Below are 115343 nucleotides of genomic sequence, written 5' to 3' on the forward strand. Positions count from 1 at the left end.
ATCCATTTGAGAGAGCTAAAAAACTAAAACGTCCATTGATTTTAGATGGAGCAATGGGAAGTATTCTTCAGGAAAAAAAGCTTACACCAAACAAGCGTGTTTGGAGCGCTACCGCTAATGATGATTCCAAAAATGAGGTATTAACTTTACACAAAGATTATATTAGAGCCGGAGCTGATATTATTACAACTAATTCATTTAGAACAAATCCGTATACGCTTATTTCTACTGGAGTTACAGATATAGTTGGAAGTGTTTTTAAGGCTGTTGATATTGCAAAACGTGCTCGAGGAAAAGCGGCTGTAATGATTGCGGGTTCAAATCCACCTGCTGAAGATTGTTATCAAGCAGAACGAACAATCTCGCAAAAAGATTTAGAGTGGAATCACAAAGTTCACATTGATGCTTTGATGGAAAGCGGATGTGATTTTATTATGAATGAAACTCAAAGTCATTTTGATGAGATTAAATTTATATCAAAATATTGCGGGGAAAATCATATCCCATTTGTGATGAATTTTTTCTTTATTGATAAACCAAAGCTACTTTCAGGTGAAAACCTCACTGATGCAATCGAGTATGTTTTAAAATATCATCCGCTTGCGATTGGATTTAATTGTGTAACATTTGAAGCATTTGAAAATGCCGTTAAAAGATTAAAACCTGAATTAGCATGGGGATTTTATCTAAACTGCGGCAGCGGAAATTTTACAGACAATAAAATTGATTGTGCAGTTTCTCCAGTTGATTATGCAAAGCTTGTAAAACCTTATCTTAGTCAAAATCCTTCATTTATTGGTTCTTGCTGCGGTTCTTCACCAGAGCATACAAAGAAATTAAAAAGCTTAATTGATGGATGAAATTGTTGTAAAATCTCCTGCTAAGATTAATATTGGTTTAAATATTATTAACAAAAGAGATGATGGATTTCACAATCTCGAAACTATTTTTTATCCACTTAATCTTTTTGATGAAATAAGATTTACAAAATCTGATAATTTCTCATTTGACAGCAATGATGAAAGACTTAACAAAGAGCCAATAAATCTAATCATTAAAGCAAAAGAGGCATTAGAAAATATTTCTGGTGTGACTCTTCCTTTAAAGATTTATCTTAATAAAAATATTCCGATTGGTGCGGGTCTTGGTGGCGGAAGTTCTAATGCGGCTTCTACTTTATTAACAATTACTGACCTTTTTAATTTAGATATCTCTAAAAAAGTGTTCTTGGATTTAGCTCTAAAACTTGGTTCTGATGTACCATATTTTCTAAATGCTGTTCCGTCATTCGCTAAATCACGCGGTGAAATCCTTAATCCGATTAATTTAAAATTGAAACAATATTTATTAATTGTAAATCCAGGAATTCTTATCGCGACAAAATGGGCTTTTAGCATAATTACACCAAGGCCGCCAGTAGCAAGCTTAGAAACATTAATAAATAAAAGTGAAATAGAAATTAAAGATTTAATTAGTGTGGCAAGAAATGATTTTGAAGATATCGTTTTTAATCAATATCCTGAAATAAAGAGAATAAAAGAAAAGATGTTACAATTCGGAGCAAGTTTTTCGATGATGACAGGAACGGGCTCAACTGTTTGGGCAATGTTTGATGATGAAGAGGCAGCATATCAAACAGAATTATATTTTAAGTGTAAAAATTATTTTACTTTTATACAAGAACCTATTTTACAGCACCTTCCATAAATTCCACAGTACCTTTAGTAGCGTTTAAATTTACTTTCAATCCAAAGGGAATCGTTACAAAATCTTTAATGTGGCCATGTGGAAAAGTATAGATTGAAGGTATTTTCAAAGTAGCAACATAATCCGAAATAACTTCGCCAAGAGTTAAAGTTTTTTTGTTTGGATCGTGTTCGTGACAATCAACAAATCTTCCTAATATAATCCCTTTAACTTTTTTAAACGTTCCGGAAAGTCTTAATTGATTTAATAATCTATCAACTCTATAAGGCAATTCACCTATGTCTTCAATCATTAAAATCTTCCCAGTTAGATTTGGAAAATAACCTGTTCCAAGCAACGCTGCAAAAACAGCCAAATTGCCCCCAATTAATTTACCGGATGCAATTCCCTTTTGTAAAAAAGGAAGTTTTTGATCATCAGGAAATTTAAGTTTACCAAGTTTTTTGTTAGAGGTTATTGTTGCCCAAAAATTTTCTTCTGTATAAGAACTTATTTCATCATAAAAATCAACAGCAACCATTGGTCCGGCAAAAGTCATCAACCCGGCTTTTTCAAAAAAAGCCATTTGCAAAGATGTTATCTCACTGTATCCAACAAATATTTTAGGATTATTTTTGACTACACGATAATCAATTTTATCCAACAATCTAAAAGCTCCGTATCCACCACGAAGAGTAAAAATTGCTTTAACATTTTTATCCTTAAACATCGTGTGAATATCATCAACTCTTTCCACATCTGTTCCAGCTAAATAACCGTGATTTTTACCAACATTTGCACCAATTTTAACACGATAACCTAGACCCTCAAGATATTTCACTCCTCTTTCAACTCTGTTAAACTCATCTGGCGATGAAGCTGGAGAAATAATACCAATAACATCTTTTTTGTTGAGTTTTTTTGGTTTTTGAAGCGCCATAAGTTATCCTTTTCTTAGTCTTTTGTAACTGTAATTTAGTAAAACATTAAAATTTGCACAAACGGTGTTTTTGCTGTTTTTCTGTAGTTATCCATAATTAATTGACCTCCGATATTATGATACTAATCACGATTTACTTAGGTGTTTTATAATAAATTTTTGCAAATTTACATGGTTCTAAAAATAAATTGACACAAGCAAGCTTTTAACTATTTAAGAAGTCATTAAATAAAGATTGATAACTTCATAAAGTAATAAAGATGAATAAACCCAGAATATTATTTATCGGTGGTTCGTTAAATCAAACCACAATTATGCATCAAATCTCTAAAGAGCTTCCAGAAATTGATGCTTATTTCACTCCTTATTACGCCAGTGGACCATTATGGTTGATGACAAAACTCAGAATGCTTGAGTTTACAATTATGGGTGGACAATTCAAACGAAAAACCCTTGAGTACATAAAAACAAATAATCTTAAGTTAGATTTTGAAGGTAGAAATGATAATTATGATTTGGTTTTTACTTCTCAGGATTTAATTGTTCCAAGGCAAATCAAAAAGTTTAAAACAATTCTTGTGCAGGAAGGGATGACTGATCCACCTGATTGGCGTTATCACGTAACAAGATTTTTGGGACTCGGGCGTTGGTGCGCAAGTACATCAATGACCGGATTATCACATATGTATGATTACTTCTGCGTAGCCTCCGAAGGATTTCGTGAGCAATTTATTGATAGAGGTGTGAATCCAAATAAAATTCGTGTTACCGGTATTCCTAATTTTGATGCCTTTGATAAATTAAAAATACTTGAATTTGAACATAAGAATTTTGTGCTTGTTGCAACTTCTGATGTAAGAGAAACTACAAAATACGAAAACAGAAAAAATTTTTTGTTGGATGCAAAAAAGATTGCCGGTGATAAACAAATAATTGTAAAACTCCACCCAAATGAATTAGTAAAAAAGCGAACTGCTGAAGTAAAAAAATATTTACCAGACGCTTTAGTTTATCACGGAGTTAGTATAGATCCAATGCTTGCCAATTGCGATGTTTTAGTTACAAGATTTTCAAGTACGATTTTTCCGGCACTCGCAATGGGAAAAGAAGTTTATTGTAATATTGATTTGGAGGAAATTAAAAGATTATTTCCAATTCAAAATGGTGGAACATCTGCCAAAGCAATTGCAGACGTTGCAAGAGAACTACTTACATCAACTAATCCTGTTGTTAGATATAAAGAAAAAAATAAATATATGGAAGATCTGAAATTAGAGATCAAATATTTATTTAAGCAAAAACTTGCACGAGCAAAATAATTTTATAGATTTTATTCTTATTATTGTGAAAAAAACTATTAACATAGTTACTGTTATTCAAGCAAGGACTGGTTCAAATCGCCTTCCAAATAAAATATTATTGCCACTTGCAAATAAGCCTTTACTTTTTAGAATGTACGAACGAGTTGCTGCATCAAAATTAAAAGGTACAATTGTTATTGCAACAACTACGGATCAAAGAGATGATAAAGTCGAAGAACTCTGTAAAGAATATCAGATAAATTGTTTTCGCGGTCATCCAACTGATTTGCTTGATAGATATTATAAAGCTGTAAAATTAATAAACGCTGATGCTGTTGTTAAAATACCTTCTGATTGTCCACTAATCGATGCAAATGTTATTGATAAAATTCTAAAATATTATTTGGATAATAATGATAGTTACGATTATGTAAGTAATCTTCATCCTCAATCTTACCCCGATGGAAACGATGTTGAAGTAATGAGTTTTAAAACACTAGAAAAAGCGTGGTTAAATGCCAAAAAGGATTTTGAACGCGAACATACAACTCCATATTTTTGGGAAAATCCCGATAAGTTTAAAATTGGAAATGTACTCTGGGAAACCGGACTGAATTACTCTATGTCTCATCGATTTACGATTGATTACGAAAAAGATTACAATTTCATAAAACAAGTTTACGATGAACTTTATCAATTAAACCCTAATTTTACACTTGAGGACATAATAAATTTATTAGTCAGAAAGCCTGAAATTAAAAAAATAAATGAAGAGTATTGCGGCGTAAACTGGTACAGAAATCATTTAAATGAGTTAAAAACAATTACTGCCGACCAAACAAAAATTATTTAGAAAAGAAATTAAAATGCCAAATAACGTTGGATCAAATAAAGATTATCCGATTATAAAGAAATCCGATGAATATTATAAAGTTGCGCTTGATTTAATTCCATGTACAACTCAGACACTTGCAAAAGGACCGCAGCAAAATGTAAAAGGAGTTGCGCCAAAATACTTACAACACGGAAAAGGCAGCCATGTTTGGGATGTTGATGGAAATGAATTTATAGATTATCAAATGGCTATCGGTCCCCTATCTTTAGGATATGCCTACGATAAAGTTGATAATGCAATTAAGGAACAATTAAAAGATGGTATTACTTTTTCACTTATGCACCCACTTGAAGTTGAAGTTGCAGAACTGATTCATAAAGTTGTTCCTAATGCTGAATCAATCCGTTATAGCAAGGTTGGAGCTGATGTTACTACTGCTGCTGTTAGATTGGCTCGTGCGTTTACAAAAAGAGATAAAGTATTATGCTGTGGTTATCATGGCTGGCACGATTGGTACATTGCAGTTACAGATCGCAATAAAGGAATTCCTCAAGCGATTCAGGATATGACCTACACAATTAACTATAATGATATTCAATCAGTTATTGATTCCATAGATGAAGACACAGCCTGCGTTATTCTCGAACCTTATGTTTTTGAAGAACCAAAAGATAGTTTTTTGCAAAAGTTAAGAGAAGTTTGTACACAGAATGGAACTTTATTAATCTTTGATGAAATGTGGAGTGGATTTAGAATAGCAATTGGCGGAGCGCAGGAATATTTTGGTGTTAAGGCCGATTTAGCCTGTTTCTCTAAGGCAATCGCTAATGGAATGCCAATCTCAGTTCTTACAGGAAGAAAAGATGTAATGTCTTTACTTGAGCAGGAAGTTTTTTTCTTTACTACTTTTGGTGGCGAAGCACTCTCACTCGCTGCAGTAAAAGCTACTATTACAGAAATGATTGAAAAAAATGTTCCAACTCAATTGGCTAAACAAGGTAACAAATTGAAAGTTGGATACAATAGAATCGCCGAAGAATTTGGAATGAACTATACTAAATGTGCAGGTTTTGATTGCCGCACAATTATTACGTTTGATGCTTCTGCAGGCAATCCTCTAGAAATGAAATCACTCGTTCAACAAGAAATGATAAAACGGGGAATTCTTTGGGGCGGATTTCATAATATGTCTTTCTCACATTTAGATTCAGATATTGATTATACTCTTCAAGTATATAGAGAAGTACTACCAATTCTAAAAAAAGCCATTGAAGAAAAGAACGTAAAAAGTTATTTACGCGGAGAACCTGTGGGTCCTGTTTTTAGAAAAGTTAGTAATTTTAATATGAAACCAAAGAAGAAATGACCGTTGTGTCATTCCGAACTTGTTTCGGAATCTTCAAAATAATTTAAAAGAAGCTGAAACAAGTTCAGCTTGACGACTAAAAAATAATCTATAAATAAATGAACTCACTAGAACTATTTTCACTAAAAGACAAAGTTGCAATTGTAACAGGCTCACTTGGTTTGATTGGAATAAATCATTGTGCTGCATTAGCTGAAGCAGGAGCAAATGTTGTCGTTTGCGATTTGGATGAAAACAAATGTAAAGAATTTGCAGCTACCCTTCTAACAAAATCAATTGGAGTTGGAGTTAATATAGTAGATAAATCTTCTGTTGAAAATCTTAGAGATATTATTTTAAAAGAATTCGGAAAAATAGATATTCTTATAAATAATGCCGCAATAAATGATATGTTTGAAAATCCACAGGCAGCTTCTGAAAAATCTAAGTTTGAAAATTATCCACTAGAAATGTGGCAGAAATCTTTGGATGTTAATGTTACAGGAACTTTCCTCTGTTCTCAAATTGTTGGAAATGAAATGGCTAAGGCTGGAAAAGGAAGTATAATTAATGTTGCATCAACTTATGGGATTGTTGGACCAGACCAATCAATTTATAAAAAACCGGATGGTTCGCAATCGTTTTATAAATCGCCTGCCTATCCTGCCACAAAAGGAGCTATCGTAAACTTTACAAGATTTCTTGCAGCTTATTGGGGCAATAAAGGAGTTAGAGTTAACACACTTTCTCCTGGCGGTGTTGAAAATAATCAAGATCAATATTTTATTAATAATTATTCCCAAAAAACTCCTTTAGGTAGAATGGCCTATCCAACTGATTACAAAGGCGCAATAATATTTTTATCAAGTGATGCTTCCGCATATATGACGGGTGCAAATTTAATTGTTGATGGAGGCTGGACAGCATGGTAATTGACACAAAACTGAGAGACAAAAACCTTCATTTAAGAGAAAAGGCTGAAAAAATAAAAGTTATTTTGACTGATGTTGACGGCGTTTTAACTGATACAGGAATTTATTACGGTCAAGAAGGTGAAGCACTGAAAAGATTTTCTATCCGCGATGGAATGGGTGTTGAACGATTGAGAAAGTATGCTGGGTTGGAAACAATTATCATCACCGGTGAAAATTCCAACACAGTTAAAACTCGAGCTGAAAAATTAAAGATTAAAGAATTTTATCTGGGTGCAAACAAAAAAGAAGAAGTTCTTGAAATCATAAAAAAGAAAAATGGATTTGTGAAAGAAAACATTGCATACATTGGTGATGATTCAAATGATTTTGAAGTGATGCAGTTATGCGGACTTACTGCCACTCCAGCTGATGGAATGAATTTTATTAAAGATATTTCAGATTATATTTGCGAAACTAAAGCTGGCTATGGTGCTTTTCGTGAATTTGCAGAATTGATATTGGCATTTAAGCAGAATTTTTAAAATAATTTGTAAAGAAAAATATGAGCAAAAGAGAAATTAAAGTTGGTGCTCGTTTTATTGGGGATGGACATCCGGTTTTTATAATTGGAGAAATTGGAATAAACCATAATGGTGATATTGAGATAGCAAAAAAAATAATTGCTGGCGCAAAACACGCTGGTTGCGATGCTGTTAAGTTTCAGAAACGTACTCCTGAAATATGCACACCGAAGGATCAGTGGAATCTTGAACGCGATACACCTTGGGGCAGAATGACCTATATCGATTACCGTCATAAGGTTGAATTCAGTGAGTACGAATATTCAGAGATAGATAAATATTGTAAAAATATTGGGATGATCTGGTTTGCTTCTTGCTGGGATGAACCATCCATTGATTTCATTGAACAATTTAATCCGCCACTTTATAAAACAGCTTCAGCATCCTTAACGGATTTTTTGCTTCTTGAAAAACATAAATATTTAAACAAGCCTATATTGATGTCAACAGGAATGTCCACGTTGGAACAGATTGATAAAGCAATTTCTTTTATGGATAAAAAATATTTAATGATTGCCCACGCTACCTCCGCCTATCCTTGCAAAAACGAAGAATTAAACTTAAAAATGATAGAGACATTAAAAAATAAATATCCAGATACTCCGATCGGTTATAGTGGACACGAAGTTGGTTTAGCTCCAACGTGGGCCGCGGTTGCACTTGGCGCTTGTTTAGTTGAAAGACACATAACATTAGATCGTGCTATGTGGGGCACTGATCAAGCGGCTTCTGTTGAAGTTGGAGGCATGGAAAGATTAGTCTCAAACATTCGTGATATTGAAAAATCTCTCGGAGATGGAATTAAGAAAGTTTATGAAAGCGAATTGGGACAAATAAAAAAATTAAGACGAGTTAAGTAAATAATAATATTAAGTCTCCCTGAACTTGTTTCAGGGTCTTATTAAAGAAAATAGAAAGATGCTGAAACAAGTTCAGTATGATATTTGATGGAAGCAAACATATTTGAAATTTTATTTCAAGGAATAATAAACTATATAAACGGGTTATCCTCTGCAGAAATTTTATCAACTTCATTAATAATTTTTGCAGCAATATTTTTTGTGATATTGGAAAGATTATTTCCATATAGTAAAGACCAAAAGATTTTGCGTGAAGGTTTTTTTGATGATTTTGCTATGTATACAATCGCTCAAAACTATGTTCTTAGCATTATAATTTTTAGCGGAATAATTTATTTTATTGACAATACAACTGGCATTTCGCGCTTAAAATTATTTTCTACCATTCCAATTTGGGCACAATTGATTTTTTTTGTTATAACTCACGATTTATACATTTACTGGATGCATCGATGGATGCACAAAAATAAATGGCTTTGGAGGATTCACGAAGCGCATCACTCACCAAAAAAAGTTGATTGGCTTTCCGGATCACGTTCACATCCATTAGAAATTTTGTTAAATCAGACAATAGAATTTGCACCTATAATTTTACTTGGTGCACCTGTTGAAGTTATTGCATACAAAGGTTTAATTAGTGCTATTTGGGGAATGTATATTCATTGTAATATTGATATAAATTCTGGCTGGCTACAAAAAATAATTAATGGACCCGAAATGCATCGCTGGCATCATTCAACTGGCAAGGGAAGAAATAGAAACTTTGCAACTAAATTTGCTTTTTGGGATTGGATTTTTGGAACTGCCTTTTTGCCGGAAACAAAAGCAGATGAATACGGATTGAAGACTTACTTCCCTGCCCACTATATTTCTCAAACACTTTTTGCTTTTAGAAGTTTTAAGAAATCTAAAAGTAATGTTGACTAATATTTAAACTTAATATTAAATCATTTTTTATTAGCAGTGTATTTTATTATTTGTGCTTTTTCTATCGTAACCAACCCACCAATATTAGCAGTTTCAAAAATGTTGTTTATGGTTGGGATGAAGTTTTCAATCTTTTCAAGAGTATCAACTATTTCTATAATAAACGGCAAATCTTCGGAGAGTGTTAGAAGTTTTGAAGTATGAATTTTACTATTAGCACCAAATCCCATAATTCCTTTTATTACTGTAGCACCTGCTAATCCAGTTTCTCTTGCCTTTAAAACAATTTCTTCATACACTGGCTTACCTTTTATTCTGTCACTTTCACCAATAAATACTCTAAGAAGTTTTGCTTCATTATTTGTTTGCATAAATCAACCTATAAATTTTGAAATGAGATAAGCCAGATAAATTCCTACCAAGCATAAAACCAAATTCAGTAATACATTATAGAATGCGAGAACAATTTCTGAATCACGAAATAAAGTTAATGTTTCATAAGAAAATGTTGAGAAAGTAGTAAAGCCGCCGCAAAACCCAACAGTAAGAAATAATCTTAATTCGCTTCCTATTAATTCTTTTTCATTTAGATAGAACATAATAACACCGAGAATAAATGATCCAACTATATTTACAACTAAAGTGCCGTAAGGAAATATTACAGAAATGTTTTTTTGAATATAGTTTGAAATTCCGTAACGAAGGGCGCCGCCAATTGCGGCTCCAGTAGAGACAAGGATGTAATTTAGCATCATTAAAATTATTTTTTGCCGAAAGATAAAACTAATCAGACAGTGAGCAAAATTATTTAAGAAGATTCATCTTACCGCTTTTTATTTTTTCTCCAACTTTAATATTATAAATATAAACTCCGCTTGCTACATTTTGATTATTTTGATTCTTTCCCTCCCATCTCACAACATATTTGCCAGTTGCAAGTTTTTGATTTACAAGTGTTGCAATTAAACTTCCCTGTATATCAAATATTTTTAATTCTGTGTATTGATTTGTAAGTTCGTTCGGAATCGAAAAGACAATTAATGTACTCGGGTTAAAAGGATTGGGATAGTTAGCAATTAAAATTTCAGATTGCGGAATGATGTTGCCATTAGGATTATCTTTAACATCAGTGATTAACGATGGACCATTGCCTCTAGAATTACCTGTCGAATCAGCTAAATAAATATTAACCCAATCAGGTCTTAATGCTGCTTGCAAATATTCATTATTCCATTCTTGATCCGTTAATCTTAAGAAGTTAGTGGTTGTGTATTCATAATAACTCATTACAGGCCCAATAAAAGCCGTTTCAACACCATCATTCCAGGGGGCAACAAACACACCAAGATTTATAGGACCGGTACCAACATGCTTTACCCATCCCATAATTGTTCCGCCACAATCAGTTGGAGTAGTGTGCATATCGGCGACAAGATGATCACTTTCTAAAAGGCCTGGATTTGAATAAGATTCATTACCCGCTAAATATTCATCTTTATAAAACAATTTTGGATACCATCCTTTATACGGGGTTTCACCGGAACCGCCATTATAATCTTCATATATCATACTCTGTAAGAAATGTATTTCTTGTGCAGTTAATAATTCCTGGTTTAATTCTTTTTCAGAAATCATTCTCAGTGTATCCATAACATTACCTAGCAAAGTAAAATATGCAGTAATTTCAATTTGATAACCCGGATCAGAAAAATTTATTGATTGTACTTTATTTGCAGCACTTGCAGAAAATTCCTTTAAAGTCTGATAAAATTCCGGGAATGGCTCAACATAACTATATGGATATGAACAAATGGTTCCGCCGGTATAAGATTGTTTTGCATAAAGTAAGTTATCATGCCTTAACTCTGCCCAGGAAGCAAGTTGAGTATTCATTTTCTTTTGCCAGAATGCCGCTGTCTTCATAAATTGAGGCAGATAATTTCTATCCTGCGGCGGATTTAATTTCCTAATTATACTTAACCAATTAGAATAAAAATTTGCCTCCCAAAATTCATCATCGTAGGAATCAATTAGATATCGCAATGCGGCAAGGTTGGTGGCATAGTGATACTGATTTAATTCATCAACAAGTAATTGTGCTGATGCTGAGTTACCAATTGAAAATAGTACATCTAGTAAAGATGGAAATAAACGGCAATATCCTCCTGCAATCCTATCATAAACAACACTGGCGGTGATGTAAGAATCAATAACAAATCTTTGTCCGAACAACATAAATGCTGAAGCAGGAACAATGCTGTCAGGACTCATTGGATCCCCGAATAAAATCTGTGACAAAATAAGTTGATATGCAAAACTTTGATTTTTTAGAGTGTCCTGGAATTCGACAACTTTCATACTATCTAATAATTCATCTGCATCTGTTAATGAAACGGCATTTTTTAAATATCCAAGATTATCTAAAGTTACGTTATCCTGTTCGCCGGCAAATATTTTAATAGCATTTTCAATTTCTGTATAATCGTCATAAGAATTTGAAGCATCAATTAATTCTTTAATTAGATACGAATCAATTATTTGACGTTTAACATCATCAAAAGAAGGAAGCGGGCAAATAGTTGAATCGAGTGCAATAGGTTTTGTTAAATACAATTCTGTTCTTCCCAGCCACATCATTACCCTAAAGTAATTTGGCAATTGTGTGGGATTCATTATACCTGGTTCTTCATAATAGTGGCCGCGTGGTTTAAACTGGCTCCAATCAATAACTCTGCAAACATCTGCAAATAAATTATACGAACACATTTGTTCATCATTAATTAATTGTAATATGGTATCTACTTTTCCGGTATTGTCGCTGTAGTAAGGATTTACGTTTAACTCGAACAATTTTAGCGGAACGGTTAGATAAACATCTACATCTTTAAGCATCGTTAACATTTCTGGATTGTTCCCGTACTTTGTATTCAGATAACTTTGTTGCGAATGTAACGTTTGCAAAAGTGATTTTACTTTCTTTATCAGAAATCCGAGTTCAGCATCTTTTAAAATTCTATCGTATGAGATGTGAAAAGCATGCAAAATTGCATCTGTTGAAACAAATACCGGTAAATCTTTATGGAATATTTCAAGAAATGATTCACCAAAAGATAACTTTTCCATTCTTTCTGAAACGATAAATCCATTACGCGAAATTAAATCTAACTCATTAGAAGTTAAGCTATACTTATTAGTAATCGAATCTAAATATCTAGTATTGGTTAAAGGCAAATTCAGATCCCCATAAAATAAACCAGCGGAATACATCTGCATCAAATCCTCTGAACTCATATTTTGATGATTCTGAAGAAATTGTCTGTAGGCATCTATATTAAAGTTAGATTGGCTGAACGAAACGACAGATAGCAAAAGAATAGCGGTGATTAATAAAATTGATAGCTTTTTCATTTTATTCACCTATTTTTTTTGTAAACGTAATGAATTTAAAGAATAATATCAATTGCCAGATAACAAATAAAAAAATCCCGACAAGAAAAATACTTGTCGGGATTTATATAGTGACCCCAAGGGGATTTGAACCCCTGTTACAGCCGTGAAAGGGCTATGTCCTAACCACTAGACGATGGGGCCAATACGTAAAAGAACTTCTGAAAAAATGCAGTTTTAAATGTTTGGGTGAGCGATGGGGATTGAACCCACGACCCCCAGGGCCACAACCTGGTGCTCTAACCAACTGAGCTACGCTCACCATTTAAAGAACAAATTTGTTTAGTACGCCCGAGTGGACTCGAACCACTAACCCTCAGCTTAGAAGGCTGATGCTCTATCCGATTGAGCTACGGGCGCTCAAAATCCACAAAATCTTAATGAACTACTAAAGAATTGTTGTCGGGGCGGCAGGATTCGAACCTGCGACCTCCTGCTCCCAAAGCAGGCGCGATAACCGGACTACGCTACGCCCCGAAATATCATAAATCTTAAAAAACGAGGTGAAAATATATACGTTTGCCTTCTAAAAAACAATTTTTTGGTACTAATAGAATCTTTAAATTGCCAATAACAAAAATCAATCGTTTTGAAATGAATTTCGCCTTTTTTGTATCTCGAAGATATATCCTTTCTAATAAAGACTCCAGATTGCTAAATCTGATTTCTGTCATCAGTATTGCAGGTATCTCTCTTGGCGTAGCAACTCTTATTATTGCTTTAAGTGTTTTAAATGGTTTTGAAAAAACGCTTACTCAAAAAATCACTGATTTTGATACACATATAAAAATATTTTCTTATAAAGAATCTCTGCCTAATGCTGAAACTTATTTAGCTGAATTAAAACTGAAGCATAATGCTGAAATAGACTACATATCCCCGTCAATTTCTAAGCTTGCAATAATTAGTGCGAAAAAACGTAAAGAAGGCATAAATATTAAAGGTGTTTCTGAATCAAACGAAATTAAAAAGATTAAATCAAACCTAGTTGAAGGTGATTTAAATCTGGAAAAAGAAAATTCTATTGTTATCGGAAAAACATTAGCAACAAAACTATTATTAAAAATTGGGGATAAAGTTACTTTGTTTGCTCTAAAGAATGATAAAGTTCCATCACTAACAGAACTGCCAAATATTCAAAACTTTTTTGTTCAAGGAATTTTTGAAAGCGGTATGGCTGAATATGATAATATGATTGGCTATACTGGAATTGCAGCCGCTCAAAATTTATTTTCAATGCCAGGTGAGATTAATGGAATTGATATTAAACTAAAATCTGTAAGTAAAATTGATAGTCTTGCCCATGTTATCCGAAAAGAGTTGCGATATCCATACTATGCCAGAACTATTTTTGAAATTTATAGAAATATTTTTTCGTGGATTGAACTTCAGAAAAAACCAATACCAATTATTTTAGGATTAATAATTATTGTTGCGGTTTTTAATATCATTAGCGCATTGTTAATGCTCGTGCTGGAAAAAACAAATTCAATAGGTGTATTAAAATCATTAGGTGCTAAAGGCAGAGCAATTATTAAAATATTTATTTATCAAGGAATTTATTTAGCTTTCATTGGAATTGCATCCGGCAATATACTAGCATGGCTGTTGATGACAATTCAACTGAAGTTTAATGTTATTAAAGTGCCATCTAGTGTTTATTTTGTAACTAAAGTTCCTATCGAAATGAGCCCGGATGTATTTCTATTAATCTCAGTGGTCACGTTTTTTCTTTCTATATTGTCTGCAATCATTCCAAGTTATTTTGCATCAAGAATAAATCCTGTAAAAGCTTTGAGGTTTGATTAATGAGCTACGAAAAATTTATTGCAAAACGTTATCTCCTATCAAAGCATAAGATTAATTTTATAACAATTATATCTTTTATTTCGATAACAGGAATTACCATCGGTGTTGCTGCGCTTATTGTTGTTCTATCCGTATTTAACGGATTTGGAAGTTTAGTTACATCATTTCTAATGAACTTTGATCCGCATCTTAGGGTGGAATATAAAATTGATAGCAAGAATGAGGATTACAATAAAGTTGCTGCAATTTTAAAAGATACTCCCGATCTAAAATCATTTGCCCCTTTTGTTAGCGGAAAAGTTTTGGCATTCAATAGCGGAATTACACAGGTTATTTCACTCAAAGGTATTGAACTTAAATATGCTGACAATCTCTATAATATTAAGGACAATATTTTATTTGGCAGCAGTGAATTAAATGAAGAAGATAAAACACCAGGAATGTTAATCGGATTAAGATTAGCGGATCGTTTACAAGTTCTCGTTGGTGATACGGTTACTGTTATTTCCCCTGCCGGTATTGAAAAAATTATTACTCAGTTTGGAATGCCAAACACACAGCAATTTGTCGTAAATGGAATTTTTAGTTCTCAAAATAATGAGTACGATGAAAGTTTAGCTTTTACTTATTTAAGTGAAGCACAATATTTATTGGGCTACAAAAACAGTTATCAAGGATACGAAATAAAACTCAATAACTCCGATAACTCATTTAAAGCTAAAGATTATCTTGAATTAAAATTGGATAACAATAAGTTTGAGATAAACACATGGTACGATTTTCATAAAGAACTTTATTCTGTTATGCAAATTGAAAGATGGGTTGCATATATTCTACTTTCACTAATTATCGCTGTGGCAACTTTTAATATTCTTGGCTCCCTCTCAATGTCTGTAATCGAAAAGAAAAGAGATATTGGGATTCTAAGATCGATGGGTGCTAAAGAAAATTCTATATTAAAAATATTTATGTACGAAGGTTTGATGATTGGTTTGATTGGAACAGGGTTAGGAGTTCTGCTAGGATATTTTGTCTGCTTCCTCCAGTTGCAGTATAACATTTATCCGCTCGATCCAACACAATACAAAATTGATTCGCTTCCACTGCAATTAAGGTTAGCAGATTTTTTTGTAATAGCCGGAGTTTCATTGTTCCTTTCGTTCATAGCATCGCTTATACCTGCCAAAAGAGCCGCTAAAGTTGATGCATTACAAGCAATCAAATGGGAATGAAAATATGAATATCATTTTATCATCAGAAAATATTTCTAAATCATATCAATCCACTAAAAAAAATAAGCTGGAAGTTTTAAAATCTATTTCGTTTGAAATTGAAGCAAATAAAATTTCAGTTATTGTTGGAGCCTCCGGTGCCGGTAAATCTACTTTACTGCATTTGCTTGGTGGACTTGATAGACCCGACACTGGCAAAGTATTTTATGAACAGAAAAATATTTTTGATTACAACAACGATAAACTTGCCAAGTTTAGGAATGAAAATATGGGATTTGTCTTTCAGTTCCATCATCTACTGCCAGAGTTTACTGCTGTAGAAAATGTTTCAATTCCACAAATGATAAAAGGTGTAAACTTAAAAGCTTCTTCTAATAATTCTTTACGGTTATTAGAAATTGTTGGATTAAAAGATCGTGCGGATCATAAACCTGCTGAACTTTCAGGTGGTGAACAACAAAGAGTAGCAGTTGCACGTGCACTTGCTAATGACCCTAAAATAATTTTTGCGGATGAGCCAACAGGTAACCTCGATTCTGCAAACAGTGAATCTTTACACAAATTACTTTTTGATTTACGAGACAATTTTAACAAAACATTTGTTATCGTTACTCACAATCCTGATCTGATGAAGCTTGCAGATGTAATCTTTGAAATTAAAGACGGTATCATAAGTAAGAATAAGTGATTAATTCAGTTTATCTAATCAGGCTTCTTCCAACTGATCAAAGTCATAAACCAAACATTTATTCAATTATTGAAATAAAAACACGAGCACAGAGTTTTATATCAAATAATTGTTGCTTGTTGACAATTAATATTTTAGAAACTATGTTAATAATGAATAACTAATAAAATATATTATCTCTTTTTTGGTTACAAACTAACTTAAATCAATTAATTTCATTCGGAGGCAGTATGAAATTCCTTAGTAAGCTCTCTTTAGTTCTAGTACTTTTCTTAACGTTTTATTCTTATGCACAAGATGTCGATCAAGATGCTATGATGAAAGAATGGCAAACCTATATGACTCCGGGTCCAGAGCACGAAATGCTTGCTGGAATGGTTGGCGAATGGGAAGGCGATATTACAATGTGGATGGATCCATCTCAACCACCTCAAACTATGAAAGGAACAACGACCTACGAATTAGTTATGGATGGTAGATACTTAGTTGGTCATTTCTCTGGTATGATGATGGGAATGCCATTTAATGGAATGGACTTAACTGGTTTTGATAATGCTTTAAAAGTATATCAGAATGTTTGGATTGATAATATGGGCACAGGTATGATGATAACAGAAGGAACTGTTGATAAAAGTACAAATTCAATTACTTACAACGGACATATGGTTACACCAAACGGCAGTAAAGCAAAAGTTAGAAATGTTGTTAAAATAATTGATAAAGACCATTCAACTTTTGAAATGTTTGTTGATATGGGTACAGGAGAAACCAAGTCAATGGAGATTAAGTACTCAAGAAAATAATATCCCAGTTTAATCTTCACTATTCCCTCTCCTTCCTTTAATTCATTTATTCTGAAGGAGAGTGATTTTTTATCCAAGCATTGTTAAGAGTACCTGATTTAACTATTTTTTGTATAGTGCGATTATAAAATAAATAAAGTGGAATTCAATTTGATTAGTGATCAGCAAACTAACAGCTTATACAAAGCAGAAGATATCTTAAACAAATTACAAAGTGTTTCCAATCTGCCTCCAATTCCTAAAGTACTTCAGGAAATCTCTCAATTATTTAATTCGCCCGATATATCTGCCCGAAAAGTAGAGATGATGGTTGAGAAGGATCCCTCTTTAACGTTAAAAGTGTTATCAGTTGCCAATTCCCCGTTGTATGGTTTACGAAGAAATGTAACAAGCATAAAAACGGCAGTTGTATTACTTGGCATGACAGAAATAAAATCAATCGTTACTTCTATCAGAATGGCTTCTACTATGAGAATGAAATCGGATAAATATTTTAATCCCGATAAATTCTTAAATCATTCGATGGTTGTTGGAATGCTTGCGCAAAGAATGTCTAAAGATCTGGGATTTAACTTTGAAGGAGATGGTTTTGTAGCAGGTATGCTGCACGATATGGGAATTCTTATTATCCACGAATATCTTGCTAATGAATTTCTTCAAATTGTGGGGTACTCTGTTCAAAATCAAACTACGTTCTTGGAGGCTGAGTACAAAGTCTTGGGATTATCGCACCAGGAAATCGGTGAGTTTCTCACGGATAAATGGTCACTTCCTTCAGTGCTTTCCGATGCACTACAATTTCATCATATACCTTCTAAATCAAAAGAAAATAATTTTCTTACCGCAGTTTTACATGTAGCTGACTATGCCACCTGTAAATTTAATATGCCCGGTATTACGTGGGATGAAAATTACATCTTCGATGATTCCATAATTGAATTATTGAATTTTTTATCTCCCGAAGGCGTAGATGAATTTGTTGAAGCGTATAAGGTAGATTACCTTGAAGCTGCTAAAGCACAAATGATATAAAAACAGTGATAACTGATTATCTTAGTTCTTCCTATTCACATTCTGACTAATTCTGGAATGTTTTCATTTATTCATAAAATAGTGTTGTTTCTTCATTCGCAAAATAATCAACAACTTCAATAATTTTTTATAAATTCGTGATGAAAATTTGATCCAAGTCCTACAATCCAAATATTTCCATTTTGGTCGATATCCATACTTAAAAATCTATTAATATTATACTTATTCAAGTTCTTTTGAATCTGTTGAGTGGAATAATGAGCCACTAAACCTGTTTGTAAATTAAGAATTACTATGCCATTTTCGCTTGAAAGAGCCCATAGATATCCGGATTTATCTGCAACCATACCAACTATATTAAAATAGTTAACCATATGATTTACTCGAATTAATTTTTCCCCTTCCCGAAATGAATTCTGGTTAGGCTAGGTGTTTCCTCTCCCATTTCCCTTTATCTTTGCTAAGGATGACGAAGAGGAATGAGCAAGGATTTAATGCAAAATTGCGGAATGACTAAATGGCAATTTTGGTCCTTTAGTAATCTTAAATCCCGCTTGTTCTGCCTTCTTTAAAGTCGATTCAAATTCTTTTTTAGAAACGTGAAATAGTTTTGGTTCGATCAGAAGAAATCGACCATTTTCAAGAAGAGTATTTTTTAACAGTTTAAATAAATTATCTTTATCCGGCACTTCGTGAACCATATAAAATGCTAAAATAAAATTAACTTTTTCCGGAATACTAAAACCATTTACCTCACTTTTAATAAGTTGAATTCTTGATTCTAATTCGGTTCCAGCAATTTTCTTTCTAATTAAATTCAACATTCCTTGTTGAAGATCAACAGAAAATACTTTTCCATTTTCTCCAATCATTTTAGCAATGTCAATAGAAAAGAAGCCAGGTCCGCAACCAACATCAAGAACTTTCATTCCATCTGTTAAATAAGGTGATAATAACTTTTGCGGATTTTGCAGCCACCTTCTAATTTTACTATCCAACGAGCCTGAAAGTTCTACAGGACATACCCTAATTTTGGGATCAGTCATAATAACCTCTAAGTTAAATTATTCTTATCATAGGTTCTTAACTCTAACGCTAATGAGAGATAATTATTAAATGAACCTAAGAAACTTAAATTTTTATTATTATAATCTCAATTAACAATTGGCAAGTGATTAATCCGATTGCCAGAAAAAAGTTTTAATCAGAGGTAAACAAAGCGGAATTCTCACTCATATAAATTATTTATATCTTCATTAGCAATCTCAATAATTAGGTGTGCAATTTTATCAACTACATCATTAAAATATTTTTCACCTTTTTCTTTTGTTGCTTTGGCAGGATTACCTATACCAGTATCTGCTGTAACCTTTGACCATTTTCTTTCAGTCCACGCCCAACCTTCCTGAATTCCTTTAATCTTTATTATTTTCGCTTTCCCATTTCCTGCTTCAGTTAGAGGTAGAACTAAATCAGGTGACAAGTGCATAAGCAAACTTGTTTCCATTTCATCTGCGTGATCACCGTTATTCTCAAAATAACTTTCTTTTGGAAGAGCCGTAAACCAATTACAATAGCTTAAAAACATTTTTGGAAATTTTAGTCCAAGTTCCCTAAGTATAGGTTTAAAATCGTTACCTCCATGTCCATTAACTATTAAAAGTTTAAGAATATTTTGCCGATTTAGAACTTCAATTAAATCATTTAATATTGCAGCCTGCGTGCTTGGGTTAATATTCATATCAAGTTTAATATCAGTCTGCCCTGTATTAACGCCAAATGGAATTGTTGGAAGAACTACAATTTTTGCGCCTTTGTTAAAAGCTTTTTCGGCAGCAGATATTGCAATATTTTCAGATTCAATAACATCAGCGGAATATGGTAAATGATAGTTGTGAGCTTCTGTTGCTCCCCAGGGTAATATTGCAAGATCAATTGAACGTTCTTCAATATCTTTCCAGTTGTTTTCAGCAAGTATATATGGGCGCATTATCTTATTCAATTCCTATGTTATTAAAATATTCTTTGAAAACTTAGCGCAATAAAAAGTTTAAGTCAATTAGTAAAAGGCGTATAACAATCCCCTTTCAATTATCAAATCATCAAATAAACATTTTTATCTTTTGCCATATTTCATCAATTTTCATTTTCGGTTTACGGCATATAAATATATCAACATTTTCAAACGGCATACCGTATTTATCTGTGTGAGAAGCTGCGAATTCAACAGACTCAAAAAATTCTCTATTATCCTTTTTGTTTGATCCAATCACAATCCAGACAGTATTTGTGTCTACAAAATCAGGGTAACCCCAGAACCAGTAACTGTTATGCGCGGAAACAACAGGTGGAAGATTATAGGTCTTCCTATAATAATCTATCGCCCCTGCTTCACCATAATTCTGTCCGAATATAACAACATTATTTTGTTCGGATTTAGGTAGAGACTTAAAAACTTGACTGGTTTGTAACGCAAGATTCTCCCATCCAAATCTATCACTGAAAAACTGAGGCAGAAGACCCAATTCACTTTTTTCAGAATTTTTTGGAGTCACTCCATGCCTAGCACTATAATTAATAAAAGCATCAACATTTAGCACCGGAATTGCAAAAGGTGTAGTAAAGATATAAAAAGGCAAAAGTATTATTAAAAGAACATATCCTAACCACTCACGCAGATAATTTTGAAACAGAATAGCAGCACCTGCAGCACCGATGGCTAATATCACGGGATACAAAATTCCCATATAGTAAGGTTTGCCATTATTGAATACGAAGATCAGAAAAATTGTAATATATATAATTCCAATTGCAATAAAGCGTCTACCCTCTTTATTAAAAAATAAAAAATAAAATGCGGTTAGGAGAAAAAGAGAATTAAAAGGATTTAGTTCGTTTATAGAAATAAAGAAAAATTCCACTAGGCCCATTGCTTTATTTTTATACAACGCAGCATTGTGAATGAAAGTGAGCGTTGGAAAACCATTAGCAAATTGCCAGATTATATTAGGAAGGAATATAATAACTGCTAATCCCGCCCCAATCCATAATTCTTTAGTAAGATAATTTTTTCTTAAACCTGTAAAAAGAAGAGCAAAAGTAAACCCTACACCAAGAAACAGGAATGTTAATTTATTTTGTAATCCAATTCCGAAAAGAATACCAATATAAATCCACAATTTTTTATCATCGGTTTTTATTAGCCTGATGAAATAATAAAACGTAATTGTTGAAAGAAGAACATCAAATACATTCATAGAAAAATAACTTCCACCACCAAGAACAACACCGCAAAATAAAACGGAAACAGATGCTGTAATTTGTGCTAATCTTCCTCCTCCTAATTCACGTGTTATAATTCCAGCCATAAACACAGTAACACAAGAAGCAATATAAGCGAAAATTCTAATACCTAATATTGAATCTCCAAATAAACTGGTTGATATATTTAGAATTAGTAATGATAAAGGTGATTGATCTACATAACCGAATGCAAGATGACTAGAGCATTGCAGGTAGTAAAACTCATCCCTGAATAACCCGTAATTACCGGCAAATACAAGAAGCAAAATTAACTTAAAGAGTGAAATCGAAATAAGGATTACATTGTCTTTTGCTGAAGAATTTAATTTATTCATATTAACATATCTCTAAAGTTTTCACCCTAAGTTATAAAATAAAAATCGATATATAGTAAAAATATTAATAAGAGATAATACTCATAGGCTTATTTTCATCACTAAGTATTTTATAAAGAATTGGATCTTGAAGAACAGATTTAATTTTAATAGTTTCACCATCAATCAACATTTCTGCATTTAGCAATCGAACACCATGACTGTAATCCACATAAGTATTTTTATGAATGTTAGTTAGGGGCTGTATCGGAGTGCCATCAAGTTTATGCCAACCGTAAATTACCACGTTGGCAGTTCTTAATGTATCAGCTATTTTATTACTAATAACAACATCTTTTTTTATTCCTCCAGTTAGTTGTCCAAGCATTCCTTCTGCATCAATATATTGATTTTGAATTTCTTGATTATGATCCAGGAACTTTGCAACTAAAGTATTTTCATCACCAACAGGTTTATATGTAACCGGATCAAGTTTTACGATGCAATGAGCATAAATATCATTAACAAGTTTGCGTGTAGGCATTACAGCACCAAAAAGATCAGCAATTTTTTGGGCTGTTTGTGGTCCCATCGGGATTCTGCAAAAATCTTCATCTGATCCTACTGCAAGATAATCCGGCATAACTTCGTAAGTACAAAAGTGATCTTTACCAGCTGAATCCTTAAACGTGTTTGTAATCTTTGTAAGTGTTCTTAGAAATTCAGGAACGTTTCCAGCTGAAATCTCGTTATAAATTTCCTGTTCCCTTTCTTCAAAGCTCAAACTCATTATCTTATTCATAAACTGGGAACCTGTTATAGAGCTGGTAGGTCTTGGTGGAATCATTAAAATATTAGTTAATATTTTCCCATCCTGAACTAAATGTGAATATGCACGCTCACCAAAATATTTATAACCAACGCATTCCTGCTTTGTGCCTGAAAGTATTGATTGGATAAAACCGTTTAACTCAACTTGTACAGTATGTAGAATTAATCTTTCAGGATTTTTTTTAAGAATAATTTTAATGCGTGAATTTAAAGCGGTGTAAGTTATAAACTCATCATTTTCATCAGTGGTAAATGTAAAAAAATTATCCAGATAATCTTTAAGCATTTTGCTTCTAAACCACGTTCCACCTTTAGCACTTACAATCGGATTATCATTGTAAAGTGCAATGCTGTCGTTGTATGCTATAACACTTAAATAATGTTCATCCGATTCGTTAAGCCAATTAACTATAAGCGGTCCATATTTATCATCATATCCGTAGTTACTATCTAAAAAAGAAATTCGCTCAATATTCATTGGTATTTCTCGAACACCATCTAAATAACCAAAAGTAAAACTACCGCCGCCGCTATGTCCTGTTAGAACAATGGAAGGATTATAATCCATAAATAAAACTGTTAAATAATTAACTATGGAATCAATAATTGTAGCGTAATCAGAATGTTTGGATTTCCAGGAAGGCCAGCTTTTTTGAGAAGTTTCTAAATATGCAATTACCACATTATAATTTGTTAACTGGTTGCGAAGAAACCTGGTTTGTGCCCCGAGATGCTGAATATCGAAATGCCAATCATCTCCATCTTTTACTTTCTTCCCGATTGTTTGTTCGATTGAATTTCCATTCGGCAAGGCAAACAGAATTAATTTAGTAGGTTTGTTTATAATAAATTCTTTAACTGGTGGCGCATTAATTAGAATTTTGATATCGGGATTGAAATTAAAATTACAAACCTGTTCATTAAAATATGAGCTTGTTATAAAACCGGAAAGATTTATTACGTTAGATAATATTTTAGTCTCTGATTGTAAGATTTTATTTTGTTGAGGAATACTAAAAGGATTTATTAAGAGAATAGTTAAAAGGTTTATAATTAGGAATCGTTTAGTTTTAATTAAGATCATAATAATTAAGAGCAACTAGATAATAATTAATTTATTACGCAAAGTATCATATTTGTATAGCAAGTAAACTTTGTAAAACATAAAATATTTACATTTTAAATAACTGTTTATAGCTTTCTCTGTTGTAGTATGCTACAAATGAGATCGCTAACACTAAAAATATCGCAATTGGTAAACCTTCAGGCGCAACAAAAACGTGAACAAAAAAGATATTAATAATTATTGGTGTAATTAAAACAGCGGCAAATACAACGAATCTGCCTGAAACAAACGCAATACCACAAAGCAGTTCAATTAATTTTACTGTCGGCATAAGGTAAATAGATGCTGCAAGCCCCTCGCCAAATATTTTCATGGCGCCTGTAGGTTCCGGCGGAGTAATTAAGTTAAATAAAAAAGTAATCGAGGCAAATAGAAACAAAAGCCCCATTAAACTGCGTACAATAATATAAGTAATTTTCAATATTTATCTCCTTAATAATATTTCAATGCATAATTAATACTTGCATTATAATGGAATTGGAAATTTATATCAAATTAAAGAAGTAGTTGATTTATTTTATCAAATATTAAAATAGAAGATCCCGAAATAAATTCGGGATTACAGAAGTATTAAATTCTGTGTGATAAATAATCAAACAAAAGACGCACACCAAAACCCGTCATATATTTTTTAGTATAACTTCTTGATGAATTATTCATTGCCGGACCTGCAATATCTAAATGCGTCCAAGGAATATTTTTGTCTACAAAATGTTCTAAGAATTTAGCCGCGGTAATTGCTCCAGCCCAGCGTGTACTGCCAAGATTTGCAACGTCTGCAACATCACTGTTAATTAACTCATTGAAATCATCCCACATTGGTAAACGCCACACGCGATCATAAGTTGTAATTCCGCTTTTATAAAGATTACCTGCCATAGCATCATTCTTAGTAAACATACCGGCAACAAATTCACCAAGTGCAATTACACATGCGCCTGTAAGTGTTGCAAGATCAATAATTTGATCCGGTTTTAATTCAGAAGCATAATGCAAAGCATCGGCTAAAACAACTCTTCCTTCAGCATCAGTGTCTTCAATCTCAACAGTTTTACCGTTTGATATTTTAATTACATCACCTGGCCTGACTGATTCTCCGGAAACCATATTTTCAGCGGAAGGAATTATTCCGTACAAATGAATGGGTAATTTATTTTTTGCAGCAGCAATCAAAGTTCCAACAACAACAGCGGCACCGGACATGTCAGCTTTCATTTCGCCCATTCCTTTTGAGGGTTTTATTGATATACCTCCTGTATCAAAAGTAATTCCCTTACCAACTAATGCAATTGTTTTGGTTTTATTTTTTTTATTCTTTTTAGATTTGATAGTCGGTTTGTATTCTAGAACTATAAATCTTGGTTTGTTACTGCTCCCCTGCCCGATTGCAATTAAGCCGCCCATTTTTCTTTTTTTAATTTCAGCATCACCAAAAACTTTTGCTTTTATACCAGTCTGTGTTACTTCATTAACAATCCGTTTGGCAAAAATATCGGGAGTTAAATTATTGGCAGGTTCGCTTTGTAAATCTCTTGTTAGATAAACTGATGTAATTAATTTTTCAGCAACGGAAATTGAAGTTTTTATTTTTTTTTCGTTATCAGCATAAAAATAAACGTCAAGAACTTTGTTTTTATTTTTTTTTGATTTGTATTTATCAAATGAATAATTACCGAGTAAAACGCCTTCTGCAAATGTCTGATAATAATAGTCCTCAGAATCAAAATACTTTTTAATAGATGAAAATGAAGGAATAATAATGTGCAGATTTTCTGTCATCTCATTTTTTAGATTAGCAATAAATTCCGCTAAATGATTTCTGAAATAATCAGCATTAAATTTATCATCTAATTTTACTTTTGATAAAATCAGAGCATCAGGTTTACCCGATGGTTTAGTTACACGAATTTTACCGCCATCGTTTGATAAGAAATTTTTTCTCTGTAGTTCTGAAAATTTTATGTTAAATATTTTTTCCAAGTTTGGTAAGCTTTTGGCTAACTTATTATCATCAATTAAGTATTTAAGACTTATTGATAGTGGATTGTAAATAATTTTAGATCCACCAGTTTTAAGATTTATTTTGTACATAAAATTTACTTTCTGTTATTAAGATAAAGTTCTGCTTTAGAAAGGATTACAGGGATCATTTCCAACATATTATTTGTAAAGAATCGAGCACCTGCAGCATTTGTATGTCCTCCGCCTCCAAATTCATTTGCAAGTTTATTCACGGGAATATCCCCTTTAGATCGAAAACTAACTTTAAATCCATTTTTAAGTTCTATGAATAAAATTCCAACAATAACATTTTCTATAGACAAAGTATAATTAACAAAATTTTCTGTATCACTCTCTATCGCGCCAAGTTCTTTAAAATCTTTTTGGGTTATAACCATGTAACCTAATTGTGCATTATACTTAAGATTGATTGAATTTAAAGCTCTACCCAGCAATTTAACTTTACTAAATTTGCTCTGATCATATAGTTTATCATATACTTGTTCAGGATTTACGCCAAGCTTTAACAACTCAGCGATAATTATGTGAACCTCAGAAGTAGTTCTATCAAACCTGAAAGAACCTGTATCCGTCATAATAGCAGCATAAAGAGGTTCTGCAATATTAAAATCTAATTCCACAATTTTAGTTTGCTTAATAAAATCATAAATGATTTGACCTGTTGCACAACTTTCAGTATCAATAAAGAGATAATCAACAAACTCTTCAGGATCCTGATGATGATCAAGACAAATTTTTAACTTACTGGATTTTCTAAAATGGTCTTCCATTCTAACTGTTCTATCAGCACGGTTAAAGTCCAAGGCAACTAATACATCAACTTCATTCAAAATACTTTTATGTTCTAATTCATCAAATCTCTGAATTATTTTTTCAGTATTTAAGAATTCCAGATTGTATGGAGTATAACTGTGATTTATTATATAAATCTTTTTACCTAGTTTTTTTAATAAATGATAAAATGCAACTTCGGAACCAATTGCATCAGCATCTGGATTAACGTGTGTAGTTAATAGAAACGATGAATTGTCCTGTATGATATGTTTTAGTTTTTCAAAATCAATCATAAGTTTTCTAAAAAATAAAAATGGGCTTGAAGCTGTTTCAAGCCCATAAAAACGAAATAAAAAAGTTTTAGTTTAATCTACTTTTTATCAATTAACTTCCCAAGTATTACCGCCAAAAAGGACTTTGGCTAACTCACCCTGACCTTTTTTCTTTTTTACATCTTCTATCTGGTCAACCATACCTTGATCGTAAGTTGGTTTTGATACCTGTCTAAAAACACCAATTGGAGTTGGGAAACCCGGAGTTTCTGTAAATGATGAAAGAATTGCCGCACGGACATAACTTTCTTCAAATTCATCGTGTATCCACAAATCATTTACAGAATATTGCCCGCTAGTTAAATCAACAATCTTTGGTGTAAATCCATCCAGTTTAATTCCCTTATTTCCATCTTTACCAAACACCATAGGTTTACCTTGTTCAAGAATTAAAATATTATCTTCTTTTGTGTCTTTTTCGGTAAGAATCGAAAACGCACCATCATTAAAAATATTACAGTTCTGATATATTTCTAAAAATGCTGTTCCTTTATGCTTTCCAACTCTCTTAATCATTTCCTGCAAATGCTTTGTATTTCTATCAATTGATCTTGCAACAAATGTTGCTTCAGCACCGGTTGCAAGCATGGTTGGATTAAAGGGATAATCAACACTACCAAAAGGTGTTGTCTTTGTAACTTTCCCTCTCTCAGATGTTGGTGAGTACTGACCTTTTGTTAATCCGTAAATACGATTATTAAAAAGTAAAATTTTAATATCAATATTTTTTCTGCAAGCATGGATAAAATGATTTCCACCGATACTTAATAAATCCCCATCACCGGTTGCAACCCAAACAGAAAGTTTGGGATTTGCTAATTTAACTCCAGTAGCTAAAATTGGTGCTCTCCCATGTATTCCGTGAAAACCGTAGGTATCCATATAATAAGGAAAACGGCTTGAACATCCGATACCGGAAATCCAGACAACATCTTCCTTTGGCACATCAATAATTTCAGGAAACGTTCTTTGAACCTGTGCGAGGATTGAATAATCACCACAGCCCGGGCACCATCTAACATCCTGATCAGTAGTAAAATCTTTAGCAGTTAATTTTACTGTTTGTATTTCATCTTTATTTTCCATTTTTTCCTCCGAGTGTTTCCTTAATCTTTTCTAAAATATCTGATACTCTGAATGGTAATCCACGAACTACATTAAACTGAATAACATCAATCAGATACTCGCTTCTTATTAATTTAGCTAATTGTCCAAGATTGATCTCCGGTATAAGCACTTTTTCAAATCTTTTAAGAACATCTCCCGTATTTTTAGGAAATGGATTTAAGTATTGAAAGTGAGCTTGAGATATTTTCATTCCCATCGCTCTTGATTTTAGAACAGCTTCTTTTATTGCGCCGTAAGTTCCACCCCAGCCTAAAATAAGAAGTTCACCTTGTTGATCCCCATCAACTTCTAAATCAGGGATATCATTTTCAATGTTTTTAATTTTTTCAGCCCGAAGATTTATCATCTTATGATGATTATCCGGATCATAATTTACACTTCCATAAATGTGTGCTTTTTCAAGTCCACCGATTCGATGCTCTAATTCAGGCGTTCCGGGAACAGCCCATGGTCTTGCAAGAAATTCATCTCTCAAGTAAGGATAAAATCCTTCTTTTTCAGTTCTGAATATAACATCAATTTTAGGTAGTGAATCAACACTTGGAATTCTCCAAGGTTCACTTCCATTCGCAATATAACCATCTGTCAATAAAATTACAGGTGTCATATATTTTACCGCAATCCTGGAAGCTTCAATAGCCATATAAAAACAATCGCGTGGTGTTTTTGCAGCAAGTACAGCAACAGGTGCTTCACCATTTCTTCCAACCACAGCTTGCAACAAATCAGCTTGTTCTGTTTTTGTTGGTAAACCAGTACTTGGTCCGCCACGCTGAACATTGATGATTACAAGTGGCAGTTCGGTCATTACAGCAAGTCCGATTGCTTCAGTTTTTAAGGCTAACCCTGGCCCACTTGTAGTTGTTATAGCAAGATTGCCTGCAAAAGCAGCACCAATCGCAGATGTTACACCTGCAATTTCATCCTCAGCTTGAAATGTTTTAACACCAAAATTCTTAAAATTACTAATGTATTGAAGAATTTCAGTTGCTGGTGTAATAGGATATGACCCTAAAAATAATGGCAATCCACTTTGAACTGAGGCAGCAAGGAATCCAAATGCAGTAGCTTCGTTACCAGAAATATTCCTGTAGGTACCTTTTGGTAATTTTGCAGATTCAACATCATATCTTGTTGTAAATGCTTCGGTCATTTCACCAAAATTATATCCTGCATTTAAAGCTTTAGTATTTGCATCTACAAACTGAGGACTCTTTTAAATTTATCCTGAATCCAATCCACAGTATTCTGAATTGGTCTGTTATATAACCAGTACATTAAACCGAGAGCAAAAAAGTTTTTACATCTTGCTACTTCTTTAGGTGAAAGTGAAGTACCTTCTAAAGCATTTTCTGTTAGATGACTAATTCGGACTTGAAAAACAGTGTAACCTTCAAGAGCTCCATCTTCTAATGGATTTGTTTCGTAGTGAGCTAACTTTAAATTCTTTAAATCAAAGGCATCGGAGTTAACTATAATAATACCATTCTTTTTTATTTCAGCCAGATTTTTCTTTAAAGCTGCAGGATTCATTGCAACTAAGACATCAGGTTGATCTCCTGGAGTGTGGATATCTTCACTACTAAAATGTAATTGAAATCCGCTAACTCCATAAATTGTTCCGGCAGGGGCTCTTATTTCTGCAGGGTAATCAGGAAGAGTATTTAAATCATTACCGACAAAAGCGGTAGTATCACTGAACTGAGAACCAGTAAGCTGCATTCCATCACCCGAATCGCCTGCAAAGCGAACAGTAACTTCACTTAGCTGCTGCATTTCTTTTTCTTTAGCCATGTTTCTCTCTTTAAAATTAAAATATTTGCTATTTCAAAACTAATAAGACTGTTATGAATTTACAATTGATTTTCACATCACTTTCATAAAAGAATCAGGAAAAATTCAATCAGATTATTTTCTCCATCCTTGGACAATTGGATATCTTCTTCCATAACCAAATGCTTTGGATGAAACGCGCAGTGCTGGAGCGGCCTGATTTCTTTTGAACTCGTTAATATCAACCATTTTAAGGATTTTCTTCACCAATATTTCATCGCCAATAATCTCTTTTATCTCATTATACTCTTTGTTTTCTTCAAGATACATTCTTAATATTTTATCTAAGGTTTCATATGGTGGTAAGGTATCCTGATCAGTTTGATTTGGTTTTAACTCTGCAGATGGAGCTTTATCAATAATTGTTTGAGGAATAATTTCTTTTTTTGTGTTAATGTAATTAGCAATTTTATAAATATCAGTTTTATAAACATCTGCGATTACAGCAAGTCCACCGCACATATCGCCATATAAAGTACAATAACCAACTGCCATTTCAGATTTGTTACCGGTTGTTAATAAAAGATGGCCGTAGTTATTTGAGTATGTCATCAAGTATAATCCACGCACTCTTGCTTGCAAGTTTTCTTCTGTTAAAGATTTTATATCATCTTTTACAATCGATTTTATTTGCTTCAGTGTTTCATCAACAACAGGCTGAATGCTAACATTATTTGATTGAATTCCCAGATTGCGAATTAGCTCTTCCGAATCGCTCACACTTCCTTCACTTGAATATTTTGAAGGTAACAAAATTACGTGAACATTTTCTGCTCCAAGTGCATCGACAGCAATGCATGTTACAAGCGTGGAATCCATTCCACCGCTTAATCCTACTAAAACTTTTTTAAATCCTAATTTGCTGCAATATTCCTTTAACCCGAAAACTAGTGAGTTGTAAACTTCTTCTTCAAAAGTTCCTTCGCAATTTACTATTGGTTGATAGTCTACTTTTGTATCAAACATAATAAAATCTTCTTCAAACGCATTGCCGAGTTTTACAAGATTTCCTTTTCCATCTAAACACATACTTGCACCATCAAAAATCAAATCTGTTTGTGCACCAACACAGCAAACATATGCCAGCGGAATTTTATCTTCCTTTGTAAGTACGGACAACATTTTTTTCTATCAGCACGTTTGCCATAAGAATATGGACTAGCTGAGATGTTTATAAGAATTGATGATCCCTGATTAATCAAATCTTTTACTGGATCTTTATGATATCTTCTTCTGTACCAATAATCGGAGTCATTCCAGATATCCTCACAAATAGAAATTCCAAGTTTCTCACCTTTAAATTCAAAAACGGAAACACTTTCAGCTGAATCAAAATACCGCATCTCATCAAAAACATCGTAATTAGGAATTAATGTTTTATGCTGCACAAATTGAATCTTTCCATCAAAACATAAAATTGCGGAGTTGTGAATATCTGTTCCTATCTTATCATTGTCTTCAGTGATTGCCCCGAATATTAATCCAACTTTTCCCGTTTGGGATGCAATTTCTTTTGTAAATAAATTAACGGTTTTTCTAAATTCCTTTTTTTCAACCAGATCTAAAGGCGGATATCCAACAAGTGATAGTTCGGGAAATATTGCAATATCAGCATTTGCTTTTATTGCGTTTTTATATCCATCTAAAATATTTTGTTTATTATATTCAATATTTCCGATTATGGGATCTATTTGGCAGAGGGCAATTTTCATTTAATGATTTATCTAAATAATTATTAAAGTTTTGCAACTAAAATAAACTAAGTTTTAATTATTACAACAAAAAATTAAATTTTCCTGCTATTCACCGATTCCACTGGCCCGACAATAAACTGATTTTCCCCTATTTAACATTCATCTGCCGTTGATACCATAAAAAAAGCCTTCTATGTATTTCTTAACTATAATTGCAGCAGAAATTACAGACAGAAAGGAGTTCTGAAATGTACAAGAAACTATATCGTTCGGTAACAGACAAAATGTTAGGTGGGGTTTGCGGAGGATTAGCAGAATATTTTTCAATCGACCCGGTTATTGTTAGATTGATTTTTGTTCTAGCAGTTATCTTTGGTGGCAGTGGAATTATAGCATATATTATTTTGTGGATTATTATTCCCCAAAAGCCATATATAATAACCCCATTTAACAATGAATATGCAAAACAGGATTCAAACCCTGGTTCAGAAGAAAAAAAAAGTGAAAACACAGAATTCAATATGAATATAATGAATGAAAAACCACAAAATAATAGAAGTATTTACGCAGGTGCATTCTTAATATTTTTGGGCGGTATCTTTCTTTTAGATAATTTTGTTCCACATTTTCACTTTGGTGATTTTTGGCCATTAGTTCTTATTGGATTAGGCATAGCAATTATTTTGAATTCTAGAAATAAAAATGTTAGCGAGGTATCACAATGAAAACTTCAAATATTTTCTGGGGAGTATTTTTTATTTCGATTGGTGGATTAGTTCTCCTAGGCAACTTAACACCTTTAAGTTTTACTTGGCATTCTGCATGGAAGTTCTGGCCAATGGTTTTAGTCTTAATTGGTGTTTCAATTTTGGTAAAAAATCAGGTTGGAAAAGGTATTGTTGCGGGATTAGCTGCATTGGTACTAGCGCTGACTCTTTATGCTTCAGTAAGCGCTACAACTAATCTTATAGATGATGATTTTGAAATTCACTTTGGAGATGAAGTTGCTGTTTTTGATACAACTTACTTTTCACAAGAGTATTCTGATTCAATAAAAACTTCGAAATTACAATTCAGTGGTGGAGCAGGCGGATTTAAAATGCTAACTCCAACTGATAAATTAATTGATTTTAAAACTGAAGGCTTAAAAGAAAATTACAAGTTGATCAGAAATGATTTTGGTTCACATTCGGATCTTGAATTTAAGATGAAGAGTAACCATGTAAAATTTGGAAAAAACAATTATAAAAATTCAGTTGAAATGTCGCTTAATGCAAATCCTGAGTGGGAACTTTTCTTTGATGTTGGAGCAGCGTCGCTTGATTTGGATTTGACACCCTATAAAATTAGTAAATTAGATATCGATATGGGAGCTGCAGCATTAAATGTAAAGTTTGGTGATCAATCAGATATTACAAGATTAAAAATAGATGCTGGAGCTTCGGATATGGATATACTAGTTCCAGAATCTGTTGGATGTGAAATAAATTCTGATGATGCCCTATCAAGTAAGAATTATAAAGGATTCAATAAAATAAGTCACAATATATATCGCACAGATAATTTTGATACAGCAACAAAGAAAATATTTATAGAAATAGATTGTGGTGTTTCATCCATAGATGTTAAAAGATATTAAAAGCGATTTAATGTTATCTCAAAAAAGCGATTTGAAAGAATCGCTTTTTTTATTTTCTTTTTGGTATCCACAAATGTTTTGCCAGATTAACACATCCTTTTTCATCAAACTCAATTCCCTCGCTTCGTAAAAGTTCTTCCATCAAATTCGGGTCGCCGAAATGTATTTTACCGGTTAACGCTCCAAAACGGTTAACGACTCTGTGTGCCGGAATATCGGGTCCGCATCCATTTAGAGCCCATCCAACTGTTCTAGCAGAGGAACGAATTCCGCAGGCTTCTGCAATATCACCGTACGTAGAAACTTTTCCGTATGGGATTTTTTTTGTAACAGAATAAACTTTCTTAAAAAAATCTTGTTTCTTTTTTTCAGAATGATTTTTTTTTTCTTTTTGGAAGTTGTTTTTTTAAATGACTTCATTTGTGTTTGGATAATTATTAAAATAATTTCAAAAGTAAAATCAGGATAAACTTTTATTATGGCAAGTTTTAATAGAAAATTAGTCTTACTTGGAGTTTGGTTCAGAGAGCTTTTTAGGTTTTGTCCGATAAGCAAATTAAAAGTAGATAAAGAAAATTTATTTCTAGTATGTGGTCATCGCGGTTCACCTGTTAACGAACCCGAAAATACTATTCCATCTTTTGAAAGAGCTTTGCGCGAAGGTGTTAATTCTTTAGAAACTGATTTGTGTGTTACAAAAGATAAAGAAGTAATTCTCTGGCACGATTGGAATCCTGATGAATTAGTTGCATTAATTCGTGAAAGTGGCATTGAACCTGAGGTCGCTTACAAGCCTGATTTTCCTGCTCCATTTAGTGGTTTTAGAAATAAAATTAGTGAACTTACTTTAGCGGAATTTAGAAAACATTTTAATTTTATTAAGAAAGGTGAATCAGAACCGATAAATGCACACATACCAACATTTAGAGAATTTTTAGATTGGATAAAAGATAAACCTCAAATCAAATATGTTTTTTTAGACATAAAAGTTCCCAAGGATGAGAAAGAGTTAATTATTGTAATTCTCGATAAGTTAGATACATTAATTAAAGAATTTAATCTATCAACAAAGTTTATTATCGAAACCTTCTATCCGGAAGTGCTTGAGGTTGCAAAAAATAAATATCCAGATCTTATATACAGTTTAGATGTTGAAATTCCCCCGGGTTTTGTTTTTCTACCAAGGATTCATAGTACCGTTAAAGTAGCGGCGAAAAATAAAAATAATGTTGCAATAATTATGCGCCCAAGACAAATTACAATTGCAAATTGGATAACATTCAGAAGAGTTATCTGGTATGATGTGCGAAGAAGGTTGCACCTTAATAAAAAACAGGATAAAGCTAATATAGATTTTCTAATTGGATGCACAATTAATGATAAACGTGAAATGGAATGCTTAATTAAAAGCGGCATCAACGGTATGCAAACAGATTACCCACGAAGGTTAACAAACCTTACGAATCAATATAACTTAAATAGAAATTGAAATATTAATTCTGACTAAACTTTAATAAAAATGCTTTTATAAATCTATTTATATCGCCATCCATCACACCTTGTGTATCAGAGGTTTCTTCATCGGTGCGATGATCTTTTACCATATTATAGGGATGAAAAACGTAACTACGAATCTGACTTCCCCACTCTATCTTCATCTTACTTTTTTCAACTTCATCTAATGCGGCGTTTTGTTTTTCTAATTCAAGTTGATAAAGTTTTGATTTTAATAACTTCATTGCGTTTACACGGTTTTGAGCTTGCGATCTTTCACTTTGGCAAGCTGCAACAATACCAGTTGGAATGTGAGTAAATCTAACAGCGGTTTCAACTTTGTTAACATTTTGTCCACCTTTTCCACCCGACCTATAGGTATCCACTCTAAGATCTGCTGGATTTACTTCGATTTCAATTGTATCATCAACTTCAGGAATAACGAATACGGATGCAAAAGAGGTATGTCTTCTTTTATTGGAATCGAATGGAGAAATTCTAACTAAACGATGAACGCCATTTTCTGCTTTCATATAACCATAAGCAAATTCACCCACAACTTCTACGGTAGCAGATTTAATTCCCGCACCATCGCCATCTAAAATATCTACTATTGTCATTTTGAAATCGTTTTGTTCGCCGTACCGTAAATACATTCTAAGCAGCATATCCGCCCAATCTTGCGATTCTGTTCCGCCGGCACCAGAATGTATTGTTAAAATGCTGTTCTTATTATCATCTTTACCGCTCAGCATGTTTTTAAATTCTGCTTTGTCAATTGCAGTATCAAGTGCATCAAGTTCTTTGGCTATGTCTGCAGAAAGGGATTCATCATTCTCCATCTGTGCGATTTGAATAAACTCATCCACGCTTTCGGATTTTTTATTAACATCTTTCCAAAGTTCCACCCAAGTTTGTAGAGTTTTTATTTCTTGTAAGATTTTCTGAGCACCCATTTGATCATTCCAAAAATCAGGGGCCTCCGTTTTCTTATGTAATTCTTCTATTTTAAATTCTTTACGATCGACGTCAAAGATAACTCCGTAAATTATTGACTCGGATCTTGTGTTTATTAAGAGACTTTATTTCTTCTTCAAACATGCTTACTCCCTAATTTTATTCTATTTCAATTTCCATTCTTAAAAGTGCTGCAGCAAGAGTTTTACCTTGTGCATCGTGTTTTAGTGAAACAGTACCTCCACCACCTAATGTATTGTGCAATAAAAAGTTTAATGCACGAAGATTTGGAAGTTCAAATCGCTCTACCTTCCCTAAACAAATTCCCTCAAAGTGTTTTTTAACATTATCAACTGTAAGATGCTTTTTTATAAACTGATACCCCTTATCATCGTAAGCAATAATTCCTACATTCGCGGCATCTCCTTTATCCCCGCTCCTGCCATGCGCGATATCCATAAGTTTAATTTTCATTTTTTAACTCCATAATTTCAACAATAGGCTTTACTAATTTTTTTGAAATTAAAGCTGGCCAATAAGCAACAACTTCACTGGGTTTTGGTCTGCCACCAGCAAATCCTGTAACGGCTGGAGGACCGGTTAATATTAGCGGAGCAATCTCTTTTCCAAATCTTTCAACAGATTTATAATCGTGAGAACGGACGGCTATTCTTAGCATAATTTCATTTATTTCATCTTCATTTAATTCTTTTGCCAATGGACCGTGAGTTGAATTATATCCAACAAATTCTGTTCTAATTTCATCAAACTGTAGAAAAAGATTAGCCAATCTTTTTCTTAAAATCTCATCTGCAACTTTTGCTTTTGTAAGGGCTTGCGGCCATGAATATGTTAATGATGATACAGCACTAAAGCCATCAGAGTATGAGCAGGAAACTTTATAGAATTCTGTTTCTGGAAATCCTTTTACATCGTACATTTTTACTCTATCATTTCCTAAATCTTCAAGTTTTATTGAAGTAAAATCAGCGACACAATCAGGTGTTATATAAGATTTAGGATCACCAATCTCATAAAGTAGTTGCTCCGCAACAGTTTCAAAAGATACTTTACCACCAGTTTTTTGATGTTTAGTAATAATAACTTCACCATTGGGAAAAGCTTCAGCAATTGGAAAACCGATTTCTGCCATGTTTGGTATTGATTGCCAATCACCCAAAAAATTCCCTCCACTTGATTGAGCACCACACTCTAAAATATGTCCGGCAATGGTTCCAGCAGAAAGCAAATCGTAGTCATTAACTCTCCATCCAAATTCATAAATCATGGGGGCAAGAGTTAAGCCGGTGTCAGTTGTTCTTCCAGTGATAATAATATCAGCTCCTTTTTCCAATGCCTCAACAATCGGAAATGCTCCAAAATAAACATTCGCGCTAAGAATTTTATCTTGAACAGTACTTATTGGTTCGTCTGTTTCCATATTTTTTAATGTTGCCCCATTTTTCATCAGCTCATCAATTTGATCTTTTATATCATCTCCAAGGACAACACCAATTTTCAAATCTGTTATAGATAGTTCTTTGGCAACTTTCATTACAGCTTTTGCGCACGCAATGGGATTAACTCCCCCTCCATTTGTGATCACTTTAATATTCTTAGAAGTTATGATCGGAAGAATTCTTCTCATTAAATCAGGAATGTCTTTTGCATAACCAAGATCTGGATTTTTATTCCTCTGTTTTTGTAGAATAGACATTGTAACTTCTGCAAGATAATCCATTACAAGGTAGTCAATATCTCCTTTACTTACTTGATGATACGGTGCATCAATTAAATCCCCCCAAAACCCTTGTCCGGAAGCAATTCTAATTTTTTCTTTCATTTATTTCCTTTGCAATGTTTTTTGCAAGTAGTTGCAAATCCTTAATTGAATTAATCTTTGTCCACTTAATTCTTTTATCTGCGTTAAACCAAGTCATCTGTCTTTTGGCGAATCTTCTTGTATTTCTCTTAATTAACTCAACTGCACGGTCTAAAGAAATTTCATTCTCTAAATATTGAATAATTTCTTTATATCCAACCGTATTTAAAGAATTAAGATGTTTATTATAACCCGATTTTAGAATCAATGATACCTCATCTACCAGACCTAACCTGATCATTTCATCAACTCGTAACTCAATATTTTTATAAAGTAAATTCCGATCCCACAATAAACCTATCTGTTCGTATTCAATATATAATGGCCGTTTCTGGACCTGATAGTGCTGCCAAATTGGTTTACCCGTTAATCTAAAAACTTCTATTGCTCTAATAACTCTTTTCCAATTTTGTGGAAGCATTTTAGCCGCACTGATTTCATCTATCTTTTTTAATTCTTCATAAAGATAATCATTACCATAATTTTCACGCAAACTTAAAAGTTCTTCTCTCAATTCACCATCAGAATCAGCAGATTCACTTATTCCATCTGTCAAAGCTTTTATATAAAGACCAGAGCCGCCAACTATAATTGGAGACATATTTTGCTGCTGTAACTGTTTTACGATGAGCTCTGCTTTTTCAGCAAATATGCTTGCATTAAAATCTTCATCCGGATTTATCGCATCAATAAAATGATGCTTTATTTTATTTAATTGATCCGTTGTAGGTTTTGCTGTCCCAATATCTAGCAATTTATACACCTGCCTGCTATCGGCAGAAATAATTTCAGTATCTAATATCGAAGCCAAATGCAAGCTTAGATATGTTTTGCCCGAGCAAGTAGGACCAACAATTACTATTACTTTTTCCAACCTTCTCTTCCAATTAAAGGCACAAAAGCAAACTCAGGAATTACTTCTGATTCAAATTCATCCTCAGAATTTTTTTTTAAAAGATATAGTTTTTGCGAACTTCTATCTCCTACTGGAACTATCATTTTTCCACCAATAACCAATTGCTCTCTTAATTTATTTGGTATGGATGGTGAACCAGCTGTTACAATTATTCTATCAAAAGGTGCAAATTCTGTCCAACCGATAGTACCGTCACCATATTTTGCGTGCACCCTTATAGATAGCTTGTCAAACAACTTTGTTGCACGATGATGAAGGTCGATATTTCTTTCTATGCTGTAGACATCGCATCCCATTTCAAATAATATTGCTGCTTGATACCCGGAACCAGTTCCTATTTCTAGAACCTTTATTCCTTTTTTTTTGATCCCTAGCATTTGTGTCATATAAGCAACTGTATAAGGCTGAGATATAGTTTGCTCATATCCAATTGGCAATGCAACATCTTTATAAGCATGCTGATGCATCGTAGTTGGAATAAATTTCTCTCTTGGGACATTGCCTATAGCATTAATAACTGCAAGATCACTAATACCCTTTTGAGTTAATTGATCAACTAATTCTTCTCTTTGAACTTTAAACATTTGGTAAAATATTTTATAATTTGGTAATCAAAGATAAAATAATTTGAATTAGTATTTAATAATTTTTAAAGGTTCGAGATGTTGGATATAATCGGCGGCGCTCTGTTGATAATGGGAATGAGAATTTGCGACGTTTCTATTGGTACAATTAGAACAATTTTGGTAGTTCAGGGAAAAAAATATTTAGCTGGATTTGCTGGTATGATCGAAGTATTAATTTGGGTATTTGCGATGAGATTTATTTTCCAAAATCTTGATGAGACGTTAAACTTATTTGGGTATGCGATAGGATTTGGACTCGGAAACATTTTAGGGATAACTATTGAACAAAAAATCGGATTGGGATTTGCACAGTTAAATATAATTTCTAAAATATCTACAGATAAGATTATTGAAGCATTAAGAAAAGCAAAATTTGGAGTGACTGTCTTACCTGCTTATGGCGTATCTGGTAATGTATCAATTGTAGTTGTAATTGTGCCAAGAAAACAGCAAAAGAAAATCATTAAACTTGTTGAATCGATTGATGCGAATGCATTTATAACCGTTCAGCATTCACTTCCCTACCGAGGGTTTATTCATGGAAGTAGAAAATAATTCTAATTTACTATTATTGATAACTTGCGTTAAATTATTTTTTTCGGTAAAATCGTTGTGTCAAAAGATCAATGTTCTAATTATTTCATTTCAAATTATTCGGAGGTGTTATGTTTAAAAGAATCTTTACTGTTTCTCTCCTAAGTGCTTTGCTTTTGGGAATTAATATTTTCCCCCAAACTTCAAGTATGGAAGTTAGTCCAAATTTAGAGCAGGTTAAGCAAACCCAAACGCCAATTGAAGCAACCTGGGATGTTGAATTTAATTATGATGCTGCTACAGTTACTTTACTTGGTGGTAGTACAGGGGCTGTTTATATCCCCTCTTTAAACAAGTTCTGGACAAGCAGATGGGCTACTGCCCTTGCACATCAGTGGAATATGGATGGTACATTAGATATGGAATTCACTTTGCCATTTACTGGCACTAGAAATATGGTATTTGATGGTACATTTATTTATTGTTGTAATTCCACAACTACAGTTCAAATAGTTGATCCAGTAACCAGAACTGTTGTTGGTACAGTTTCTGTTGTTGGCGCTCCAAATGGTTTCAGATCGATGACTTATAATCCGGACGGTGATGGAGGCAATGGCTCATTAATCGGTGGAAACTGGACTGCCCCAAATTTGAATTTCTATGAATTCAGTATGACAGGTGTTTTATTAAGAACTATACCAAGTACTGTTACAGGTGTTTATGGAATTGCATACGATAAGTGGTCTGCTGGAGGTCCATTTTTATGGGTTTGGGGTCAGGGACTTGGAGCCGGAACACCTCAGATTATCCAACAAATGGATTTTAATACCGGAACATATACCGGTGTTCAACATGATGTTATGACAGATGTTGGCGTTGGTCAACCAACAACAACAGGAATTGCAGGCGGTATGTTTATTACAGACCAATTAATTCCTGGTGAAGCAACAATGGGCGGCGTGTTGCAAGGAACACCTAACTCATTCTTTGGTTATGAATTGACAACTACAAATGCTCCTCCTGTATTCTTTGATAATTTTGATGCATATACAGCTGGCAATTTAGTTGCGTGTTCAAATCCTACAGCTTGGACTACATGGAGTAATGCACCTTGTGGTGCTGAAGATGCAGAAGTTTCAAGTGCTTTTGCTTATAGTGGTACAAATTCAGCAAAAGTTATTTTTAATGATGATTTAGTTAAAGATTTTGGAACAGCTTTTACAACTGGAAAATATAAGATGAGCTTCCAAGCATATATTCCTGCAGGAAAAGCTGGTTACTTCAATACATTAGCTACATTTGCTGGATCGAACAGCTCTTGGGGTTTAGATGTATATTTTAATACAACAGGTGTTTGCAGCGTTTTTGCTGGTTCTGCAACAGCTATAGTAAGTGCTACTTATCCACCAGCTACTTGGTTCTTAGTTGAGCATATAGTTGATTTAGATGCAAATCTATCTGAATTAATAATTAATGGCACTTCTGTTCATACATGGCAGTGGACACTTGGCTCAATTGGTTCTGGATGCCCATTGACTTTGGATGCAAATGATTTCTTTGGTGCAACTGCAAATGATGAAATGTATTTTGATGATTATTCATTGGAATTATTATCTGTAGTACCAGTAGAGTTAACATCATTTTCTGCAAATGTTAATAATGGAAATGTTATTCTTAATTGGACAACTGCAACTGAACTGAACAATCAGGGTTTTGAAGTTGAAAGAAAAATCGCTGATGGTCAGTTTATTACAATCGGTCACGTTCAAGGTAATGGAACAACTACCGAGAGAAAAGAATATTCATTCACAGATGCTAATGCTCAAATAGGTAACTACACATATAGATTAAAACAAGTTGATTTTAATGGTGCATTTGAATACAGCAACGAAATATTTGTTGACGTAACTGCTCCATTGGAATTTGCATTAGACCAGAATTATCCTAATCCATTTAACCCAACAACGACAATTAATTTTTCACTTGCTGAACCATCATTTGTTAAATTAGCTGTTTACAATTTATTGGGTGAAGAAGTAAAAGTTCTTGTTAGTGAAAATAGAGGTGCAGGTTCCTTCAATGTTACTTTAGATGCATCATCACTACCAAGTGGAATGTATTTATACAAAATTGAAACTGCTCAGTACTCAAGTGTTAAAAAAATGATGTTGATGAAATAACTTTCATTCAATTTTATTTTCAAAAAAGGGCCGCTTCTTGCGGCTCTTTTTATTTATCATCTAACCTTCCTTTTAAATTATATTTAATAAACATCTATTATCAAAAATATTATTGCTACATATTGATTATTTCCTTTTACTGTGCTAATATTTACTCAGATAAAAACTAGTTATTCAATTGCTTAACTTATAGTCAGATTCATTTTATTATTTTACAGGAGGTTCTTATGATTAAATATATTTACACTTCTTTTTTCGTAATAGTCATTTTTAGTACAATTAGTTTTGCTCAAATTGGCTGGCAAGAAGTTACAACTCTTCCAAATGTTGCAAATATTAATTCAATTTCTGTTGTTGATGCAAGTGTTTTATGGGTTTGCTGCGATGGTGGTTCAGTATTTCGTTCAACTGATGCTGGGACAACTTGGAGTTTGAGAAATACAGGTGTTCCTGCTGTTAATCTTTATGGTATAGCAGCTACAGATACAAGCAATTGCTGGGTTGGTACAACGGCAGGTGCTATTTACAGAACTTCCAATGGCGGTGTAAATTGGATTCTTCAAGTTAGTGTTGCAGGCAGCTTTATCAATGGTATTCATATGTTTGATGCTAATAATGGTGTTTATACTGGTGACCCAACAGGTAACAGTGCACCATACCAAAATAGATTTACTACCGATGGTGGTACAACATGGACATTGGCAACAAATTCACCAATTGCAACAAATGAATTTGGTGTTATCAATGCTTGGGATTGGACTGATCAGAATCATTTCTGGGTTGGATCCGCAAACACAACTGCAAGTTCAACTACTTGTAAAATTTATTACACTACTACTGGTTTCAATGGAACCTGGAATTCAGCAACGGTTACTGGTGTCGGAACAACTCAAGGATTATACTATCAAGCTATTGGAATGACTGACAATAATAATGGAATGGCAGGTTCAAACAATGGGACTGTTGTAAAAACAACGAATGGTGGTGTTAGCTGGACTGCTGTTTCACCTCCATCAGCTCTTACGACTTTTGCTGTTATAAATATGAATGCACTAAAAGATGGATCAAATTTAATCCGTGTCGTCTTTAACAGCGGAACATCATATATGATTTATGCAACCACTAATTTTGGAACTACATGGAATCAGGAAACAATACCTGCTTCTGCAACATCTTTAGGTGTACAACATTTACAATTTATTGATGCAAATCTAGGGTTTGCTGGCGGTGGTAGCGGCGTTGTTTTGAAATATGTAGGAGTAGTACCAGTAGAGTTAACATCATTTTCTGCAAATGTTAATAATGGAAATGTTATTCTTAATTGGACAACTGCAACTGAACTGAACAATCAGGGTTTTGAAGTTGAAAGAAAAATCGCTGATGGTCAGTTTATTACAATCGGTCACGTTCAAGGTAATGGAACAACTACCGAGAGAAAAGAATATTCATTCACAGATGCTAATGCTCAAATAGGTAACTACACATATAGATTAAAACAAGTTGATTTTAATGGTGCATTTGAATACAGCAACGAAATATTTGTTGACGTAACTGCTCCATTGGAATTTGCATTAGACCAGAATTATCCTAATCCATTTAACCCAACAACGACAATTAATTTTTCACTTGCTGAACCATCATTTGTTAAATTAGCTGTTTACAATTTATTGGGTGAAGAAGTAAAAGTTCTTGTTAGTGAAAATAGAGGTGCAGGTTCCTTCAATGTTACTTTAGATGCATCATCACTACCAAGTGGAATGTATTTATACAAAATTGAAACTGCTCAGTACTCAAGTGTTAAAAAAATGATGTTGATGAAATAACTTTCATTCAATTTTATTTTCAAAAAAGGGCCGCTTCTTGCGGCTCTTTTTATGCCAAGAATATTGCATAAATGAGAGCACAATATTATATTTCGCTCGTCTTTTTTAGACTATGTTTTAAGTTTATTGTACGCGGGAATAGCTCAGTTGGTAGAGCGCAACCTTGCCAAGGTTGATGTCGCGGGTTCGAGTCCCGTTTCCCGCTCTAAATCCACTTAAAGTGGATTTTATTTTTTATATTTGGCGCTGTACCCAAGTGGCTTAAGGGGAAGGTCTGCAAAACCTTTATTCGTCGGTTCGAATCCGACCGGCGCCTCAAATTTACTTCAATTCTATTTTCCTTTATAATTTAACTCCTAACCGACCAAAATAATTTTGTATTCATTTGTAACATTTTTTTTAATCTCTTCATTTGAGATTTAAATTTAGAAATTAATCGTTTCTAGCGACATTTTTTAATAATTTATTGGCATTACATTGGTAATATGGATTAAATCAAACTATTTTAATTTCATCAAATGTTTAAAATATCTTTCTTTTTATTACTTATTGTAATTACATCAACTAATCTTTTTTCTCAGCAACAGTCTGATACCTCTAAGGTTCTAGTTAAATTCAACGAACCAATGTCTCGTGAAGGCATTTTTAATATAAATAACTACGTTATTTATCGTGATGAAGCCACACCAATTGCAATTTACAAAGTAGGAATTGTTCCTGGTGATACTGCCGTTGTCTTATACACGGAAAGATACATTCCACAGTCATCTTATATGATTATTATTAATAATCTTCGTGATAAAGCTGGAAATATTATCAATGAGAGTCATAAAATGGCTTTTTATTGATTCACAACAATTATCACATCAATTCCCTAACCTAAATAACTTTTTTTTCTTATTTTTAATACGTTAAACAATGTATTTATATGCAATATTTATTTAGTGCTGTTATAGGATATTTGTTTGGATCAATTCCGACTGCTTATATTTTGCTTAAAAAAACAAGCGGAATTGATATTACTCAAGCAGGGACAGGCAATGTTGGAGCAATGAATTCTTATGAGGTTACTAATTCAAAATTAATCGGAATCTTAGTTTTAATAATTGATTTTCTAAAAGGAATGATCCCAGTTTTTGTAGTTTTGTTTTTATTCGAATCATCATTTTTCATCGCCTCCCTTTCGGTTCTTTTCGCTGTATTTAGCCATTGCTTTAATCCCTGGTTAGGGTTTAAAGGCGGCAGAGGATTGGCAACTGCTGCAGGCGGAAGTGTGGTTATCTTTCCGGTATTGCTAGTCGCCTGGATAATATTTTGGATATTAGTTCATTTCATAAAAAAAGATATTCACATTGCAAATATTTTTGCTACAGTTTTGTCATTACTTTCCATTTTATCATTTTATAAATACTTAATTCAATTCGCTTATCCCCAACCGGTTTTAGTGAACGAATTATTACTTTTTACTTCCGCAGGATTATTGATAATTTTTATTAAACATATTGAACCATTACACAAAATTCTATCAAACAAAAACAATTAAAGATATGATTACCAGAAAAGCATTTGTCTCAACTATCGTTGTTCTAACAATTTTATTTTCAACTTCATTTTTTTATCTAAACTCAAAACTACCAGATAATTTTTTTGCCACCACAAATTCTAAAAATGTTTCACTCGCATCTTTTGAACAGTCGAAAAAATTTAATGATGAGATTACCAATTCAAGAGAAAATATTATTACTAGCACTGTTAAAAAGGTAAGTCCTGCAATAGTAGGAATAAATGTAATAGAAATCAGAAAATACAGAGATCCTTTTAGCTCTTTTTTTGATGATCCTTTCTTTAAACAGTTTTTTGGCAACAGAGGTAATTCCAGTCAGAAAGTTCAAGGATTAGGTTCAGGATATATTATCTCGCCAGATGGATATATCGTAACAAACGATCACGTTGCGGGTAACGCAACTGAAATTACAATTACAATGACGGATGGCAGCCACCATGAAGCTAAAATTGTCGGTTCAGATCCTGTATCAGATATATGTTTACTTAAAATTGATGGTAATAATCTTCCCTTCGTTGAGTTAGGAAATTCCAAAGATATTATTATTGGTGAATGGGTAATCGCATTAGGAAATCCATTTGGATTATTTGAACTCAATGATAAACCAACCGTTACCGTGGGTGTAATCAGTGCAACAGGAATGAATCTTGAACCAATTAACGAGCGGTATTATTTAAATATGATTCAGACAGATGCTGCAATTAATGGTGGAAATAGCGGTGGAGCATTAGTGAATTCAATTGGAGAAGTTATTGGAATGAATACATTAATTTATACTGCCAATGGTGTTCAAGGAAATATAGGACTTGGTTTTGCTATTCCAATTGATAAAGTAAAAAAGATTGTTACAGAACTTAAAGAAAATGGAAAGATTGATAGAGATTTTCAAATCGGTATGAGCATCCAGTCTATTGATGCTGGCATAGTTAGTTATTACGATTTGAAAAGTAATAAGGGTGTAATAATTACTAAAGTTTTACCTAATACACCGGCAGCCGGTGCAGGATTAAAAAGCGGCGATATTATTCTGGAAATTGATGGATTCAAAATCAGTAATGAACAAACCATCTTTGGAGTTTTCCAGGAATTTAGAGCAGGACAAGTAATAGAAGTAAAAATTATTCGGGAAAACGCTGAGTTAACAAAAAAAATGAAATTGGAGAGAAATAAATGATAGAGAGATATACGCTTCCCGAAATGGGAAATATTTGGGAAGATAAATTTAAGTTTGATACTTGGTTACAAATTGAAATTCTTGCTTGTGAAGCTCGTGCTGAGATGAACGAAATTCCCAAAAGTGATGTGGATATAATCCGTAAGAAAGCTGATTTTGATGTTAAGAGAATACTAGAAATTGAAGAAACAACTAAACACGATGTAATTGCTTTTTTAACAAACGTTGCTGAATATGTTGGGCCAGAATCACGACACATTCATTATGGAATGACTTCTTCAGATATTTTAGATACAACTCTCTCCTATCAAATGAAGACTGCTGGTGAGTTACTCTTAAAAAGATTATATGAACTTAAAGATGCCTTAAAAGTAAGAGCTATTGAGCATAAAAATACTGTTTGTGTTGGTAGATCACACGGAATACACGCTGAACCAACATCCATGGGATTAAAGTTTGCTTTGTGGTATGAAGAAACAAAAAGAAACATAAAAAGATTACAAAGTGCTATCGAGATAATTAGCGTTGGTCAAATCTCTGGAGCTGTGGGAACCTTTGAACACTTATCGCCAAAAGTTGAAGAGTACGTTTGTGACAAAATGGGATTAAAACCTGCTTCGGTTTCAACTCAGGTAATTCAAAGAGATAGACACGCTGAGTTTTTAACAACTCTTGCTATTGTTGGTGCAACTTTAGAAAAAATATCTGTTGAAATTCGGCATTTACAAAGAACAGAAGTACTTGAAGCGGAAGAATATTTTTCAAAGGGGCAAAAGGGTTCTTCAGCAATGCCTCATAAACGTAATCCAATTGTTAGTGAACGAATAACTGGCTTGGCAAGAGTTCTTCGCAGCAACTCTATTGCCGCTTTAGAAAATGTTGCTTTGTGGCATGAGCGCGATATTTCACATTCATCAGTTGAAAGAATTATTGTTCCGGATAGCTGCATAGCTTTAGATTATATGCTTGATCTTATGGTGAAACTAATATCAAGACTTTTAATTTATCCAGAAAATATGATTAAAAATCTTAATCTAACAAGAGGATTGGTCTTTTCTCAAACGATACTATTAAAACTTGTTACTAAAGGTATCTCAAGGGAAGATGCATATAGAATCGTACAAGATTCAGCTATGAAAGTTTGGCAGGATGATAAATTAAATTTGAAAGATGAACTGGCTAACTCAGATGAACTTCGTAAATATATTTCCGTTGAAGAATTAAATGAGATATTTGAAAACAAAAATATGTTGAAAAATGTTGAGTTTATTTTTAAGAGAACAGTTCTAATTAAGGATTAATATGAAACTTTTTAATTTCTTGACAATCGCAACTATCGTCGCAGCATTCATAATATTGCAAAGCTGTGGTGGTAATGCAGATAATTTAGATATAGGAAATGCAGCTCCAGATTTTACTTTGCAGGATTCTGATGGAAATTATTTTCAATTGTCAGACTATAGAGAAAAAAAACCTGTTGTAATTTACTTCTATCCAAAAGCAAACACACCAGGTTGCACTAAACAAGCCTGCGACATTCGTGATTCGTTCAAAATATTTGAAGAAAATAACGTTGCTGTTTTGGGAATCAGTGTTGATTCTAAGGAATCAATTAAAGAGTTTATCGACGATCACAACCTCAACTTCCCTCTTCTTTCTGATGAAATGAAAGAAGTTAGCAAAGCCTATGGTGTGTTAAATACAATTGGAATAGATTCTCGAATAACATTTATAATTGATAAACAAGGCAATATTGCAAATATTTTACTCGATGTTGATTTAGAAACACACGCAGAAGATGTTTTTAATCTAGCAATTAAGTTAAACTAGAATTATTTATCATCTTCTTTTTTAGTAAACATTTTATACAATCCGTATCCCGCCATTGTCAATCCAAGTAATCCACCTGTAGTTTTTAAAACTTTGGAGTTAGCAAATTTCTCAAGGCTCATTCCGCTTCCAACCTGCTTCATTTCTTCACTCGAGTAGATTGAGTTCATAAACTCTACACGATCTTTAATAGATTTGAATGCAATAATAACTTCTGCGGAATCACTTAAAGGTTTAAATTGAATTGCACTTTTGTCTGAATCATTTTCATCGATATCCTCGAGTGGTTCAAATTCCCATTTACCTCTAAATATTGAATAATTAACAGTACTTCTTGGCTCGCGAGAATATAATGGATCATTAAATACAATTATCTTTTTTCCATTTCGGTCAAGTACTTCAATTTCATCTTTATGATCAATTTCATTTTCGATTTCTGCAAAAATGTCTTCTACTGATGCGCTTAAAGTATCTGAGATTTGAGATTTTCTTCTTAATATTTCTCTAGATTTTACCATATCCTTTTACCAATCTGAATTTTTTCACAGTTAAAATTTATAGAATATTTTGTCCATTTCTATAAAACCAAATCAATAATTGTTAGGGAACACATTTAATCTAAGTATAGTCTTATTAGCTTGAAAATATTTGAGTATTTATATATTTATAACAGGCAAAATCAATATTTTAAATAAAGTTTTCAAGTTAGCATCAAGAAAGAGTTAAATGATCAAAGAACAAAGTAAAAAGATACGCAGCATCGAGTTTTTGGCGATTGTATTTATTTCAATCAGTGTTTTTTCAGGAAATACTTTCAAAAATGTATCAATCCCATCTTCAACAGACAGTCTAACGATTTTAAAACCGGCAAGTCAATATCAATTAGAAAATCAGTTGATCACTTCAATTTTAACTAGATATCATTTTAAGGAATTTCAAATAAATGATTCGCTTTCTAGCAATATCTTTAGTAGATATTTGGATGTTCTTGATCATGGAAAAAACTATTTTCTTTTGTCTGATATTGAATCATTTAATTCTGAAAAATATCAATTGGATGATAATTTGTTTAAAGGTGACATTCAATTTTATTATGATGTATTTAATGTTTATATAAAAAGATTGAATGAAAGAATGGTATACATTGATGACCTTCTAAATTCAGAATTTGATTATACGATAGACGAAAATTATTTGTATGATCGCGATAAATCAGATTGGGCAATAAATAAATCCGAATTAAATGAACTGTGGCGCAAACGATTGAAAAATGATGCATTGACTTATAGATTGAATGGAAAGGATTGGGAGTTCATTCAAAAGACTCTTAAAAAGAGATATAAAAACTTTGCGCAGTTCTTAAATCAGTATAACTCTGAAGATGTTTTTCAACTTGCTATGAATTCATTTACAGAAGCTATTGATCCACACACAAATTATTTTTCGCCCGTTACCTCAGATAACTTTAAAATAGATATGAGTCTTTCTTTAGAAGGAATTGGCGCAAGACTACAAACTGAAGATGACTATACAAAGGTTGCAGAAATTATTCCCGGTGGGCCAGCAGATAAAAGCGGATTACTAAAAGCCGATGACAAAATTATTGGTGTTGCACAGGGTGAAGAAGGAGAATTTGAAGATATTGTTGGATGGAGAATTACTGACGCAGTTAAATTAATACGCGGCGCAAAAGGAACTTTGGTTAGATTACAATTACTAAAAGCAGGAAGCGATTTAAATGCAAAACCTATCGAAATAGCAATAATACGTGACAAAGTTAAGCTAGAAGATCAGGCTGCAAAAGGAACTGTTTTGGAATTACTTAATGAAGAAAAACCTTATAGAATTGGTGTGATTGATATTCCGAAATTTTATAATGATTTCGAAGGCCAAAGAAATGGTGATGGTAATTTTAAAAGTACAACCAAAGATGTTAGAAAGATTTTGGATTCATTAAAAACAGAAAATGTTGATGGGGTAATTATTGATTTACGTGAAGATGGTGGAGGTTCACTCCAAGAAGCAATTGAATTAACAGGTTTATTTATAAAGAATGGACCTGTTGTTCAAGTTAAAAATTCAGATGGAAATATTGATATTGCCAAAGATCCTGATCCCTCGATTGTTTATGATGGCCCATTGGCAGTTTTGGTAAATAGATTTAGCGCCTCCGCATCAGAAATATTTTCAGGTGCAATTCAAGATTATGGAAGAGGATTTATTATTGGTGAACAAACTTATGGCAAAGGCACCGTTCAGAACTTAATTGATCTAAACAGATTATCATCGCAAAAAAATTTGAATTTAGGTCAAGTAAAATTAACCATAGCAAAGTACTATAGAATAAATGGAGGTAGTACACAAAATCTTGGTGTTGTTCCGGATATCTCTTTCCCATCAATGATTGATCCTAAAGATTTTGGGGAAAGTTCTGAGCCCAGCGCTTTACCTTGGGATGAGATTAAGTCCGCAGATTTTAATAAGTTTTCTGATTTATCAAAATATATACCCGATTTAAATACTAAGCATTTAAATAGAGTCTCAACCGACAAAGATTTTAAGAATCTGCTAGAGGATATAAATATCTATAAAGAGAATAAGAAAAAATCATTTTTATCATTGAATGAAGAAATCAGGAAACAGGAAAAACAAAAAGAAGAAAAAAGAAAAAATGAGAGGGATGGCATAAATCAAGAACAAAATGAAGCCGAGTTGTTAGACGATGAAGTTCCAACTGTAAAGAAAGATAAAGAGGATTTTATTCTCGATGAAACAGCTAAAATTCTTTCTGACTATATTCTTATGAGCGTTAGTTAGATGTAAGGTATTAAACCGTTTATAGAATCTAAAAGCTTAGTCTTTACAATTGGTAAAAGTGTTTCGTTGAATGGAAAGTCTAATTCAGTTTCACATATATAAACCATTGGGTCATATAGGTTTTGAGAATGTTTTATAAAATCACTCATCAATTGAATCGGATTATCATTTACCAGCTTAAATGGAATTGAACGCAACAATTCAAGATCTAAATATTCGACTGGTTCATCAATAGACCAGTTTATTGAAAGTTCGTATAAATAGATTTTATATGCACTGATTTTATTATCTGGTACAAGCGTGTATCCTTTGCCTCTATACTTATCTGTATTACAACAAGCTACAACTTTTATGTTCTCGTAAACAAATTGTTTAATAATTTCAGCCTCATCTAACAGATCAATATTCTCATTCAATCCCCACTTCACAAAGTCAATTAATCTATCAAGCTGATAACTTATTTGGTGTGCCTTTTCTAAGATCACTAGTCTGTCGTCAATAAATGCACCTTTAACTTCTTTTTCCAACCAGTATTTTGACTCAATATTTTCTGAAAGAATATCATTGAATCTATTCTGCAGCTGCCAAGCATAATCTAAAGCAGGAAAAAGTTTGTTTTTCCTAATATCATTTTGCCATCGCCTCATAGTCTGCAAAAATGTGTATCTATTGGTCTCCCAATCGGAGCCGCAAGAAGTTATTTTTGATATGTCTAAGTTCATTTTCATAATGTTGATATCAATAAAGCAAATGTCAGGCCAGTAGAACAGGATTGTAATTGAGAAGACTGATCTCTCAGCAACCAAATCTGTCAGACATTATTTCTTACTATTATTTGAATAAACGTAAATAATGAGGCAGGAAATTAATGCATGTAATTATTTCTGATTTTATTCCAGGCAAAAAAAGTAAAGGGAAGTAAATTTTTACAATCTTACTTCCCTTTTTTTACATCAAAAAAATAATGAGATATTATATCTCAAACTTAATACCCTGAGCCAATGGAAGTGCGGTTCCATAGTTAATGGTATTTGTTTGTCTTCTCATATATGTTTTCCATGAATCAGAACCGGATTCCCTGCCGCCTCCGGTTTCTTTCTCTCCGCCAAATGCGCCGCCAATTTCTGCTCCCGATGTTCCGATATTTACATTAGCTATACCACAATCAGATCCTTCGGCTGACAAAAACATTTCTGCTTCTCTCATATTGTTGGTAAAGATTGATGAAGATAATCCTTGGACAACACTATTTTGTAACTCGATAGCATTTTTAACATCACCACTGTATTTAATAAGATATAAAATAGGCGCAAAAGTTTCCTCTTGAACTATTTTAAAATGATTTTCAGCTTCCACTATGGCGGGCACAACATAAGAACCTGATTTGTATTGATCACCTTCAAGAACATTTCCACCATAAATAATTTTTCCGCCTTCTTCAATAACAAGTTTTAACGCATTTGTAAAATCTTTAACAGCATTTTTGTCTATAAGCGGACCAACATGATTTTTTTCATCAAGTGGATTACCAATTTTTAATCCGCTATACGCTTTAACTAATGAATCTTTTACCTTAGTATAGATTGAATCATGTACAATTAATCTTCTTGTAGTTGTGCAGCGTTGTCCAGCAGTTCCAACAGCTCCAAAAACAACCGCAGGCATTGCCATTTTAAGATCAACGTCTGGAGTCATAATAATTGCATTGTTACCACCGAGTTCAAGAATTGCTCTTCCAAATCTTTTAGCAATAACTTCTCCTGCATGTCTTCCAACGTTTGTTGAACCAGTAACAGAAATTAATGGAATTCTTTTATCATTTAAAATCTTCTCGCCAATTGTAGATCCTTTACCAACTATAAGTGTAAATATTCCTTCAGGTAAATTATTTTCAACTAAAACATCTTTTATAATATTCTGGCAAGCGATTGCAGATAGCGGAACTTTTGAAGATGGTTTCCAAACGTTTACATCTCCACAAACTGCAGCTAACATTGCGTTCCAAGCCCAAACTGCCACAGGAAAATTAAATGCTGAAATTGTACAAACAACTCCTAATGGATGGTATTGATCATACATTCTGTGATTTGGTCTTTCGGATTGCATTGTAAAACCATAAAGTTGTCTTGATTGACCTACTGCAAAATCACAAATATCAATCATCTCTTGTACTTCGCCCATTCCCTCCTGCAATGATTTACCCATTTCAAAAGAAACCAAAGAGCCAAGATCTTTTTTATGCTGGCGAAGTTTATTACCTATCTGTCTGACTATTTCACCACGTTTTGGTGCGGGAACTGTTCTCCAATATTTAAATGCTTCTTCTGCAGTCGCCATCACTTTGTTAAGATCAGTTTCTGATGCCTGATAAACTGACGCTATAAATTCACCTGTGGCTGGTGAATATATCTTAAGTTCACCCTGATCTGTTGTTTCATTCCATTTAGTTCCTGTTGATGATCCAAAATTCTTTTCTTTGATACCAAGATTTTTTAAGAATTCCATTTTGTAACTCCTTCTAACTGTTATTTAATTTTATCTAATATTGATTTTAAGGTTATATCTGTCATTTTATTTTCAATCTCCACCTGAATTTCTGAAAACAAATCGAGAAAGAAGTAATTTATTTTTTCAGATGAACTATTCTTTTCAAGTTTATCATCGTTAACATTTAAATAAAAAGCTTTACGATCTTCTATAGCACAATATATTTCTTGTAAGTGTATTTCATTTGGATTCTTTGCGAGAGAAAAGCCACCAAGCATTCCGCTATCGCTTTTAACAATTCCTGATTTACCAAGCAAAGAGAGAAGTTTTCTAAGTTTTGAAGCGTTTATTCCCACTGATGCAGCGATCTCAGCACTATTTTTAGGTTTAGCTTCTTGAGCAAGATAGCATAAAGCCTTTACGGAAGTTGATAATTTTGTTGAAGCGGACATAATTTTTATAATTGTTATAGTAAGTGTAACATATTAAATTAAAAAAAACAAATAAAAAAAAGCCGCCCAGCTGGACGGCTTTTAATGAACTTTTCTACATTTTACTTAATCAGCGTCATCTTCTTAACAGAATTGAAGTTCTTCAATCCATCTAGTGATTTTGCCTCTATTGTGTATATGTATACTCCGGATGCAAGACTGCCTGCATTCCAGCTCACATTATGATATCCAACTTCCTTTACCTGATCAAATAGAATTGCTACTTGCTCTCCTAATAGATTGTATATCGTTATTCTTACATTACTATCAAATGGTAATGCAAATTTAATCGTTGTACTAGGGTTAAATGGATTCGGATAATTCTGATACAATGTATATTCTTTTGGTGTAAAATCAACTTCTACTGATATTGCCTTTGAATATGTTATTGTTCCATCAAAGTCTATCTGTTTTAGTCTGTACTGTAATGTCCCCTGGAATCCATCGTACTTGAATTTATCGGAATATGTATAATCACTCTTTTCTGTTGTTGTTCCCTTACCTTCTATAAAGGTTACTTTCTGCCATTCTCCGTCTAACTTTCGTTCTAGTTCAAAGCCTCTGTTGTTTAGCTCTGTGGCTGTTGTCCACATTACTGAGATTTCTTTATCCCCAACATTAGCTGAAAATGAACTTAGCTCTACCGGAACTATTGTTGTGGCGGTTACTACGTTACTATATGGTGATACTCCAAGTAAGTTGTATGCCTGTACTCTATATGTATAGGTTGTATTTGGGGTTCTTCCTAAATCATTATAAGTAACTACATCAGCTCCAACTGTATCTATAACTGCAAATGCATTTACACTTAGCGAATCTCCATCTTTTCTTTCGACGTAGAATCCTAATTCATTTGTTGAGTTATCCATCCAGTTTAGAACTACTGCAAATGTATCTGCTACTGCTGTTAGATTTGATGGCCCATTGATCTGAAGCAATCCTGCGAATTCATCTGCACCAATATCTGGAGTACTTGTATTTCTTACATCTCCATCAATATCGGTTGTTACTAATACTGTTGGAGTCCCACCTGATTCTAGTGGGGTAAGTGTTCCATCAGGAATGTGGAAATCTAAAGCTGCTGTGAAAGGAGCAGCAATGTTTACTGAATTTGCATCCTGACCTGTTGAATCCTGCCACGTTTGGAAAGATTGTCTTGCAACACCAGAGAAACCAATATTAGCAGTTGCCCCGGATACATATAAATCATTATAGTTTGAAGTGAATGTTCCACCAGCACTATAAAGTGCGAAAGCTGTTGGAGCATCATTCTCATTTATTACTATGTTGTTTTCTATGTTAACATTTGCTGTTCCGCCCCAACGGATACCTGTTAATCTTGGTGCTGTTGGTTTGTTTATATTATTAAGTACTATTGTATTATGATATACATTAGCCTGTGGAATATTATCCTGGAATGATATCACATCAACACTTGCAGGAATACCTGTTCCAGTATGTTGGAAATCACCACCAAGGAAGTTGTTGTAGATGTTTACTACTGTTCCTGGCTGGCTAGTTAGGGTTCCTATTCCATATACTCCATTTGTTGCCGTTGAAGCACTGATTAAATGATGCATCTTATTGCTATGTATGTTTACTGTGCCACCATAAGTGTTAAACAACATTCCCCATACCACATTACCTGTTACAGGGGCATAAGTTGGATTGATAATATTTCCACTAATTTCAGATTCAGTCCCTGCAGCTCCTCCATAGAAGAAATATACTGATCTAAGCACGCCGCGTAGCTCATTATTTTTAATATAGATTTTTGAAGCGTATAATAGTGAACCGCTAGATCCTGTTATGCTTACTGAATAAGCTGGTGCATAAGTATCATCACCAATTTTACAGTTTTCAACAATTAAACTGTCTGCAACACCACTTGCCTGTCCATTTGCATAAACTCCTCTTGTTGAAGAATTAAGAATTGTGATTTTTTGGAAAATGATATTAGTATTTTTTACAACATTAAAATCTGTATTTCCAAATAATGTGATTCCAATTCTGCCATTTACGCTATCATTCATTGCAATTGTTAAATCACGAGTTGTTCCGCCATTAGTATTTGATCCATCAATTGTGATATAATTTGCACCGCTGTATGCTATTCCCGAATATTGTGTAGCGCCTGATGCAGTTGCACAGCCGGTAATAGTGATAGTTGGAGTTTTTGTCGGAGCAGGTTTGATGATTAAATTATTGGTTTCAGTCAAATCACTTCTTGTGATAAGAAGGTTTGCACCAACTTCATTTAGATTATCATCAATTAAGAATCTAACCGCACTTGATACACCAAAGGAATTTAATGCTGCCATAGCATCAGCAAGTGTAGCAAATCCCTGTGGATTTATACCCTGTGGTATAAAATAATCACCTGCTAGTACATCTGCCGGATTTACTCCTGCAAATTCATCCGCACCGATATCTGGTGTTGATGCATTTCTTGTCTGACCATCTATGTCTGTTGTTATTCCAACAACAGGGGTTCCAGCAGATTCTAATGCTGTTACTGTTCCATTTGGTATGTGTAGATTTAATGAATCTGTGAACGTCGCATCAACACTGATAGAATTTGCGTCCTGCACAGAAGCTGTTTGCCAATCCAAAAGTGTTGAATATCCTATAGTAGCAATCTGGCCAATAAGTTTACCAATTGTTCCACTTGGATTTATATAAATATCATTATAATCAGAAGATTCTAATTGAGTAGAACTTGTTTGTAAAAAGACACCTATACTGCTTAATCCAAGCGTTGTTAATGCGCCAAGATTATTAACTATGATATTATTTTTTATATCAGCTGTACTTCCAGTTCCTAGTGCGATTCCAGCGGATATAGCATTGGCTCGATTGAGAGTGTTGCCAAATAAATAAATAGAATTATAATATACTTTTACGCCTGTCTGAGTACTAAAGATATACATTCCAAAAGGATTGTCACCTAAAATACTTGTTCCCCAAGCATCACCAGAAATATCAGAAATCATATTGTTCTGGATCGTAATATTAGCATCTGTTGTTCCAGTAGATACAGCAAGACCGTATGCACCATAACCACCTGTACCAGTATATTTAATTGAATTAATAGTGTTACGTTCCACAACTGTATTTCTGGTACCAGTAGCCAACCATATTCCACGATCGTCTTCTGCCGAGACACCATCAAAATTAGCTATTTGATTTTGAGAAATTATTGCACTATCAACACCTTGTAAATAAATGCCTGTAAATCGTACTGCATTTGTTCCAGAAGTGTTGAGACTATTATGAGTAAAAGATATTCCACTTCCATTACCAGGTACAACAACAGCATTACAAAAAGCACCTATATATGCTTTTTGAATGCTATTATTTTGGATCATTATATTTTTGAAATAGCCTGCTGTACCAGCTATATTTGTTAATACTAAAGCTGAGCTTGTGTTTATACCATTAATCAAATTACAGTTTTTAACGGTTACATTCGTTCTTGTTGCTGTGCCCACAGATGAAATAGATATTACTTGTGGAGTTGTTGCACTTAGATTTTCAATAGTCAAATCCCTTGTTGCAGTTCCAGAATTAGAGCCATCAATTGTAACATAGTCATTGAGTATTCTAAATATCTGAGTGCTTGCTGCTAAACCTGAAACGCTTGCTACGATTCCAGTATTAGGTTTTATAGTGACAGTGTTTGAACTAGTTGGAATTGCTGTATTAGTAACATCAACAATTAGTGGAAAAGTTTCAGTTGAATAAAGGGTATCAACTAATAAGAAAGTTGTAGCTCCACTTACACCACGTAAATTAAGATCATTTACAGCAGCTGTTAAGTTAGCATAGACTCCTTCAATTCCTTCGGGCAGGTTAGCTAAGGCATTATCTGCCTTCTTTAAATAAAGATCACCAATAAAATGTGTTCCGTTTTCCATTGGAATCCAGCTAATTTCTTCAACTTCTACTAACTTGGTATTTGTACCAGCATTAATATTAGAGGTTGTTGGTTCTACTTGATTCGTTTTATTTGTTGAATTATCTTCTAGAGGTACTTCAACCATTACTCTTTTTGTAGACTTTTCAAAAGAAATATTTCTTCCGGATATTCTATTAAATAATGCTAATCCAACAGTGTATGATCCGGATAAACCATCTTGAGTTACTAAATAATAACTTGGTGAAGTTGGTGGTACGCTAGCTGCCGGAGGATTTGATGTATATCCACCTGCACCGCCTGAAGGAAATGACCCAACATTAGGAATAGTAGCATTATCCTGAGCAACTACGTAATAATATACTGTGTCATTTGAGACCACACCAGAACCAAAATCAAATGTATAATCGCTTCCAACTACTGTGGTTGGTGTAACTGCAGAATAGGTTCCGGCAAAATTAATTTTCCAATATAAGTTTGGATATCCCGGTGCAGTAGTTGGAACACCACTAGCATCCGTTACATTTGCAACTAAAGTTCTATTTGTTAAAGAACTAGAATTTGTTATTGGAGTATAAGAAATAATTGGAGCTGAAAGATCTAATCCAACACCTGCAAACTCATCGGCACCAACATCAGGTGTTGTAGCATTTCTTGGATTCCCGTCATAGTCATCAGTAATTGTTATTGGTGTTGTTACAGGCGCTCCACCTGATTCAGTCTGTGTCGAAGTGATTGCGCTAACATGTAAATCATAAGGTGCTGTAGTTGAATTTGCAAAAGGCACGTTTTCTGAGAAAGATGCTGCATCACGTGGGGCAACTCTTCCTTTGTAATCACCAATTATTTGATCTGAATTTGTACCATCGTAAAAGATTAAATTATTACTTCCAGGAGTACCTGCATAAAATGAATTATTATTTGATGCTGATGCATAACTTGTTAAAGTTGTAGTACTTCGTCTGTAAGCAGTTGTAAATCCTGTTGCTCCAACTGGAGTGGATAGATTAACAACAATATTATTACGCAAATCAAGAGTTGGTGTTGTGGAGGCATTTATTCCTGAACTTCCAAATAAAGCACCAATACTGGTTGCATTTAGAAATATTGTATTGTGATATAATCCGACAGTTGTGCCACCAGAAACATTTATACCAAAAAGTGAATTAGCGGCATTTAGATTTGGGGCTCTAAGATCGCTAATAAAATTATTAAATAAATATATACTTGTGCCGCTTGAAACTAACATTCCGGCTACAACTCCACCTGCATTAGTATTTTCTAAATTATAAATGTTATTGCGTGAAATATTACGATTTCCACCAGCAGCTGAGATACCATAAACAGCTCCGGTTCCGCTAGTTGACAATCCGAAAACAGTGTTTTGTAAAGCAGAAGTTAAACCTGCTCCTGAACTGCCGAAAGCAATTCCTGTAACCGCACCACCGCTTGTTATATTACTCACGGTATTTAGATTAGCTGTTGTAGTTCCACCGTCATAATTAATATTCAAACCAGTAACTGGGTTTGTTCCACCTGTCCAGTTTGAAAAAGTATTGCCTATAACATTTTTAATTGGTGAACCACCATTTGTATTTCCCCATCCTGCAATAGTTGTTGCACCAGTAACAGTGATGTTTGAAAAATTATTATTATTTGTGTTATTTGTTGCTGTAATTGGATCGCTACCATTATCGGTAAATAATGTTACAGTTCCACCTGCGCCTGTTTTGTTAAAACCAGTTACAATTGAGTTGCTGTTAACATTTTTAACACCACTAGCAGGTAATGTATTACTGTTTGATATAAAAGTAACTGATCCTGTAGTGTTTACAGAAATATTTGTAAATGTATTATTTATAATATTTTGATATAAGTGAACTCCAGCATTAAGTATAAAATATATCGTACCTGTAGCTGTAACAGTATGCCCGAAATCGTAAAAATTATTATCATTAATGTTAATCGTTGACGTAGTACTGGCAGATCCACTCGGATTGTTGATTCCATATGTTGAACCACTACTATTACCACTTTGAAGAGAAATATTATTATTATTGATTGAATTTGTAAATGTACCAGTTGGCACACTTGAAAATGCAGGAATTTGAATACCATTTAAAGTCCCGGCCGTTACACCACCAATAGAACTTGATATAGTGTTATAAGAAATGGTAAAGTCTTTTGTATTACGTACCAAAATACCATTTACCGTTCCTGAGACATTTGCATAACTTGAAAATGTTCCCGTTCTACCATAATTTGTTATTGTATTGGCAAGTGGAAGTGAGCCGCCAATAGTTAGACCTTCATTCATATCAGCTGCTGCAGTTGGACCAACAACAACAATTCCAATATTGACATCAGTTATGGTATTTATGAAAAGCTTTAAATTACTATTGCCGCCGGCAGCACCAGTTGCAGGCACTGAGGTAGAAACAGCAGTAGCAGAATGTGTGGAGTTACTGTAAATACCAAATGTATTCTGATAAGTTCTATCCAAATCAATATTACAATTTGTTATCGTATTATTCTGTGCACCATCTGTAGTTGTAACATAAAGTAACGCGATGCCCCATTCTGTCATGTTATTTGTAGCAGCATCTGTTATCGTGTTTGATGCATTTTCTGTAATATTAAAAGCATTAAGTGTAATATAATCTGCACCTATTATTTTAAATATTCCGTCATTTAAAGCCCCCACCGTTAGCGCACTATTTGCAGTTATTACATTGCCATTTCCATCTATAACTACAGGATTGGCAGCACTTGTGGTAGTAAGTAAAAGCGAACCACTACCTCCTATTATATAACCTTCAATCGGTGCCGTTTCCGGATTACCTACAAGAAGATTTATTGTTACACCACCTGCACCAACACCTTGAGTATTTAAATCAGTTATAGCAGCTGCAAGGGTTGCATAATCACCAGGAATATTTTTTGTACCTGTTAATTGCGCAAAAGTATCTTGCGAAAATATAAACAAGCCAAGCAATAAGGTGATAGAGAGAAGCTTCAGTAAGTTGTTAATCATTATGTTCTCCTAAAATTGATTGTTTAATTATGAGTTCAGTAAAATCATTAAATAGCTTTACAGTTTTGTGAACTAGATTTATTTCTGTAAAGCATAGAACAGGTAAGACTATTTGATGAGTAATTTTCATAACTCTCCTAAATATTATTCGTTTATTTGAAAGTTTAGATACAAATTTTGATCTTATCATTCTCAGAAAAACAGGTACAAAATTGAAAGATTTATCATTTTTAATAATCAAAAATCCAGAAGAAAAATTCATCTTAAAATATAAATATCTGATTTGATCACTCCCTTATTCAAAAATTCAAATCTAAAATCCAGTTTTAAATCTGGCTAAAATGAATGATATAAGCATCTGCATAAATCTTAAAAGAATAAAATTTACTTAATAAAGTATAGTAATTGATGTTATTAACAATTACCGAAAATTATCTACAAATATTTAGTCATTTTTAGTTGAATAATCAAAATATTTGAAGAAATTTTATAAAATAAATTTTTACATTCTTTTAGAATTTTTATGAAATTACAGTTCATCTTTTCTATATTGCATTAAAGAAATTTTAATTTATGAACGATTTGTTTAAATATTTTTCAACATTACAAAGAAGCTATTTTGTTTCAAGCTTCGAAAACGTATTCTAATTTCTACTCTTTTCTCATCTATTTATTAATCACTTAATTATTCACTCATTATCTATCAGGAGTAGAAAATGAATATATATACAACAGACGAAAACAAAATTAAAAAAAATTACGCCCCCTCAATTTCAGCGGATCAGGTTATTCCAACATTATCCAAATATATGCTTGCAGATGGTTTTGAAATTATTCTTGATTTGGAAAAAAGTAAAGGCGTTACTATCGTTGATGAGGTAACAGGTGACGAATATCATGACTTTTTTACATTCTTTGCATCTTCACCAATCGGTTTAAACCATCCCTATTTATATTCTAAAGAAGTTAAAGAGACTCTAGGAAAAGTTGCGATTAATAAACCTTCCAATTCAGATATCTATACAACTTATATGGCTGAGTTTGTTGAAACTTTTGCAAAAGTTGCAAAACCAAATTATATGAAACATTTATTTTTCATTTCCGGCGGTGCACTTGCTGTTGAAAATGGACTAAAAGTTGCTTTCGATTGGAAAGTTAGAAAGAATTTTCTTAAAGGATATAAAGAAGAAAAAGGTCATAAAGTAATTCACTTCAAAGAAGCTTTTCATGGAAGAAGTGGATATACAATGTCACTTACAAATACTGATCCTACTAAAGTTAAGTACTTTCCTAAATTTGATTGGCCACGCATTACAAATCCTAAAATAATATTTCCTCTAGAAGATCATTTAGAGGAAGTAATCCAACTTGAAGAAAAAGCAATAGCAGAAATTAATTTAGCAATCAAAAAGAATCTGGATGATATTGCGGTTATAATTATAGAACCAATTCAAGCAGAAGGTGGAGATAATTTTTTCCGTAAAGAATTTTTAATGAAGCTCCGTGAAATTGCTAATGAAAATGAAATCTTGCTCATGTTTGATGAAGTTCAAACTGGATTTGGATTAACAGGAAAGTTCTGGGCTGCTGATCATTATGTTAAACCAGATATAATTGCTTTCGGAAAAAAAGCACAAGTTTGCGGCATTATGGTTTCTGACAGAGTTGATGATATTGAAGATAACGTATTTAAAGTATCAAGCAGAATAAATTCCACATGGGGTGCTGATCTTACCGATATGGTTAGGTCAAAATTTATTCTTGATGTTATTAAAAATGAAAATCTAGTTGATAATTCTAAAAAAGTAGGTGAGCATTTAAAATATAAACTTATAAAAATAAAGGAAGAGTTCCCAAATTTAATTTCTAATGTTCGTGGATTGGGACTTATGTGCTCCTTTAATTTACCCACCACCGAAATTAGAAATACATTTAGAGAAAATTGTTATAAAGAAAAACTTATGATTTTAGGCTGCGGTGAAAAATCAATCCGATTTAGACCTCCATTAAATATTACAGAAAATGAAATCGATAAGGGCTTGACAATTATCCGAAAAGTTTTAAGTTTAATGTCGTCCAATAACTAAAATATATATTAACTACTTGCACGGTGCGGCTCCATTGTTGGAGCCGTAACTGTTTTAAACTATTTTTAAGTATGAAACTTTACATCGTTAGCACACCAATTGGCAATCTTAAAGATATTACACTTCGAGCAATAGAAACTCTAAAAGAAGTTGATTTTATTTTGTGCGAAGATACACGAACATCAGGGAACCTTCTTAATCACTTTGAAATAAAAAAAGAACTAATTTCATTAAATGCTTTTAACGAAAATAATAAAATTGATTTTATTGTTAACAGAATTTTATCGAATCAAACAGCAGCTTTAATTTCTGATGCAGGCACACCATTAATTTCTGATCCTGGAGTAAGGCTTGTTTCAGCTTGTATAAGTAATGGAATCGAAATTATCCCAATTCCTGGGGCATCTGCTTTAATTGCAGCATTAAGTATGAGCGGTTTACCTACTGATGCTTTCGTATTTGAAGGATTTCTTCCTCAAAAAAAAGGAAGACAAACAAAACTAAAAGAGCTAGCAGAAGAAAAACGCACGATAGTTCTTTATGAATCAACTTATAGAATTGAAAAATTATTAAATGAATTAAATGAGTATTTACCAAGTAGATTCCTTGTTGTTTGCAGAGAAATTACAAAAAAGTTTGAAGAAACATGGCGTGGATTTCCAAGTGAGATATTAGATAACTTTGATCAAAAAACTACTAAGGGTGAGTTTGTTGTTGTTATTGCACCGAAGGAATGGAAAGTTTTAGAAACTTCAAATTGAATTTAAATAAGTATAATCCTTAACCACTTTATCTAAAAATAATAAGGCATTCATTTCACTTTGTACGCCCATTTTATTTGAAATTCCTTCCTTCGCTTTATCTAAAATATTCTGATATGAATATATATTAGTATTTTTTCTATGATTAAGAACTTCCTTTATTATTTGAATATCCTTATCTGTAAGCAAACTTACTTGTGGAAATTTCACTTCGTAATTCTGGGATAATTTTGGAATAAGAATCTCTTCAAGTTTGACTTCATTTTTTAACTTGATGACTGTAGTATTTCCAGCAAGATCGCCTAGCCTCTGCCCTTTTCCATTAATAAGCATAGTAATTATTCCCACAGAACCGTAAGTAAAAAAAACATCTATTGGTTTTATCAACCATCTCAAAAAATAACTGCTTAGTCCGGGTTGTGAACCATCTAATTTAACAACTTTTGTTTTTAATATTTTTTTCCCAATTGATTGACCATTTAAAAACATCTCACAAAGAAAATCATAAAAGAAGAATGGCAGGTATAAAATTCCAAAGGCTGCTGTGGAATAATAAAATGCTGAGTTATAAAAAGCATTGTTTAATAATATTAGCACAAACATCATTGCATAAGCATAACCAAATAAAATTAACATATCAACAATCTGCGCTAAAACACGGTCACCAATACTTGCAATGTTGTATTGAATATCTACATTTTGTGTGGTTTCAATCCCAATATTTTCCATTAAATCATTCCCCGTGCTTTCAGCTCTAAATATTTATTAATTGTCTTTACAGAAAGCTGCTGTGGTGTAGTCAATATTGATTGAATGCCAAGCATTGCTAATTCTTTTTGAATAATTTTTTTCTCAAATGAAAATTTTTCAGCTATTGTTTTGTTATAAATTTCTTCCAATGAATCAGATCTTTTATTTAAAACATCATCAAGTCCGGTATTTTTAAAGAATATAACAATCAGTAAATGAGACGAAGCTAAACTCTTAAAATATTTTAATTGTCTTTTTAATGAATTTGCAGATTCAAAATTAGTGTAAAATAAAAGCAAACTACGTTGTTTAATTCGGGATTTAATTACTGATGCAAGTTTTTCATAATCAGATTCAAGATATTCTGTTTGCTGACTGTAAAGAAGCTCAACAATTTTCTTCATCTGCAAAGAATTTCTTTCTGCAGGCAAAACAGAAGTTACTTTATTATTAAATGTAATTACACCAGCTTTATCCTGTTTGAGCAATGCGATATTTGAAATCACCAAAGAAGAATTAATTGCATAATCCGCAAGTGACATTTTATCAAAAGGCATTTTCATAGTTCTGCCAAGATCAATGATTGAATAAACCTGCTGCGATTTTTCATCAACATAATGATTAACCATTAATTGTCTTTTGCGAGCAGTTGCTTTCCAGTTTATCGTTCTGTAATCATCACCATTCACATATTCTTTGATCTGTTCAAACTCTAATGAATGACCAATACGCCTTATTTTTTTTACTCCTATTTCAACAAGCCGATCAGAAACCGCCATCAACTGATATTTTTTCATTTGAATATAAGATGGATAAACTGCAACAGATCTATTCTGTTCAAATCTAAAGCGACGCGAAACAATATTTAATAATACTGATACATAAATATTTATAGCCCCAAATTGATATTCGCCTCTTTTTACTGGTCTAACATTATATGAAAATATTTTCGTAGTGGCTTTATCTATTTCAGAATTAATTTCAAAATCTCTAATCTGAAAAACAAACGGAAGTTCATCAATAATTTTAATAACGGTTTTTATTGCATAATTATTTGTTAAGATAATTTTGACTTCATTATCATCTCCATTTGAAAGTCTTTCAGCCATTACCCTTTCAGCAAACAAACCTTGTTTAATTAAGAATAGAATTATCGTTTCAATCAGGATAATTGTTATAAAGGAAATCAGTATAATCTTAGAAACAAAAAATAAGATTGGAAAGAAATATCCAAAGAAAAATAACAGCACAATAGAGATCGCCGATAATAGAAATTTTTCAGTAAGATAGAACTCCTTAACAACACGCATTATCGTGGAACCTCAACACGATTCAGAATTTGCTGAATAATTTCATCAGTGGTTTTACCTTCCATCTCTTTTTCAGGAGTTAAAATTATTCTATGCTTTAATGAAGGGAATGTAATTTCTTTAACATCATCAGGATTCACAAAATCTCTACCGCGAATTGCAGCCAGTGCTTTAGCGCCTGTCATAATAGCGATTGAAGCACGCGGGGAAGCCCCCAAATATAAATCACCATTTTTACGTGTTTGGTTAACAATATTAGCAATATAAGCAACTATTTTTTCTTCAATATGGATTGAACTTATCTGCAAACTAAACGCAGCAAGTTGTTCTTTTGTAAATATTGGTTGAATCATACTCAAGTCATTTTTTGATTTGCGATCATTATACTCAAGTAAGATTTTTGTTTCTTCTTCTAAAGTTGGATAACTCATTTCAATCTTAAAAAGAAATCTGTCTAATTGTGCTTCGGGGAGTTTATATGTTCCTTCATGCTCAATAGGATTTTGCGTTGCAAAAACTACAAATGGATTTTCTAATTTGTAAGTATGCCCATCCATCGTGATCTGTCGTTCTTCCATCACTTCAAATAGAGCTGCTTGCGTTTTTGCGGGGGAACGATTTATTTCATCAATCAAAATTATATTTGAAAATATTGGACCCTTTTTATATTCAAATTCGGAGGTTTTCATATTGTAAACTGATGTTCCAAGAATATCAGATGGCATTAAATCTGGCGTAAATTGAATCCTGGAAAAATCTGCCGAAATTGTTTTTGCTAGTATTTTTGCAAGCAAGGTTTTTGCAATCCCCGGAACACCTTCGATAAGAACATGTCCATCAGCAAATATTGAAGCAAGTAGAAGCTCAATTGTATAATCCTGCCCAACAATAATTTTTCTTATTTCAATTTTAACTTTTTCAACTGATTCTTTTAATGACGACAAATCAGTTCTGTTACCAATATTATTTTCCATAAGCACCTGTTTTAGTGTAAAAGTTTTCTATAAAATTATTTAATTCTATTAAGGTTACTTGTTTTATTGATTTAGAAATTGAAACCAGATTTATTAAATCAAACATTTTTTTAATTTCTTTTCGTTCCACATAACTTTTTTCGGATAATTGAGCAATCAATACATCATTTAACTGTATTGTCTTCACAGAATATTTTGTTCTCAGATAATCTAAGAAATAAGTGATTTTTTTTTCTGCAATATTTTTGTGATTGGATTGTTTGTAATAAAGATTACCAACTGTGTTTACAAACTCCATTGTGGTATTTGCTAAAGGCTTTATTAATGGAATAATACGCTGATCTCGTCTTCCTTTAAAGATCACAAAAAAGATTAATGAAACTAGCAAAGTAAAATAAGCCCATTTTAGTGAAGGCTGACTTAAAATAAATCTGATCGGTGAACTTTGATATTTATTCGCTTCTTTATAGTATTCATCCCAAATTACATCTCTCAATTTTAGATATGACAAACTTTTAAATATATAATCTCTATCTGCTTTTAATAAATTATAATTAGTGAAGATATTTGGGATGGTACTCAGATATAAATTTCCTTTTCCAAAATTTACTTTAATAAAATTAACATCATCATTATTATTTGTACCTAGTACAATTACTTTACTAGTATCAAAAGATGTAAAATAGTGATTATAGTTTCCTTTCGTAAAACAGTAGTCAGTTTCTCGCAAAAGATTAGGATTTGAAATATTTACTTTAATTGAATCATATCCGCCAAAAAAAGAATAATTTGTGGATAGTTTTAAAGTATCTGTAATAAATTTTCCAAAGATATTTGCTGCAATAAAAATATCGTTACCACTATTTAGTAATCCTTTTAAAACTTTTGCATCAAGATCATCTGGTTCAAAACTGCGGCAGATAATTATGATGTTTTTATTTTCAATTTTTCTTTCGCGAGTGATATTATAAAATGGAAGATTTGTTGATTCTATATTTTGATTCGGAAATAAATCCTTAAGTGTTTCATACAAAAGATAAGAGCCGTAGGGTATTTTATCATTCTTAGAATAAGTTGGATTCCAATCTGTCGGCTCAGGAGTAACAAGTTTCACTAAAACTAATATTATAAATACGATAGTAACGGGAAGTATAAATTTTAGATTTTTCATTCTTACACTGTTTCCAAAAAAGAATTAAAATCTGAATAACTATTTTGTAACTGATTATATGAAGTTTGATCAATCTCAAATTCGCCATACCATATATATTCAAAATCCAAAGTAATATTATTGAATTTTTCTTTTAGAGTTGAGTACTTTATTTCATTTATAAATTCGTTATTTGTTTTATCAGTTTTCCAATTGATAATCTTTTTATCAGAAAGAATTTTTAATGTTCTTAAATAATTTAATCTTATTGCATATCTAAAATTCTTATTAGCGATCGCATCTTCAATCATTTTTTCATAATCTAAAGAGTGAATATTTTCCAATGATTCCGAAACATTAAGTTGACTATTCTTTTTAATTGAAATCAACAATCCTTTAAACTCAGATCTGTAAAATCCAAAAATAATTGCGGTTACTGCAAGCGCAATTAAAATGTACATGAAAATATCCCACGCCGTATAATAAGAATCGTATTGAGTTAACTTAGCAAATTGTCTGCTGAGCCAATCCATCAATCTTTCCCAAAGTGTTTTAGAGTATTCGGGATCCTCAAAATATTTAAAGTCTTTGTCCTTTAGATGGATTAAAATCGTTGCTGAGTCAACAGAACGAAAAATTATATCAGAAGAATCATATTGGAGTGGAATATGAATTATGTGTTTGATATGTGAATTTTTAGTACTAGAGTCAACAACATCTACTTGCTGAAATGAATTATAATTGTCCCCATTTTCTGGTTTTGCAGGAGATGCGCCTTGGGCAAAATTGGTACCCACCAAAACAGTATTACAAAGCAACAGAATGATTGATATGAATTTAAATCGATTCAATTTTATTCAATAATCCTTTGGCTTCTTTCTGTTCAACAAGACTGAAATAATGAAATGCAATTCCAACAAAACTAATTGAATAAAATAAAAAGTTTAACGATGCGATAATTGTGGTAATTATAAAAATAATTTCTGTTGTACTATTCATTCCATTTCCATCAATAGAATTAAATGCCACAAAAAACATTGCTATGTACTGAGGAATTTGAAATAAAAATCCCATGAAGCCTTGAATTAACCCTAATACAATTAATAGACCAAAAGTGAACCACCATTTATTTTTTATAAGATAAAAACATCGGCTCATTGCATCAAAAAAACCTTTGTTTTCATTTATTGCAACAATATAAATTATCATTAACGCAACGCTCACATAAATTCCTGGGATTATTAAAAGTATTGATGCAAATATCGTTACTACTGTATAACCAATACTTAAAAGAATAATTTTTAAGATATTGCTCTTAGCAATATTCCATACTTCGTCAACTTGTATCTCTGATTCATCTTCTTTTCTAATGTAAATTACGATAAACGAATAGACAGTATTAATAAGCATTAACATAGTAAGAGATGCAGCCAAGATGTATAATCCAATTGACATACCGAATTGGCTAAGCGACGTAGAAGTTGGAACGAATGAAAACATTTCTTTTTGATAAAGTCCGCCAAAAATGCCAGTTAGTAATATAAATGGACCGACTAAAAATATTAACGACTTAGCTAATTGTTTAAAGTTTTCTCTAAGAAATTCAAATGTGGCACTGAGGATTTGTCCAAAATCTCTATACAGCTGGAACTCAATTTTCTTTGGATTCATTTACTTCTCTCCTGCTTAATTTTGTTGGATAAATAACAACATACCAAATAATAAAAGATAATGATGAAATAATAATGGTCAGATTTATAAACACCTGCATTTTAGTGTATCGAGTAACAAATGATTCAAGAAATCCTGCAATAATAAAAAGAGGAATTAAACCAATAATAATTTTAACTCCATCTTTTGCGGCAATTAAAAATGATTGTCTTCTTGAATAAGTTTTTGGAAATAAAATACTGTTACCCAAAATTAATCCTGCAGCCCCAGCAATAATGATAGATGATATTTCAATCGTTCCGTGAATCCAAATTATGGATAATGATTTAAATAATAAATTACGTTCAAAGAAAAAATGATGAAAGGTTCCGAGCATAATTCCATTGTAAAGTAAAAGCATAACAGTACCTACTGAAAGCAGCAAGCCTGACATAAATGTATAAAATGAAACTCGAATATTATTAAATGTTATTCCCATAAACATATCAACACCATTCATCTTTTTATAAACTGCAAGAGGGTCCCCCTGATCAATGTTTTCAAGCGTCATGTTAACATAACTATCACCAAGAATCAATCGAACAAAACCGGTATCACCCGCTGATGAAACAATGCCAATTACAACTGCAACAAAAAATATAATGAATGAAATCAATAATTCTTTTCTTCTTGCATAAAATATTTCAGGTAGCTCATATTTCCAGAATGAAATTATTCTGCTACCCTTTTCTTTTTTATTTTTGTAAACAGATTGATGAACTTTTGAAGTAAGGCTATTTAAATATTGAGTTGTTTTGCTTTGAGAATAAAATGTTTTTGAATACGAAAGATCATCAGTTAACTGGATGAATAATTCAGCTAACTTATCTGGATCTTTAAACGATGTCTTTTTTGAAAGGAATAATTCTACTTCCCGCCATCGTTCGGAATTATTTTTTATGAATTGTACTTCTTTCAATATTGGATTTATTTTTAATCTTCATTCATATAATCAACAATCGATCGGACATCATAAGATTTTAATTTATCACGACCTTTTAAAAATGATAATTCAACAATAAAAGATACCTGAACAATTTCACCACCAAGTTGTTCAATCAACTGGCAAACAGCATTCATTGTGCCGCCAGTAGCAAGTAAATCATCATGCACCAATACTTTATCTCCCGGCTGGATTGCATCTATGTGCATTTCAAGTTTGTCTTCGCCATACTCAAGCGAATATGAAATTGAAACTTTTTCTGCAGGTAGTTTTCCCGGTTTGCGAACAGGAATAAAACCACAATTAAGTTTATGTGCAAGTGGAGAACCAAAAATAAACCCTCGTGACTCAATTCCAACTACTTTATCTATCTTTTTCCCTTTCGTAAAACTTAGAAGTTGCTCTAACGTATAATTAAAAGCTTCAGGATTTTTGAGAAGAGTAGTTATGTCACGAAACATAATCCCCTGTTTTGGAAAATCATTTACATTTCTGATATGGGATTTTAAATCCATTTATTTATCCTTGCTAAGAAAATTATCAATCCCATTTTTAAAATCTTCTGTAGATCTGCTTATTGTATTTAATCCAACACAATAGTTTACTGCATCACATACAGAAAGATTTGAAATATTATTTATCATTTCTTTTGTAAGTCTCAAACTTTCCACAGAATTTTTATTAATTTTTTCAGCAAGACTGATAGATTCATCTAAAACATTTTCGACCAAATAATTTACAAATCCAATCTCATATGCTCTTTGTCCTGAGATAATTTCACCATCCATTAACAATTGTTTAGCCAAACCTTCTCCAACTTTTTTAATTAAAAAGATAGAAACGATGGCAGGAATGAATCCAATTTTTACTTCGCTGTAGCCAAATTTACTTTTTTCAGGATGTGCAAGGATAAAATCACAAACAGATGCTAGTCCGCAGCCGCCCGCAATTGCTGATCCGTTTACTGCCGCAATCGTTGGTTTTGGATATTCATAAATCGATACAAATAACTCTGCTAGTGATTTTGAATCATTGTAATTTTCAATTGTGGAGTTACTCGATAGGCTCTTAAGATATTCTAAATCAGCTCCGGCACAAAATGAATTTCCTTCCCCAGTAATTATTATAGATTTAATATTATCATTATTTTTGAATTCAATTAGCTTATCTTTTAGATTTTTAATTAAAGTAGGATTTAAAGCATTTCGTTTTTCTGGTCGTGCAAGAAATATTATTCCAGCATTATTTATTATTTTTGATTTTATCATCTGATAAATTAAATATTATAATTTTCACTTTCACTTAATTCAGAACACCTTCAAAATTTTCAAGTGTTTCTTTAATATTTTTCAAAAACATTCCACCTAACATACCATCAACTAATCTGTGGTCGTGTGACAGTGTTAGTGCCATAATATGTCTTACAGCAAATGTATCAGACCCGTCAACTTCAATTACAACCGGCTTTTTCTGAACTGCGCCAACTCCAAGAATTGCAACTTCAGGTTGATTAATAATTGGCGTTCCAAATATAGTTCCGAAAACACCATAATTTGTAATTGTAAAAGTTCCGTTTGAAATATCATCGGGAGTTAATTTTTTGGTTCTTGCACGATTAGCTAAATCTGCAATTGCTTTTGCTAATCCAACTACATTTCTATCGCCGGCACCTTTAATATTTGGTACGATTAATCCAGTTGGTTCAATCGCGACAGCAATTCCAAGATTGATAAATTTCTTTTGCAGAATTGAATTACCATCTATACTTGAATTAACAAGAGGATATTTTTTTAACGATTTAACAACAGCATCCGCAATAAAAGCCATGTATGTAATCTTTGCATTTTCATTTTTGATAATCTCTTCCTTATTAGCAGTTATAAAATTATGAATGCGTGTCATGTCAACTTCAATCAGCCCTGTAACGTGAACAGATGTATCACGACTATGAACCATGTGATCCATAATTCTCATACGAATATTGTCCATTGGAATTTTTTCAACATCAGCTGAATTATAAACAGTTTGCGAAGTAGTTGGAATTGATGAAGTAGTTTTAATTTCTTTCTTTTCTTGAACTTTTTGATCCGGTTGTGATTTTCGATTTTCTAAATACTTAAGAATATCTTTCTTAGAAACTCTTCCTTCCAATCCAGTTCCAGTTATAGATTTTAATTCATCAAAACTTATATTTTCTTTTTGTGTAATGCTTAAAACAAGAGGCGAATAAAATCCTGCACTTGTTCCATTTCCTTCAGGTATTATATCAACGCTTTTGGAAAAATTATCATGCATTGAAACTACGTCTTGAGCTTGAACTTTCTCCTGCTTGACTGTTTGGGAAACCTGCTCTTTAACTTTACCTCCTACTCCAAGTTTTGCAACGATAGTTCCAACTTCAACGGTTTCCTGCTCGCCAACAAGAATTTCTGTTAATGTTCCAGCTTCTGGTGATGGAATTTCTGTATCAACTTTATCTGTGCTAATTTCAAAAATTGTTTCATCTTTCTTAACTGCGTCACCAACTTTCTTATACCACTTAATAATAGTTCCTTCCATTACTGATTCACCCATTTTTGGCATTGCAATTTCAATCACATTACTATTTGCCGTATTTGATATTGTAGATGAGTTAGTTCCAGAATTAATATTGTTTTCATTATTTCGATCGTAGGGAGAAATATCATTAACTTCAGGTCGAGTAGATTTCTCAGTCGAAGACTCCTTCGAAATGACTTCTTTTTCTTCCATTCTATTTTTGGAAGAACTACTTATTGGTTCTGGTGTCTCTTTTTCAATCGGAGTTTCTACTAATTCTTTTCCGCCAGTATTTATTTTTGCAACAACAGTTCCAACCTCAACTGTATCACCTTCTTTAACTATTATTTCAGATAATATTCCAGCTTCCGCAGCAGGAATTTCAGTATCAACTTTATCAGTGCTGATCTCAAAAATAATTTCATCACGTTTAACAGCATCACCAACTTGTTTATGCCATTTTATGATTGTGCCTTCATTAACACTCTCACCCATTTTCGGCATTATTATATCCATAAGAAACTCCTATTCACAAATGTTAAATGCTTAATGTTCAATTTTTAATTATAGAGTCATAACGAGCAAAGCGAGATATCTGAACTCTAATACAGATCGACATCACTCGCATTATTCGATAAATCGATTTATTAATACTTAAGTAAATCTTTTATTCCTTTGTAAATATCATCACGACTTGGTAAAACTGCATTTTCCAAGATTGGTGCATAAGGAATATGCGCGTCCTTTGCGGCAATTCTTTTTACGGGTGCATCAAGATATTGAAAACAATTATCTGCAATACGAGCTGCAATCTCGGCACCAAATCCTCCAAACATCGTGTCTTCGTGGATTATAATTACTTTATTTGTTTTTTTAACTGAGTTGTAAATTGTTTCTTCGTCCAAAGGAACAATTGTTCTAATATCAATTACTTCCACAGAAAAATCTTCATCTTCCAATTTCTTTGCGGCAATCATTGAATCCCATAAAGAAACTCCCCAGGATACTACCGTAACATTAGTTCCTTCTCTAACTACTTTTGCTTTACCAAATGATAACAAATAATTCTCATCCGGCTCGGGTGTGATTGCAAAACTTTGTCTGTATAATCCTTTATGCTCGCAAAATAAAACCGGATCTTTAATTCTGCATGCTGTTTTAAGTAATCCTTTTGCATCCGCTGCATTACTAGGATATGCGATAAAAATTCCTGGAATGTGTGAAAAGAATGCTTCAATATTTTGACTATGACACAAACCACCGTGAATGTATCCGCCAACAGCAACACGAGTAACAACAGGTGCAGACCATGAATTATTAGAGCGATACCGCATTGGTGCCATTTCATTTTTCATTTGCATAAATCCGGGAAAAATGTAATCTCCAAATTGAATTTCTACAACAGGTTTCATGCCTGTTAGCGACATACCAACCGCAACGCCCATTATACTTGCCTCAGCGAGCGGTGAGTTGAAAACTCTTTTTTTAGTAAACCTGGTTGATAAACCTTTTGTTGCCGTAAACACACCGCCTTTTCCATCTTCAATATCTTCACCAAAGATGAACATCTCAGAATTTTTTTCCATCTCTTCGTGTAATGCGTGATTAATGGCATCAACCATAACAATTTTATTTCCACTTGGTGTTGATGATTCATAATCAAGTGATTCTTTAAAACCACTTTCATCAAAAACATATTTTGTTGCTTCATCAGGTTTTGGGTCAGAGGAGTGCAGTGCCTTATCAGCGGCTTCGCTAATTTCCTCGTTGATTTTAACCTTTAAATCCTCATAATCTTTCTGATTTAGAAATCTTTTTTCCAGTAATACTTGAGCAAATTTTTCAATCGGACATTTCTTTAAATCTTCTTCAAGTTCCTTCTTATCTCGATATTTTTTTTGATCATCTGAAGATGAATGAGATTCTAATCGCACAACATCTGCTTCGATAAGAGCAGGACCTTTACCACTTTTAATATATTCAATTGCTTCTTGAACCTTCTCAAAAGATTGGAAAAAATCCGTTCCATCAATTCTTGCACGATGAAGATTGTGAAATCCTTCCATCATCTCAGCAATTGAACTGTCTTTTCCTCCTGTTTGATTTGAAACGTGAACCGAGATTGCGTACTTATTATTCTGAATTACAAAAAGTACTGGTAATTTTTCACGGCTAGCCCAATTAACGGCTTCGTGAAATTCACCCTGGGATGTCGTTCCTTCGCCACTGCTTACATAAGATATATTTCGTTCTCCTCTTTTAACTGATGCTAATGCAGCTCCCACTGCTTGTAAAAATTGTGTACCAGTTGGAGATGATTGTGATGGTAGATTAAAATTTTTAGAACCCCAATGAACAGGTAATTGTCTTCCTCCGCTTGCCGGATCATCCGCTTTTCCGAAAGTTCCTAGAAATACTTCTTCCGGAGTTAGACCAGCTGTTAACACAGTTGCCAAATCACGGTAGTACGGAAAAAACCAATCTTTTTTTGGATTTAGTGACAAACCAATTGCAAGCTGCACGGCTTCGTGTCCTGCACCGGCAATGTGAAAAAATGTTTTTCCTTGTCTAAGTAAATTCATTGCTTTATTATCAACATTTCGCGCTCGCAACATCGTTTTTAGAACTTGCAATAATTTATCTTTTGTAAATTCTTCTTTACCAACTTTTACCGTTTCATTTTTTCCATTTGTTGGTTTAATCGAACTTTTTTCTTTCGATTTTTTTTCTGTTGATGTTGTTTTCTTTGCCATTAAAAAACCTTATTGTTTTAGGAAACTAAACTTAATATGTCTTCTTTCGATTTAAATTCAATCTGGTTATAATTAAAAACCTTACTAAAATGATGAATAATTTTTTCTTTCACCTCTTTAATAATTATTTCTTTTTGTGATTCTTTACTCAAAGAGGTAACAGCTTTATCGGATATTCCGCATGGAATTATACCATTAAACAAATTCAAATCAGTATTGATATTAAAAGCAAAGCCGTGCATTGTAATCCACCTGCTAACTTTAATTCCTATCGCACAAATTTTTCTATCTGCTATCCAAACACCTGTGTATTTATCAACTCTACTTCCATTCAAACCATAATCTGCACAAACTTGAATAATAACTTCTTCAATCGCTCTTAAATATTTGTGTGTATCCTGTTTCCAATTTGTAAGGTTAATAATTGGATAACCAACTATTTGTCCCGGACCGTGATAAGTAATGTCTCCACCACGATCTATATCGTAAACGGAAATTTTATTATCTTTTAAATAATTTTGATCACCTACTAAATTTTGTTTATCCGCAGTTTTACCGAGAGTATAAGTGTGCGGATGTTCGAGAATAAAAAATACATCATCAATTTTGTTTTCTACTCTTAACAGATGAATATTCTTTTGCAAATCCCATGCTTCTTTGTAATCAATTGAATCTAAATCACAATAAACAAATTTTCTCAAATATGTATCGCCTCACCATAAGCATTAGCAGCAGCTTCCATAATCGATTCTGATAAAGTTGGATGTGCATGAACAGTTTTAATTATTGAGTGTCCAGTCGCTTCCATTGCTCGTGCAAGCGCAACTTCAGCAATAAGCTCTGTTGCTTCACTTCCGATAATATGACCGCCAAGTAATTCGCCGTATTTAGCATCGAAAATTAACTTAACAAATCCTTCACGTTCCCCAACGGCAAAAGCTTTACCACTTGCCATAAAAGGAAACTTTCCAATTTTTAAATCATAGCCAAGTTCGCGTGCTTTTGCTTCGGTCAATCCAACACTTGCAACTTGAGGTTGGCAATATGTACAACCTGGAATATTTTCATAATCAATCTCCGGATTTTTAATTCCTTTTATTGATTCAACACAATGAATCCCTTCAGCAGATGCAACGTGTGCAAGCCACGGCGGACCAATAACATCGCCAATTGCATAAATATTTTTAATATTTGTTTGATAAGTTTTTTTATCAACCTTAATATGATTCTTAAATAATTCGATTTTCAATTCTTCTAATCCAAAACCTTCAACATTTCCGGTTACACCGATTGCACTTAATACCTTATCAGCGCTTAATTCTTTTTTCTGTCCGTTTTGATTTATCGTAACTAAAACTTTTTTTCCTTTTACTTCAGCTTTTTCAACAGTTGTCTTAGTAAAGATTTCAATTCCACGTTTCTTAAAATTCTTTTCAAGTGCCTGTGAAACTTCAACATCTTCAACAGGTAGAATATTATCAAGCATTTCAATCACAGTTACCTTTGTCCCTAAAACAGAATAGAAATATGCAAATTCAATTCCAATTGCGCCGGCACCAATTATTATTAATTCCTTTGGTTGTTCGGGAAGATTCATCGCCTCAGTACTTGTAATAATATTTTTTCTATCAATAGGAATATTTGGAAAAGTTTTTGGGCGGGCACCTGTTGCAACAATAATGTTATCTGAGTTTAATGTTTCAGTTTGTTTGCCGTCTTTGTCCAAAATAGCAATTTCATTTTGACTGATTAGTTTACCAAAACCCCGAATCCTATCAATCTTATTTTTCTTAATCAGCATCTCAACATTTTTTGTAATCTTATCGGAAATGCCACGGCTTCTCTTTATTATCTCATTAAAATTGAAGGAAAGTTCTTTTGTGTAGATTCCAAAATCTTTACCATGATTCTTAATATTATCAAAAATCTCAGCGTTTTTTAGAAGTGATTTTGTTGGAATACAGCCCCAATTCAAACAAATTCCGCCTAAATTATCCTTATCAATTACAACTGTTTTAAATCCTAATTGTGCTGCTCTTATTGCAGCGACATATCCACCCGGACCACCACCGAGAATAGCAATTTGATATTTGTTAGTCATAAAAAAATAATCCTGATTAGTTGCTTTTGGTGGGCAAATATATACAGCATATCAAAAAAATGAAATGAATTAGCTCGCTTTTATGACTTGCGAGTCATATTGAAGTAAATCTAATTATTTTCTTCATATAAGAGATGTTTTTGCACTTTTTTATCTCTTGAAATATTTTTATTCTATATTTGCATTCAAATTTTGCAATAAATATTTGGATAAAAATGAACGATGTTATAAATCTTAGTGCACCTGACTTTTCTGATAAAATTATAAATGATAATTCGGCTGTTATAATTGACGTACGCACACCTCAAGAATTTAATGATGGACATATTCCAAATTCTCTGTTAATCGATATTTACAATCCAACTTTTTCTGAAAAAATTACAAAGTTGGATAAAGAAAAAAAGTATTACATTTACTGCAGAAGCGGAAACAGAAGTTATTATGCTGGTGTTTTTATGCTTGAGCAAGGTTTTACAAATGTTCATCATCTTGAAGAAGGAATACTTTCCTGGACAGAAAAACTTGAAAAGTAGTTTGAATTTTTCAAATAAAATAATTTCAGAATTAGAAGGCATTTCTTACAACTATCAAATCTCCATTCTTAAATTAACCGCACTTTGGGCTTTTAGCGAATCCGCATTTGGCGGAATACTTCATGCACTTACAATTCCCTTTCGTGGTTTATTTATAAATGCAGCAGCAGTCCTTTTCATTTCGTTGATTGCATTGTTTTCTAAAAACAGTAAAGATATTCTAAAATCAACATTAATTGTAATTTTAATTAAAGCACTAGTAAGTCCTCATTCACCATTAACCGCATACTTTGCAGTTAGTTTACAAGGCTTACTCGGCTACTTATTATTTTTTTCAAAAAAATTTTATCGCTCGTCTGCCTTAATGCTTGGGATATTGACACTGTTTTTTTCAGGGATACAAAAAATTGTTGTGCTTACTATTCTATTCGGGAATACTTTGTGGAAATCAATTAATATTTTTATAAACCAAGTGTTAAAAGAGTTTTTAAGTTTAGGCATTTATCCCGATGTGCATTATGGATATTTGTTGATGGGTATTTATGTATCAATACATATTTTGGCCGGAATATTTATTGGATTTTATGCAGGCAGGCTGCCAAAAATACTAAAATATTATTCTCAGCAAATACCAAATAATATTTTGGATGGATCAGAAAATGAGATTCCTCGTAAAGACAAAAAGAAGAAAAAGAAAAGCTGGCTATTTCGACCAACCGGGATTATTGTACTTGCAGTTTCAATAGCTGTTTTAATTTTCACATACTTATCCCCTACAAATACCAATATTGCTGGGATTGACATTATAATAATGCTTATCAGGTCTGTTGTGCTTACTTTTATTTGGTATGTGCTGCTTGCTCCGATTGTAAAAAAAGTTTTTAATAAATATTTATCAAATAAAAAATCTATTTATGCAAAAGAAATTGATGAGATGATCAACATGTTTCCCCAGTTCAGAAAGATTTTATCTTATTGCTGGAAAAATTCACAGAGTAAAGCAGGATTAAAAAGAATTCATTATTTTTTATCAACTTCATTTTATTATTTAATATTAATTAAATAACAGATTGTCATTTCGTATTTGATACGGAATCTCAAAGGTTCTTAGTAGTTTTCCACTTTTGTGGAATTAACTTAAACTCAATTACAGTTTTAGTATTTTTAATATTTATTCTTAAAGGAGATCTCAAATGTCACAATTACCAAAACGATTTGAAAAGTTTCAGAAGGACTACCCAGAGGTTGCAAATGCCTATGAGCAGCTTGGAAAAGCAGTCCATAATTCTGGTCCTCTTGATGATAAAACACGAGCGTTGATAAAACTTGCTATCTCAACAGGAGCAGGATTAGAGGGTGCCGTCCATTCTCATACTAGAAAAGCAATAGAACTTGGGATTACAAAAGAAGAAATAAGACAAACAGTTTTGCTTGCTTTGCCAACAATAGGGTTACCACCTACTATGGCAGCTATGAGTTGGGTTGATGATATTATTTAAAACGTAAATATTTTAATTCTAAAAAAGAGTTACTTGACTAATCTTTTAATGCTTCTTCAACTGAATCATATTTTTGAAATATAATATCCACTTTAACTTTTTGAAGTGTCTCCATTATATTCTCAGGAACGGCAGCTAATTTAAAATTACTTCCTTGGTTTGTTGCTGTGGTATAACCATAGATTAATATTCCGATACCCCAACTAGATATAAACTTCACTTCACTTAGATCAACAATAATAGTTTTCTTATTATTCCCAAGACTCGATTGTATAGCCTCATGAAAATCGTTAGCCTCATACCCTAACATCATTTCACCTTCCAGGTTAATGATTACAGCTTTCTCAGTTTCTTTAGTTTTTACTTTCATTATAATTTCCTTTTACTTTTTACAGTTTAAGTTAAATATTATTTCACTTTTAATGCAACCATAGTAATATCATCCTCTTGCTCTTTGTTCTCTGCCCATTCATCATTTATCTTTATTATTTCTCTGATTATTTCATTAGCAGATAGGTCTTTCATATTAAAAAGCAATTTTTTCCCTTTATCCCACCCAAATATTTGTTTCTTTACATTCATTCTTTCAGCAATACCATCCGTAAGCACAAGTATAATATCACCTTTAAAAAGTTCGTAATTGTATAGCTCATACTTAAAATTTGGAAATCCGCCTAATGGTGGGCCACCGGATTCTATTTCAATAATATTTTTTGTGCTGCTTTGATAATATAATATTGGGGGCATTCCTGCACCAACTACCTGCAATTGATTATTACTAATTCTAAGAAAATGAAGAGACATATACATTGGTTGTAGCTTCATTGAAATTAGTGAATTATTGAATTGTGAAATTATATTATCAAGATCCGGTTGTGGAGATAAATTTAAAAATAATCCTTTGGAGACACTAACCAGCATACCAGCATTTAATCCATGACCAGTTGCATCACCAACAACTGCAGTCAAAGTATTTTTGTCAGATAAATGAAAATCATAATAGTCGCCACCAACTTCTGTAGCTGTTTTCATATAAACTGCTATGTCAAGATTTGGTAAAGTTGGTATTTCTTTTGGGAGCATAGAAAGTTGTAGTTTACGTGCCTGATCAAGTTCTTTGGTTTTTCGTTCATTCTCTGCTCTTTCTAATTGAGCCATTAATTTTAGTTCAGCATTTTGTCTTTCCTGTTCAATTTGTTTATCTGAAAGTTCTTGCACGGTCACAATTTTTTCTTCCAGATCACTTTGAGTTTTACCGTAAGATTTTGCAAGATATATAGCCATAAAGATGGGAAGTATAGTAATCGTCAATACCATTGTCACAGAAGCAATTGACTCCAATACAGTTTCTGGAAGTTGAGGAATAATTAATATTTGTCCTAATACAAATACCAGGAATAAAATAGCTCCAACTGATAAAATCCATATATTATTTACTTTTCTTATAATACCTATTACAAAAACTCTGATACTTTCAATTGTCATTATCGCAATTACAATAGCAAAAGGCATGATATTATCAAAAATTCCTACTGTGCCAAAGAAAGCAAAAACATTAATGACGATGAAAGCAGTTAAGAAAAGCCAGAATAATTTAATAATCCGCTTATAGACAGATTCGTAAATGAACAAGAGGAAAAAAGTAAAGACTAACGAAAATGCAATGAATTGTACTATTCTATAAATAGCCACAAGCTTTAGAGCTGGATTTCCTATAAATTGTAAATCAGTCGAAGCTGACATTAAAAAGATTCCGAAAACAAAAAGCGCAAAGTAGAGATTTTGTTTTTGTTTCAAATAGAAAAAATAAAGTAGAAAAAATATTAGTGAGAATGCAAGAGTAAATCCGTTTATTCCCCAATCGGTTGAAGTTCTTTCTTGTTTAAGAACAAGTTCTGATTTGATATTATTATTGAAGTCAAAAATACTTATAGAAAAACCTAAATGGCTAAAAAATTTATTATAGAAATATTCCCAACCTAAGTGACTATGGTTTGAGTACCGCACAGCTATTGTATATACCGTATTTGAATCAAAAGAAAAAACAAAGGGTGTATTGAATGGATCAAAAAACTCTTCATCTGCTTTATTCTTACTTACTTTTCCAAATTCAAAAATCTTTTTCCCGTTAAGATAAATCTCAGAAGCGCCATCTTGATGGATATAAGCACCAATAGTTTTATTTAAAAGAGTTGAATCAATTTTTATTACTTTCCTGAACCACCCAATCCCATTCCATTTTTCTGCTTCTGGTTTTAACATATCCATCCAGGGATCCACTAATTCCCATTTACTATCATCATAATTTGGTTCTGCCCACAAAGTATCATCACCCGGGGAATATCGCCATTTAATCTCATCTACAGGTAGCGAGCTAGGCGCAGCTAAATAGAAGCCAAAGCTTCCATAGAAAGTTCCAGTCATTAAGGATTCTTCGGAAATAAATAATGCATCTTTTGATTGAGCATAAATATTTGCAAAGAATAAAATGAAAGAAATAATTAGCAGCTGAAGGAAGCGATTCATTTAATTTAAATTGATGTTTTTAGATAATAGATTAGCTTAAATAGATTGCATTATTTATTTTAACATAAATATAGTTCAGAATAAATCCAATGATCTTTTTGATTATTTTCAGCTAATTATTACTATTTAACAGATTTATTAAGCAATAAAATTTAGAAAATAATTTTAAATTTTTATTCTTAAAATACGCTAGGCACTACTCTTTTAAATTATAAAAGAAGTTTATAAAAAAAATTTCAGTGATTTACCATAAATAAAATTACCAGCGTAATTGTAAATAATAACTGGAGTTGTAATATTTAAAGTATGTAATAATAAAAGGGCATCACTGAGATGCCCTTTTATAGACTATTAGAAATTATAATTAGAAACTGCTGAAAGTATAACCAACTTCGATCTGCCATTGTTTCATTCCAATTTCAATCGTTTGCTGATTCGGTGCTTCTAATTTATTTGGTCCTTTTACTGAGTTTTCAAATGCATACATAAATGCAACCGTAATTTCATTTTTATTGGCTATTTGTTTAGTTACACCAAATGTTAAATGATTCTGAATTACTGCTGGTGCAAGTATATTAAACATTACGTTTTCTTCTGTTACAGGATTCTGATTGAATGAATATCCAGCCATTAAATCCCATCCACAAAAACCTGAATACATGATACCATATTTAATCGCAAAAACATCTTTCCAGCCAAATCCCCAGCCATCTTCTGAACCTAAGGCATTAAAGTTTGGATTTGGGCTGCCATTAGGCAGCATAGGTGAATTGGCGACTAAGTCCATTGGGTTAGCAATGGATTTAACTTGACTATAAAGAATTTGTTTTACGTCAACCATAAATTTCCAATCGCCTGGTGTAAAAGCAATACCAGCTTGCCAGTTTGCAGGAACATCAAAATCACCGGCTTGTGCAAATAGTCCTGCGTATCTTTCAAATTCGCTCATATAAATTTTTGATTGATATGAAGCGCCGAATCTTAAATCGTCTAACCATTGTCCCTGATAACCGACTTTAAATCCAAAACCTAATGCAGTTGATTGAGCGTTTCCGGTTAAATTAGCTGCATCACTTGAGAAACCGCTGAATGCAAAAAGTCCTTTTGCAGCAAATCTTTGCCATCCAACTATACCAGCAACACCAAGAGCATGTTTTTTTGATAATTTATAAGCGAATGTTAGGTTGCCAAACATTTGTTCTAAGTTTACTCCGGTTCCAGGTGAATTTGGATCACCAAATGTCATTGTTGAATAATCAGTGTTCATTCCGCCATTGCCATAAAGAGATAAAGCAATAGAAAACTTTGATGTAAGATTCATATTTGCACCTAAAGTTGGGAATATAAATCCTTTTTGTTCACTTTCTACTTTACCGGGCATAAGACCAAATGTACCAGGAAACATACTTGGATTTCCGCCAACTTCGTAATACCTGTCGGGACTGAAATATGAAACGTTAATTTCAAATCCATTATTTAAATATGAAATAGATGCTGGATTTGTTATAGCACCCAGTGAACTTAAAGATACTGCAACACCTGAACCTGCAAGTGCCGAATACTTAATTCCGTAACCATGACGGTAATAACCGTCTGTTGCAAATGCTGTTTGAAATGTAAATCCAAACATAACGAGTAGAACAAGAAACATTTTTTTCATTTTATCTCCTCTGATTTAATGAAATCACTATATTTTATAGAACTGTAATTTGATAACACTGTTAAAATTATTTACTTATTTTTAGATTTCTCTTCCGATGAACCTGTCTGCCGACAGGCAAAGTCAAAATCGAAATAACACACCTGTCTTTAATTGTACATTGTTAATTGATCATTGTACATTGAATTAGCAGCCTTCCCTTTTCTTTTTCTTTCCTTTTGGCACTGTAACTTGTGTTGAGTTTAAGTTTGTTGTAGGCAAACTAATTTGCTGCTTTATTTCTGTTGAAGATGAATCTGTTTGAGCTTGACCACCAAAATAAGTTGCAACTTCTTTCATCTTTTCAAATTGTGCAATTTCTTTTTCACTTCCGTTTATTGGAGTTTTAGGGAAAAGAACTTTTTCTTTCCAGACATCCAAGCCACCATCTAAAATATAAACACCTTTGTAGCCTTTAGATTTGAGTATAAACCAAGCTTTCGCAGCATCAATATTATCATCAGAAAACAACACTATTTTTTGATTTCGAAATAATTCTGATTGAGGTAATTGTGCTATCGGAATGCATTGTGAATTTGGAATTGTGTATTCAGAGTATTTTTCTTCACTTCTTAAATCTACAAGTTCATAATCTGCTTTAGCTTTGATAATCCAATCAGCTAAATCTGTAACCAAAACTTTATCGGAATTTCCAACTGTAGATAGAGCGAGCTCTTTTTCATTTACCTTAATTGAAGTTCCACCATATGGGTTTCCAGCAGTTAAAGCAAATAAACCAAGCATAAAACCAAATATTGCTAATTTTTTATTAGTGGATAATTCAGAGAAAAACTTTTTCATATACTTTTCTCCGGATTTCTATCAGCAAATTTTTTCTCACTCCATTCAGCAGCAATAAAAGCCCCGATTGCCATAACAACAACAAGAAAAACAACTAAGCCATAAGAAAGACCAAGAAATGATGGAAGGGTTTGCTTACCCAGATCTGTTGAATTGAAAAATCCTTCAAGCATCGGGAACATCTCACCAAAAACAAAAATTCCAAATGCAACACCAAGAACATAAACGAGTCCATCAATCTTACCTGTTGAAAAAGCCACCATTGATGTGCCTGGACAATAGCCGCCGATAACAAATCCAACTCCGAGAATCAGTCCACCTAAAACTTGTGGGAGTATGTATGTGTTACTTACATAAATAAGTGATAAATCTAAATAACCAATAACCGATAAATAAAATATCCCAAGCATTGCAGTTACAATTGCTGTGAACATTACTTTAAGAACGCGCATATTGCCCAAATAAAATTGTGCAGCTAGAATTCTCGCACTTCCAAAGCCACCGCGTTCTAACATAAATCCAAAACCGATACCAATTGCAAAAGCGATAATAAGACTTACATCAAATCCGAATAAATTAAATTTATAAAATGGTGCGTTCATAACCATTGCCTCCTTAAAAAATATGCAGCGGCATATCCGCCAGCAAAAACCATCATCATAAAAGCCCAGCTTCCAAGATTTAGAATTGCTCCACCTGATAAAGCCTGTCCACTGGTGCAGCCGCGAGCAAGTTTAGCACCGAACCCCATCAGACCACCACCAACAAAAGCGTAAATTAATCTGGTTCGATTTGAAACTCTCGGTCCTTTATCAACTCCTTTTTTTACACGATGCGCTAGTGAACCAGATAAAAATCCACCTGCAATAACCCCAAGTACTTCAAATACCAACCAGTCTTTGAATGGACTTGTTTTTCCATCTCCTAAATATTCGGTGTAGAATTGATTACCTGAAGCATGTGATGGTGCAATAGTGTTTACAGTTACGGCAACTGCTGTTGAGACAGCACCTGAAGCACCGAGTCCTCTGCCCATAATTACAAATGCCGCTAGCAACACTAGTCCAAGCCCAATACCAACCAAGTATGGATTTGAATATGGTTTTGCTTTTATTTCGATATGAACATGACTTTCATCTTTTTCAAAAGCTTTGGTGAAAGTTTTAGTTAATGATGTCATTTTATTAAATCTCCGTTAATGAAAATGTGCGTTAAACCAGTGGCTGTACTGTCCAGCCGAGACAATTACAAATCGTAAAATCAACCCGCCAACAATTACAAGAATTGGTGCAATTGCTGTGTGTTTAATTTTGTGATTGACTGCAAGTAGTTGAATAAAAAGTGGAATTATTATTCCAATGCCAATTACAAAAACCCAAAACACAGGGGCATAAGCTCCGTTAAGTAAAAGCTGGGCGGCTTCTATATGCGGTTTTGCCGATGAAAGTAAACCAAGAAATATCATTACAAATACAAATAATTCTATAATCAAAAATCCGTTATCCGCTTTTGCAAGTAATTCACTTTCGTATTTATTCTTTGCAAACAAATGTACAAATGCCGCCGCGGCGGATAATCCCGACACAAGAAAAAGGACCCATAGTAAAGATGTATTCCATAACGGTCTTGAACCCATGGTACTTAATAACACGCCCGTATATGCTCCTAGCATCATTCCAAGAATCATATTTGTTATTCCGATATTCTTAACCAGAAAGGGATGCTCATTTATTTTTTTGCTGTACTCCAAAAGTTTTGGTACTTTTTCTGTCATCCATTTTGCGGGACGAATTAAGATATTTGCAATTAGTGCAGGATAAACTAAAATTAAAATCCATGCGCCCCAAGACATCGGCGAGGTAAATTGAAAAGTTGTATATAATCTCCACACGTAAAGTTTGTGCGATAAATCTAAAAATAATGCAAACATCCCAAGACTTAATAAGACCACACTTACAATAGGAATAAAGAAACAGGAACAATTACTTTCTTTATGCCTATTAGTAAATAAAAAGTAACCAGAAATAATCATCATTCCGGCAACCATTCCACCTAAAAAAAGATAAACAGGAATTTGCCATTCCCACATAGCCATCACTGGATCAACGTGTGGATTATGTCTTGTGGTTGTTAGTTCTAATAATTCGTTCATTGCAAAAATTTCCTACACTAAATAAAAGATATTTGGTTGTGTTCCTGCATCAGTAAGATTAACATGCCACTTACGTGATTTTAAAAGTTTACTTACTTCACTATTCGGATCTTCTAAATCACCAAAGTACATACAATAAGTTGGACACACTTCAACGCAAGCAGGATTCTCACCTTTTTCAACTCTGTGAATACAAAATGTACATTTGTCAGCATAACCATCTGGATGAGCAAATCTTGCGTCATATGGGCAAGCTTCAATACAGGCTTTACATCCAATACAAACATCGTGTGTTACCAGTACAACACCACCAACATCGTGAATATGGCTTGCGCCGGTTGGACAGCAACTCACACATGGAGTTTCAGAACAATGATTACATCTTTCCGTTCTGATTTCCATTTGTATATCAGGAAATTTTCCGTGAGATTCAGTTATAATCCAATCTCTATTGTAACCTTCTGGAATATTATTTTCTGTTTTGCATGCAATTACGCAATCCTGACATCCAACACATTTACGAGTATCTATTACCATTCCGAATCTTGGCATCCTACACCTCCATTTCAAAAGTTACAAAGTTCACATTCATTCCGGTTCCACCCATCAAAGGATCTGTGTTGTACTTCGTAACAAGTTCCGCATCGCTTGCACCTTTTTTATATGTGCTTCTAAGTTGTCGTGATTTTTGACCAAATCCGTGCACCATATAAACGCAATCTTGTCTAATTCTTTCAGTGGCTTTTATTTTTATTGGATCGGCAACAACGCCGTCCTGATTTTTCAATTTAATTTTATCACCATTCTTTAATCCATATCTTTGAATAACATCCGCATTCACCCATAATTCATTTTCGCTCATCATATCTCTTAGTAATGGATTTGATTGAGTTTTACTAAATGTGTGAACGGGAGCTCTTCCATAAAGTAACCTAAAATATCCTGCCGGTGGCTCTGGATGTTTTGTATATTTTGGAACTGGATCAAAGCCTGCAGCAGCTAATTGTGTAGAGTAAAATTCTATTTTACCGGAAGGTGTGTAAAACTCAGGTTCTACACCATCTTCAAAGTAAATTGGTTGGGTAGTTCCTTTTATTATTCCTTCGCGTTTTAATTCTTCAAGCGAATTCCCGGCTGATTTTAATCTTGTATCTAAATACTCTTCAATATTCTTCCACGGGAAGTATGCTCCCAACCCGAGTTTTTCACCAAGTTTTTTTGCCATCCACCAATTTGGTTTCTGATCATTTGGTTCTTCGATTACCGGTTGTCTAATTCCAACAAAACTCTCTCTGAATGGTGAGGCATTTAAATCATCATACCTTTCTAAATAAACCGACTCAGGTAAAACTACATCTGCCCAGCCAGCAATTTCACTTGGGATAACATCAACTACAACCATTAAGTCTAAGTTCTGTATAGCTTTAATAGTTTCATCTCGGTTAGGCAATGCTTGCATTAAATTGGTTGCATAAATAAACCAGCCCTTAATAGGATATGGACTACCAGTAATCGTGGTTTCACGAATTCCAGTTGAAATTTGCTCCCCGGCAGCAAATGGATATTTTTTATTTGGATTATCAACAGGTCCTTTTTTTAGTTCTGAATATTTTGGATATGGATACTTTGGAATTGAGTATGAATGAGGAACATAAAAACCACCTTTTCTTCCCCAACTTCCTAACAGTGCATTTAATAAAGCAATCGCTCTACTGCGTTGAGTATCATCACCATACCAGGTTGCATGTCTTCCGGGATGAATTAGAGTTGCAGGTTTATAACGAGCCATTTCCCTTGCAGTCTCACGTATTACATCAGGTTCTATTCCGGTTTCAATGTAAGCCCATTCAGGTGTGTATTCAGAAACTTCAGCTGCAAAATTTTCAAAGCCAAAGCCATATTTATTAACATAATCAACATCGTAAAGTTTTTCTCTTACAATTACACCCATCCAGGCAAGTAGCAATGCAATATCGGTTCCGGGTTTGATAGGCAAATAATATTTTGCCTTACCGGCTGCAACTGAAAATCTTGGATCAACAACTATGATAGAAGCATGTTTTTCAACTGCGTGAGAAAATTCTTGCACTTGTGTATTGTGCATGTTCTCGCCAAGATGTGATCCTATCAGAACAATACATTTTGCGTTTTCAATATCTGTTCTTTCGGGCGATCCTACGACATCTCCAAAAGTTAATTCAAAACCTGTTTCACGAGGACCACGGCATTGAGCAAAGCTTGGGGCAGTTTCGTTAGGCGATCCGTATGCCCTCATCATATGCTTAAAAAAACTGCCGCCAATTCCATGAGAGAACAAAGCTATTGATTCAGGACCATAAGCAGATTTAATTTTATTCATTTTTTCAACAATAAAATCAAATGCTTCATTCCAGGTTACTTCAACCCATTTTTCCTCACCACGTTCACTTTTTCTAATCAATGGGGACTTTAGTCTTTCTTTATCGTAATGTGCTCCAACGCCGCCAGTGCCTCTTGGGCAAAGTCTTCCATTACTTAATGGATCTTTAGGATTTCCTTCTACTTTCCAAAGCTCACCGTCTTTTACGTATGCTAATAATCCGCATTTCCAGAAGCATAAATCACAATAACTTGGAATAATTTGTAAACCTTTTTTCTTAGAATAACTCTCAGCTGCACTAACAACTGTTTTTGCTGAACCAGCCAATACAGCGGCCGTAGCAATTGTTGCTCCAGAAATCTTTAAAAATTTTCTTCTTGACAATGAATTCATTATAAACTCTTTAATTTATTTCGTATGAAATTCTTGATACTTCCACATTCACCATAATCTTGATAGACATTACAGTTTCTGCAATCTTTTGTAGCACAAATCGTATCTTCGCCCTTTACAGCCCAACAAGGTCCACTATGATTTAAATATGCGCTGCATCTACTTCGATCAGCTTTGGAACAGTTAATCACTTCCCAACAGGGCATCATAGAGTAAATTGTCTTAATTCCATTTATGCTGATTTTTGATTCATTAATTGCAGAGCGAATACAAATAATCCTATCAATATCAGTTTGGGAATAAAGACGGTGGTTTGTGGATTTTTTATACGGAAGTATTAAATTTTCTTTTTCATACATTCTAAGTGTATGGACAGAAATATTTAAAAGCTTTGCAGCAGTTCGTATAGGAAAAATTGGTTCGTTGTTCGGTACATCGTTAAGCATTAAGAATACAGCATTTAAAGTTGATATTTATAAATACCAACTTTTTTGCCAATGAATTTCTTTGATTACGTTAAATTTTCTAATGATTCTAAAAAATCGATTATCATCTATTAGAGAATAACGTTATAATTTCTAAAATATTAGAATTACTAAATCACATTTAATAGTGTATTGCAACCACTCTTAAATCGATAGAATAATTTAGTGCTAACAACTAATTGGAGGGTAAAACACATTTAGTACTGATTTTTTTTAGTGAGTATTCAAAATTAATAAGAGTTTCTTTTATTACTCTAGAATTTGCTTCATGACATGTTAGGCATGCACCGACAAGTAAGATTCTTTTTTGTTCTTTAACAGTAAATGGTCTTGTGTAAGTCCGGGTTGTCGAAGTTTCATTTCTTGTTTTAAGAAATCCAATCCAGGCATCTTTTGGTAGATTATCCTCTTTGTGATTTTCAAATTGTGGTTCAAAACTCCAGCTGCCAGAATAATTTGAATTGTCATTCTGAACGTTTTTCGGAATCTCAAGTCTGTTTTCTAAATCTGAAGAAGCTGAAACAAGTTCAGTTTGAAGATGAGTTTTTTCGTTCATGATGATAAAGTTCAATTTCCCTTTTCCATAACCTAGTGCGAGAGGATTGTTATGACAGGATTTGCAACTTCTTCCCTCCTTATTAATTGTGTGTGAAAATGTTGGTGCGAACAGTCTCTTAAATATTTTTTTCTGTGTATTTCTAAATTTATCAATTGTCATCACCATGCCAGGAATAAAAGTATCAATCACTTCTTTACCGGATTTTTCTTTTCTTACACCAAGTACGGGATAATCGACATAAAAATCTGATGGGCTTTCATTCCAGCTTCCAACAATATCTCTATTATCAAGTAAATCAAATCCTTCAAGATTTGGATCAAATTCTGTATGGCATCCAGCGCAATGAGAGACCCATTCCGTGTGACAACTATTGCAAGATAATCTGCTGTGTGATTTTCCTTCACTACATATTTTTGCAGGTGGATTTAAAGATAATTTTTTCTTTGCAGCTTTTGTAATTAAATATTTTTGTTCAGCAGAATTTATATAAGTGTTAATCAATGGAATATTTGATTTCTTAGTAATTAAAAACTTTGTGTTTTCTTGATTGGAATTTCTCAAATCAACAATTTTTTTTGATTCGAAATCAAGTTCACTATAACTAACAGAACGATTTTCATTCGTATGACAATCAATACACTGAACTTTAAGCTGTTCATCCATATGCTGATAAGAATTTCCATCACCCATTATTTCCCTGGATACATGGCAATCAATACATTCCATTCCGCCTTTATGATGGACATCATCTTTTGTTTTTTGAAAAACCCTGCCATCCTTTAAAAGTCTAAATATTTTATTGTCAACTTGAACTTGTTTCAGGTTCATCCTTTTAGATTCCGAAACGAGTTCGGAATGACTTAATGATTTTACCTCATCCAAAGAAAGTAATGTTTCAAACCATCCTTCATAATTTGTTGAAATTCTACCCGAACGGCTATGACAACCAAAACAATGATTGTTTGAAATTTGTAAAGTCAATTGCGGATGAATCTTAGGAAGCTGTGAATATAATTTTTTTTCTATTTTTGAATTTTTAATTTTTAATTTTGAATTCAAGTAACTGTTCAATTGCTCCATTGCTTCATTGTTGTAGTTCAGATGGCACGCATTACATCCGCCGCCGCGAGACATTTCATTGATAGCTCCCCATTCCGACTTTTCATTTCCTAAATGGCAGGATGCACAAAGATTTCTGTTGTGATTATCTGCGTTTGATTGTGTTAGATCTTTTACATTAAAAAGTCCTTCAGGTTTTTCAATTTCTTCAAATGCATAACGATTTACGGAAATCACTCCGCTCATTGTGTTCATCAAAGATTTTTCAATTCGTTCTGGAATACCGGGATGACAAGTTGTTACTCCGCATGTTTGCTTGGAATCAGAAACATTACCAGGAATTAAAATCATATTTTGATGTGCGAGAGTTTTGTTTGTAGTACTTGGATTTCCTAAATGACAAGCGTTACATCCAACAATATCGGGCGAATGTGATTGTTCAAAACCAATCATATCATCGTGGCAATCAACACAACCATTAAATGTTCTGTTGATAAAATATTTATCACCTAAATGGTTTGCAACAAAATAAACAGCCACAAACAGTATGATAACAAGAACTGAATTTTTATAAATCGATTTCACTTCATCACATAAATATTTTTAATCAACTCGTAATCTTGTTGTGTATTCATATTTAGGAAAATATTTTTATCATAAAAAGGAAGGCTCTCGACATCAACAAATTCCGTTGAAACTTCTTCCAGCAATTCAAAAATACTTCCTTTTATATTTTTATCAGCTTCTGATAGATTAAATATTTTTTCAATTTCAGTATTAACTGATTTTGAATATACTCCACATAACTGCTGGACTTTACCATGTGCTGTGGGTAAAATTATTTCTTTTTCTGAATCATATTCCGCAAGGAAATTTATCATCTCTGATGAAATTAAAGGCATATCACAGGAGATCACAAAATTCTTTTCTGTACCGGAAGATTTAATTGAAGCATGTAATCCTGAAAGTGGACCTTTATCAATAAACTCATCTAGTATAATGGGTAGGTTTAGAAATGAATAATTAATTTCATTATTTGCACTTATAATTACTTGCTTAAATATCTGTTTCATTTTAACAGTAATTAATTCTATTACAGTAATATCTCCAAACTTTAACAAAGCTTTGTCAGTCTGCATTCGTGAACTCTTACCCCCGCACAGAATTATTCCCGTTATATCTTTAATCATACATTTACATATTGTTAAAATATTTTCCTGTCACATTGAGCCTGTCGAAGTGTGACCGTAAAATAAAATGTCAGTCCTCGACAAGCTCAGACTGACAGATTTAGACTTTAAAATATCTACTTGAAATTTTGTTGTGTTTATTATTCTACAGGTCTTCCAGTAGCAGAAAGATTTTTACTTCTTTCGATTGATTGAAGTGCAAGATATCTGTCACCAAACTTTTTGAGATTATCAGCTTCGGTATCATATTGATCAAAATGTCTTTCTTCATCTGCCACTAAACCTTCAAATATTTGTTTTGTTGCTGAATCGGCATTAGCTGATGATTGATTTGCCCAAAGATTATAATCGCGTGCACTTTCCTGCTCCATATTTGCTGCTTTCTCTAACATCTTTGCAACATCTTTTATTTTTTCCACTTCTCCACCGACCTTCATTTCAACTTCACCTTTTAAGAATAGAATTCTTTCTGCAAGTTTTTCAACGTGCAGCATCTCATCAATTGCAGTGCGCTTGAACAATCCGGCTAATAAATCATAGCCTTGATCATCACATAAAAAATGGAAGTACATATACTGATGAACTGCAAATAATTCATCTGCAATTGCTTTGTTTAAAAGTTCAACACTTTTCTCGTGCATTTTTATTTCTCCTAAACATAAATTTTAATTTTTGTTAATATTAAAATAAGTAATATCTGATTTAGTTTCAGAGATTTGGATTGAAAAGTGCCGGTCTTATGAGATTCTATAAAACTGATCTAAAGATTCAGGATTTGCAAGTGCTTCTTTATTATCAACCTTCTCACCGTTAAGAATTCTTGTTACGGCAAGTTCTACTTTTTTGCCGCTTATTGTATGAGGAACTTCTTTTATTTGATGGATTAATGCAGGGACGTGTCTTGGAGTTGCAGTGATTCTAATCTTCGTCTTTATATTTTCAATTAAGTCATCATTTAATTTGATATCATTTTTTAATACAACAAACAGGATAATTCTAACATCATTATTAAAATTTTGTCCAATGACTAAACTATCCGAAACTTCATCAATAGATTCTACTATCCTGTAAATTTCTGCTGTGCCAATTCGTACACCACCGGGATTTAAAGTTGCATCGGACCTGCCGTAAACTATTACTCCACCACTTTTTGTGATTTTTATAAAATCGCCATGATGCCAAACATTTGGAAATCTTTCAAAGTAAGCTTTTCTATATTTATGATTTTCTTTATCATTCCAGAAATAAACCGGACTTGAAGGAAAAGGCTCAGTACAAACAAGTTCACCCTTTTTATCAACCAAAGAAATTCCATTTTCATCGTAAGCTTCCACTTTCATTCCTAATCCACGACACTGAATCTCGCCAGTGTAAACAGGAAGAATCGGGCAGCCAAGCATAAAGCAAGAAATAATATCTGTACCGCCGGATATTGAAGAAAGTTGCAAGTCTGACTTAACATTTTGATAAACCCATTTAAAATTTTCTTCACTCAAAGGTGAGCCGGTAGATAAAATTGTTCTAAGTCTTGTAAGATTGAATTTTTCTTTTGGAATCAAACTAGATTTTTCAATACTTGAAAGATACTTTGGACTTGTACCAAATATTGAAATCCCCTCTTCTTCAATTTTCTTCCAAAGAATCTCATTATCAGGATAAACTGGACTTCCATCAATCAGGACAACGCTTGCTCCCAATTGCAACCCACTTATTAACCAATTCCACATCATCCAACCACAAGTTGTGTAGTATGCAACTTTATCTTCTCTTTTTACATCAGTATGCAAATGTAATTCCTTAAAATGCTGGAGCAATGTTCCGCCTACTCCGTGAACAATGCACTTCGGTTTTCCAGTTGTACCTGAAGAATACATTATATATATGGGATGATTAAAAGGCAGTTGTTCAAAAGATATTACATTTGAGGTATTCCTAAGTAACTCATTGAAATATATAAAATTACTTTGATGAGTTGTAGAACTTATCTGCGGAGATATATTACTTAAATCATTAAATTCATTTATCAAAATAACCTTCTCAATAGATGAAATATTCTTCTGTATTTTATCTATTTTCGCTTTACATTCAATCTTTTTACCAGCATAACTATAAGATTCAATTGCAAAAAGTACTTTTGGTCCAATTTGTCCAAACCGATCACAAACACCTTCAATTCCAAAATCCGGCGATGTTGAACTCCATATTGCTCCCAGACTTGTTGCAGCAAGCATTGCAACTACAGACTCAGGATAGTTTGTTACAAATCCTGCCACCCTATCACCACTTTTAACACCAAGGCTTTTTAATCCCTCAGAACATCGTGCAACTAATTTATAAAGTTGAGCGTAAGTAATTTTTATTGTTGGATGTTTTTCTCGAATTGAAATCAGAGCAAATTTATCATCGGTAAACCTTAGTAGATTTTCTGCAAAGTTTAGTCTGGAATTTTCAAACCAAACTGCACCTGGCATAACTCTTTTATCAAGCACGACTGAATAAGTCTGAGAATGAATTATCTCTGAATATTCCCAAATAGATTTCCAAAAAGATTCAATTTCATCAATAGACCATTTGTAGAGTTCTGAATATGATGCAAAGTTTTTTTTGTAATTAGACGTGAGGAAAGCAAAGTACTTTTGAAAATTGCTGTTTCTTATTCTTTCATCCGATGGAATCCAAATAGGAATGTTCTCATCACTCATTTTTCTCTTCCTGAGAATAAAGCAATTTTCCATGCAACATCAGTTTGATTTGATTCTAATGCAATTTTTGCTGTTTCTTCGAGTAAGTTTCTTTTCTGTGTTTGATCCAATTCAAATTCCATCAGTAAATACTTAAGCATATTTAAATAGTTTTTATCTCTTTTATACCGATTAAATGCTAAGAATGATTGTTCATAATCTTGTAAGGTTAATTCAGTAACTTCTTTAATATAATCGGTTACGGACTTTTCCGAAGGTATTATTTCGCTGTTTCCAAATTTACCAAGGTTGTTTGCTGAATAGACAGTTGAAGTTTTTATAAACTCTGGAATTTTATCATATCCAATTCCTTTTTTCGCAATGGGTTTTTCAACTTCAAATATAGAACTACCAAAAGCACGGCTATAAAAGTCACCGGACATACGCGCAATGAGATCAATTTTGTTTGGGTGAATCAATCCATTTACAAAAATATCCTCATCAACATGTATTTTTATTACTTCACAGATTGCAATATTAGCCGCTGCGCCGCCATCTCCGTAACTCATCATATCTAATAATTTACATTCCATTTGAAATGGAGATTCTTTAACTCTTTTTGGTTTTACCAAATCCGAATCAATTGGAGTTAACCCACTTTTTACAAATTCATCAATTCCGGTTTCGTACTCGGTTGATGCAAGACTAACTTGTTCAACCATCGCATATGTTACAGCTTGAACGACACATTCTTTAGTTTCAATAATATTTAAATAAGTATCTTTTAATGAACCGTCTTTTCCCCTTCGTGAAGGTGAGAAAGCTATTATAGGTGGATTTGCACCAAACACATTATAAAACGAAAAAGGTGAAAGATTATTGATTCCCTCTTTTGAAATAGTTGAGGCTAATGCAATCGGGCGTGGCCCAACTCCGCCTTGTAATAATCTTTGAACTTCTGGAATTGATAAGTCTTTCGGTATATAATGTTTCATTTTTAATCCGTGTAATGCCGCTTAACTTGCCTTTTGATTAGCGCTGTAGGTAATTACATTAAACATTTTTTTTCTTAGATAGAATTGAACGATTAGTTTTAGATTTTTTAATTTTATTTTTTAATACTCCTAAACCCTTAATCTCCAATTCAATTTCATCGCCATCTTTTAACCAAATTGGATTATGTGTTTGTCCTTTTTCTTTAGATTCAATGGCCCATGTACCGTTTAATTCTAAATAACAACCTGTGCCTACAGTACCGGAACCAATAACATCTCCGGGATATAATGTAACCCCGTAACTTGCCCGTTCAATAATTTCTGCGAAGGTCCAATCCATTTGGTTTACATTACCACTTGATATTTGTTTGCCATTATGTTTGGCTGTCATTTCTAAATTGTATTTATTTCCAAATTTTGTCTTAACTTTATAAGCTTCTAATTCATCAGGAGTGACTAACCAGGGGCCGATAGTTGTAGCAAAATCTTTTCCTTTTGCTGGTCCAAGACTAAGCTTCATTTCATCCATTTGTAAAACACGTGCAGATAAATCATTCATTACTAAATAACCAGCGATATAGTCATCTGCTTTTGAGGATGATATATTTTTACCTTTCTTCCCTATAACTATTGCACATTCAAGTTCAAAGTCGCATCCTTTTAGATGATCATCTTCAACTTTAATATTTCCCGGACCCGTTACTGCATTGTGATTTCCAAAATAGAAAACCGGGAACTGGTCAAATTCAGGAATCATTTCCACTCCCCTGTTCTTTCGTGCAGTGGAAACATGCTGCCGAAAAGCATAACCATCGCGCAAAGAAGTTGGGTTTGGAACTGGGGCTAAAAGATTAATACTGCTGTATTTTATTCCGGATTTTATTTTCCCTTTTTTAATTGCTTCAAAAACTTTTTTGGCAATTTTCATATTTCCAGATTCACCTTCAAGAAATTTTTTCATCGTTGAAGGTAATTTTAATTTTAATGAAGAAGCAGCTTTCTGTAAATCATATACATTATCATGATAAAAGAATCCAACTCGCTCTTCTTTTTTATTTAGATATGACACGAACTTCATTAGTAATTCCTTATTTCAATTTATTTTTCTTTATCTTTTTTCAGCCAGGATTGACTGTAATCATTTACCATAGTTTCTTTTACATTTTTTGTAACGTAAAGCGGAGTAAAAGTATCAATCATAACAGCGTATTCATCCGTCTGTTTTTTTCCAATTGAAGCTTCAGTTTTTCCTGGTTGCGGACCATGTGGTATTCCCATTGGGTGTAAAGTAATTGAGCCTTCTTGAACCCCTGTTCTGCTCATAAAATCACCATGGACATAATAGAGGACTTCATCGCTATCTACATTGGAGTGATAATATGGTGCTGGAATTGCATCAGGATGAAAATCATACAAACGTGGAACAAAATTACAAATAACAAAATGCTGCGTAGTAAATACCAAATGAATTGGAGGCGGTAAATGAATCTTACCAACTTTTGGAGCGTACTCTTTTATGTTAAATGCGTATGGATAAAGAAAACCATCCCAACCAACAACATCAAATGGATGATGCGGAATTTTGTATTCAAACATTCTGTCGCGAACTTTTAACCTTAATCTAAAATCTCCAAGTTTATCTATTGGTTTTGTAAACTCAGGAACACGAAAATCTCTTTCATAATATGGTGCTTCTTCTGTTAACTGTCCATATTCATTTCTAAAATGCTTTGGAATATCGAATGGAGTATCAGATTCAATTATAAATAATTTATTTTTTTTGTAATCATCAAACTTAATCTGATATGTTGTACCCTTTGGTATTATTAGATAATCCCACTCTGTGAAATTTATCTTTCCATATTCCGTAAGTAAAACACCTTTTCCGTGATGTACAAATAACATTTCGTGCATTTGACTGTTACGATAAAAATATTTTGTATCCTCAGAAAGATGAGCAGTTGAAATCACACAATGTTCGTTTTTTAGAAATTCATTTCGTGCTGTTATAATATTTCCCCTAGACTTTACAATATCAGTAATAAAGTGATAGTACTCTAACGGAGCATCTTTCCAATCATTTCCTGATGAATCAATTTGAATTTCATCAATCTTTTCAACCTCTGTAGGCATATAAAGATGATATTTATTAGAATAGATTCCTGAAAATCCTTTAGTGCTGAATAATTCTTCCCTATAAAGAGATTTACCATCTTCCTTATAAAAAGTTGTATGACGTTTTGGTGGTACTTTTCCTACTTTAACATAAAATGGCATTATAAACTCCTTTTTTTGGCTATATTAATCTTTATCAAGATTACCTCTTACAGCTTGATCTCTTTCGATTGATTCAAATAACGCTTGAAAATTTCCCTGCCCAAAACCTTCTGCACCATCACATCTCTGGATAATTTCATAAAAAAAAGTTGGTCTATCACCTATTGGTTTAGTAAAAAGTTGTAATAAATATCCTTTACCTTCAAGATCGCAAAGAATTCCAAGTTTCTGCAATTCATCAACATTCTCTTTTATGTTCCAACCTTTTTCTTTTAACATTTTATAATAAGTCTCAGGTGGAGTACTTAAAAATTCCACACCATTTGCACGCATCGCTTTGATTGTCGTGATAATATCCTTTGTAGTAATCGCAACGTGCTGAATTCCTGAACCAAAATATTCATCAATATACTCTTCGATCTGAGATTTTTTTAATCCATCAAATGGTTCGTTAATAGGATTTTTTATTGGCGCACCTTCACGTGATCGTACAACTTTTGATAGTAATGCAGAATATTTGGTCGATATATCGCCCTCACCAAATTCTATAAAGGTTTCAAAGTTTAAACTTTTATTTAAATAATTTGCCCAAAGATTCATTTCATTAGTTCTAACATTTCCCACAATGTGGTCAACACTTTCCAATCCGGTATCTTCGTTTGTAATATTAATATTTTGAACAGGTTTACCGAAACCGGGTTTAAATAATCCTTTATAGTTTTCGCGATTAATAAATACTATTTCAGCATCATCATAAAGTTTTATTGCGGCTTCTTCAATAAAACCATTTTCGTCTTCTATCTTTTTAGGGAAACGAACAGGAATGCCACCATTCTTTAAAGATGTTTCAAAAGATTTCTTTACATCACTAACACGAACAGACCAGCGTTTTACACCATCACCGTGCCGCTCAACGAATGAAGCGACATCATATGTTGAAGGTTTAACTGCAGATGTAAGAACTAGCCTAATATTATTCTTTTCTAAAAAGTATGAAACTCTGTCTCTATGTCCGGTTTCAGGTCCAAGATATGCTTTTACCTGCAAGCCCATTGCTTTTGCATGCCAGTATGCCCACATCTTTGCTGAGCCGACATAAAACTCAACAAAATCATATCCAATCAATCCTAAATTGTTTGACATTTAAAAACTCCGATAAGTTATTGAGGGTAAATAATTGTATTAAAGTTAAAACATTTAGAGGTTATAAAAAAGTAGATTTTGATTGTAAGTTTTAAAGATTGTCTAATAACATAAAATCGATTTTTTTATTAGTTTTCGCCGTTTTTAAATTTTTCTCCTCGAACTTACAAATGCTTAGCAATGGGCATCTAGTACAATTTGGATTAGTTGGTTTACAAATTTCTCTTCCCAATCTAATTAGGTTTGTATGAAAAGAATGTGCGGTTTTTTCCGGTATGTTATTAAAGATATCGTAAAATGTATTTTCTGGATTATTAGTTTTAACAATACCAATTCTGTTTAAAGTTCTGTGAACGTGTGTATCAACTGGACAAACATTTCTATCAAGTGAGAATAACAGCACACAGCTTGCAGTTTTTACTCCGACTCCATTATAAGAAGTAAGCTCTTCTAAAATTTCCTCATCAGAATTATTTTTAATGTGATTTAATGAGACCTTATTTTGTTTGTTCTTTAAGGATTTTAATATTTCATAAATAGCTTTTGATTTTTGTTTGCCTAATCCTGCAACTTTAATAAACTTTTCAATTTTAGTTGGGGTTAATTCTGCAAGTTCATTCCAGTTCCTAAAATTATCTTTTAAGTTTTTATATGCTTTATAAGAATTTTTATCATTTGTATTTTGAGATAATATTGTTCCAATCACTGTATCCAAAGGATTTGGAAGTTTTTTAGGTCTTGGTGGAATCCCAAAATCATTGATTAAGAGAGTATTTATTTTTTCAATTTTCTTTTTCATTTCTAATGCTTTTTTACAAAGATATTCATTTAAATCATTATTTTTATAATAAATAATTGAAAGAAATTTAATGTCAACTCTAATGGTCAGTATTTCAGGAATTCGAGGAATTGTTGGTGCCGGTTTGGATCCAGAAGTTATTGTTAAATATATAGATGCTTTTGCTGGATTTGTTGGAAGCGGAAAAGTTGTTGTAGGGCGTGATGCCAGAATCACTGGTGAAATGGTAAATCAAATAGTTACTGGAACTTTACTTGCAAAAGGATTAGATGTAATTGACATTGGAATTTGTCCTACTCCTACAGTTCAATTCACCGTAAAAACTCTAAACGCGCAAGGTGGAATTGCTATTTCTGCAAGCCATAATCCTAATGAATGGAATGCTCTGAAATTGTTAAACAGTACAGGTCAGTTTATGTCACCTGAAGAACATCAAAACATGAAAAGATTTTTAGATATTCCAAACCCTTATGTTGATTGGAGTAAGATCGGGAAAAGGACAATCTCTTCACAGGGAATTTCAAATCATATTGATGCAATACTAAAACTGCCAATTATTGATATAGAAAAAATAAAAACTAAAAAATTTAAAGTACTCGTTGATTGTGTAAACGGAGCAGGAGCTTATTGCATTCCGGATTACTTAAGATTATTTGGATGTGATGTAATTGAAATGAATTGCGAAAAAACCGGTATCTTCCCCCGCCTACCGGAACCATTACCTGAAAATTTAATTGAAACTATGAAAACTGTTAAAACAAGTAAAGCAGATTTTGCTGTCGTGGTTGATCCTGATGTTGACCGATTAGTATTAGTTACCGATGAAGGTGAACCTTTCGGAGAGGAGAATACGGTTACTCTAGCTACAGATTTTATTTTAAGTAAAACTAAAGGCAATGTCGTTGTAAATCTTTCAACCACGCGAGCCGTTGAAGATGTTGCAAAGAAAAATAGCTGCACCGTATACCGTTCTGCAGTTGGTGAAGCAAATGTTGTAAAAAGGATGAAAGAAGTTAATGCGGTTATTGGTGGCGAAGGCAGCGGCGGTGTGATTTATCCCTCTTTACATTATGGTCGTGATGCTTTAGTTGGAATTGCTTTTACATTACAATATTTAGCTGATTCTGGAAAGAAACTTTCTGAAATAAAAAGCGAATTACCACAATATTATATTGCAAAGAAAAAGATTGAATTAAAAAATGTTTCACCTGATGTTGTTATTGATAAACTGACCCAATTTTATTCTAAAGAAAATATTATTACTGAAGATGGATTAAGAATTGATTACAAGGATCATTGGGTACATTTCAGAAAATCTAACACCGAGCCAATTGTAAGAATAATTACTGAATCAAAATCTCTTAAACATTCTGAAAATTTGTCTAAAAAATACTTTGATGAGATAAACGAGTTAATGAAGTCGTGATCGTTTTTGGATATAACTAAAAAGTGCTTTATCAAATGGAACAGAAGTATCTAACAGGTTGTAATCAAAATTTGAGTTTAAACATTCTCGTTTAATCTTATTTGTAAATTCATTCATTGCCTGCTGATATGCCTTTTGAATCTGGTAGGGTTGAGTGGTCAATTCTTCATCGGTTTCCAAATCTTTAAAGATAGCATCTTTGCCATAACCAAATGTTCTTTCCATTGGATCAAGTATCTGAAATACAATTACTTCATTTTTCTGATGCGAAAAATGTTTAATTGCGTTTAATGTTTTTTCAAGATCATCAAAGAAATCTGATATTATAATTACGAGTCCGCGGCGCTTAATTTTTTCAGCGACTTTATTCAATGCATCAGACGTGTTTGTTTTTGAAGAAGCTTTAAGCGTAACTAATTCTTTTAGAATCTGCTGTAAATAGCTGTTAGATGATTTGGGTGGTAAATGCTTTTTAATTTCATCTGAATAAATAGTTAAACTAACTGCATCCTGCTGTTTTATCATCATATAAGACAGAGCCGCCACTAATGTTGATGCATAATCAAGTTTTGATGGGTTATTGTTAGAAGAATACCCCATAGATTTACTGCTATCAAGAATTATGTAGCTGCGTAAATTTGTTTCCTCCTCATATTGCTTTATATAATATTTTTCTGTCTTGCCAAACACACGCCAATCTACACTGCGTAAATTATCACCTTGCATATACGGGCGATGCTGCGAAAACTCAACGCTAAATCCATGGTATGGACTTTTATGCAATCCAACCATAAATCCTTCAACAACTAATCGAGCTCTTAAATCAAGGCTTCCGATTCTGGAAATGATTTTTGGATCTAAGTAACTTTTATAATCAACAAATGAATCGCTCAATCTTTAGCAGCTTCTTTTTTATTAATAATATCATTTGGATCAATGCCCATAATATCTAAAGATTGTTTAACAATTACTGCGTGTTTATCATTTGGATATTTTTCAAGAAAAAGATTATAAATTTTGGTTGCTTCATCATAATTTTTCAATGCATCATCAAGTAAAATACCTGCCTGAAATAGTGCTAAAGGAGCTTCTTCACTATTAGGATATTTCTCATAAACCTGGTAGTAATATTGTTCAGCTTTTTCTAAAGATTTTTTAGAAGTTAAACCTTCTATTTGTTGATTTTGGTATATTCCAGCTAATTGAACCAATGCTTTTGGGGCTAGGTTGCTCTCTGGATATTCATTTAATAGCGTTTCCAATGATTTTACAGCTTCAGGAATCTTATTTTCGGTAAGCAATTTATTTGATTGATCAAGGTATTCCTGATCTGAAGTTTTTGAACACGAAATAATAAGTAAAGAAATTATTAATAAAAGAGAATACTTTTTCATATGGTTTCCTGATTGAGTTAATTTTATATGTAAAGTTATCAAAACGATGTTGAACTATCAATTCAACAAAAATAGCGCATAAAAAAAGCCCCGCATATTCCAGCGAGGCTTTAATACTAACTTTTAAGTTAATGATTTTATTTTGTTAAAATCATCTTCTTTACTGAACTGAACTTCTGTCCGTCTATTCCACTTGCATCTATTCTGTAGAAATATACACCACTATTTAATGAACTTGCATTAAAGGAAACTTCCTGGCTTCCTGCTGCTAATTGTCCATTTATCAATGTTGCTACTTCCTGTCCTAATACATCAAATATCTTTAAGCTTACTTTGCTGTCTACTGCTAAACTAAAGTTTATTTTTGTACTTGGATTGAATGGATTTGGATAGTTTTGACCTAATGCAAATTCTTTTACGCCTAATACTTCAACTTCTATGGCATTTGAATATTCAAATGTTCCATCAAAATCTACTTGTTTTAGTCTGTATGTATAAGTGCCTGCATCAACATTTTTATCACTGTATGAATAGTTTTGAACTTCTGTTGTTGTTCCGTGGCCTGCCACAAATCCTACAACCTGGTATTCACTTCCACTGCTTCTTTCTACCTGGAAGCCGCTGTTGTTCAATTCAGTTGCTGTTGACCAATTTAAATTTACATTCTTGTTATCTGTGGTTGCTGCAAATGATGTTAATTCAACTGGTGTAACATACTCGTAATTTATAAAAAGTGAAGGTGGATTTGCTTGAGCCCATCCATCAAATGTTATAAAGAATGTTGCACTGTTATCTCTTGATGACATTCCCATTGCAAACCAACCGTTTGCTACTGCTGCTATCAAATCTCCAAGTATATTACCATCTACCAATGGATAGGTTTTGGACCTGTGGTATATGTACTTGCTTCATTTGAAAATAAATACGCTGTACCTTGTAATTCACCAGCCTGGATTGCTGCATAAATATTTGCGGCAGTACCGGCAACTGGATCCAATGCCATTGGTGTTAATGACCAATATGGCCAGTTTGTTGCATTTACGTATCCTTTGAAGGTTACACCTGTGATAGTGGCACCTGCCGGGATACCGCTTATATCAAATTTCATCCAGCCATCTAGTGTGTTATTACCATCAACTATACTTACTTGTGTTTTTGTAACACCATCTGTGGTTCCTGTCCAGTAATCTAAACTTTGTGGATATACTGTTATTGTATCTTGTACTAATAATGGATCTTGCATTGTGGTGAATGTCCAATTTGCAACTGGAGTACCACTACAAGTATCATTTTTACAAACAACTCTCCATTGATATGTGGTTGCATATAGTAATGGACTTGGAATTGCCAATGAAGTAATTGGTGTTCCGCTATAAACAGAAACTACGTTCCCAACTGGTCCAAAAAATACTTCTACTTGTGTTGTATTAGCACCATTTGTCCAGGTTGCATTTCCTGGTGCATTAACATCAACACCAGTTGTACCACTTGCAGGACTTGGATTAGTAGCTGGGCCTACTGGACATGGAACACCACCACTCGCGGTTAGTTCATAACCAAACAATCTATCTGGTCCAGGATCACCTTGAAGCATACCACCTAAAGTAACAAAGCCCGGAACTAAATCTGGAACAATGAAAAGTCCACCTGCGATACCAGGTGCGATATCAGCAGCTACATCATGCTGCACACCGGTATATAGACCCGTTGTAAAATCCATTTGCTGAATATACTGAGGACCTAATGCACCAGTGCCTTGGCCCCATACCCATAAAAATGGACCACCAGGAGACCATTTATCATAAGCAACACCATAAACACCTGTTACTGCATTTGTTATGGTTCGTAACAAAGTACCTGTCATACTAAATTCATAAAAATTCAAATTAGGAGCTGTCCAGTTTCCACCTATTATTGAGCCATTGCCACCATCGCCATCAGGATTATAGGTGATAAATCTGAATCCATTTGGAGCGCCTGTTACAGGAATTGTTCCAACAACAGTTCTAGTTGCAGGATCAACTATTTGAACGGTAGTAGTAGATGTTGAATGATAAACGAACTGACCATCAAAACACATGCCTCTTGTACCGGTAAATGGAAGAGTATACTGTTGATCTAAAGTACCATCAGCATTCCATTGATGAATAATACCTGTTGCCCATCTGCTTGTCCAAAACTTGTTGATAGTTGGGATAAAAACTGCACCCGCATTACCAGCTGCACCAGTAACTGCAACAGCATCATAATTGAACTGGATATCCCAGGTTGCTTCAGTTGTCGGATAGCTGGGCTGAATCTTTTCAGGAAGTAAATTTGGATTAATATCCAGATTGCCTTCTGATTGAGAGAATACATTATTCCCCACAAAAAGAGCAAGAAGAAGAGAAATAGTGAAAATTCTTTTTAACATAAAACCTCCGAATGTTTGAAATAGTTAAAAAATATTGGATTGACAGATAGATTTTAATAATATTTTTTATGCAATGCAAGGTTTTAGGAATTTTTAAAAGAATAAAAAAAATATAAACATAAAAAAAGCCCCGCATATTTCAGCGAGGCTTTAATACTAACTTTTAAGTTAATGATTTTATTTTGTTAAAATCATCTTCTTTACTGAACTGAACTTCTGTCCGTCTATTCCACTTGCATCTATTCTGTAGAAATATACACCACTATTTAATGAACTTGCATTAAAGGAAACTTCCTGGCTTCCTGCTGCTAATTGTCCATTTATCAATGTTGCTACTTCCTGTCCTAATACATCAAATATCTTTAAGCTTACTTTGCTGTCTACTGCTAAACTAAAGTTTATTTTTGTACTTGGATTGAATGGATTTGGATAGTTTTGACCTAATGCAAATTCTTTTACGCCTAATACTTCAACTTCTATGGCATTTGAATATTCAAATGTTCCATCAAAATCTACTTGTTTTAGTCTGTATGTATAAGTGCCTGCATCAACATTTTTATCACTGTATGAATAGTTTTGAACTTCTGTTGTTGTTCCGTGGCCTGCCACAAATCCTACAACCTGGTATTCACTTCCACTGCTTCTTTCTACCTGGAAGCCGCTGTTGTTCAATTCAGTTGCTGTTGACCAATTTAAATTTACATTCTTGTTATCTGTGGTTGCTGCAAATGATGTTAATTCAACTGGTGTAACATACTCGTAATTTATAAAAAGTGAAGGTGGATTTGCTTGAGCCCATCCATCAAATGTTATAAAGAATGTTGCACTGTTATCTCTTGATGACATTCCCATTGCAAACCAACCGTTTGCTACTGCTGCTGTCAAATCTCCAAGTATATTACCATCTACCAATGGATAGGTTTTTGGACCTGTGGTATATGTACTTGCTTCATTTGAAAATAAATACGCTGTACCTTGTAATTCACCAGCCTGGATTGCTGCATAAATATTTGCGGCAGTACCGGCAACTGGATCCAATGCCATTGGTGTTAATGACCAATATGGCCAGTTTGTTGCATTTACGTATCCTTTGAAGGTTACTCCCGTAACTGTTGAACCTAATGGAATTCCACTTATATCAAATTTCATCCAGCCATCTAGTGTGTTATTACCATCAACTATACTTACTTGTGTTTTTGTAACACCATCTGTGGTTCCTGTCCAGTAATCTAAACTTTGTGGATATACTGTTATTGTATCTTGTACTAACAGTGGGTTTTGCATTGTGGTGAATGACCATGTTGCTGCTGGAGCACTACAAGTATCATTTTTACAAACAACTCTCCATTGATATGTGGTTGCATATAGTAATGGACTTGGAATTGCCAATGAAGTAATTGGTGTTCCGCTATAAACAGAAACTACGTTCCCAACTGGTCCAAAAAATACTTCTACTTGTGTTGTATTAGCACCATTTGTCCAGGTTGCATTTCCTGGTGCATTAACATCAACACCAGTTGTACCACTTGCAGGACTTGGATTACTTGATTGACCTACAGGGCAAGGTAAACCGCAAGTATTATCTATCGCAAAACCAGCGATTTCTACGGCGCCCCAACTTGTAACTAAAGTAGTAGCACCCGTAGTTAGATTAGCAGTTCTTAATTCACCCGCACTTGAAGTGACATTGTAAGCAGCTAAATAAAGAGTTCCTGTTGCTGCATCAAAATCACAATCTTGAGCATAACTTGCATCAAAACCTAAAGAACCAATTGCTGTTGGGACTGCTGTAGAAAGATTAATCGAATATAATTGATCTGTAGAAATGTCAACACCATAAGCATTTCCATCACAATCAATAGCCATTCCAATCAATCCGGCAACACCTGTAATAGTTCCGACTAAAGTTGCTGCACCAGTGGTAATATCAATTGTAAATAATTTAGATGTTACTCCATCAGTTTCACCATAATACCAAGTACTATTAGCTTTGTTGAAAGCTAATGAAGTTGGATATTGAGTGATACCAGTAATAGTACCAACAAGTGTTGGCGCACCAGTTGAAAGATCGACAGTTATTAGCGTACTTGCACCTAATGCACCACCATAGGTACATGCATAATAAACTCCATTCGCATCAAAATCAGCACCGGCTAAAAATGCTGCCGAAAAATTTCCACCCACTGTACTTACAGGCGTACCTGAAGGAACTGGAACGGAAACAAATGGTCCAGCAATAGCATCATTTCCATATCCAGTATTAGCCTCTATAGGAATTGTAACATTTTGACCACCTAAATCACTAATTTTATTATGAGGAGCAGGACCAAATTGATTATTTGTTACATCCTGGGTATATGACTGAGATGAAAATATCAGCATTACCAAACTTAAAAAAGAAAGATTAAGTAACCGGAACGATTTTGACATAGAACCTCCGTGAAATAGTTGAGAAGATATTAAGTTAGTTATAGATTTAATTGTTGTTTGGAGATCAAACAACACTTTAATACATATACATACTACACAAATCCAATACCAAATAATTAAATCTTAAGCTTTATAAGATGAATAATTTATGAGGTAAGCTAAATAAATAAAAATGCTCCTTAATTGTGAGCAGATTTTAACTATTATTTTAATTTTACACAAGTTTTATATCAATATTTTTTATAAAAATTATTTATAGATAGTTTTATGCCAAGAATTAAAATTCGATTAAAGATCATTTATTTATATCTATTTTTTCATTCTTTTTTATTGATTCTTCAGACAATTTCTTTTTGAAATCTATAATCTTTTTTTGGATATCCGCATTTCCGGTTCCGAGTATTTGAGCCGCAAGAATACCGGCGTTTTTAGATCCGTTTATTGCCACGGTTGCAACAGGAACACCAGATGGCATTTGTACTATTGAAAGAAGTGAATCTAATCCTTCTAAGGATTTTGATTTTATTGGAACACCAATAACAGGTAATGGAGTAAACGCTGCTGTAACACCGGGTAAATGAGCTGCAGCACCAGCGCCTGCAATAAATACTTTCATTCCCCTTTCATGAGCCTTGCTTGCGTATTCAACAAGCAGGTGCGGACTGCGATGAGCTGAAATAATTTTCATCTCATTTGTAATTCCAAATTCGTTTAAAATACCTGATGCTTCTTTCATAATCGGAAGATCAGAGTCACTGCCCATAATTATACCTACTTGAATCGTTTTTGACATAACTAACCTTTCTTTTATATATTTATTTCCAGTTTACTTGTTTAATATTTTGTCCATCCGATTGCAATAATATAGCACCCATCTGATCCGTTCTGTAAATCTTGGAATTTATATTTTCCAAAGAATTAATAACTTCTTCCGAGGGATGTTTAAATTTATTTTTTATTCCTGCACTAACCAAAGATATTTTTGGTGAAACCAAATTCAAAAATGCTATTGATGATCCCGTTGAACTTCCATGATGCCCAACCTTTAATACATCCGAATCCAGCATTTCCCTAAAATTGGAAGCAAGAAAATACTCTGCGGGATGTTCGCAATCACCAACGAATAAAAATGATGTTTTACCGAATACAATTTTCAAAACACCGCTTTTATCATTACTTGAGAAGCTTTTATATGAGAAACTCTCAGGATCATTTAAAAAATATATTTTTGTGTTCCCTACATAAAAAGATTTTCTATCATAGATATCTGCTTTTACTTTCTTTTCCATCAGAAACTTTTCGAATCTTACTGATTTTTCTGATGAATCTGGTAATGGTCTAAATATTTTATTTATCTTGGTTTGATAAATTAATGAAACAAATCCGCCATAATGATCTAGATCGAGATGAGAAATAAATCCATAATCAATTTTATTAATTCCAAGGTAATCTAATAATGGTATAATTACCCTTTCACCATTATCTATAAATGGATTTGCTTCACCAGCATCTATTAGGGCTGTTTTGCCATTAGGAAATTTAATTAAAAAAGTATCACCCTGCCCAACATCTATCATGAATACACTTAATTTATTTTTTGTCAGAAGTTCTTTATTATCAAAAGTGGTGATAATAATCATCGAAAGAATTATGAGGATTGGTAAAGCAATTTTTAATAACCGCTTATTTGATTTTTGAATCACAAATAAAATTAAAGCTAATCCGGTATAAAATATAATTGAATCATATAATGAATAATTTCTTATCCACAAAAAAGAAAAATCTAACCGACCTGTGAATCTGATAAAATCGATCATCAATCCTGAAATTAAATCGTTTGTCGCTGCAAAAAATATTGCAATGCTATAAGAAAATAATCCTATAAATATGGTTATAAATGCAATTCCGATTATCACCCCAACAGCAGGAATAACAATTAAGTTTGCCAATAAAGCTATAACAGAAAGTTTACTAAAATATGCAAGAGTAAATGGCAATGTACCGATCTGCGCACATAAAGAAACTCCAAAGAATAATAAAATATACTCAATCCATTTTTGTTTTAGATGCAGTTTGTAAATATTTCTTTGAAAGTAAGGGTACAATATTCCAATAGCAAGTACCGCTGAAAATGATAACTGAAACCCTGGATTATAAATCTCATTAGGATTAATTAAAAGTATTATAAATGCTGCAATTGAAATTGAATTAATAATATTTGTAGTTCTGTTCGAAAGGAAAGCAATAATAATTACAATGGCCATTAATGTTGCCCTAAAAACAGATGGGGGAGCACCTGTTAAAAACATAAATCCCAATAATCCAAGTATGGTTAGCGTTGATCGAAGATAAATTCCAAACCGTCCGAAGATGAAAATAAATATCACGAGCACGTACCCTACGTGCAACCCTGATACTGCAAGTATGTGTACAGTGCCTGAATTTATAAACTCATTTTTAGTTTCGTAGTCTATCTCACTTCTGTCAGCAAGAATTAATCCGCGTAACAATCCCCCAGTTTGCTGATCTTGAAGATCGTGAATTATTTTATCAATTGTCTTTCTTACAGAATGGACTGTTGAATTAAAAATATCCTTCTCAGAGTTAAGGATAGAAATGCTATCTGCATCGTATGAAATAAATAATCCGGTTATACCATTTTGCTTGAGATATTTATCATAATCAAATTCCCCAGGGTTTCTTCTCTCTCTTCCCTTTTGATAAGTGCCAGTTAAGCAGATATTATTTCCAGAGTTTATTTTATCATAAATATATTTTCTTTGTTCATCATCGCCTCTGAATTTACAAATCAATTTATCATCAGTTACAATAATTTTGTTATCTATCAATATAGAATCAGTCTTAACCGTAAAAACTATTTCAAACGATCTTTTAAGTTCAACATCTATAACTTGTGCATATAATTGAGAGTTCTTTTCTTTTTGATATTCACTAAGTGGAGAAATAATTTTTGTTTGATTCTGATTGGCAATGAAAAAACCAAAACTGAAAATCAGTAAAAACAAAAAGGTTGAAGAAATAATTTTACTATATCTAAAATGAAAGTTTTTAGAAATAATAATTATTATAAGTGATATGGAGAGGAAAAGTATAATCGCGATATACTTTATATTAAATTGGAATATGTTTGATGCTAAAATTCCAATTATAAATGCAATTGTAGTTTTTATAAATGGATAATTCTTCAAGTACAATATTTTAAAATTGATGGTTTAATATCAGATAGATCTATGATTTCTTCAGCTAATTCTTTGGCATGAATGCCGGCAGTAATTGTCAAGGCTGGGTTCAATGTATGTGTTTTTACCGATAGATCTTCAAAATTTCCGTGATCTGAACAAATAACTAAGGTTATCTGACTTTGATTTATTTCTGACAATATTTTTAACAAAAATCTATCTAAATTTTTGTAGATCGTTGCAAACTCATCGGGAATTCTTCCATGTCCTAAATGATCTGTTAAGAAAAATTCAAATAAAGTAAAATCATATTTCAACGCAGTTTTTAATAATCTTGCTGCCGCTATTTCAGGACTAATTACCTTAAGTTGATATTTTAATTTACGATTCCATCGTTCATTTGTAATCTCAGCGGTAAGCGCAGTCTTTCTTCTGATCTCTTTTATCGAATTTAACTTAATGCCTGTTAAACGGCAGCTTAATGATGTTACACTTAATCTTGTTTTTCCAGATTTTAAATAATCAAAAAATACTTTAGGGTAAGCATTAGCAAAATAAGGAGACATGTCTAATTCTTTATATGCTTTAAATATATTTTCTTTTTCAATAATCGGAATTGTAGTTGAATACGGAAATGGTCCAAAATGTTTGCCAACAAATTTTGGAGCATTCATTCCGCAAAATATTGATACTTGACCTGTTCCGCTCTGCGGTAAACCTTCTACACCCAAAGTTGCATCCACAGGAAAACAATAAATGCCATTACTACTTAATTTTGGATTTTCTAAATGCGGTATTTCACCAAGTATTTTTTCAAATGATTCAAATCCATATTTAAAAAATGGATTATATTCTAAATCATTCTTTCCAATTCCAACCCCATCAATAAATATCATTAAAACAGGGATCAATTTGTATTCCAATTTTTTGATTCAACTAAAATTGTAACCGGACCATCATTAATAATTTTCACTTGCATCATCGCACCAAAGATTCCAGTTTTAATTTTACCTTCACCCAGATTACTTTTCATGCGCTCAACAAACTTTTCATAAATTGGAATAGCTATTTCTGGACGAGCCGCATCTGTAAAACTCGGTCTATTTCCTTTTTGTGCATCACCGTATAAGGTAAATTGAGAAATAATTAATACCTCACCATTAACATCTTTTAAAGATAAATTCATTTTATCATTTTCATCCTCAAATATTCTTAGCTTTGAACATTTATCTGCTACAAATAACAAATCGTTTTCAGTATCATCAGATTTAATTCCAAGTAGAATTACAATTCCCTTTCCAATTTCAGCTTTATAATTTTCATTTGTAATGTAAACTCCGCCTTCGGAAACTCTTTGAACAAGGGCTCTCATTTAAGTTCTCCACAAATTATTCTTTCTATTCCGCAATAATCTTTTGTGATTTTAATATTTGTAAATCCTTCGTAGTTCATCATTTCAGAAATTTTGCGGTATTGATCTTTTCCCATTTCAAAATATAATTTACCATTAGCATTTAAAAGTGTTTTAGACGAAGAAATTATTTTACTGTAAAAAGAAACCCCATCAGAATGATCAGTTAAAGCAATCTTTGGCTCATAATCTTTTAACTCTGGCTCGAGTTCATCAAAATCACTATTAGAAATATAAGGTGGATTAGAAACAATCAAATCAAATTTTCCAAGTTCATTTACATTGTCTTTAAATATATCAAACAATTTGAACTCAATCTGATTTTCTAAAATATTTAATGCTGCATTTTGTTTTGCTGTATTTAATACGCCCTCATTTATATCGATTGCAAAAATTTTTGAGATGGGTAAATTCTTTGCAATTGCTATTGAAATATTTCCACTGCCAACGCCAATATCAAGAATTTTTAGTACTATATTTTTATCTGATTCATTTATAATCTGCTCAACAAGTAATTCAGTTTCTGTTCGTGGAATCAGAACATTTTCATTTACAATTAATTTCAAACCATAGAATTCAACATTACCAACAATGTACTGAAGCGGAATCCTCAATCCCCTTTTACGGATCGTTTCTCTATACAGTTGAACTTCATTTTCGGTAAGTGGCTTATCAAAGGCAAGGTAAAGTTCTAATCTTTTGCATTTAAGAATCTCAGCTAACAGAATTTCAGCATTTGCTCTAGGAGATTCTACACCTTTTTTTTGAAGATAATCTGTAGATAGTTTTATCACTTCTAAAACTGTAATCATAAATTTTATAATTCTGAAAGGTGTTAAAAAGCAATTTATAACGCTTAATTAATTCCCAAATCTATTTTAATCTATCTTTAAGTTCATAAATATTATCTATCTCACTAGGATCAAAACCTCTTAAAACTCCTGTATAATAAGTAATCCAATCACATAAATAAATTAAATCAAGTAAACGAACTTTAAATAATTTTTCACTGCTTTTTAAACTAAGCGTTTCAACTCCGCTCTTTGAAAATAGATCTTTTAATATTTCAAATCTCTTTTGTATTTGTGGATGATAAGTTTCATCAATAATGTTTATGATTTTTGAATGAAACATTTTTTCCTGGTATGATTCCCAGCCAATTATTTCATTGTGATTCATCTCGGGTATTTCATTGTGGAATGCATGAAGTTTTGAATTTTCGTTAAACTGACATTTAAATCTATAGCCAACTGCGCTAGTGGAGTCAACAACGGAATAAATAACAGGAATAAATCCCACAAAAGATTCTGCAAAATTATGCGCAAAGTTTTCATCTTGCGAATACTCAATTCCTTTTTGTTTCCAAATCTTAATTATTTTTTCTACAATAGATGTTTGATCAGAAATAAGTTTTAATTCTTGAAAAACTTTTAACAACGAAAAAAAACTTAAACCAAGTGAATAACGTGGCTGAAATCCAGTTTGAACTTTAACGCAAGAAATATTTTTACTTTTTGCAATTGTTTCAACTTCGCCGCCCGTTGTGATACAAACAATTTTGCAACCTACTTCAATTGCTTGTGTTAATGCTGAAATTGTTTCTTCAGTATTGCCGGAATATGAAGATGCAATGAACAATGTATTCTTATTTGCAAACTTTGGCAAATTGTAGTTTCTGTTAACCGCAATAGGAAGAGTGATTTCATCGCTTAAAAAGTTTT

General features: G+C 33.0%; 100 protein-coding genes, 6 tRNA genes and 2 pseudogenes (2 of these 108 running past the window's edge). 34 read left to right on the plus strand and 74 right to left on the minus strand.

Annotation, left to right across the window (positions count from 1 at the left end; genetic code table 11):
* A protein-coding gene (locus IPJ23_04965) for a homocysteine S-methyltransferase family protein (GenBank protein MBK7630046.1) crosses the window boundary here: on the plus strand, positions 1-860 show its end. Its footprint begins 1147 nt before the window's first position; 860 of the gene's 2007 nt are visible here — the last part of the coding sequence; the start codon falls outside the window, past its left edge; its stop codon occupies positions 858-860.
* On the plus strand, positions 853-1707 hold the full coding sequence (gene ispE / locus IPJ23_04970) for a 4-(cytidine 5'-diphospho)-2-C-methyl-D-erythritol kinase (protein ID MBK7630047.1): 855 nt from the start codon (positions 853-855) through the stop codon (positions 1705-1707). Before IPJ23_04965 ends, ispE begins: the two co-directional genes overlap by 8 nt.
* Here the strand turns inward: ispE and IPJ23_04975 are convergent.
* A complete protein-coding gene (locus IPJ23_04975) occupies positions 1685-2626 on the minus strand; it encodes an LD-carboxypeptidase (GenBank protein MBK7630048.1) in 942 nt (313 codons plus the stop codon). The two genes, ispE and IPJ23_04975, sit on opposite strands and share 23 nt — an antisense overlap.
* 260 nt (positions 2627-2886) lie before the next feature.
* Between IPJ23_04975 and IPJ23_04980 the strand changes: the two genes are divergently transcribed.
* The 7 genes from IPJ23_04980 to IPJ23_05010 all read left to right on the plus strand — a co-directional run bounded on the left by IPJ23_04980 (position 2887) and on the right by IPJ23_05010 (position 9389).
* Positions 2887-3945 (plus strand): hypothetical protein, encoded by a 1059-nt coding sequence (locus IPJ23_04980; protein ID MBK7630049.1) that lies wholly within the window; start codon positions 2887-2889, stop codon positions 3943-3945.
* Between the two features lie 37 nt (positions 3946-3982).
* A complete protein-coding gene (locus IPJ23_04985; GenBank protein ID MBK7630050.1) occupies positions 3983-4780 on the plus strand; it encodes a glycosyltransferase family protein in 798 nt (265 codons plus the stop codon).
* Positions 4781-4793: 13 nt separating this feature from the next.
* Complete coding sequence (locus tag IPJ23_04990; GenBank protein ID MBK7630051.1) at positions 4794-6128, plus strand: aminotransferase class III-fold pyridoxal phosphate-dependent enzyme; 1335 nt, start codon at positions 4794-4796, stop codon at positions 6126-6128.
* Between the two features lie 98 nt (positions 6129-6226).
* On the plus strand, positions 6227-7039 hold the full coding sequence (locus tag IPJ23_04995; GenBank protein ID MBK7630052.1) for an SDR family oxidoreductase: 813 nt from the start codon (positions 6227-6229) through the stop codon (positions 7037-7039).
* Positions 7033-7563, plus strand: a complete 531-nt coding sequence (locus tag IPJ23_05000) for an HAD-IIIA family hydrolase (GenBank protein MBK7630053.1) — start codon at positions 7033-7035, stop codon at positions 7561-7563. The genes IPJ23_04995 and IPJ23_05000 overlap by 7 nt, the downstream gene beginning before the upstream one ends.
* Before the next feature lie 20 nt (positions 7564-7583).
* Positions 7584-8462 carry an N-acetylneuraminate synthase family protein gene (locus tag IPJ23_05005; protein MBK7630054.1) on the plus strand — a complete coding sequence of 293 codons (879 nt, stop codon included), beginning with the start codon at positions 7584-7586 and terminating at the stop codon, positions 8460-8462.
* An 87-nt stretch (positions 8463-8549) separates the two neighbouring features.
* Positions 8550-9389, plus strand: coding sequence for a sterol desaturase family protein (locus IPJ23_05010; GenBank protein MBK7630055.1), 840 nt, complete (start codon positions 8550-8552; stop codon positions 9387-9389).
* Positions 9390-9409: 20 nt separating this feature from the next.
* On the opposite strand, the gene IPJ23_05015 is transcribed toward IPJ23_05010, so the two are convergent.
* From IPJ23_05015 to IPJ23_05045, 7 genes are all read right to left on the minus strand, one after another.
* Complete coding sequence (locus IPJ23_05015; protein ID MBK7630056.1) at positions 9410-9760, minus strand: DUF190 domain-containing protein; 351 nt, start codon at positions 9758-9760, stop codon at positions 9410-9412.
* 3 nt (positions 9761-9763) lie between these two features.
* Entirely contained in the window at positions 9764-10144 is a 381-nt protein-coding gene (gene crcB, locus IPJ23_05020; protein ID MBK7630057.1) for a fluoride efflux transporter CrcB, read from the minus strand.
* Positions 10145-10193: 49 nt separating this feature from the next.
* Positions 10194-12797 carry a DUF3160 domain-containing protein gene (locus IPJ23_05025; protein MBK7630058.1) on the minus strand — a complete coding sequence of 868 codons (2604 nt, stop codon included), beginning with the start codon at positions 12795-12797 and terminating at the stop codon, positions 10194-10196.
* A 111-nt stretch (positions 12798-12908) separates the two neighbouring features.
* Positions 12909-12980, minus strand: a tRNA-Glu gene (locus IPJ23_05030).
* Between the two features lie 44 nt (positions 12981-13024).
* Positions 13025-13098: transfer RNA gene (locus IPJ23_05035), tRNA-His, on the minus strand.
* Between the two features lie 24 nt (positions 13099-13122).
* Positions 13123-13196 (minus strand) — tRNA-Arg (locus IPJ23_05040).
* A 42-nt stretch (positions 13197-13238) separates the two neighbouring features.
* Positions 13239-13313: transfer RNA gene (locus tag IPJ23_05045), tRNA-Pro, on the minus strand.
* 117 nt (positions 13314-13430) lie between these two features.
* Between IPJ23_05045 and IPJ23_05050 the strand changes: the two genes are divergently transcribed.
* The 5 genes from IPJ23_05050 (at position 13431) to IPJ23_05070 (ending at position 18400) form a co-directional block, all read left to right on the plus strand.
* On the plus strand, positions 13431-14645 hold the full coding sequence (locus IPJ23_05050) for an ABC transporter permease (protein ID MBK7630059.1): 1215 nt from the start codon (positions 13431-13433) through the stop codon (positions 14643-14645).
* Positions 14645-15877 (plus strand): ABC transporter permease, encoded by a 1233-nt coding sequence (locus IPJ23_05055; GenBank protein MBK7630060.1) that lies wholly within the window; start codon positions 14645-14647, stop codon positions 15875-15877. The genes IPJ23_05050 and IPJ23_05055 overlap by 1 nt, the downstream gene beginning before the upstream one ends.
* Before the next feature lie 4 nt (positions 15878-15881).
* Positions 15882-16565: an ABC transporter ATP-binding protein gene (locus IPJ23_05060; GenBank protein MBK7630061.1), complete on the plus strand. Its 684-nt coding sequence runs from the start codon at positions 15882-15884 to the stop codon at positions 16563-16565.
* Positions 16566-16795: 230 nt separating this feature from the next.
* Positions 16796-17368, plus strand: a complete 573-nt coding sequence (locus IPJ23_05065) for a DUF1579 domain-containing protein (protein ID MBK7630062.1) — start codon at positions 16796-16798, stop codon at positions 17366-17368.
* Positions 17369-17506: 138 nt separating this feature from the next.
* Complete coding sequence (locus IPJ23_05070; GenBank protein MBK7630063.1) at positions 17507-18400, plus strand: HDOD domain-containing protein; 894 nt, start codon at positions 17507-17509, stop codon at positions 18398-18400.
* 116 nt (positions 18401-18516) lie between these two features.
* On the opposite strand, the gene IPJ23_05075 is transcribed toward IPJ23_05070, so the two are convergent.
* From IPJ23_05075 to IPJ23_05125, 11 genes and pseudogenes are all read right to left on the minus strand, one after another.
* A complete protein-coding gene (locus tag IPJ23_05075) occupies positions 18517-18774 on the minus strand; it encodes a hypothetical protein (GenBank protein MBK7630064.1) in 258 nt (85 codons plus the stop codon).
* A 117-nt stretch (positions 18775-18891) separates the two neighbouring features.
* Entirely contained in the window at positions 18892-19446 is a 555-nt protein-coding gene (locus tag IPJ23_05080) for a class I SAM-dependent methyltransferase (GenBank protein ID MBK7630065.1), read from the minus strand.
* A gap of 182 nt (positions 19447-19628) precedes the next feature.
* Positions 19629-20390 carry a creatininase family protein gene (locus IPJ23_05085; protein MBK7630066.1) on the minus strand — a complete coding sequence of 254 codons (762 nt, stop codon included), beginning with the start codon at positions 20388-20390 and terminating at the stop codon, positions 19629-19631.
* Between the two features lie 112 nt (positions 20391-20502).
* On the minus strand, positions 20503-22038 hold the full coding sequence (locus IPJ23_05090; GenBank protein MBK7630067.1) for a glycosyltransferase family 39 protein: 1536 nt from the start codon (positions 22036-22038) through the stop codon (positions 20503-20505).
* Positions 22039-22102: 64 nt separating this feature from the next.
* A complete protein-coding gene (locus tag IPJ23_05095; protein MBK7630068.1) occupies positions 22103-23932 on the minus strand; it encodes a hypothetical protein in 1830 nt (609 codons plus the stop codon).
* A gap of 88 nt (positions 23933-24020) precedes the next feature.
* Positions 24021-24395, minus strand: a complete 375-nt coding sequence (locus IPJ23_05100) for a DoxX family protein (GenBank protein ID MBK7630069.1) — start codon at positions 24393-24395, stop codon at positions 24021-24023.
* A gap of 149 nt (positions 24396-24544) precedes the next feature.
* Entirely contained in the window at positions 24545-26065 is a 1521-nt protein-coding gene (locus IPJ23_05105; protein MBK7630070.1) for a leucyl aminopeptidase, read from the minus strand.
* A gap of 5 nt (positions 26066-26070) precedes the next feature.
* On the minus strand, positions 26071-27063 hold the full coding sequence (locus IPJ23_05110) for a bifunctional oligoribonuclease/PAP phosphatase NrnA (protein ID MBK7630071.1): 993 nt from the start codon (positions 27061-27063) through the stop codon (positions 26071-26073).
* An 87-nt stretch (positions 27064-27150) separates the two neighbouring features.
* Positions 27151-28188: a 2-oxoacid:ferredoxin oxidoreductase subunit beta gene (locus IPJ23_05115; GenBank protein MBK7630072.1), complete on the minus strand. Its 1038-nt coding sequence runs from the start codon at positions 28186-28188 to the stop codon at positions 27151-27153.
* Positions 28178-30024 (minus strand): annotated as a pseudogene (locus IPJ23_05120) (2-oxoacid:acceptor oxidoreductase subunit alpha). Before IPJ23_05120 ends, IPJ23_05115 begins: the two are co-directional and overlap by 11 nt.
* Positions 30025-30138: 114 nt before the next feature.
* Positions 30139-31775 (minus strand): annotated as a pseudogene (locus tag IPJ23_05125) (NAD+ synthase).
* Between the two features lie 230 nt (positions 31776-32005).
* Here IPJ23_05125 and IPJ23_05130 point away from each other — a divergent pair.
* Positions 32006-32482: a PspC domain-containing protein gene (locus IPJ23_05130; GenBank protein MBK7630073.1), complete on the plus strand. Its 477-nt coding sequence runs from the start codon at positions 32006-32008 to the stop codon at positions 32480-32482.
* Positions 32479-33396, plus strand: a complete 918-nt coding sequence (locus tag IPJ23_05135) for a hypothetical protein (protein MBK7630074.1) — start codon at positions 32479-32481, stop codon at positions 33394-33396. The genes IPJ23_05130 and IPJ23_05135 overlap by 4 nt, the downstream gene beginning before the upstream one ends.
* Before the next feature lie 49 nt (positions 33397-33445).
* Here the strand turns inward: IPJ23_05135 and IPJ23_05140 are convergent, their stop codons facing one another.
* A complete protein-coding gene (locus IPJ23_05140; protein ID MBK7630075.1) occupies positions 33446-33715 on the minus strand; it encodes an MGMT family protein in 270 nt (89 codons plus the stop codon).
* Positions 33716-33874: 159 nt separating this feature from the next.
* Here IPJ23_05140 and IPJ23_05145 point away from each other — a divergent pair, with 159 nt between their 5' ends.
* Positions 33875-34885: a hypothetical protein gene (locus IPJ23_05145; GenBank protein MBK7630076.1), complete on the plus strand. Its 1011-nt coding sequence runs from the start codon at positions 33875-33877 to the stop codon at positions 34883-34885.
* 4 nt (positions 34886-34889) lie between these two features.
* Here the strand turns inward: IPJ23_05145 and prfB are convergent.
* The 5 genes from prfB to IPJ23_05170 all read right to left on the minus strand — a co-directional run bounded on the left by prfB (position 34890) and on the right by IPJ23_05170 (position 39229).
* Positions 34890-35991 (minus strand): peptide chain release factor 2 gene (gene prfB, locus IPJ23_05150; protein ID MBK7630077.1). Its coding sequence is split into 2 segments (ribosomal slippage): positions 34890-35921 and positions 35923-35991, totalling 1101 coding nucleotides; the frame shifts between segments, so codons are not numbered across the junction.
* 15 nt (positions 35992-36006) lie between these two features.
* Positions 36007-36321, minus strand: a complete 315-nt coding sequence (locus IPJ23_05155) for a hypothetical protein (GenBank protein MBK7630078.1) — start codon at positions 36319-36321, stop codon at positions 36007-36009.
* Positions 36311-37690 (minus strand): DUF1446 domain-containing protein, encoded by a 1380-nt coding sequence (locus IPJ23_05160; GenBank protein MBK7630079.1) that lies wholly within the window; start codon positions 37688-37690, stop codon positions 36311-36313. Before IPJ23_05160 ends, IPJ23_05155 begins: the two co-directional genes overlap by 11 nt.
* Positions 37674-38603: a tRNA (adenosine(37)-N6)-dimethylallyltransferase MiaA gene (miaA, locus tag IPJ23_05165; GenBank protein MBK7630080.1), complete on the minus strand. Its 930-nt coding sequence runs from the start codon at positions 38601-38603 to the stop codon at positions 37674-37676. The genes IPJ23_05160 and miaA overlap by 17 nt, the downstream gene beginning before the upstream one ends.
* On the minus strand, positions 38591-39229 hold the full coding sequence (locus IPJ23_05170) for a protein-L-isoaspartate(D-aspartate) O-methyltransferase (protein MBK7630081.1): 639 nt from the start codon (positions 39227-39229) through the stop codon (positions 38591-38593). The genes miaA and IPJ23_05170 overlap by 13 nt, the downstream gene beginning before the upstream one ends.
* Before the next feature lie 78 nt (positions 39230-39307).
* On the opposite strand from IPJ23_05170, the gene IPJ23_05175 reads away from it, so the two are divergent.
* From IPJ23_05175 to IPJ23_05220, 10 genes are all read left to right on the plus strand, one after another.
* On the plus strand, positions 39308-39826 hold the full coding sequence (locus IPJ23_05175) for a DUF2179 domain-containing protein (protein MBK7630082.1): 519 nt from the start codon (positions 39308-39310) through the stop codon (positions 39824-39826).
* A gap of 110 nt (positions 39827-39936) precedes the next feature.
* A complete protein-coding gene (locus tag IPJ23_05180) occupies positions 39937-41985 on the plus strand; it encodes a T9SS type A sorting domain-containing protein (protein MBK7630083.1) in 2049 nt (682 codons plus the stop codon).
* 227 nt (positions 41986-42212) lie between these two features.
* Complete coding sequence (locus tag IPJ23_05185; GenBank protein MBK7630084.1) at positions 42213-43808, plus strand: T9SS type A sorting domain-containing protein; 1596 nt, start codon at positions 42213-42215, stop codon at positions 43806-43808.
* 132 nt (positions 43809-43940) lie between these two features.
* Positions 43941-44013: transfer RNA gene (locus IPJ23_05190), tRNA-Gly, on the plus strand.
* Positions 44014-44050: 37 nt separating this feature from the next.
* A tRNA-Cys gene (locus IPJ23_05195) sits at positions 44051-44124 on the plus strand.
* Positions 44125-44326: 202 nt separating this feature from the next.
* Positions 44327-44656, plus strand: a complete 330-nt coding sequence (locus IPJ23_05200) for a hypothetical protein (GenBank protein ID MBK7630085.1) — start codon at positions 44327-44329, stop codon at positions 44654-44656.
* A gap of 80 nt (positions 44657-44736) precedes the next feature.
* Positions 44737-45351, plus strand: coding sequence for a glycerol-3-phosphate acyltransferase (locus IPJ23_05205; protein ID MBK7630086.1), 615 nt, complete (start codon positions 44737-44739; stop codon positions 45349-45351).
* 4 nt (positions 45352-45355) lie between these two features.
* A complete protein-coding gene (locus IPJ23_05210) occupies positions 45356-46546 on the plus strand; it encodes a trypsin-like peptidase domain-containing protein (GenBank protein ID MBK7630087.1) in 1191 nt (396 codons plus the stop codon).
* Positions 46543-47847: an adenylosuccinate lyase gene (locus IPJ23_05215; protein MBK7630088.1), complete on the plus strand. Its 1305-nt coding sequence runs from the start codon at positions 46543-46545 to the stop codon at positions 47845-47847. The genes IPJ23_05210 and IPJ23_05215 overlap by 4 nt, the downstream gene beginning before the upstream one ends.
* A gap of 1 nt (position 47848) precedes the next feature.
* Positions 47849-48376, plus strand: a complete 528-nt coding sequence (locus tag IPJ23_05220; protein ID MBK7630089.1) for a peroxiredoxin — start codon at positions 47849-47851, stop codon at positions 48374-48376.
* A gap of 2 nt (positions 48377-48378) precedes the next feature.
* On the opposite strand, the gene IPJ23_05225 is transcribed toward IPJ23_05220, so the two are convergent.
* Positions 48379-48894 (minus strand): hypothetical protein, encoded by a 516-nt coding sequence (locus IPJ23_05225; GenBank protein MBK7630090.1) that lies wholly within the window; start codon positions 48892-48894, stop codon positions 48379-48381.
* A 208-nt stretch (positions 48895-49102) separates the two neighbouring features.
* Here IPJ23_05225 and IPJ23_05230 point away from each other — a divergent pair, with 208 nt between their 5' ends.
* Positions 49103-51193 carry a carboxy terminal-processing peptidase gene (locus tag IPJ23_05230; protein MBK7630091.1) on the plus strand — a complete coding sequence of 697 codons (2091 nt, stop codon included), beginning with the start codon at positions 49103-49105 and terminating at the stop codon, positions 51191-51193.
* On the opposite strand, the gene IPJ23_05235 is transcribed toward IPJ23_05230, so the two are convergent.
* From IPJ23_05235 to IPJ23_05255, 5 genes are all read right to left on the minus strand, one after another.
* Positions 51190-51915 (minus strand): hypothetical protein, encoded by a 726-nt coding sequence (locus tag IPJ23_05235; GenBank protein ID MBK7630092.1) that lies wholly within the window; start codon positions 51913-51915, stop codon positions 51190-51192. The genes IPJ23_05230 and IPJ23_05235 overlap by 4 nt on opposite strands.
* Positions 51916-52165: 250 nt before the next feature.
* Entirely contained in the window at positions 52166-53698 is a 1533-nt protein-coding gene (locus IPJ23_05240; GenBank protein MBK7630093.1) for an aldehyde dehydrogenase family protein, read from the minus strand.
* A 20-nt stretch (positions 53699-53718) separates the two neighbouring features.
* Complete coding sequence (locus tag IPJ23_05245; GenBank protein ID MBK7630094.1) at positions 53719-54132, minus strand: Rrf2 family transcriptional regulator; 414 nt, start codon at positions 54130-54132, stop codon at positions 53719-53721.
* Between the two features lie 101 nt (positions 54133-54233).
* Positions 54234-61121, minus strand: a complete 6888-nt coding sequence (locus tag IPJ23_05250) for a hypothetical protein (protein MBK7630095.1) — start codon at positions 61119-61121, stop codon at positions 54234-54236.
* A complete protein-coding gene (locus tag IPJ23_05255; GenBank protein ID MBK7630096.1) occupies positions 61114-61251 on the minus strand; it encodes a hypothetical protein in 138 nt (45 codons plus the stop codon). Before IPJ23_05255 ends, IPJ23_05250 begins: the two co-directional genes overlap by 8 nt.
* A gap of 586 nt (positions 61252-61837) precedes the next feature.
* On the opposite strand from IPJ23_05255, the gene IPJ23_05260 reads away from it, so the two are divergent.
* Together IPJ23_05260 and rsmI are read left to right on the plus strand one after the other, a co-directional pair.
* Complete coding sequence (locus IPJ23_05260; protein MBK7630097.1) at positions 61838-63208, plus strand: L-lysine 6-transaminase; 1371 nt, start codon at positions 61838-61840, stop codon at positions 63206-63208.
* Between the two features lie 71 nt (positions 63209-63279).
* Positions 63280-63969, plus strand: coding sequence for a 16S rRNA (cytidine(1402)-2'-O)-methyltransferase (gene rsmI, locus IPJ23_05265; GenBank protein MBK7630098.1), 690 nt, complete (start codon positions 63280-63282; stop codon positions 63967-63969).
* On the opposite strand, the gene IPJ23_05270 is transcribed toward rsmI, so the two are convergent.
* From IPJ23_05270 to lpdA, 13 genes are all read right to left on the minus strand, one after another.
* Positions 63961-64698 carry an RDD family protein gene (locus tag IPJ23_05270; GenBank protein MBK7630099.1) on the minus strand — a complete coding sequence of 246 codons (738 nt, stop codon included), beginning with the start codon at positions 64696-64698 and terminating at the stop codon, positions 63961-63963. The genes rsmI and IPJ23_05270 overlap by 9 nt on opposite strands.
* Positions 64698-66029: a DUF58 domain-containing protein gene (locus tag IPJ23_05275; protein MBK7630100.1), complete on the minus strand. Its 1332-nt coding sequence runs from the start codon at positions 66027-66029 to the stop codon at positions 64698-64700. The genes IPJ23_05270 and IPJ23_05275 overlap by 1 nt, the downstream gene beginning before the upstream one ends.
* Positions 66029-67003, minus strand: a complete 975-nt coding sequence (locus tag IPJ23_05280; GenBank protein MBK7630101.1) for a MoxR family ATPase — start codon at positions 67001-67003, stop codon at positions 66029-66031. The genes IPJ23_05275 and IPJ23_05280 overlap by 1 nt, the downstream gene beginning before the upstream one ends.
* Positions 66993-68174: a hypothetical protein gene (locus IPJ23_05285; protein ID MBK7630102.1), complete on the minus strand. Its 1182-nt coding sequence runs from the start codon at positions 68172-68174 to the stop codon at positions 66993-66995. The genes IPJ23_05280 and IPJ23_05285 overlap by 11 nt, the downstream gene beginning before the upstream one ends.
* 2 nt (positions 68175-68176) lie before the next feature.
* Entirely contained in the window at positions 68177-69004 is an 828-nt protein-coding gene (locus IPJ23_05290) for a hypothetical protein (protein ID MBK7630103.1), read from the minus strand.
* A complete protein-coding gene (locus IPJ23_05295; protein ID MBK7630104.1) occupies positions 68991-69824 on the minus strand; it encodes a hypothetical protein in 834 nt (277 codons plus the stop codon). The genes IPJ23_05290 and IPJ23_05295 overlap by 14 nt, the downstream gene beginning before the upstream one ends.
* Positions 69805-70782, minus strand: a complete 978-nt coding sequence (locus IPJ23_05300) for a stage II sporulation protein M (protein MBK7630105.1) — start codon at positions 70780-70782, stop codon at positions 69805-69807. The genes IPJ23_05295 and IPJ23_05300 overlap by 20 nt, the downstream gene beginning before the upstream one ends.
* Before the next feature lie 14 nt (positions 70783-70796).
* On the minus strand, positions 70797-71321 hold the full coding sequence (locus IPJ23_05305; GenBank protein MBK7630106.1) for an adenine phosphoribosyltransferase: 525 nt from the start codon (positions 71319-71321) through the stop codon (positions 70797-70799).
* Entirely contained in the window at positions 71322-72074 is a 753-nt protein-coding gene (locus tag IPJ23_05310; protein MBK7630107.1) for an enoyl-CoA hydratase/isomerase family protein, read from the minus strand.
* 34 nt (positions 72075-72108) lie between these two features.
* On the minus strand, positions 72109-73860 hold the full coding sequence (locus IPJ23_05315) for a 2-oxo acid dehydrogenase subunit E2 (protein ID MBK7630108.1): 1752 nt from the start codon (positions 73858-73860) through the stop codon (positions 72109-72111).
* A 131-nt stretch (positions 73861-73991) separates the two neighbouring features.
* Positions 73992-76097: a dehydrogenase E1 component subunit alpha/beta gene (locus IPJ23_05320; protein ID MBK7630109.1), complete on the minus strand. Its 2106-nt coding sequence runs from the start codon at positions 76095-76097 to the stop codon at positions 73992-73994.
* 17 nt (positions 76098-76114) lie between these two features.
* Complete coding sequence (gene lipB / locus IPJ23_05325) at positions 76115-76798, minus strand: lipoyl(octanoyl) transferase LipB (protein MBK7630110.1); 684 nt, start codon at positions 76796-76798, stop codon at positions 76115-76117.
* Positions 76795-78198: a dihydrolipoyl dehydrogenase gene (gene lpdA, locus IPJ23_05330; GenBank protein ID MBK7630111.1), complete on the minus strand. Its 1404-nt coding sequence runs from the start codon at positions 78196-78198 to the stop codon at positions 76795-76797. Before lpdA ends, lipB begins: the two co-directional genes overlap by 4 nt.
* A 215-nt stretch (positions 78199-78413) precedes the next feature.
* Between lpdA and IPJ23_05335 the strand changes: the two genes are divergently transcribed.
* The 3 genes from IPJ23_05335 to IPJ23_05345 all read left to right on the plus strand — a co-directional run bounded on the left by IPJ23_05335 (position 78414) and on the right by IPJ23_05345 (position 80230).
* The gene (locus IPJ23_05335; GenBank protein ID MBK7630112.1) at positions 78414-78731 is read left to right on the plus strand and encodes a rhodanese-like domain-containing protein; all 318 of its coding nucleotides are present in this window, start codon (positions 78414-78416) and stop codon (positions 78729-78731) included.
* Position 78732: 1 nt separating this feature from the next.
* The gene (locus IPJ23_05340; GenBank protein ID MBK7630113.1) at positions 78733-79797 is read left to right on the plus strand and encodes a hypothetical protein; all 1065 of its coding nucleotides are present in this window, start codon (positions 78733-78735) and stop codon (positions 79795-79797) included.
* A gap of 127 nt (positions 79798-79924) precedes the next feature.
* The gene (locus IPJ23_05345) at positions 79925-80230 is read left to right on the plus strand and encodes a carboxymuconolactone decarboxylase family protein (protein ID MBK7630114.1); all 306 of its coding nucleotides are present in this window, start codon (positions 79925-79927) and stop codon (positions 80228-80230) included.
* Between the two features lie 37 nt (positions 80231-80267).
* On the opposite strand, the gene IPJ23_05350 is transcribed toward IPJ23_05345, so the two are convergent.
* The 19 genes from IPJ23_05350 to IPJ23_05440 form a co-directional block, all read right to left on the minus strand.
* Positions 80268-80600, minus strand: coding sequence for an STAS domain-containing protein (locus IPJ23_05350; protein ID MBK7630115.1), 333 nt, complete (start codon positions 80598-80600; stop codon positions 80268-80270).
* A gap of 38 nt (positions 80601-80638) precedes the next feature.
* Positions 80639-82756 (minus strand): SpoIIE family protein phosphatase, encoded by a 2118-nt coding sequence (locus tag IPJ23_05355; protein ID MBK7630116.1) that lies wholly within the window; start codon positions 82754-82756, stop codon positions 80639-80641.
* A 364-nt stretch (positions 82757-83120) separates the two neighbouring features.
* On the minus strand, positions 83121-84416 hold the full coding sequence (locus IPJ23_05360; GenBank protein MBK7630117.1) for an outer membrane protein transport protein: 1296 nt from the start codon (positions 84414-84416) through the stop codon (positions 83121-83123).
* A gap of 186 nt (positions 84417-84602) precedes the next feature.
* The gene (locus IPJ23_05365) at positions 84603-85256 is read right to left on the minus strand and encodes a rhodanese-like domain-containing protein (GenBank protein ID MBK7630118.1); all 654 of its coding nucleotides are present in this window, start codon (positions 85254-85256) and stop codon (positions 84603-84605) included.
* Positions 85253-85858, minus strand: a complete 606-nt coding sequence (locus IPJ23_05370) for a YeeE/YedE family protein (GenBank protein MBK7630119.1) — start codon at positions 85856-85858, stop codon at positions 85253-85255. Before IPJ23_05370 ends, IPJ23_05365 begins: the two co-directional genes overlap by 4 nt.
* Positions 85855-86436 (minus strand): YeeE/YedE family protein, encoded by a 582-nt coding sequence (locus IPJ23_05375; GenBank protein MBK7630120.1) that lies wholly within the window; start codon positions 86434-86436, stop codon positions 85855-85857. The genes IPJ23_05370 and IPJ23_05375 overlap by 4 nt, the downstream gene beginning before the upstream one ends.
* A gap of 15 nt (positions 86437-86451) precedes the next feature.
* Positions 86452-87408, minus strand: coding sequence for a polysulfide reductase NrfD (gene nrfD, locus IPJ23_05380; GenBank protein MBK7630121.1), 957 nt, complete (start codon positions 87406-87408; stop codon positions 86452-86454).
* A 12-nt stretch (positions 87409-87420) separates the two neighbouring features.
* Complete coding sequence (locus IPJ23_05385; GenBank protein ID MBK7630122.1) at positions 87421-87960, minus strand: 4Fe-4S dicluster domain-containing protein; 540 nt, start codon at positions 87958-87960, stop codon at positions 87421-87423.
* A gap of 1 nt (position 87961) precedes the next feature.
* Positions 87962-90160 carry a molybdopterin-dependent oxidoreductase gene (locus IPJ23_05390; protein ID MBK7630123.1) on the minus strand — a complete coding sequence of 733 codons (2199 nt, stop codon included), beginning with the start codon at positions 90158-90160 and terminating at the stop codon, positions 87962-87964.
* Positions 90160-90606: a MerR family transcriptional regulator gene (locus IPJ23_05395; GenBank protein ID MBK7630124.1), complete on the minus strand. Its 447-nt coding sequence runs from the start codon at positions 90604-90606 to the stop codon at positions 90160-90162. Before IPJ23_05395 ends, IPJ23_05390 begins: the two co-directional genes overlap by 1 nt.
* A gap of 214 nt (positions 90607-90820) precedes the next feature.
* On the minus strand, positions 90821-92848 hold the full coding sequence (locus IPJ23_05400; GenBank protein ID MBK7630125.1) for a hypothetical protein: 2028 nt from the start codon (positions 92846-92848) through the stop codon (positions 90821-90823).
* A complete protein-coding gene (locus IPJ23_05405) occupies positions 92845-93402 on the minus strand; it encodes a molybdenum cofactor guanylyltransferase (protein ID MBK7630126.1) in 558 nt (185 codons plus the stop codon). Before IPJ23_05405 ends, IPJ23_05400 begins: the two co-directional genes overlap by 4 nt.
* Positions 93403-93593: 191 nt before the next feature.
* Positions 93594-94094, minus strand: coding sequence for a bacterioferritin (locus IPJ23_05410; protein MBK7630127.1), 501 nt, complete (start codon positions 94092-94094; stop codon positions 93594-93596).
* A gap of 96 nt (positions 94095-94190) precedes the next feature.
* Positions 94191-96155, minus strand: coding sequence for an acetoacetate--CoA ligase (locus IPJ23_05415; protein MBK7630128.1), 1965 nt, complete (start codon positions 96153-96155; stop codon positions 94191-94193).
* The gene (locus IPJ23_05420; protein ID MBK7630129.1) at positions 96152-97129 is read right to left on the minus strand and encodes a flavin reductase family protein; all 978 of its coding nucleotides are present in this window, start codon (positions 97127-97129) and stop codon (positions 96152-96154) included. The genes IPJ23_05415 and IPJ23_05420 overlap by 4 nt, the downstream gene beginning before the upstream one ends.
* 58 nt (positions 97130-97187) lie before the next feature.
* Positions 97188-98207 carry a fumarylacetoacetate hydrolase family protein gene (locus IPJ23_05425; GenBank protein MBK7630130.1) on the minus strand — a complete coding sequence of 340 codons (1020 nt, stop codon included), beginning with the start codon at positions 98205-98207 and terminating at the stop codon, positions 97188-97190.
* A gap of 20 nt (positions 98208-98227) precedes the next feature.
* Positions 98228-99406, minus strand: coding sequence for a homogentisate 1,2-dioxygenase (locus tag IPJ23_05430; protein ID MBK7630131.1), 1179 nt, complete (start codon positions 99404-99406; stop codon positions 98228-98230).
* A 24-nt stretch (positions 99407-99430) separates the two neighbouring features.
* A complete protein-coding gene (gene hppD, locus IPJ23_05435; GenBank protein ID MBK7630132.1) occupies positions 99431-100549 on the minus strand; it encodes a 4-hydroxyphenylpyruvate dioxygenase in 1119 nt (372 codons plus the stop codon).
* A 91-nt stretch (positions 100550-100640) separates the two neighbouring features.
* Positions 100641-101348 (minus strand): endonuclease III, encoded by a 708-nt coding sequence (locus tag IPJ23_05440; GenBank protein ID MBK7630133.1) that lies wholly within the window; start codon positions 101346-101348, stop codon positions 100641-100643.
* Between the two features lie 70 nt (positions 101349-101418).
* Between IPJ23_05440 and glmM the strand changes: the two genes are divergently transcribed.
* Positions 101419-102774 carry a phosphoglucosamine mutase gene (gene glmM, locus IPJ23_05445; protein ID MBK7630134.1) on the plus strand — a complete coding sequence of 452 codons (1356 nt, stop codon included), beginning with the start codon at positions 101419-101421 and terminating at the stop codon, positions 102772-102774.
* Here glmM and IPJ23_05450 read toward each other — a convergent pair.
* The 11 genes from IPJ23_05450 to IPJ23_05500 all read right to left on the minus strand — a co-directional run.
* A complete protein-coding gene (locus tag IPJ23_05450; protein MBK7630135.1) occupies positions 102760-103566 on the minus strand; it encodes a DUF58 domain-containing protein in 807 nt (268 codons plus the stop codon). The genes glmM and IPJ23_05450 overlap by 15 nt on opposite strands.
* A 98-nt stretch (positions 103567-103664) precedes the next feature.
* Positions 103665-104168: a tetratricopeptide repeat protein gene (locus IPJ23_05455; protein ID MBK7630136.1), complete on the minus strand. Its 504-nt coding sequence runs from the start codon at positions 104166-104168 to the stop codon at positions 103665-103667.
* Between the two features lie 137 nt (positions 104169-104305).
* Complete coding sequence (locus tag IPJ23_05460) at positions 104306-105013, minus strand: T9SS type A sorting domain-containing protein (protein MBK7630137.1); 708 nt, start codon at positions 105011-105013, stop codon at positions 104306-104308.
* A gap of 20 nt (positions 105014-105033) precedes the next feature.
* The gene (locus tag IPJ23_05465) at positions 105034-106581 is read right to left on the minus strand and encodes a hypothetical protein (GenBank protein ID MBK7630138.1); all 1548 of its coding nucleotides are present in this window, start codon (positions 106579-106581) and stop codon (positions 105034-105036) included.
* A gap of 177 nt (positions 106582-106758) precedes the next feature.
* A complete protein-coding gene (locus IPJ23_05470; protein MBK7630139.1) occupies positions 106759-109011 on the minus strand; it encodes a T9SS type A sorting domain-containing protein in 2253 nt (750 codons plus the stop codon).
* A gap of 295 nt (positions 109012-109306) precedes the next feature.
* Positions 109307-109804 (minus strand): 5-(carboxyamino)imidazole ribonucleotide mutase, encoded by a 498-nt coding sequence (gene purE, locus IPJ23_05475; GenBank protein MBK7630140.1) that lies wholly within the window; start codon positions 109802-109804, stop codon positions 109307-109309.
* 22 nt (positions 109805-109826) lie between these two features.
* Positions 109827-112220, minus strand: coding sequence for a DNA internalization-related competence protein ComEC/Rec2 (locus IPJ23_05480; protein MBK7630141.1), 2394 nt, complete (start codon positions 112218-112220; stop codon positions 109827-109829).
* Positions 112217-113107, minus strand: coding sequence for an alkaline phosphatase family protein (locus tag IPJ23_05485; GenBank protein MBK7630142.1), 891 nt, complete (start codon positions 113105-113107; stop codon positions 112217-112219). Before IPJ23_05485 ends, IPJ23_05480 begins: the two co-directional genes overlap by 4 nt.
* A gap of 11 nt (positions 113108-113118) precedes the next feature.
* Positions 113119-113583 (minus strand): D-tyrosyl-tRNA(Tyr) deacylase, encoded by a 465-nt coding sequence (locus tag IPJ23_05490; GenBank protein ID MBK7630143.1) that lies wholly within the window; start codon positions 113581-113583, stop codon positions 113119-113121.
* Positions 113580-114434, minus strand: coding sequence for a peptide chain release factor N(5)-glutamine methyltransferase (gene prmC, locus IPJ23_05495; protein ID MBK7630144.1), 855 nt, complete (start codon positions 114432-114434; stop codon positions 113580-113582). The genes IPJ23_05490 and prmC overlap by 4 nt, the downstream gene beginning before the upstream one ends.
* 61 nt (positions 114435-114495) lie before the next feature.
* Positions 114496-115343: the 3' portion of a bifunctional phosphoglucose/phosphomannose isomerase gene (locus IPJ23_05500; GenBank protein MBK7630145.1), read on the minus strand. The gene runs 187 nt beyond the window's last position; the window shows 848 of its 1035 coding nt (coding positions 188-1035); the start codon falls outside the window, past its right edge — the gene reads right to left on this strand; the stop codon is at positions 114496-114498.

Source organism: Ignavibacteriales bacterium (assembly GCA_016709765.1).
GTDB lineage: Bacteria > Bacteroidota > Ignavibacteria > Ignavibacteriales > Ignavibacteriaceae > IGN3.

What these genes read in the sequence shown, in the direction of transcription:
- IPJ23_05255 (MBK7630096.1), bottom strand. Translation starts at nt 61,251, where the DNA reads ATGAAAATTACTCATCAAATAGTCTTACCTGTTCTATGCTTTACAGAA.
- IPJ23_05005 (MBK7630054.1), top strand. Translation starts at nt 7,584, where the DNA reads ATGAGCAAAAGAGAAATTAAAGTTGGTGCTCGTTTTATTGGGGATGGA.
- IPJ23_05280 (MBK7630101.1), bottom strand. Translation starts at nt 67,003, where the DNA reads ATGGAAAATAATATTGGTAACAGAACTGATTTGTCGTCATTAAAAGAA.
- IPJ23_05170 (MBK7630081.1), bottom strand. Translation starts at nt 39,229, where the DNA reads ATGTTTAAAGTTCAAAGAGAAGAATTAGTTGATCAATTAACTCAAAAG.
- IPJ23_05015 (MBK7630056.1), bottom strand. Translation starts at nt 9,760, where the DNA reads ATGCAAACAAATAATGAAGCAAAACTTCTTAGAGTATTTATTGGTGAA.
- IPJ23_05355 (MBK7630116.1), bottom strand. Translation starts at nt 82,756, where the DNA reads ATGAATCGCTTCCTTCAGCTGCTAATTATTTCTTTCATTTTATTCTTT.
- hppD (MBK7630132.1), bottom strand. Translation starts at nt 100,549, where the DNA reads ATGTCAAACAATTTAGGATTGATTGGATATGATTTTGTTGAGTTTTAT.
- IPJ23_05390 (MBK7630123.1), bottom strand. Translation starts at nt 90,160, where the DNA reads ATGAATTCATTGTCAAGAAGAAAATTTTTAAAGATTTCTGGAGCAACA.
- IPJ23_05385 (MBK7630122.1), bottom strand. Translation starts at nt 87,960, where the DNA reads ATGCCAAGATTCGGAATGGTAATAGATACTCGTAAATGTGTTGGATGT.
- IPJ23_05270 (MBK7630099.1), bottom strand. Translation starts at nt 64,698, where the DNA reads ATGGAAAATATTGGGATTGAAACCACACAAAATGTAGATATTCAATAC.
- IPJ23_05365 (MBK7630118.1), bottom strand. Translation starts at nt 85,256, where the DNA reads ATGAAAAAGTTTTTCTCTGAATTATCCACTAATAAAAAATTAGCAATA.
- IPJ23_05305 (MBK7630106.1), bottom strand. Translation starts at nt 71,321, where the DNA reads ATGGATTTAAAATCCCATATCAGAAATGTAAATGATTTTCCAAAACAG.
- IPJ23_05145 (MBK7630076.1), top strand. Translation starts at nt 33,875, where the DNA reads ATGGCAAGTTTTAATAGAAAATTAGTCTTACTTGGAGTTTGGTTCAGA.
- crcB (MBK7630057.1), bottom strand. Translation starts at nt 10,144, where the DNA reads ATGATGCTAAATTACATCCTTGTCTCTACTGGAGCCGCAATTGGCGGC.
- IPJ23_05090 (MBK7630067.1), bottom strand. Translation starts at nt 22,038, where the DNA reads ATGAATAAATTAAATTCTTCAGCAAAAGACAATGTAATCCTTATTTCG.
- IPJ23_05075 (MBK7630064.1), bottom strand. Translation starts at nt 18,774, where the DNA reads ATGGTTAACTATTTTAATATAGTTGGTATGGTTGCAGATAAATCCGGA.
- IPJ23_05345 (MBK7630114.1), top strand. Translation starts at nt 79,925, where the DNA reads ATGTCACAATTACCAAAACGATTTGAAAAGTTTCAGAAGGACTACCCA.
- IPJ23_05110 (MBK7630071.1), bottom strand. Translation starts at nt 27,063, where the DNA reads ATGATTGATTTTGAAAAACTAAAACATATCATACAGGACAATTCATCG.
- IPJ23_05010 (MBK7630055.1), top strand. Translation starts at nt 8,550, where the DNA reads ATGGAAGCAAACATATTTGAAATTTTATTTCAAGGAATAATAAACTAT.
- IPJ23_05240 (MBK7630093.1), bottom strand. Translation starts at nt 53,698, where the DNA reads ATGGAATTCTTAAAAAATCTTGGTATCAAAGAAAAGAATTTTGGATCA.
- IPJ23_05310 (MBK7630107.1), bottom strand. Translation starts at nt 72,074, where the DNA reads ATGATAAAATCAAAAATAATAAATAATGCTGGAATAATATTTCTTGCA.
- IPJ23_05180 (MBK7630083.1), top strand. Translation starts at nt 39,937, where the DNA reads ATGTTTAAAAGAATCTTTACTGTTTCTCTCCTAAGTGCTTTGCTTTTG.
- purE (MBK7630140.1), bottom strand. Translation starts at nt 109,804, where the DNA reads ATGTCAAAAACGATTCAAGTAGGTATAATTATGGGCAGTGACTCTGAT.
- IPJ23_05080 (MBK7630065.1), bottom strand. Translation starts at nt 19,446, where the DNA reads ATGACTGATCCCAAAATTAGGGTATGTCCTGTAGAACTTTCAGGCTCG.
- IPJ23_05175 (MBK7630082.1), top strand. Translation starts at nt 39,308, where the DNA reads ATGTTGGATATAATCGGCGGCGCTCTGTTGATAATGGGAATGAGAATT.
- IPJ23_05250 (MBK7630095.1), bottom strand. Translation starts at nt 61,121, where the DNA reads ATGATTAACAACTTACTGAAGCTTCTCTCTATCACCTTATTGCTTGGC.
- IPJ23_05470 (MBK7630139.1), bottom strand. Translation starts at nt 109,011, where the DNA reads ATGTCAAAATCGTTCCGGTTACTTAATCTTTCTTTTTTAAGTTTGGTA.
- IPJ23_05260 (MBK7630097.1), top strand. Translation starts at nt 61,838, where the DNA reads ATGAATATATATACAACAGACGAAAACAAAATTAAAAAAAATTACGCC.
- IPJ23_05405 (MBK7630126.1), bottom strand. Translation starts at nt 93,402, where the DNA reads ATGCAGACTGACAAAGCTTTGTTAAAGTTTGGAGATATTACTGTAATA.
- IPJ23_05220 (MBK7630089.1), top strand. Translation starts at nt 47,849, where the DNA reads ATGAAACTTTTTAATTTCTTGACAATCGCAACTATCGTCGCAGCATTC.
- IPJ23_05050 (MBK7630059.1), top strand. Translation starts at nt 13,431, where the DNA reads ATGAATTTCGCCTTTTTTGTATCTCGAAGATATATCCTTTCTAATAAA.
- IPJ23_05285 (MBK7630102.1), bottom strand. Translation starts at nt 68,174, where the DNA reads ATGAAAAATCTAAAATTTATACTTCCCGTTACTATCGTATTTATAATA.
- IPJ23_05430 (MBK7630131.1), bottom strand. Translation starts at nt 99,406, where the DNA reads ATGCCATTTTATGTTAAAGTAGGAAAAGTACCACCAAAACGTCATACA.
- IPJ23_05155 (MBK7630078.1), bottom strand. Translation starts at nt 36,321, where the DNA reads ATGAAAATTAAACTTATGGATATCGCGCATGGCAGGAGCGGGGATAAA.
- IPJ23_05395 (MBK7630124.1), bottom strand. Translation starts at nt 90,606, where the DNA reads ATGCTTAACGATGTACCGAACAACGAACCAATTTTTCCTATACGAACT.
- IPJ23_04990 (MBK7630051.1), top strand. Translation starts at nt 4,794, where the DNA reads ATGCCAAATAACGTTGGATCAAATAAAGATTATCCGATTATAAAGAAA.
- IPJ23_05215 (MBK7630088.1), top strand. Translation starts at nt 46,543, where the DNA reads ATGATAGAGAGATATACGCTTCCCGAAATGGGAAATATTTGGGAAGAT.
- IPJ23_05485 (MBK7630142.1), bottom strand. Translation starts at nt 113,107, where the DNA reads ATGATATTTATTGATGGGGTTGGAATTGGAAAGAATGATTTAGAATAT.
- IPJ23_05360 (MBK7630117.1), bottom strand. Translation starts at nt 84,416, where the DNA reads ATGAAAAAAATGTTTCTTGTTCTACTCGTTATGTTTGGATTTACATTT.
- IPJ23_04995 (MBK7630052.1), top strand. Translation starts at nt 6,227, where the DNA reads ATGAACTCACTAGAACTATTTTCACTAAAAGACAAAGTTGCAATTGTA.
- ispE (MBK7630047.1), top strand. Translation starts at nt 853, where the DNA reads ATGGATGAAATTGTTGTAAAATCTCCTGCTAAGATTAATATTGGTTTA.
- IPJ23_05000 (MBK7630053.1), top strand. Translation starts at nt 7,033, where the DNA reads ATGGTAATTGACACAAAACTGAGAGACAAAAACCTTCATTTAAGAGAA.
- IPJ23_05225 (MBK7630090.1), bottom strand. Translation starts at nt 48,894, where the DNA reads ATGGTAAAATCTAGAGAAATATTAAGAAGAAAATCTCAAATCTCAGAT.
- IPJ23_05095 (MBK7630068.1), bottom strand. Translation starts at nt 23,932, where the DNA reads ATGATCTTAATTAAAACTAAACGATTCCTAATTATAAACCTTTTAACT.
- IPJ23_05415 (MBK7630128.1), bottom strand. Translation starts at nt 96,155, where the DNA reads ATGAGTGATGAGAACATTCCTATTTGGATTCCATCGGATGAAAGAATA.
- IPJ23_05085 (MBK7630066.1), bottom strand. Translation starts at nt 20,390, where the DNA reads ATGCGCCCATATATACTTGCTGAAAACAACTGGAAAGATATTGAAGAA.
- IPJ23_05315 (MBK7630108.1), bottom strand. Translation starts at nt 73,860, where the DNA reads ATGGATATAATAATGCCGAAAATGGGTGAGAGTGTTAATGAAGGCACA.
- IPJ23_05425 (MBK7630130.1), bottom strand. Translation starts at nt 98,207, where the DNA reads ATGAAGTTCGTGTCATATCTAAATAAAAAAGAAGAGCGAGTTGGATTC.
- IPJ23_05060 (MBK7630061.1), top strand. Translation starts at nt 15,882, where the DNA reads ATGAATATCATTTTATCATCAGAAAATATTTCTAAATCATATCAATCC.
- IPJ23_05350 (MBK7630115.1), bottom strand. Translation starts at nt 80,600, where the DNA reads ATGAAAGTAAAAACTAAAGAAACTGAGAAAGCTGTAATCATTAACCTG.
- IPJ23_05245 (MBK7630094.1), bottom strand. Translation starts at nt 54,132, where the DNA reads ATGTCCGCTTCAACAAAATTATCAACTTCCGTAAAGGCTTTATGCTAT.
- IPJ23_05440 (MBK7630133.1), bottom strand. Translation starts at nt 101,348, where the DNA reads ATGAAAAAGAAAATTGAAAAAATAAATACTCTCTTAATCAATGATTTT.
- IPJ23_05105 (MBK7630070.1), bottom strand. Translation starts at nt 26,065, where the DNA reads ATGTACAAAATAAATCTTAAAACTGGTGGATCTAAAATTATTTACAAT.
- IPJ23_05295 (MBK7630104.1), bottom strand. Translation starts at nt 69,824, where the DNA reads ATGAATCCAAAGAAAATTGAGTTCCAGCTGTATAGAGATTTTGGACAA.
- IPJ23_05335 (MBK7630112.1), top strand. Translation starts at nt 78,414, where the DNA reads ATGAACGATGTTATAAATCTTAGTGCACCTGACTTTTCTGATAAAATT.
- IPJ23_05210 (MBK7630087.1), top strand. Translation starts at nt 45,356, where the DNA reads ATGATTACCAGAAAAGCATTTGTCTCAACTATCGTTGTTCTAACAATT.
- IPJ23_05465 (MBK7630138.1), bottom strand. Translation starts at nt 106,581, where the DNA reads ATGTTAAAAAGAATTTTCACTATTTCTCTTCTTCTTGCTCTTTTTGTG.
- IPJ23_05235 (MBK7630092.1), bottom strand. Translation starts at nt 51,915, where the DNA reads ATGAACTTAGACATATCAAAAATAACTTCTTGCGGCTCCGATTGGGAG.
- IPJ23_05420 (MBK7630129.1), bottom strand. Translation starts at nt 97,129, where the DNA reads ATGAAACATTATATACCGAAAGACTTATCAATTCCAGAAGTTCAAAGA.
- IPJ23_05410 (MBK7630127.1), bottom strand. Translation starts at nt 94,094, where the DNA reads ATGCACGAGAAAAGTGTTGAACTTTTAAACAAAGCAATTGCAGATGAA.
- IPJ23_04975 (MBK7630048.1), bottom strand. Translation starts at nt 2,626, where the DNA reads ATGGCGCTTCAAAAACCAAAAAAACTCAACAAAAAAGATGTTATTGGT.
- IPJ23_05275 (MBK7630100.1), bottom strand. Translation starts at nt 66,029, where the DNA reads ATGCGTGTTGTTAAGGAGTTCTATCTTACTGAAAAATTTCTATTATCG.
- IPJ23_05185 (MBK7630084.1), top strand. Translation starts at nt 42,213, where the DNA reads ATGATTAAATATATTTACACTTCTTTTTTCGTAATAGTCATTTTTAGT.
- IPJ23_05025 (MBK7630058.1), bottom strand. Translation starts at nt 12,797, where the DNA reads ATGAAAAAGCTATCAATTTTATTAATCACCGCTATTCTTTTGCTATCT.
- IPJ23_05065 (MBK7630062.1), top strand. Translation starts at nt 16,796, where the DNA reads ATGAAATTCCTTAGTAAGCTCTCTTTAGTTCTAGTACTTTTCTTAACG.
- nrfD (MBK7630121.1), bottom strand. Translation starts at nt 87,408, where the DNA reads ATGAACGAATTATTAGAACTAACAACCACAAGACATAATCCACACGTT.
- glmM (MBK7630134.1), top strand. Translation starts at nt 101,419, where the DNA reads ATGTCAACTCTAATGGTCAGTATTTCAGGAATTCGAGGAATTGTTGGT.
- IPJ23_05375 (MBK7630120.1), bottom strand. Translation starts at nt 86,436, where the DNA reads ATGACATCATTAACTAAAACTTTCACCAAAGCTTTTGAAAAAGATGAA.
- IPJ23_05490 (MBK7630143.1), bottom strand. Translation starts at nt 113,583, where the DNA reads ATGAGAGCCCTTGTTCAAAGAGTTTCCGAAGGCGGAGTTTACATTACA.
- IPJ23_04980 (MBK7630049.1), top strand. Translation starts at nt 2,887, where the DNA reads ATGAATAAACCCAGAATATTATTTATCGGTGGTTCGTTAAATCAAACC.
- IPJ23_05455 (MBK7630136.1), bottom strand. Translation starts at nt 104,168, where the DNA reads ATGAAAAAGTATTCTCTTTTATTAATAATTTCTTTACTTATTATTTCG.
- IPJ23_05160 (MBK7630079.1), bottom strand. Translation starts at nt 37,690, where the DNA reads ATGAAAGAAAAAATTAGAATTGCTTCCGGACAAGGGTTTTGGGGGGAT.
- IPJ23_05370 (MBK7630119.1), bottom strand. Translation starts at nt 85,858, where the DNA reads ATGAACGCACCATTTTATAAATTTAATTTATTCGGATTTGATGTAAGT.
- IPJ23_05115 (MBK7630072.1), bottom strand. Translation starts at nt 28,188, where the DNA reads ATGGAAAATAAAGATGAAATACAAACAGTAAAATTAACTGCTAAAGAT.
- IPJ23_05135 (MBK7630074.1), top strand. Translation starts at nt 32,479, where the DNA reads ATGAAAACTTCAAATATTTTCTGGGGAGTATTTTTTATTTCGATTGGT.
- IPJ23_05055 (MBK7630060.1), top strand. Translation starts at nt 14,645, where the DNA reads ATGAGCTACGAAAAATTTATTGCAAAACGTTATCTCCTATCAAAGCAT.
- rsmI (MBK7630098.1), top strand. Translation starts at nt 63,280, where the DNA reads ATGAAACTTTACATCGTTAGCACACCAATTGGCAATCTTAAAGATATT.
- IPJ23_05450 (MBK7630135.1), bottom strand. Translation starts at nt 103,566, where the DNA reads ATGGTTGGATTGCATAAAAGTCCATACCATGGATTTAGCGTTGAGTTT.
- prmC (MBK7630144.1), bottom strand. Translation starts at nt 114,434, where the DNA reads ATGATTACAGTTTTAGAAGTGATAAAACTATCTACAGATTATCTTCAA.
- IPJ23_05200 (MBK7630085.1), top strand. Translation starts at nt 44,327, where the DNA reads ATGTTTAAAATATCTTTCTTTTTATTACTTATTGTAATTACATCAACT.
- IPJ23_05230 (MBK7630091.1), top strand. Translation starts at nt 49,103, where the DNA reads ATGATCAAAGAACAAAGTAAAAAGATACGCAGCATCGAGTTTTTGGCG.
- lpdA (MBK7630111.1), bottom strand. Translation starts at nt 78,198, where the DNA reads ATGACTAACAAATATCAAATTGCTATTCTCGGTGGTGGTCCGGGTGGA.
- IPJ23_05205 (MBK7630086.1), top strand. Translation starts at nt 44,737, where the DNA reads ATGCAATATTTATTTAGTGCTGTTATAGGATATTTGTTTGGATCAATT.
- IPJ23_05130 (MBK7630073.1), top strand. Translation starts at nt 32,006, where the DNA reads ATGTACAAGAAACTATATCGTTCGGTAACAGACAAAATGTTAGGTGGG.
- IPJ23_05320 (MBK7630109.1), bottom strand. Translation starts at nt 76,097, where the DNA reads ATGGCAAAGAAAACAACATCAACAGAAAAAAAATCGAAAGAAAAAAGT.